Source organism: Massilia sp. 05N420, assembly GCF_056397205.1.
In genome coordinates this window covers 54,807-165,371 of the sequence record NZ_JBFTMX010000007.1, presented here as the reverse complement: position 1 = coordinate 165,371, position 110,565 = coordinate 54,807, and the positions used below count along the sequence as shown (strand labels likewise).

Annotated in this window: 97 protein-coding genes and 5 tRNA genes (1 of these 102 cut by a window edge); 48 read left to right on the top strand and 54 right to left on the bottom strand. The window is 67.3% G+C overall.

Going from position 1 to position 110,565, the window contains the following annotated elements; genetic code table 11:
* A partial coding sequence (locus tag AC1DIX_RS06485) for an Lrp/AsnC family transcriptional regulator (protein WP_477322933.1) occupies positions 1–284 on the bottom strand: 284 nt, incomplete at its 3' end.
* A 135-nt stretch (positions 285–419) separates the two neighbouring features.
* Here AC1DIX_RS06485 and AC1DIX_RS06480 point away from each other — a divergent pair.
* Positions 420–3,941: an indolepyruvate ferredoxin oxidoreductase family protein gene (locus tag AC1DIX_RS06480; protein ID WP_477322931.1), complete on the top strand. Its 3,522-nt coding sequence runs from the start codon at positions 420–422 to the stop codon at positions 3,939–3,941.
* Here the strand turns inward: AC1DIX_RS06480 and AC1DIX_RS06475 are convergent.
* Both AC1DIX_RS06475 and AC1DIX_RS06470 read right to left on the bottom strand, forming a co-directional pair.
* A complete protein-coding gene (locus AC1DIX_RS06475; RefSeq protein ID WP_477250354.1) occupies positions 3,932–4,705 on the bottom strand; it encodes a slipin family protein in 774 nt (257 codons plus the stop codon). The two genes, AC1DIX_RS06480 and AC1DIX_RS06475, sit on opposite strands and share 10 nt — an antisense overlap.
* Before the next feature lie 3 nt (positions 4,706–4,708).
* Entirely contained in the window at positions 4,709–6,073 is a 1,365-nt protein-coding gene (locus AC1DIX_RS06470) for an NfeD family protein (protein WP_477250351.1), read from the bottom strand.
* A gap of 381 nt (positions 6,074–6,454) precedes the next feature.
* Here AC1DIX_RS06470 and AC1DIX_RS06465 point away from each other — a divergent pair, with 381 nt between their 5' ends.
* From AC1DIX_RS06465 to AC1DIX_RS06455, 3 genes are read left to right on the top strand one after another with little or no spacing between them, the layout of a single operon-like run.
* On the top strand, positions 6,455–7,276 hold the full coding sequence (locus AC1DIX_RS06465; protein WP_477322929.1) for a universal stress protein: 822 nt from the start codon (positions 6,455–6,457) through the stop codon (positions 7,274–7,276).
* Position 7,277: 1 nt separating this feature from the next.
* Positions 7,278–8,147 carry a universal stress protein gene (locus AC1DIX_RS06460; RefSeq protein WP_477322927.1) on the top strand — a complete coding sequence of 290 codons (870 nt, stop codon included), beginning with the start codon at positions 7,278–7,280 and terminating at the stop codon, positions 8,145–8,147.
* Positions 8,148–8,306: a hypothetical protein gene (locus AC1DIX_RS06455; RefSeq protein WP_477250345.1), complete on the top strand. Its 159-nt coding sequence runs from the start codon at positions 8,148–8,150 to the stop codon at positions 8,304–8,306.
* A gap of 1 nt (position 8,307) precedes the next feature.
* Here AC1DIX_RS06455 and AC1DIX_RS06450 read toward each other — a convergent pair whose 3' ends face one another.
* Positions 8,308–9,111, bottom strand: a complete 804-nt coding sequence (locus AC1DIX_RS06450; RefSeq protein WP_477322925.1) for an AraC family transcriptional regulator — start codon at positions 9,109–9,111, stop codon at positions 8,308–8,310.
* A 93-nt stretch (positions 9,112–9,204) separates the two neighbouring features.
* Between AC1DIX_RS06450 and AC1DIX_RS06445 the strand changes: the two genes are divergently transcribed.
* Positions 9,205–10,983 carry a peptidoglycan D,D-transpeptidase FtsI family protein gene (locus AC1DIX_RS06445; RefSeq protein ID WP_477322923.1) on the top strand — a complete coding sequence of 593 codons (1,779 nt, stop codon included), beginning with the start codon at positions 9,205–9,207 and terminating at the stop codon, positions 10,981–10,983.
* Positions 10,984–10,989: 6 nt separating this feature from the next.
* Here AC1DIX_RS06445 and AC1DIX_RS06440 read toward each other — a convergent pair whose 3' ends face one another.
* Positions 10,990–11,805, bottom strand: a complete 816-nt coding sequence (locus AC1DIX_RS06440; RefSeq protein WP_477322921.1) for a LytR/AlgR family response regulator transcription factor — start codon at positions 11,803–11,805, stop codon at positions 10,990–10,992.
* Positions 11,802–12,905, bottom strand: a complete 1,104-nt coding sequence (locus AC1DIX_RS06435) for a sensor histidine kinase (RefSeq protein ID WP_477322919.1) — start codon at positions 12,903–12,905, stop codon at positions 11,802–11,804. Before AC1DIX_RS06435 ends, AC1DIX_RS06440 begins: the two co-directional genes overlap by 4 nt.
* Before the next feature lie 158 nt (positions 12,906–13,063).
* Between AC1DIX_RS06435 and AC1DIX_RS06430 the strand changes: the two genes are divergently transcribed.
* A complete protein-coding gene (locus AC1DIX_RS06430; RefSeq protein WP_477322917.1) occupies positions 13,064–14,089 on the top strand; it encodes a ribonuclease Z in 1,026 nt (341 codons plus the stop codon).
* On the opposite strand, the gene AC1DIX_RS06425 is transcribed toward AC1DIX_RS06430, so the two are convergent.
* Positions 14,037–14,780: a siderophore-interacting protein gene (locus AC1DIX_RS06425; RefSeq protein ID WP_477322915.1), complete on the bottom strand. Its 744-nt coding sequence runs from the start codon at positions 14,778–14,780 to the stop codon at positions 14,037–14,039. The two genes, AC1DIX_RS06430 and AC1DIX_RS06425, sit on opposite strands and share 53 nt — an antisense overlap.
* Positions 14,781–14,816: 36 nt before the next feature.
* Here AC1DIX_RS06425 and AC1DIX_RS06420 point away from each other — a divergent pair, with 36 nt between their 5' ends.
* Positions 14,817–15,290 carry a MarR family winged helix-turn-helix transcriptional regulator gene (locus AC1DIX_RS06420; protein WP_441933605.1) on the top strand — a complete coding sequence of 158 codons (474 nt, stop codon included), beginning with the start codon at positions 14,817–14,819 and terminating at the stop codon, positions 15,288–15,290.
* Between the two features lie 58 nt (positions 15,291–15,348).
* On the opposite strand, the gene AC1DIX_RS06415 is transcribed toward AC1DIX_RS06420, so the two are convergent.
* On the bottom strand, positions 15,349–16,179 hold the full coding sequence (locus tag AC1DIX_RS06415; protein WP_441933603.1) for a hypothetical protein: 831 nt from the start codon (positions 16,177–16,179) through the stop codon (positions 15,349–15,351).
* Positions 16,180–16,339: 160 nt separating this feature from the next.
* A complete protein-coding gene (locus AC1DIX_RS06410) occupies positions 16,340–16,897 on the bottom strand; it encodes a DUF488 domain-containing protein (RefSeq protein ID WP_477322912.1) in 558 nt (185 codons plus the stop codon).
* 101 nt (positions 16,898–16,998) lie between these two features.
* Between AC1DIX_RS06410 and AC1DIX_RS06405 the strand changes: the two genes are divergently transcribed.
* Together AC1DIX_RS06405 and AC1DIX_RS06400 are read left to right on the top strand one after the other, a co-directional pair.
* Positions 16,999–17,601: a M23 family metallopeptidase gene (locus AC1DIX_RS06405; protein ID WP_477322910.1), complete on the top strand. Its 603-nt coding sequence runs from the start codon at positions 16,999–17,001 to the stop codon at positions 17,599–17,601.
* A gap of 69 nt (positions 17,602–17,670) precedes the next feature.
* A complete protein-coding gene (locus tag AC1DIX_RS06400; protein WP_477322908.1) occupies positions 17,671–18,246 on the top strand; it encodes a hypothetical protein in 576 nt (191 codons plus the stop codon).
* Between the two features lie 293 nt (positions 18,247–18,539).
* On the opposite strand, the gene AC1DIX_RS06395 is transcribed toward AC1DIX_RS06400, so the two are convergent.
* A complete protein-coding gene (locus AC1DIX_RS06395; protein ID WP_477322906.1) occupies positions 18,540–19,151 on the bottom strand; it encodes a hypothetical protein in 612 nt (203 codons plus the stop codon).
* A gap of 535 nt (positions 19,152–19,686) precedes the next feature.
* On the opposite strand from AC1DIX_RS06395, the gene AC1DIX_RS06390 reads away from it, so the two are divergent.
* Positions 19,687–21,348: an alkaline phosphatase family protein gene (locus tag AC1DIX_RS06390; protein WP_477322904.1), complete on the top strand. Its 1,662-nt coding sequence runs from the start codon at positions 19,687–19,689 to the stop codon at positions 21,346–21,348.
* Between the two features lie 70 nt (positions 21,349–21,418).
* On the top strand, positions 21,419–22,873 hold the full coding sequence (locus tag AC1DIX_RS06385) for a Ppx/GppA phosphatase family protein (protein WP_477322902.1): 1,455 nt from the start codon (positions 21,419–21,421) through the stop codon (positions 22,871–22,873).
* Here AC1DIX_RS06385 and AC1DIX_RS06380 read toward each other — a convergent pair.
* Positions 22,870–23,142, bottom strand: coding sequence for a hypothetical protein (locus AC1DIX_RS06380; RefSeq protein WP_477322900.1), 273 nt, complete (start codon positions 23,140–23,142; stop codon positions 22,870–22,872). The two genes, AC1DIX_RS06385 and AC1DIX_RS06380, sit on opposite strands and share 4 nt — an antisense overlap.
* Positions 23,143–23,260: 118 nt before the next feature.
* Positions 23,261–24,217, bottom strand: coding sequence for a diguanylate cyclase domain-containing protein (locus AC1DIX_RS06375; protein ID WP_477322898.1), 957 nt, complete (start codon positions 24,215–24,217; stop codon positions 23,261–23,263).
* Between the two features lie 131 nt (positions 24,218–24,348).
* On the opposite strand from AC1DIX_RS06375, the gene AC1DIX_RS06370 reads away from it, so the two are divergent.
* Positions 24,349–24,891, top strand: a complete 543-nt coding sequence (locus tag AC1DIX_RS06370; protein WP_477322896.1) for a GbsR/MarR family transcriptional regulator — start codon at positions 24,349–24,351, stop codon at positions 24,889–24,891.
* Positions 24,888–25,865 carry a TIGR01777 family oxidoreductase gene (locus AC1DIX_RS06365; RefSeq protein WP_477322894.1) on the top strand — a complete coding sequence of 326 codons (978 nt, stop codon included), beginning with the start codon at positions 24,888–24,890 and terminating at the stop codon, positions 25,863–25,865. Before AC1DIX_RS06370 ends, AC1DIX_RS06365 begins: the two co-directional genes overlap by 4 nt.
* A gap of 93 nt (positions 25,866–25,958) precedes the next feature.
* Here the strand turns inward: AC1DIX_RS06365 and AC1DIX_RS06360 are convergent, their stop codons facing one another.
* The 3 genes from AC1DIX_RS06360 to AC1DIX_RS06350 form a co-directional block, all read right to left on the bottom strand.
* Positions 25,959–26,432 carry a SixA phosphatase family protein gene (locus tag AC1DIX_RS06360; protein WP_441933581.1) on the bottom strand — a complete coding sequence of 158 codons (474 nt, stop codon included), beginning with the start codon at positions 26,430–26,432 and terminating at the stop codon, positions 25,959–25,961.
* The gene (ppk1, locus tag AC1DIX_RS06355; RefSeq protein WP_477322891.1) at positions 26,398–28,572 is read right to left on the bottom strand and encodes a polyphosphate kinase 1; all 2,175 of its coding nucleotides are present in this window, start codon (positions 28,570–28,572) and stop codon (positions 26,398–26,400) included. Before ppk1 ends, AC1DIX_RS06360 begins: the two co-directional genes overlap by 35 nt.
* 91 nt (positions 28,573–28,663) lie before the next feature.
* Positions 28,664–29,602: a LysR substrate-binding domain-containing protein gene (locus tag AC1DIX_RS06350; protein ID WP_477322889.1), complete on the bottom strand. Its 939-nt coding sequence runs from the start codon at positions 29,600–29,602 to the stop codon at positions 28,664–28,666.
* A gap of 22 nt (positions 29,603–29,624) precedes the next feature.
* On the opposite strand from AC1DIX_RS06350, the gene AC1DIX_RS06345 reads away from it, so the two are divergent.
* Positions 29,625–30,305: a DUF4336 domain-containing protein gene (locus tag AC1DIX_RS06345; protein ID WP_477322885.1), complete on the top strand. Its 681-nt coding sequence runs from the start codon at positions 29,625–29,627 to the stop codon at positions 30,303–30,305.
* On the opposite strand, the gene AC1DIX_RS06340 is transcribed toward AC1DIX_RS06345, so the two are convergent.
* Positions 30,295–31,380, bottom strand: a complete 1,086-nt coding sequence (locus tag AC1DIX_RS06340; protein ID WP_477322881.1) for an acyltransferase family protein — start codon at positions 31,378–31,380, stop codon at positions 30,295–30,297. The genes AC1DIX_RS06345 and AC1DIX_RS06340 overlap by 11 nt on opposite strands.
* 114 nt (positions 31,381–31,494) lie before the next feature.
* Here AC1DIX_RS06340 and AC1DIX_RS06335 point away from each other — a divergent pair, with 114 nt between their 5' ends.
* Positions 31,495–33,318: a DUF885 domain-containing protein gene (locus AC1DIX_RS06335; RefSeq protein ID WP_477322878.1), complete on the top strand. Its 1,824-nt coding sequence runs from the start codon at positions 31,495–31,497 to the stop codon at positions 33,316–33,318.
* Here AC1DIX_RS06335 and AC1DIX_RS06330 read toward each other — a convergent pair whose 3' ends face one another.
* The 3 genes from AC1DIX_RS06330 to AC1DIX_RS06320 are packed head-to-tail and all read right to left on the bottom strand — an operon-like array spanning position 33,319 to position 36,045.
* Positions 33,319–33,987 carry a TMEM175 family protein gene (locus AC1DIX_RS06330; protein ID WP_477322876.1) on the bottom strand — a complete coding sequence of 223 codons (669 nt, stop codon included), beginning with the start codon at positions 33,985–33,987 and terminating at the stop codon, positions 33,319–33,321.
* Between the two features lie 19 nt (positions 33,988–34,006).
* The gene (locus AC1DIX_RS06325) at positions 34,007–35,158 is read right to left on the bottom strand and encodes an acyltransferase family protein (protein ID WP_477322872.1); all 1,152 of its coding nucleotides are present in this window, start codon (positions 35,156–35,158) and stop codon (positions 34,007–34,009) included.
* Positions 35,155–36,045, bottom strand: a complete 891-nt coding sequence (locus tag AC1DIX_RS06320; protein WP_477322937.1) for a LysR family transcriptional regulator — start codon at positions 36,043–36,045, stop codon at positions 35,155–35,157. The genes AC1DIX_RS06325 and AC1DIX_RS06320 overlap by 4 nt, the downstream gene beginning before the upstream one ends.
* A 158-nt stretch (positions 36,046–36,203) precedes the next feature.
* Between AC1DIX_RS06320 and AC1DIX_RS06315 the strand changes: the two genes are divergently transcribed.
* The 6 genes from AC1DIX_RS06315 to AC1DIX_RS06290 all read left to right on the top strand — a co-directional run bounded on the left by AC1DIX_RS06315 (position 36,204) and on the right by AC1DIX_RS06290 (position 40,072).
* A complete protein-coding gene (locus AC1DIX_RS06315) occupies positions 36,204–37,280 on the top strand; it encodes an NADH:flavin oxidoreductase (RefSeq protein WP_477322868.1) in 1,077 nt (358 codons plus the stop codon).
* 54 nt (positions 37,281–37,334) lie between these two features.
* On the top strand, positions 37,335–37,676 hold the full coding sequence (locus AC1DIX_RS06310; protein ID WP_441933563.1) for a DUF6152 family protein: 342 nt from the start codon (positions 37,335–37,337) through the stop codon (positions 37,674–37,676).
* Complete coding sequence (locus tag AC1DIX_RS06305; protein ID WP_477322864.1) at positions 37,676–38,185, top strand: DUF6644 family protein; 510 nt, start codon at positions 37,676–37,678, stop codon at positions 38,183–38,185. Before AC1DIX_RS06310 ends, AC1DIX_RS06305 begins: the two co-directional genes overlap by 1 nt.
* Before the next feature lie 103 nt (positions 38,186–38,288).
* A complete protein-coding gene (locus AC1DIX_RS06300; RefSeq protein ID WP_477322860.1) occupies positions 38,289–38,708 on the top strand; it encodes a DoxX family protein in 420 nt (139 codons plus the stop codon).
* Positions 38,709–38,758: 50 nt separating this feature from the next.
* Positions 38,759–39,142: an OsmC family protein gene (locus AC1DIX_RS06295; RefSeq protein ID WP_441933559.1), complete on the top strand. Its 384-nt coding sequence runs from the start codon at positions 38,759–38,761 to the stop codon at positions 39,140–39,142.
* Entirely contained in the window at positions 39,143–40,072 is a 930-nt protein-coding gene (locus tag AC1DIX_RS06290; protein ID WP_477322855.1) for a pirin family protein, read from the top strand.
* A gap of 36 nt (positions 40,073–40,108) precedes the next feature.
* On the opposite strand, the gene AC1DIX_RS06285 is transcribed toward AC1DIX_RS06290, so the two are convergent.
* Together AC1DIX_RS06285 and AC1DIX_RS06280 are read right to left on the bottom strand one after the other, a co-directional pair.
* Positions 40,109–40,663 (bottom strand): TetR/AcrR family transcriptional regulator, encoded by a 555-nt coding sequence (locus AC1DIX_RS06285; RefSeq protein WP_477322850.1) that lies wholly within the window; start codon positions 40,661–40,663, stop codon positions 40,109–40,111.
* Positions 40,664–40,740: 77 nt separating this feature from the next.
* A complete protein-coding gene (locus AC1DIX_RS06280; RefSeq protein ID WP_477322848.1) occupies positions 40,741–42,618 on the bottom strand; it encodes a putative bifunctional diguanylate cyclase/phosphodiesterase in 1,878 nt (625 codons plus the stop codon).
* 162 nt (positions 42,619–42,780) lie between these two features.
* On the opposite strand from AC1DIX_RS06280, the gene AC1DIX_RS06275 reads away from it, so the two are divergent.
* Entirely contained in the window at positions 42,781–43,518 is a 738-nt protein-coding gene (locus AC1DIX_RS06275) for an SDR family oxidoreductase (RefSeq protein WP_477322846.1), read from the top strand.
* Here the strand turns inward: AC1DIX_RS06275 and AC1DIX_RS06270 are convergent.
* Positions 43,515–44,225 carry a glutathione S-transferase N-terminal domain-containing protein gene (locus AC1DIX_RS06270; RefSeq protein WP_477322844.1) on the bottom strand — a complete coding sequence of 237 codons (711 nt, stop codon included), beginning with the start codon at positions 44,223–44,225 and terminating at the stop codon, positions 43,515–43,517. The two genes, AC1DIX_RS06275 and AC1DIX_RS06270, sit on opposite strands and share 4 nt — an antisense overlap.
* A 78-nt stretch (positions 44,226–44,303) precedes the next feature.
* Between AC1DIX_RS06270 and tssF the strand changes: the two genes are divergently transcribed.
* The 5 genes from tssF (at position 44,304) to AC1DIX_RS06245 (ending at position 50,963) form a co-directional block, all read left to right on the top strand.
* Positions 44,304–46,145, top strand: coding sequence for a type VI secretion system baseplate subunit TssF (gene tssF, locus AC1DIX_RS06265; RefSeq protein WP_477322842.1), 1,842 nt, complete (start codon positions 44,304–44,306; stop codon positions 46,143–46,145).
* Positions 46,109–47,221 (top strand): type VI secretion system baseplate subunit TssG, encoded by a 1,113-nt coding sequence (gene tssG, locus AC1DIX_RS06260; RefSeq protein ID WP_477322840.1) that lies wholly within the window; start codon positions 46,109–46,111, stop codon positions 47,219–47,221. The genes tssF and tssG overlap by 37 nt, the downstream gene beginning before the upstream one ends.
* Before the next feature lie 50 nt (positions 47,222–47,271).
* The gene (locus AC1DIX_RS06255) at positions 47,272–49,779 is read left to right on the top strand and encodes a heavy metal translocating P-type ATPase (protein ID WP_477322838.1); all 2,508 of its coding nucleotides are present in this window, start codon (positions 47,272–47,274) and stop codon (positions 49,777–49,779) included.
* A gap of 121 nt (positions 49,780–49,900) precedes the next feature.
* Positions 49,901–50,230, top strand: coding sequence for an H-NS histone family protein (locus AC1DIX_RS06250; RefSeq protein ID WP_441933545.1), 330 nt, complete (start codon positions 49,901–49,903; stop codon positions 50,228–50,230).
* A gap of 52 nt (positions 50,231–50,282) precedes the next feature.
* Positions 50,283–50,963, top strand: coding sequence for a DNA-binding protein (locus AC1DIX_RS06245; RefSeq protein WP_477322836.1), 681 nt, complete (start codon positions 50,283–50,285; stop codon positions 50,961–50,963).
* Between the two features lie 138 nt (positions 50,964–51,101).
* Here the strand turns inward: AC1DIX_RS06245 and AC1DIX_RS06240 are convergent, their stop codons facing one another.
* The 6 genes from AC1DIX_RS06240 to AC1DIX_RS06215 form a co-directional block, all read right to left on the bottom strand.
* Positions 51,102–51,869: a sulfite exporter TauE/SafE family protein gene (locus AC1DIX_RS06240; protein ID WP_477322834.1), complete on the bottom strand. Its 768-nt coding sequence runs from the start codon at positions 51,867–51,869 to the stop codon at positions 51,102–51,104.
* A gap of 74 nt (positions 51,870–51,943) precedes the next feature.
* Positions 51,944–53,317 (bottom strand): multicopper oxidase family protein, encoded by a 1,374-nt coding sequence (locus AC1DIX_RS06235; RefSeq protein ID WP_441933538.1) that lies wholly within the window; start codon positions 53,315–53,317, stop codon positions 51,944–51,946.
* Positions 53,314–54,705, bottom strand: coding sequence for a TolC family protein (locus tag AC1DIX_RS06230; protein WP_477322832.1), 1,392 nt, complete (start codon positions 54,703–54,705; stop codon positions 53,314–53,316). The genes AC1DIX_RS06235 and AC1DIX_RS06230 overlap by 4 nt, the downstream gene beginning before the upstream one ends.
* Positions 54,702–55,184 carry a hypothetical protein gene (locus AC1DIX_RS06225; RefSeq protein WP_477322830.1) on the bottom strand — a complete coding sequence of 161 codons (483 nt, stop codon included), beginning with the start codon at positions 55,182–55,184 and terminating at the stop codon, positions 54,702–54,704. Before AC1DIX_RS06225 ends, AC1DIX_RS06230 begins: the two co-directional genes overlap by 4 nt.
* 60 nt (positions 55,185–55,244) lie before the next feature.
* Positions 55,245–55,607 carry a hypothetical protein gene (locus AC1DIX_RS06220; RefSeq protein ID WP_441933533.1) on the bottom strand — a complete coding sequence of 121 codons (363 nt, stop codon included), beginning with the start codon at positions 55,605–55,607 and terminating at the stop codon, positions 55,245–55,247.
* Between the two features lie 139 nt (positions 55,608–55,746).
* Positions 55,747–56,694 (bottom strand): cation diffusion facilitator family transporter, encoded by a 948-nt coding sequence (locus tag AC1DIX_RS06215; RefSeq protein ID WP_477250277.1) that lies wholly within the window; start codon positions 56,692–56,694, stop codon positions 55,747–55,749.
* A gap of 95 nt (positions 56,695–56,789) precedes the next feature.
* On the opposite strand from AC1DIX_RS06215, the gene AC1DIX_RS06210 reads away from it, so the two are divergent.
* Together AC1DIX_RS06210 and AC1DIX_RS06205 are read left to right on the top strand one after the other, a co-directional pair.
* Positions 56,790–59,468, top strand: coding sequence for a bifunctional acetate--CoA ligase family protein/GNAT family N-acetyltransferase (locus tag AC1DIX_RS06210; RefSeq protein WP_477322827.1), 2,679 nt, complete (start codon positions 56,790–56,792; stop codon positions 59,466–59,468).
* A gap of 14 nt (positions 59,469–59,482) precedes the next feature.
* On the top strand, positions 59,483–59,920 hold the full coding sequence (locus tag AC1DIX_RS06205; RefSeq protein ID WP_477322825.1) for a hypothetical protein: 438 nt from the start codon (positions 59,483–59,485) through the stop codon (positions 59,918–59,920).
* Here AC1DIX_RS06205 and AC1DIX_RS06200 read toward each other — a convergent pair whose 3' ends face one another.
* Both AC1DIX_RS06200 and AC1DIX_RS06195 read right to left on the bottom strand, forming a co-directional pair.
* Positions 59,921–60,670 carry a PLDc N-terminal domain-containing protein gene (locus tag AC1DIX_RS06200; protein ID WP_441933525.1) on the bottom strand — a complete coding sequence of 250 codons (750 nt, stop codon included), beginning with the start codon at positions 60,668–60,670 and terminating at the stop codon, positions 59,921–59,923.
* 55 nt (positions 60,671–60,725) lie between these two features.
* On the bottom strand, positions 60,726–61,577 hold the full coding sequence (locus AC1DIX_RS06195; RefSeq protein WP_441933524.1) for a LysR substrate-binding domain-containing protein: 852 nt from the start codon (positions 61,575–61,577) through the stop codon (positions 60,726–60,728).
* Between the two features lie 89 nt (positions 61,578–61,666).
* Between AC1DIX_RS06195 and AC1DIX_RS06190 the strand changes: the two genes are divergently transcribed.
* Positions 61,667–62,524 (top strand): alpha/beta fold hydrolase, encoded by an 858-nt coding sequence (locus tag AC1DIX_RS06190; RefSeq protein WP_477322822.1) that lies wholly within the window; start codon positions 61,667–61,669, stop codon positions 62,522–62,524.
* Positions 62,525–62,558: 34 nt separating this feature from the next.
* On the opposite strand, the gene AC1DIX_RS06185 is transcribed toward AC1DIX_RS06190, so the two are convergent.
* Entirely contained in the window at positions 62,559–63,158 is a 600-nt protein-coding gene (locus AC1DIX_RS06185; RefSeq protein WP_477250266.1) for a response regulator transcription factor, read from the bottom strand.
* Positions 63,155–65,290, bottom strand: a complete 2,136-nt coding sequence (locus AC1DIX_RS06180; RefSeq protein ID WP_477322820.1) for a sensor histidine kinase — start codon at positions 65,288–65,290, stop codon at positions 63,155–63,157. Before AC1DIX_RS06180 ends, AC1DIX_RS06185 begins: the two co-directional genes overlap by 4 nt.
* Positions 65,291–65,423: 133 nt before the next feature.
* On the opposite strand from AC1DIX_RS06180, the gene AC1DIX_RS06175 reads away from it, so the two are divergent.
* Positions 65,424–66,764 (top strand): MFS transporter, encoded by a 1,341-nt coding sequence (locus tag AC1DIX_RS06175; RefSeq protein ID WP_441933516.1) that lies wholly within the window; start codon positions 65,424–65,426, stop codon positions 66,762–66,764.
* Positions 66,765–66,808: 44 nt separating this feature from the next.
* Here the strand turns inward: AC1DIX_RS06175 and AC1DIX_RS06170 are convergent, their stop codons facing one another.
* The 3 genes from AC1DIX_RS06170 to AC1DIX_RS06160 form a co-directional block, all read right to left on the bottom strand.
* On the bottom strand, positions 66,809–68,074 hold the full coding sequence (locus AC1DIX_RS06170) for a DEAD/DEAH box helicase (protein WP_477322817.1): 1,266 nt from the start codon (positions 68,072–68,074) through the stop codon (positions 66,809–66,811).
* Positions 68,075–68,156: 82 nt separating this feature from the next.
* Positions 68,157–68,285: a hypothetical protein gene (locus AC1DIX_RS06165; protein WP_441933513.1), complete on the bottom strand. Its 129-nt coding sequence runs from the start codon at positions 68,283–68,285 to the stop codon at positions 68,157–68,159.
* 69 nt (positions 68,286–68,354) lie between these two features.
* The gene (locus AC1DIX_RS06160; protein ID WP_441933511.1) at positions 68,355–69,029 is read right to left on the bottom strand and encodes a hypothetical protein; all 675 of its coding nucleotides are present in this window, start codon (positions 69,027–69,029) and stop codon (positions 68,355–68,357) included.
* A 133-nt stretch (positions 69,030–69,162) separates the two neighbouring features.
* Here AC1DIX_RS06160 and AC1DIX_RS06155 point away from each other — a divergent pair, with 133 nt between their 5' ends.
* The gene (locus tag AC1DIX_RS06155; protein WP_477322815.1) at positions 69,163–69,708 is read left to right on the top strand and encodes a hypothetical protein; all 546 of its coding nucleotides are present in this window, start codon (positions 69,163–69,165) and stop codon (positions 69,706–69,708) included.
* Between the two features lie 100 nt (positions 69,709–69,808).
* Entirely contained in the window at positions 69,809–71,281 is a 1,473-nt protein-coding gene (locus AC1DIX_RS06150; RefSeq protein ID WP_477322813.1) for an NAD(P)/FAD-dependent oxidoreductase, read from the top strand.
* 24 nt (positions 71,282–71,305) lie between these two features.
* Here the strand turns inward: AC1DIX_RS06150 and AC1DIX_RS06145 are convergent, their stop codons facing one another.
* On the bottom strand, positions 71,306–71,956 hold the full coding sequence (locus AC1DIX_RS06145) for a sensor histidine kinase (RefSeq protein ID WP_441933505.1): 651 nt from the start codon (positions 71,954–71,956) through the stop codon (positions 71,306–71,308).
* A gap of 211 nt (positions 71,957–72,167) precedes the next feature.
* Here AC1DIX_RS06145 and AC1DIX_RS06140 point away from each other — a divergent pair, with 211 nt between their 5' ends.
* Positions 72,168–72,686 (top strand): hemerythrin domain-containing protein, encoded by a 519-nt coding sequence (locus AC1DIX_RS06140; RefSeq protein WP_477250255.1) that lies wholly within the window; start codon positions 72,168–72,170, stop codon positions 72,684–72,686.
* Between the two features lie 70 nt (positions 72,687–72,756).
* Here AC1DIX_RS06140 and AC1DIX_RS06135 read toward each other — a convergent pair whose 3' ends face one another.
* Positions 72,757–74,388 carry a response regulator gene (locus tag AC1DIX_RS06135; RefSeq protein WP_477322810.1) on the bottom strand — a complete coding sequence of 544 codons (1,632 nt, stop codon included), beginning with the start codon at positions 74,386–74,388 and terminating at the stop codon, positions 72,757–72,759.
* 263 nt (positions 74,389–74,651) lie between these two features.
* Between AC1DIX_RS06135 and AC1DIX_RS06130 the strand changes: the two genes are divergently transcribed.
* The gene (locus tag AC1DIX_RS06130; protein WP_441933500.1) at positions 74,652–75,098 is read left to right on the top strand and encodes a hypothetical protein; all 447 of its coding nucleotides are present in this window, start codon (positions 74,652–74,654) and stop codon (positions 75,096–75,098) included.
* 117 nt (positions 75,099–75,215) lie between these two features.
* Here the strand turns inward: AC1DIX_RS06130 and AC1DIX_RS06125 are convergent, their stop codons facing one another.
* The 3 genes from AC1DIX_RS06125 to AC1DIX_RS06115 form a co-directional block, all read right to left on the bottom strand.
* Entirely contained in the window at positions 75,216–76,226 is a 1,011-nt protein-coding gene (locus AC1DIX_RS06125; protein WP_441933498.1) for a GGDEF domain-containing response regulator, read from the bottom strand.
* A 143-nt stretch (positions 76,227–76,369) separates the two neighbouring features.
* Positions 76,370–79,357 (bottom strand): ATP-binding protein, encoded by a 2,988-nt coding sequence (locus tag AC1DIX_RS06120; RefSeq protein WP_477322808.1) that lies wholly within the window; start codon positions 79,355–79,357, stop codon positions 76,370–76,372.
* A 207-nt stretch (positions 79,358–79,564) separates the two neighbouring features.
* Entirely contained in the window at positions 79,565–80,398 is an 834-nt protein-coding gene (locus tag AC1DIX_RS06115) for a response regulator (protein ID WP_477322806.1), read from the bottom strand.
* Positions 80,399–80,800: 402 nt separating this feature from the next.
* Here AC1DIX_RS06115 and AC1DIX_RS06110 point away from each other — a divergent pair, with 402 nt between their 5' ends.
* Both AC1DIX_RS06110 and AC1DIX_RS06105 read left to right on the top strand, forming a co-directional pair.
* Positions 80,801–81,412, top strand: a complete 612-nt coding sequence (locus tag AC1DIX_RS06110; RefSeq protein ID WP_477322804.1) for a TOL_0243 family YfiR-like periplasmic protein — start codon at positions 80,801–80,803, stop codon at positions 81,410–81,412.
* Positions 81,409–83,322 (top strand): sensor histidine kinase, YfiR-like protein-associated, encoded by a 1,914-nt coding sequence (locus AC1DIX_RS06105; RefSeq protein WP_477322802.1) that lies wholly within the window; start codon positions 81,409–81,411, stop codon positions 83,320–83,322. The genes AC1DIX_RS06110 and AC1DIX_RS06105 overlap by 4 nt, the downstream gene beginning before the upstream one ends.
* A 342-nt stretch (positions 83,323–83,664) precedes the next feature.
* On the opposite strand, the gene AC1DIX_RS06100 is transcribed toward AC1DIX_RS06105, so the two are convergent.
* From AC1DIX_RS06100 to AC1DIX_RS06070, 7 genes are all read right to left on the bottom strand, one after another.
* Positions 83,665–84,279 (bottom strand): FxDxF family PEP-CTERM protein, encoded by a 615-nt coding sequence (locus AC1DIX_RS06100; protein ID WP_477322800.1) that lies wholly within the window; start codon positions 84,277–84,279, stop codon positions 83,665–83,667.
* Between the two features lie 444 nt (positions 84,280–84,723).
* Positions 84,724–84,800 (bottom strand) — tRNA-Arg (locus AC1DIX_RS06095).
* Positions 84,801–84,980: 180 nt separating this feature from the next.
* Positions 84,981–85,057, bottom strand: a tRNA-Arg gene (locus AC1DIX_RS06090).
* A 63-nt stretch (positions 85,058–85,120) separates the two neighbouring features.
* Complete coding sequence (locus AC1DIX_RS06085; protein ID WP_477322798.1) at positions 85,121–85,852, bottom strand: suppressor of fused domain protein; 732 nt, start codon at positions 85,850–85,852, stop codon at positions 85,121–85,123.
* A 124-nt stretch (positions 85,853–85,976) separates the two neighbouring features.
* Positions 85,977–86,053, bottom strand: a tRNA-Arg gene (locus tag AC1DIX_RS06080).
* Positions 86,054–86,256: 203 nt separating this feature from the next.
* Positions 86,257–86,333: transfer RNA gene (locus tag AC1DIX_RS06075), tRNA-Arg, on the bottom strand.
* 202 nt (positions 86,334–86,535) lie between these two features.
* Positions 86,536–86,612 (bottom strand) — tRNA-Arg (locus AC1DIX_RS06070).
* Between the two features lie 106 nt (positions 86,613–86,718).
* On the opposite strand from AC1DIX_RS06070, the gene AC1DIX_RS06065 reads away from it, so the two are divergent.
* The 3 genes from AC1DIX_RS06065 (at position 86,719) to AC1DIX_RS06055 (ending at position 92,271) form a co-directional block, all read left to right on the top strand.
* Positions 86,719–90,552, top strand: coding sequence for a sensor histidine kinase (locus AC1DIX_RS06065; protein ID WP_477322795.1), 3,834 nt, complete (start codon positions 86,719–86,721; stop codon positions 90,550–90,552).
* 7 nt (positions 90,553–90,559) lie between these two features.
* Positions 90,560–91,669 carry a DegT/DnrJ/EryC1/StrS family aminotransferase gene (locus AC1DIX_RS06060; protein ID WP_477322793.1) on the top strand — a complete coding sequence of 370 codons (1,110 nt, stop codon included), beginning with the start codon at positions 90,560–90,562 and terminating at the stop codon, positions 91,667–91,669.
* Positions 91,670–91,821: 152 nt separating this feature from the next.
* Entirely contained in the window at positions 91,822–92,271 is a 450-nt protein-coding gene (locus tag AC1DIX_RS06055) for a RidA family protein (RefSeq protein ID WP_477322791.1), read from the top strand.
* Between the two features lie 67 nt (positions 92,272–92,338).
* Here the strand turns inward: AC1DIX_RS06055 and AC1DIX_RS06050 are convergent, their stop codons facing one another.
* The 3 genes from AC1DIX_RS06050 to AC1DIX_RS06040 form a co-directional block, all read right to left on the bottom strand.
* On the bottom strand, positions 92,339–93,685 hold the full coding sequence (locus tag AC1DIX_RS06050; protein ID WP_477322789.1) for a right-handed parallel beta-helix repeat-containing protein: 1,347 nt from the start codon (positions 93,683–93,685) through the stop codon (positions 92,339–92,341).
* A 336-nt stretch (positions 93,686–94,021) separates the two neighbouring features.
* Positions 94,022–94,903 carry an oxygenase MpaB family protein gene (locus tag AC1DIX_RS06045; protein ID WP_477322787.1) on the bottom strand — a complete coding sequence of 294 codons (882 nt, stop codon included), beginning with the start codon at positions 94,901–94,903 and terminating at the stop codon, positions 94,022–94,024.
* Positions 94,904–94,918: 15 nt separating this feature from the next.
* Positions 94,919–95,869 (bottom strand): LysR family transcriptional regulator, encoded by a 951-nt coding sequence (locus tag AC1DIX_RS06040; RefSeq protein WP_477322785.1) that lies wholly within the window; start codon positions 95,867–95,869, stop codon positions 94,919–94,921.
* Positions 95,870–95,993: 124 nt separating this feature from the next.
* Here AC1DIX_RS06040 and AC1DIX_RS06035 point away from each other — a divergent pair, with 124 nt between their 5' ends.
* The 4 genes from AC1DIX_RS06035 to pyk all read left to right on the top strand — a co-directional run bounded on the left by AC1DIX_RS06035 (position 95,994) and on the right by pyk (position 101,219).
* The gene (locus AC1DIX_RS06035) at positions 95,994–97,082 is read left to right on the top strand and encodes a tartrate dehydrogenase (RefSeq protein WP_477322783.1); all 1,089 of its coding nucleotides are present in this window, start codon (positions 95,994–95,996) and stop codon (positions 97,080–97,082) included.
* A 79-nt stretch (positions 97,083–97,161) separates the two neighbouring features.
* Positions 97,162–98,517, top strand: a complete 1,356-nt coding sequence (locus AC1DIX_RS06030) for a dicarboxylate/amino acid:cation symporter (protein ID WP_477322781.1) — start codon at positions 97,162–97,164, stop codon at positions 98,515–98,517.
* Positions 98,518–98,521: 4 nt separating this feature from the next.
* Positions 98,522–99,808, top strand: coding sequence for a glycerate kinase type-2 family protein (locus AC1DIX_RS06025; protein WP_477322779.1), 1,287 nt, complete (start codon positions 98,522–98,524; stop codon positions 99,806–99,808).
* Complete coding sequence (pyk, locus tag AC1DIX_RS06020; protein WP_477322777.1) at positions 99,798–101,219, top strand: pyruvate kinase; 1,422 nt, start codon at positions 99,798–99,800, stop codon at positions 101,217–101,219. Before AC1DIX_RS06025 ends, pyk begins: the two co-directional genes overlap by 11 nt.
* A gap of 3 nt (positions 101,220–101,222) precedes the next feature.
* On the opposite strand, the gene AC1DIX_RS06015 is transcribed toward pyk, so the two are convergent.
* The 4 genes from AC1DIX_RS06015 to AC1DIX_RS06000 form a co-directional block, all read right to left on the bottom strand.
* Positions 101,223–101,606, bottom strand: a complete 384-nt coding sequence (locus tag AC1DIX_RS06015; protein WP_477322775.1) for a group III truncated hemoglobin — start codon at positions 101,604–101,606, stop codon at positions 101,223–101,225.
* 7 nt (positions 101,607–101,613) lie between these two features.
* Positions 101,614–102,558: a D-2-hydroxyacid dehydrogenase gene (locus AC1DIX_RS06010; protein WP_477322773.1), complete on the bottom strand. Its 945-nt coding sequence runs from the start codon at positions 102,556–102,558 to the stop codon at positions 101,614–101,616.
* Positions 102,559–102,660: 102 nt separating this feature from the next.
* Positions 102,661–103,017, bottom strand: a complete 357-nt coding sequence (locus AC1DIX_RS06005) for a hypothetical protein (RefSeq protein ID WP_477322771.1) — start codon at positions 103,015–103,017, stop codon at positions 102,661–102,663.
* A gap of 121 nt (positions 103,018–103,138) precedes the next feature.
* Positions 103,139–104,398, bottom strand: coding sequence for a M28 family metallopeptidase (locus AC1DIX_RS06000; RefSeq protein ID WP_477322769.1), 1,260 nt, complete (start codon positions 104,396–104,398; stop codon positions 103,139–103,141).
* Between the two features lie 132 nt (positions 104,399–104,530).
* Here AC1DIX_RS06000 and AC1DIX_RS05995 point away from each other — a divergent pair, with 132 nt between their 5' ends.
* The 4 genes from AC1DIX_RS05995 to gtdA form a co-directional block, all read left to right on the top strand.
* Complete coding sequence (locus AC1DIX_RS05995; protein ID WP_441933458.1) at positions 104,531–106,231, top strand: M28 family metallopeptidase; 1,701 nt, start codon at positions 104,531–104,533, stop codon at positions 106,229–106,231.
* Between the two features lie 102 nt (positions 106,232–106,333).
* A complete protein-coding gene (ligD, locus tag AC1DIX_RS05990; protein WP_477322767.1) occupies positions 106,334–108,961 on the top strand; it encodes a DNA ligase D in 2,628 nt (875 codons plus the stop codon).
* 175 nt (positions 108,962–109,136) lie between these two features.
* Complete coding sequence (locus AC1DIX_RS05985) at positions 109,137–110,012, top strand: fumarylacetoacetate hydrolase family protein (protein WP_477250220.1); 876 nt, start codon at positions 109,137–109,139, stop codon at positions 110,010–110,012.
* 20 nt (positions 110,013–110,032) lie between these two features.
* On the top strand, positions 110,033–110,565 hold the 5' portion of the coding sequence (gtdA, locus tag AC1DIX_RS05980) for a gentisate 1,2-dioxygenase (RefSeq protein WP_477322765.1). Its footprint extends 526 nt past the window's final position; only the first 533 of its 1,059 coding nucleotides appear in the window; it begins with the start codon at positions 110,033–110,035; its stop codon lies off the right edge, out of view.

Below are 110,565 nucleotides of genomic sequence, written 5' to 3'. Positions count from 1 at the left end.
CCGGTGGTCTCGTAGCACTCCACCACTTCCGGCCGCAGGCGCATGGCCTGCTCGAACTGTTCGACCACGCCCTCGGCATGGCGCAGCAGCGACACGTGCAGCAGGCAGACCACGGCCAGGCCCAGCTTGCGGCGGTCGAGGAGGGCGGTGTAGCGCACGATGTAGCCCTTGTCCTCCAGCTCCTTCTGGCGCCGCCAGCATGGGCTGGCCGACATGCCGATCTTCTCGGCCAGCTCGTTCGACGAGATCCTGCCATCCTTCTGCAGCTCGGCGAGAATTTTCATGGATGCTACATCGATCGAATGATCTTTCATGTTTTTTGGGGGAATCAGACAAGATCTTGCAATTCTAGTCCCGAAACATGAACAGATAGAAAAAATCTTTCTCGTTGCGCGGTCTATCCTAGTTATATGAACGACATGACGCTCCCCGCGACCGTCGGGCTGGCAGACCCCGACTACGCACTCGACGACAACCTGACCCGCGAGCGCGGCCGGGTCTTCCTGACCGGCACCCAGGCCTTGGTCCGCCTGCTGTGCATGCAGAAGCGCTTCGACGAAGCCCAGGGCCTCACGACGGCCGGCTTCGTCAGCGGCTACCGCGGCTCGCCGCTGGGCGCCGTCGACCAGGAACTGTGGCGCGCGAAGAAGCTGCTGCAGGCGCACCAGGTCGAATTCCTGCCCGCGATTAACGAGGAGCTGGGCGCCACCGCCGTGATGGGATCGCAGCAGGTCGAGGCCAATCCGACCCGCAAGGTCGATGGCGTGTTCGGCATGTGGTACGGTAAAGGACCCGGTGTCGACCGCGCCGGCGACGCCCTCAAGCATGGCCACGTCTATGGTTCGTCGCCGCATGGCGGCGTGCTGGCCATCCTGGGCGACGACCACGGCTGCGTGTCCTCGTCGATGCCGCACCAGAGCGAGCAGGCGCTGATCGCCTGGGGCATGCCGGTGATTAATCCGGCCAACATCCAGGAATACCTGGAGTTCGGCCTGTACGGCTGGGCACTGTCGCGCTATACGGGCGCATGGTGCGGCTTCAAGGCGATCTCGGAAACGGTGGAGGGCGGCGCGGTGGTCGAGCTGCCGGCCATGCCTCGCTTCGTCACGCCCACCGATTACACGCCGCCGCCGGACGGCCTGCACAACCGCTGGCCGGACCTGCCGGGACTGGCGCTGGAACAGCGCGTGGCGGCCAAGCTGGAAGCGGTGCAGGCGTTTGCGCGCGCGAACTCGATCGACCGCCTGGTGGTGCCGGCGCCCGGCGCCCGCGTCGGCATCATCGGCGCCGGCAAGGCCTATCTCGACCTGGTCGAGGCGCTGGAACGCATGGAGCTGTCCGTCGAGCGGCTGGCGGAACTGGGCGTGCGGCTGTACAAGCCGGGCCTGACCTATCCGCTCGAAGCGAGCCGCCTGTCCAGCTTTGCCGAGGGCCTGGACGAGATCCTGGTGGTCGAAGAGAAGGGCCCGGTGATCGAGCAGCAGGTCAAGAACCTGTTCTACAACCTGGCGCCCGAACAGCGGCCGGCGGTGGTCGGCAAGACCGACCGCGACGGCGCGCCGATGCTGTCCGCGCTGGGCGAGCTGCGTCCTTCGCGCATCGCGCCGGTGCTCGTGCGCTGGTTGGGCACGCGCTTCCCGGCGCTGGACCTGAACCGCTTCCTCCCGGACTTCTGCGCCGCCGAACTGCCTTTCAATCCCGCCGACGGCGTGCGCCGCACGCCCTATTTCTGCTCGGGCTGCCCGCACAATACCTCGACCCGCGTGCCGGAAGGCAGCCGCGCCCTGGCCGGCATCGGCTGCCATTTCATGGCGACCTGGATGAAGCGCGACACCTACTACCTCTCGCAGATGGGCGGCGAGGGCATCAGCTGGGCCGGCACCTCGCGCTTCGTGGCGGAGAAGCACATCTTCCAGAACCTGGGCGACGGCACCTTCTACCATTCGGGCTCGCTGGCGATCCGCCAGAGCGTGGCGGCCGGCGTCAACATCACCTACAAGATCCTCTACAACGATGCGGTGGCGATGACCGGCGGCCAGCCGGTGGACGGCACCCTGTCGGTGCCGCAGATCCTGCAGCAGGTGATCAGCGAGGGCGTCAAGATGGCCGTGGTGGTGACGGACTACCCGGACAACTACGACGGTGTGACGCTGCCGGAAGGCGTGACCGTGCACCATCGCGGCGAACTCGATGCAATCCAGCGCCAGCTGCGCGAGATTCCCGGCGTGACGGTGCTGGTGTACGACCAGACCTGCGCCGCCGAGAAGCGCCGCCGCCGCAAGAAGAACAAGCCGGACAATATCGTGTTCCCGGACCCGGCGCGGCGCATGGTCATCAACCCGGCCGTCTGCGAAGGCTGCGGCGATTGCGGCGTGCAGTCGAACTGCCTGTCGATCCTGCCGCTGGAGACGGAACTGGGGCGCAAGCGCCAGATCGAGCAGTCGTCCTGCAACAAGGATTATTCCTGCGTCGAGGGTTTCTGCCCGAGCTTCGTCTCGGTGCTGGGCGGATCGCTGCGCAAGCCGGCCGGCCAGAAGCTCTCGCTGGCCGACCTGGAACGTGCGCTGGCGGCGTATCCGGAGCCGAGCGGCCCGGCGCTGGCCAAGCCTTTCGAGATCCTGGTGGCCGGCGTCGGCGGCACCGGCGTCGTCACCGTGGGCGCCCTGATCACGATGGCGGCCCACCTGGAAGGCAAGGGCGCCTCCACCCTGGACTTCATGGGCTTTGCGCAGAAGGGCGGCGCGGTGCTGTCCCACGTGCGGGTGGCATCAAGCCCGGAGCGCCTGCACCAGGTCCGCATCGACCTGCGCCAGGCCGACGCGGTGTTCGCCTGCGACCTCGTGGTGGCGGGCATGCCGGACGGCCTGGCCGTCATCCGTCACGGCCACACCAGGGTGGTGGCCAACGAATACGAGATCCCGACCGCCGACTTCACCCGCGACCGCGATGCCCAGGTCGACCGCGAAGGCCTGCTGGCCAGGCTGGGCGCGGCGGCCGGCGACGAGAACATGCTGCGCCTGAATGCCCAGGCGACGGCCTCGCGCTTCCTCGGCGATCCGGTCGGCAGCAACGTCCTGCTGATGGGCTATGCCTGGCAGCAGGGCCTGGTGCCGGTGGGTCTGCCGGCGCTGATGCGGGCAATCGAACTGAACGGCGTGGCGGTGGACATGAACAAGCGCGCCTTCACCCTCGGCCGCCTGCTGGCCGCCGATCCGCAGGCGCTCGATCGCATGGGGCAGCCGGCCCAGGTGATCCAGTTCGCGGCGCCGAAATCGCTGGAGGAAATCGTTGCCTTCCGCACCGACTGGCTGGCCGGCTACCAGGACGAAGGATACGCCCGGCTGTACCGGGAGGCGGTGGCCGCCGTCGAGCAGCGCGAGCTGGCCGTGGAGGGCAGCGGCTCGCGCAGGCAGCTCGCCAAGACAGTGGCGCGCAACCTGTTCAAGGTGATGGCCTACAAGGACGAATACGAAGTGGCGCGCCTGCACAGCGACCCGGCCTTCCGCGAGCAGATCGCCAGCCAGTTCGACGGCGACTACAAGCTGGCCTTCCACCTGGCGCCGCCGCTGCTGGCGCGCAAGAAGCCGGGCTCCGATGTGCCGGCCAAGATGAGGTTCGGCGCCTGGCTGCTGCCGGCCTTTGCCGTGCTGGCCCACTTCAAGGGACTGCGCGGCACGGCCTTCGACCCCTTCGGCTACACCCGCGAACGCAAGGAGGAACGCGCGCTGCGCAACCGCTACCTGGCGTTCGTGCGCGAGCTGTCCACCGGCCTGCGCGCCGACAACAAGGAAGCGGCGCTCAAGCTGGCGGCGCTGCCGGACCAGGTGCGCGGCTATGGCCACATCAAGCAGGCGGCCATGGGCAAACTGGAGGCGCAGTGGGCCGAGCTGTACCCGCGCTACCGCGACGGCCAGGTGGTGGAGCTGCGGCGTCAGGCCTGAGGTCTTTCACCTCGCAGCGCATCCCTTGCCCCGGCCAGCAGCTCGATCGGCATGGGAAACACGATGGTCGACGACTTGTCGCCCGCAATCGCGCCCAGGGTCTGCATATAGCGCAGCTGCATCGCGCCCGGCTGCTGGGCCAGCACGAAGGCGGCCTCCTTCAGTTTTTGCGAGGCCTGCAGCTCGCCTTCGGCGTGGATCACCTTGGCGCGCCGCTCGCGCTCGGCCTCGGCCTGGCGGGCGATGGCGCGCACCATCGATTCGTCGAGGTCGATGTGCTTGATCTCGACGTTCGAGACCTTGATGCCCCAGGCGTCGGTCTGGGCGTCGAGCACCTGCTGGATGTCGAGGTTCAGGCGCTCGCGCTCCGCCAGCATCTCGTCCAGTTCGTGCTTGCCGAGCACCGAGCGCAGGGTGGTCTGGGCCAGCTGGCTGGTCGCTTCCAGGAAGTTGGCCACCTGGATGATCGCCTTTTCCGGATCGATCACCCGAAAATAGATCACCGCGTTCATCTTGACCGAGACGTTGTCGCGCGAGATCACGTCCTGGGTCGGCACGTCGAGCACGATGGTCCGCAGGTCGACGCGCACCATCTGCTGGAACAGCGGGATGAGGATGATCAGGCCGGGGCCTTTCACGCCCCAGAAGCGCCCGAGCTGGAACACGACCCCGCGTTCGTATTCGCGCAGCACCCGGATTGCCGAGGCCAGCAAGGGGAACAGCAGGACGATGAGGGCGGCGACGCCGATGCCGACGTTGAACATGATTTAGGCTCCTGGGGAAGGATCGACCGGGACGACATCCAATGTCAGGCCGCGCCGGCCCACGACCCTGACCGTCTGCGACAGGTTGAGCGGCAGGCCGCTGGCCGCCTGCCACAGTTCTCCTTCGATGCGGACCCACGCTGCGCGGCTGCCGCCATCCTCGGCGATGCGCTCGACCCTGGCGGTGGCGCCGATCAGGGTGGCGGCGCCGCTGGCCGGTGGACGCCTGCGGCTCGCCAGCGCGAGGCGGGCAGTGCCGATCAGCAGCAGGGCGCTGGCTACCCCGAGGGTGCCGATCAGGCCAGGCGGGATGCCGAAGCCGGGGACGTCGGTATCGACCAGCATCAGCGCGCCGGCGACGAAGGCGACGATGCCGCCGAGGCCGATCACGCCGAAGCTGGGCAGGAAGGCCTCGGCCAGCATCAGCATCAGGCCGAGCAGGACCAGCGCCAGGCCCGCATAGTTCACCGGCAGCAGCTGCAGGGCGTACAGCGCCAGCAGCAGGCAGATCGCGCCGATCACGCCCGGCGCCACGAAACCCGGATTCATGAATTCGAACACCAGGCCGTAGATTCCGATGGTCATCAGGAGCAGGGCCACACTCGGATGGGTGATCGCCGCCAGCAACTGGGTTCGCCAGTCCGGCGCGAACTCGGCCGGCACCACGTTTTTCGTATCGAGGCGGCGCGCCTGGCCCAGTACGGTGACGGTCCTGCCGTCGAGCTGGGCCAGCAGGCTCGGCAAGTCCGGCGCGACGATCTCGATCACGTGCTGCTTCAAGGCTTCCTCGGCGCTCAGGCTGACGGCTTCGCGCACGGCGCGCTCGGCCCAGTCGGCATTGCGGCCGCGCAACTGGGCCAGGCCGCGCAGATAGGCAGCGGCATCGTTGACCTGTTTGCGCGCCATTGCCGAACCTTCGGCCGCATCGTCGGGTTTCTTTTGCCCTTCTTCGGGCGGCGGCGGCTTGATGCCGATCTCGACCGGCGTCGCCGCGCCCAGGTTGGTGCCCGGCGCCATCGCCGCGACGTGGCTGGCGTAGAGGATGTAGGTGCCGGCGCTGGCGGCGCGGGCGCCGCTCGGGGCGACCCAGGCGACCACCGGCACCGGCGAACCCAGGATGGCCTTGATCACCGCGCGCATCGCGGTATCGAGGCCGCCCGGCGTGTCCATCCTGATGATTACGAGCTGCTGCCTGATGCTGGCGGCGCGGGCGATGCCATGTACCACGTAGTCGGCATTCGGCGGGCCGATCACGCCATCGACGGTCAGCACGCCGACGCCCGCGGCGCCACGTGCGGCGGGCGGCAGGGCCAGGACCAGCAGGACGGCCAGGGCCGCCATGGCCAGCAAGCGCATTCGACGAATCATCTTCGGACTCCACTGGCGCGGCAGCAGCTGAACCGGGCTGAGTTGACGAAAAACCCAAGTCGTATATACTGATTCTAGTCCATCGAACCATAGCAAGGAAGCGTCGCGCATGGTCGCCGTAGTTTTCACCAAATTTGCTCAGTGCCTTTTGTCTCGCGGACTCAGCGTGTTCCACGCGCGTCCCGTGCATCTGTCCACTCGAGATCTCGCCTGCCTCTCCTGAGCTCGGCGAGACCTGAACGCATCGCCGTTCAGCGTCTCCCGAGCATCCTCACACGAACTGCCTGACGAGCCGCTGCGCCTTCGCGCGCCGGGCATTCGCGCAGTCCATTCATTTCGTTGACGTCGGCCAGCGCCATGCCGGCCGGGGAGGGCTATTGCATGAACGCTCCGCACATCCAAAGAATCCTGCTGGTCGCCGACCACGGCCGGCAGCCATGCCGGCTGGTGCAGCGCGCCGGCCGGCTGGCGTTCCACCTGGTGCCGCATGCCGTCGAGCGCGTCGCGTTGCGCGAGACCGGTAACGCGGACCATGGCGGCGCGGCCGCGCGGGTGCTGCGCATCGCCGGCCAGAAGAAGGCGGACCTGATGCTGTTTGCCGCCAGCCCGCGGCACTTCCTGCTCGAGTGGCTGCTGCCCTCGTGCGCGGTGAAGGTGATGCGGCGCAGCCGCCTGCCGGTGCTGCTGGTGAAACCGGAAACCACCGGGGAATACCGGAAGGTCGTGATCGCCACCGATTTTTCGCCGGAGTCGATCGCGGCGGCCAGGACCGCCTTCCAGCTCGCGCCCTCGGCCCACTTCATCTTCCTGCACGCCTACCGCCTGCCGGACGAGAACCTGATGCGGGAGCTGGAGCTGGAGCCGCGCCTGGTCTCGCTGTACCGCGAGCGGGCGCGCGTGGCGGCCCGGCAATACCTGCAGACCCTGGTCGACAGCCTCGCCGGCCACAGCGGCCTGTGCCTGTCCAGCGAGGTGCGCTATGGCCCGCCGCACCGGGTGGTGGACGACTTCGCGGAGGAAAGCGGCGCCGACCTGGTCGTGATCGGCCGGCGCTTCCGCCATGCGCGCGGATGGCCGGGGTTGTTCGACTCGGCCCTCAGGATGATCAGCCGGCCGCCCTGCGACCTGCTGGTCGGTACCGACGACGAAATCCGCATCTCCGGCCGCCGCCGCGCGCTGGAACGACTGGCAGAGGAGAAATGATGTGTCGACCTCCATCCTGCTTGCCTCCCTGTACCCCAATCCGCTTGCCCACGCCGCCCAGCGCGCGGCGATGCTGGCCCAGGCCCTGAACAGCCGGAGCATGGAATTCCTGTCCGTGATTCCGCCCGCCGAACAGGAGGGCGGCGACGTAAAGCACGTGTCCCTGGCGCGCTGCATGAACGACGTCAAGACAGCCTCCGCGAACGCGCTGATCCGCTTCGGCATGCGCTGCTCGGCCACCTTCGAATTCGGCAGCCTGTTCGAATCGACGATCCGGCGCGCGGGCCAGGCCGCTCCCGGACTGATCGCGATCGCGTGGCAGGCCCACCCCTGGTGGCCGGTGCTGCACAACTTCAACCTGATGCGCGACCTGTCGCGCAGCTGCCTGTGCCCGACCCTGCTGGTCCGCCAGGAAGCCCAGCGTCCCTACAGGCACGCGGTCTTCGCCAGCGACTTCTCCTGCGAGTCGCTGCAGACCCTGAGGGTGGCGGCGCGCCTGCTGCCCGGCGTGCGGATCACCATCGTCCATACCTATAAGGTCCCGGGCGAGGGCCATATGCGCACGGCGGGCGTGCGCGACGACGCCATCGACGCCTGCCGCCAGACCCTCGAACGCGAGGTGAAGACGGCCTACGCCAGAACCCTGGAAGAACTGAAGCCGGAAAGCTGGAAGCTGACCCTGGCCCTGCTGCCGCGCCCCACCGGGCTGTCGGTCACGAACTACGTGAACGCCGTCGGCGCCGACCTCGTCATCCTGTCCGGCAGCCAGCGCTGGCTGGTCGATGAATGGTGCTGGCAGTCCCGCGCCCGCGACCTGATCGGCAAGACCGCGAGCGACCTCTTGATGATCACCACCACAAGGAGAATATGAATGGAAAACATCGTCTACGGCATCTCCCTCATCGGCGTCTGCCTGTTGGCCGTGGCCTGGCAGGAATTCCGCAGCCTCAACCACCGCGACAGCCGGTTCATGGCCGGTGCCGGCGCCGTCATCGTGCTCGGCAGCGTCGCCGCCTCGATGTTTGTGTGAGCTATTGATCGCGCGGGAAGAACTCGCCCGGCGTCACGCCGGTGAACCAGCGGAAGGCGGCGATGAAGGCCGACATGCTGTCGTAGCCGCAGGCGACGGCAACGTCGGTGACGCGGTGGCCGCGTTCCAGCATGGGCAGGGCGGCCAGGATGCGCAGGCGCTGGCGCCAGGCGCGGAAGCTCAGGCCCGTCTGCTGCAGGAACAGGCGGCTCAGGGTCTTTTCCGAGACGCCGAGGCGCGCCGCGTGTTCGGACAGCGTGCGCGCGCTGTCCGGATGCGCTTCGAGCTCGCGGCAGATCTTGCGCAGGCGCGCGTCGCCGGGCCATGGCAGCGCCAGGCCGGCCTGCGGCGCGCGCGCCAGCTGGTCGAGCAGAACCGCCACCAGGCGGCCCTGCTCGCCGGCCTCGTCGTACTCGACCGGGTATTCGCTGAAGCCGCGGATCAACTCCCGCAGCAGGGGCGTGACCGTCACCACCCGGCATTCTCCGCCGGCTTCGGCGATGGCCGCCGGATCGACGTACAGGCTGCGGATCTCCGTTCCCTCGAAGCGCTGCACGGCATGCGGCGCGCCGGCCGGCACCCATACGGCGTGCAGCGGCGGCGCCATGTAGCGCGCGCTGTCGGTGATCACTTCCAGCACGCCGCGCACGGCATACGAGAACTGGGCCCAGGGATGGCGGTGGCGCTGTCCGATCGCGCGGTTCGGCAGGCCGTGCAGGTGGCCGTAGACCGGCCGCAGCAGGGTCCGCAGGGCCTGCAATTCCTGGATGTCGGCCGATGAGATGTCCGTTTGTCGATGTTTCATATCCGATGTGCGCCAAACCTCCGCAATGCACTACGTTACATTACCTGCCTTCGATTCACAACGGGTACCGGGCTGCCCCCTGAAAGAACAAGAATGATCGGAAGATTCACCCGAAAAAGCCGCGTGGCGGCACGCAATGGCCGGCCCTTCGCCGCCAACCCCCTGCTGGCCGAAAGCCTGCCGCGCTGGCGCTCCAGCGTGGTGCAATGCGTGCTGCTGTGCGCCTTCCTGGGCCTGGCCGGACGCGCCGTCTGGCTGCAGGTCTGGTCCGGTGAGTTCCTGCAGAAGCAGGGCGCCTACCGCTATGCGCGGACCCTCGACTTGCCGGGAACCCGCGGCCGCATCGTCGACCGCGCCGGCCATACCCTCGCGACCTCGGTGCCGGCGGTGACGGTATGGGCGATTCCGGAAGACCTGCGGGAGGCCGAACCCGACACCCTGCGCCGCCTGGCCGGGGTGCTGCAGTTGCAAGAGGCGGAGATCGCCAAGCGCATCGCGACCGCGAAGAACTTCGTCTACCTGAAGAACCAGGTCGACCCCGCCGTCGCCCGGCAGCTCGGCGCCATGAAGATCCGCGGGATCGGCTTTACCGACGGCTTCCGCCGTGTTTATCCGCAGGGCGACATGGCAAGCCACGTGGTCGGCTTCGTCGGCCGCGAGGGCAGGGGACTCGAAGGCATCGAACTGGCCCACCAGACCCGGCTAGAGGGCGCGTCCGGGCACCGGCGCGTCATCAAGGATCGTCTCGGGAATATCGTCGAGGACGTCGGCACCGACCTCAGGCCGCAGCCGGGCAAGGATTCGGTGCTGTCGATCAGCAGCGTGGTCCAGTACGTCGCTTCGAAGCAGTTGAAGGAGGCGGTCGAGAAGTTCCAGGCCAAGGCGGGCGGCGCCATCGTGGTCGATGCGCATACCGGGGAAATCCTGGCGCTCGCCAATTACCCGAGCTACGACCCCAACGACGCCGGCGCGCTCAAGGGCCCGGCGCTGCGCAACCGCGCCATCACCGACATCTACGAACCCGGTTCGGTGCTCAAGCCCTTCACGGTGGCGCTGGCGATCGACCGCGGCAAGGTGAGCGCGGACACCATGATCGATACCGGGCCGGGACGCTACGTGATCAACGGCGCGCCGATCTCGGACACCAGCGCCCACGGCATCATCAGCGTCAGCGACGTGCTGCGCTATTCCTCGAACATCGGCACCGCCAAGCTGGCCCTGGGCCTGCCGGCGAAGGATATGTGGGAGATGTTCACCAGCCTCGGTTTCGGCCAGCAGCCGCAGCTGGGCTTTCCCGGCGCCGCGGCCGGACGGGTGCGGCCCTACCGCTCCTGGCGCCCGATCGAGCAGGCCACCATGAGCTACGGGAACGGCATCGCGGTCTCGCTGCTGCAGCTGGCGCGCGCCTACACGATCTTCACCAACGACGGCAAGGTGGTCCCGCTGACCCTGGAGAAGAGCACGGGAACGCCGGCCGGCACCCGGGTGATCTCGCCGGCCACCGCGCGCACGATGCGCGAGATGCTGGAGAACGTGGTGGTGCAGGGCACCGCGAAGAACGGGCGCATTCCCGGCTACCGGGTCGGCGGCAAGACCGGCACCGCCTACAAGGCCGAGAACGGGCGCTATGTCTTCCCGCGCAAGTACATCGCCTCCTTCGTCGGCATCGTGCCGATGTCGGCGCCGCGCTTCATCGTGGCGGTGATGATCGACGAGCCTTCGGGTCGCTACCACTACGGCGGACAGGTGGCGGCGCCGGCCTTCGTGAACATCGCCTCGAACGTGCTGCAGGTGACCAATGTGGCGCCGGACGCCGCCATCGAGGACGTGCTGGCGGCGCCGGAGACATCGCCCGACGAGATCGAGGACTGAGAGCTGCTACATTTGCCTGAACAGGTGGGCGAACAGGGGGCTGACCTTCAGGCGGTCGCTGCGGCCGTGCAGGGCCAGGGTCAGCTTGCCCATCTCGTCGCGGCTGGCGCTGGCCACCTGCTTCATGTTGACGATGGCGCCGCGGCTGACCTGGCAGAACAGGGCGGGGTCGAGCTGGGACAGCAATTCCTTGAGCGGCAGGCGGATCAGGGCTTCGCTGTCGGCGGTGGCGACGGTCACGTACTTGTCCAGGGCCTGGAAGTAGACCACGTCCTGCACCGGGATCATGCGCACCACATTGCCGACCGCGGCGCGGATCATGCTCAGGCGCTCCGGCGCCGCGGCCTGGGGCAGCAGGGCGCGCATCTGCTCGACCAGGGCCGCCATGCCGCCGTCGTGGGCCGGTCCGCCGGCGCTGCCCAGGCGCTGGCGCAGACGTTCGACGGTGCGGCGCAGGCGCTCGTCGCTGACGGGTTTCAGCACATAGTCGGCGGCGGCCTGCTCGAAGGCCTTCAGCGCATAGTCGTCGTAGGCGGTCACGAACACGACCTCCGGGAAGGGCTGGGCGCCGTCCCACCGCTCGGCCAGCTCCTCGGCGGCTTCGAGGCCGGTCTGGCCGGGCATCTTGATGTCGAGGAAGAGCACGTCCGGACGCAGTTCCAGCGCCTGCTCCACCGCCGCCAGGCCGTTCGGCGCGGGCCCGAGGATCTCGAGTCCGGGCCACAGGCGCTGCAGCGACTGGGCGAGGATGGCGGCGAGTATGGGTTCGTCTTCGGCGATCAGGGCGCGGACAGGCCGGGCTGCGGCCATCGATGCGGTCATGGAAACTCCAGGGGAAGGTGGATGCGGGCGACCGTGCCCTGGGGCGCGGCCGGGGAAAGTTCGATATTCGCGCGCGGGCCGTACAGCACCTGCAGGCGCTCGCGGGTGGTGGCCACGCCGACGCCGCATCCCTTGCGGGATGGGGCGCTGCCGAGGCCCAGGCCAGTGTCGCACACGCTGATCTCCAGCAGGTCGCCGTTGCGCGCGGCGGCGATCGTGACCGTGCCGCCGTCCACCTTCGGCTCGAGACCGTGGACGATCGCGTTCTCCACCAGCGGCTGCAGCAGCATGGTCGGCAGGCGCACCGTGCGCAGCTCCTCCGGCAGGCTGCAGCGGTAGGCCAGGCGGGCGCCCATGCGCACCTGCATCAGGCCGAGATAGGCTTGCTGGGCGGTGAATTCCTGCTCCAGTGTGGTGGTCTCGTCACGCGACACGCTGAGGGTGGCGCGCAGGTACTGGATCAGCTGGTCCAGCATCTGGCCGGCGCGCTGCGGGTCGATGGCGATCAGGCCCTGCAGGTTGGCCAGGGTGTTGAACAGCATGTGCGGCTCGATCTGGGCCTGCAGCAGGCGCAGCTGGGCCTGCAGGGCCTGGCGCTCGACGGTCTCGGCGCGCGCATGGGCTTCGCTGCGTTCGAGCTTGATGCGGTCCATGCGTTCGCGGGCGACGACGATGCCGAGCAGGCCGAAGGAGCTGAGCATGGTGAACAGGACCATGCTGAAGCGCGGTACCGTGAAGTAGTGGGCGAGGTCGGGCATGTCGAGGCCGAGGATCAGGCTGCCGATGCTCAGGCCCAGGTAGTGCACGACCGGCGCCGCCGGCACCAGCAGGGCCAGCAGGACAAAGCGCCAGCGGCTGTGCCGCGCCGAGTCGCGCCAGAAAACCCGCCGCGCGCCCAGCACCACCACCAGGGCGACCATGCCGATGCAGAGCGAGACGACCAGTTCGGTGTACAGCTGATCCGGACGGCCCGCCGCCAGCGTCATCAGGACCGCTGCCCAGCCGCTGATGAGCACCGTTAGGCCGAAGATGCCGGCAAAGGCGAGCAGGGGGCGGCGTGGCGCCGGGCCCGGACCGGTCGTAGGAGAAAGAGTGCGCATCGGCTTTCCTGATTGCTAATATTCATCGAATTGTCGCCAGAGCGGGCGGCGCGGGCAAGCGCGAAATGACGAAGCCCGGTTTTGGCGGCGCGAAACTGGCCGCGGGAGGGGCGAAACGGCCCGATAATGCGCTCCATACCATCACAGGAAGGCAAGGCATGGAATTCCAGTTCCTCGGCACCTCATCCGGCACCCCGAGCAGGACCCGCAACGTGACGGCGCTGGCGCTGCGCTCGCTGGGCGGCGCGCGCGCGGCGCGCCATTGGTCGCTAGTCGATTGCGGCGAAGGCACCCAGCACCGCATCCTGCGCACCAGCTGGTCGCTGCACGAACTGCGCGCCATCTTCATCACCCACATGCACGGCGACCACTGCTACGGCCTGCCCGGACTGCTGGCCAGCGCCGGCATGCTGAACCGGACCGCGCCGCTGGCCCTGGTCGGGCCGCCGCAGTTGCGGCCTTTCCTGGAGGGCGTGATGGCGACCACCGAGCTGGGCCTGCCGTTCGCGGTCGATTACGTCGACGTCACCCGGGGCGACGAGATCGACGTGCTGCCCGACCTGCGGGTGGTGGCGACGCCGCTGTCGCACCGCATGCCTTCATGGGCCTACAGCTTCACGGAGCGGGAGGTCGAGCGCAAGCTGGACACGGCCAAGCTGGAGGCGGGCGGGGTGGCGCGCGGCGCCGCCTGGGGCGAGCTGCAGCACGGCCGCCAGGTGGTGCTGGACGACTGCCGCGTCCTCGACCCGCGCGACTGGCTGCTGCCGGGCCGCAAGCCGAGGAAGCTGATCGTCGGCGGCGACAACGACAGTCCAGGCCTGCTGGTCGATGAGGCGGTTGACGCCGAGGTGCTGATCCACGAGGCGACCTATACGGAAGAGGTCTTGCGGAAGGTCGGGCCGGGGCCCCAGCACAGTTCCGCCCGCATGACGGCGCTGGCAGCAAGCCGGGCCGGGGTGCCGAACCTGGTGCTGACCCATTTCAGCCCGCGCTACCAGCAAAGCAAGGAGGAGTCAACGCGAGGCGGGCTGACGATGGCCGACCTGGAGCGGGAAGCGCGGGAGGTGTATGAGGGCCGGCTCTTCCTGGCCAGCGATTTCGACCGCTTTGTGCTGGAGCGGAATGGGTGGCTTAACTCAGTTCCTCGTGATGATGGTCGGCCACGCCACGTTTCCAGTAGCTAGACACCCGCATATGCTGTTTCGGCACACCCTTGTCGACGAGCATCTGGCGCACCCGCGCCATCAGGGAGGCTTCGCCGCCGCCCCAGGCGAAGCCGGTCTGCGCGGCCGGCAAACTCAGTTGCTCCAGCGCCGCCAGTAATTCCTCGTTCGTGGCAGCCCAGTGCAGCTCGAGCTTGGCTTGGCCGGCGAATTTGCGGCGGTCGGCCTCGCCGGCCATCACGAACACGAAGGCGCGGCTGCCTTCCGGCAATTCTTCCAGGCGGCGCGAGATCGCCGGCAGGGCGGTATCGTCGCCCACCAGCAGATGCCAGTCCAGCTCCAGCGGGACGATCATCGAGCCGCGCGGTCCGCCGACCAGCAGGCGGTCGCCGATGCTTGCATTGCGCGCCCAGTCGGAAGCCTTGCCGTGGCCGTGGACGGCGAATTCGATCACCAGTTCCCGCGCTTCCCGGCTGAAGCGGCGTGGGGTATAGTCGCGCCGAACCTGTTCATCGTCCTCACCGAACATGAGCTTGACGTGATCGTCGAAGGAGAGCGAGCTGAAGTCGGCCAGCGCCTCGCCCGTGAAGGTGATGCCGAGGAAGCCGGGGGACAGGGTGTCGATGTTGCTGACTTCCAGTTTGCGCAGCTTGAGTTCGTGGCGTACGCGCTGAATCAGCGGCGCCGGATCCTGGGTGTGAACGTCAGTCATCCTCACTCCGAAAATTAGTTGATAATGTCATCCATTATGCCGAAACAAGTTGATCAAGTCAACCAACATGCGGGACGTCCGGTCGACGACGTGCTCGAGACCATGCATGCGATCATGCATCTCTACCGCTCGGCCCAGCAGCGCAGCCTGCGCGATGGGCCCAACGACCTCGCCCACATGGAGGTGAAGGCGCTCGGCTTCTTCGCCCGCCATCCCGGCGCCACCCAGAGCGAACTGGTGGCGCATTCCGGCCGCGACAAGGCCCAGGTGGCGCGCCAGATCCGCGCGCTGCGCGAGCGCGGCCTGCTGGAAGTCCAGGCCGACGAGGCGGACCGCCGCAGTTCGCGTTTGAGCCTGTCCGCCGAAGGCCGCGCCGTGCACGCCGCCCTGCACAGCAATGACGGCCGGCTGAAGGAGCAGGCCTTGCAGGGCTTCACGGCAGGAGAGCAGGACGCGCTGCGGGACCTGCTGGCGCGGGTGCGCGCCAACCTGCGGGCGATGCCGGACTGAACATTAGAGGGTGTAAACGAAAGCAATGCCCGCCTGAACCTCCCGTTCTTTCGCCTTGCTATTTCGGCGCGGGCAGGAATTGCATCTCGAAGTCAACGCCGCTTATGTGGCGATTCGCTGGGGTGAGTTGGATCGGGCTGGCGCCACCTGTCTGGGTCACCACGAGCTCGCCGAACCCAAACGCCGGGCCCGGGGTGAAGGCAGCAGGTATCGGCGACACGGCAACGGTCAAGCTCTTGCCGAGCAGCGCGCCTTTAATCGTATACGGGACAATATAGAAGTTGGGGTCGGCTGCGTTGACGCTTCCTTCGAGGCCGACGGCCTCTACGGTGACTTTGTCGAACGGGAACTGCCCGGGGATGGCGACCGTCACCTTGGTATCGGCGCTGATTGAAAAGTGCGTCGAGGCGTGTGGCGTGGCCAGGTTCTTGGACCACCGGATGTTCCCGCTGATGCTGGCTTCATCCAGGACAAGCTTGGCGCTCACGTTGTAGTAGAAGGACCAGAACTCGGCATCGCCTTCGCCTGTCACCGAGGTGTTCACCGTGAGGACGAGATCACCGTTGTCGCGAATGGAAAGGCCGGTCGACGAGATGATCCACTGTCCCCAGGTCTCCTCCTCGAGGATGTTGGCCATGCTTGCGCTCGTCGCTGCCTGTAGCAGAACGCCAGAGATCCGATCGATCGTCACCTCAACGACAGCGTCGGTCTCCGACGTGTGTGCGCCTATGCCCAGGAAACCGGAGCTCCCCTCGGCGCGTTGCCTTTGCACAGCGATGCCGGAATAGATGAGCAACCAGACATTGGGCTCGGCGGTCAGGACCGAGACCTTTTGGGGCAACTGAACCTGAGCGCTGTCATTGACGTTCAGCTTGATGGTGTTTGCCATTTGCATTCCTCCTGCCGTTCATTGAACTGAGCGTTTCCGTGCTTAGAACGTAAGGCGTGTTCAAAAGTTCAATTGGTCGAGCTCGGCCGGGATGCCGCGCCGAATCGCAGCCGCTCTGCCATCGCCGCCGACCTGGACGGGAAATGTTGTCTACACCCTTTTAGAAAAGATCGCCCTGCGCCTCGTCCTGGCGCTGGGTGTCGGACGGGTAGGTGATGTGCAGGCCATCCACGTGGGCGAAGGGCGTGAGCTTGTGCGGGCGCGGCGTTTGCGGACCGATGATTTCCTCGACCGGAATGCCGCGCACCAACAGCGCGTCGGCCACCAGCGAGCGGTGGCAGCGCCACGGCACGGCTTCGGCGCACATCAGGGCGCAACGCCGGTCTTGCGCCAGTTCGATGACGCTATCGAGGTTGCGCGCGAACTCCTCGGTCTGCATGTAGTCGGCGTAGCCGCGAAAGGAAGTGTTGCGCCAGCCGGCATTCGGCGAATCAGGACGCGGCCGCCTCAGCCCGCCCAGCCCGGCCAGGTAGCGGTATTCGATGCCGGCCGCGGCCAGCGATCCGGGCAACTGGTCCTGGCCGAACTGCGGGTTATGGCGCGACTTCGGCACCGTGCGGATATCGAGCACGCAGGCGATATGGTTGCGCTTCAGCAGCTCGACGAATTCCTCGATCGAGCGGTTCGAGTGGCCGATGGTGGAAACGGTCTGAGTCATCGCCGTACGTATCGATGTTGGGCCTTTCATTCTTGCACAGGCATGCGGCAGGCGGCGCCCGCACCGCTGGGAATCCGGCCGCCCGGCCCCATTTGGCCTGCATGCCTACCTTCGTCCGGCGCCTGGTCCTTGCCCCTGTCCTTGCCATTGGCCTGATCGCTCTCGAAGGCGTGACGCTGCCCTGGCTGGAAAACATCGCTTATGCCATCCGCCTCGGCGCCATGCCCACGCCGGCCACGCTGCCGGTGCCGGTCGCGGGCGTGCGGTCCTCGCGCCTGGTCGATACCTGGGGCGGTGCGCGCAGCGAGGGCCGCAGGCACGAAGGCATCGACATCTTCGCCAGGCGGGGCACGCCGGTGCTGTCGGCCACCGAAGGCATCGTGATGCGGGTCGGCACCAACCGGCTCGGCGGCCAGGTCGTGTGGGTGCTGGGACCGGGCGGCCAGCGCCATTACTACGCCCACCTGGACAGCTATGGCGACGTGCATCCCKGCATGCGGATCGATGCCGGCAGGATCGTCGGCTATGTCGGCAACACCGGCAACGCCATCACCACGCCGCCCCACCTGCATTACGGCATCTATACGGCGGGCGGCGCCATCAATCCTTATTCCTTCCTGCATTCCTACAAGCGCACTGGAGACGACGGCCTTGCCGCCGGAAGCAGCGCCCGCCGAACTACAATCGTACAAACCTATCCGTGATACGAAACAGAATGACCCGGCGACACCCTCGAAGCAAGAAACTTTGTCGAACCCAGGATCAACGATCAATTGAGGCCGGACACCGTGCTGTGGCGCTATCTGGACGCCGCCAAACTCTTCGATTTTTTCGAGAATGCGACCCTGTTCAAGCGGCGCATGCGCGAGTCCGTTTTCATCAATTGCTGGCACCGCAACCAGGACGACAGCGCCGCCATGTGGGCGCTGTACGGCAAGTCGGGATGCGCGGTGGCGCTGACCAGCACGGTCGGCCAGCTGGCGGACACCCTGCGCGGCGTGGACAACGAACACGATATCGCGATCGAGCGGGTCGAGTACGTCAAGCACTGGCGCGATCTCAAGCTGGATGTCTCGCCCGCCTATGCGCGCATCTTCGCCTACAAGACCAAGGCCTACGAGTACGAAAAGGAAGTGCGGTTCATTATCGATCGTACAGGGCGCGATCCGATTCCGGAGTCATTTAACTCCGGAATCGTAGTACCTATCGACCCGTCCCGGCTGCTGCGCAGCATCGTGATCGCGCCCGACGCACCGCCCTGGTTCGAACAGCTGGTGCGCCAGTCGGCGCGGTTTTACGGCATCAGGGCGCCGGTGCGGCGCTCGAAGCTGGCGACGGATCCGATCTGAATCCCTCCGCGGACCCGCTGCCGTCGTCGTGGTGGACGGGTGCGAACCAGCAGGCCAGGAAAGACGGAATCGTGGCGACCATCACGAAATCGAAATGGCTCACATAGGCCTTCCTCCAGCATCTTCGCCGCCAACGACCTGCCCCCCTGCGGGGCCCGGCTGGCCCGTTCGGGACCGACGAGAACCCTGCCCGCTTCGAGGACCGTTGCGGCTTCGACCCCGAGAAAGAGGAGCGCCTGCCGGAGATGCTGGCCTGGCGCGACGTGCACCGCGGTTAGGCGATCGCTACGCGTTCACCACTTGCAGCCCTTGCCGGTGACGGCGCTGGCGGCCAGCGGGATCACGGCCAGCACGCCCAGGCCGGCGTAGGCGTTGCGGCAGTCGGCCGGCTTGGCGCGCTCGATCGCCTCGCCCAGCTTTTCGTCGCGGGTGGCGCGCATCGGACGTCCGCGGCCGTCGGCGCCGCCGCTGCCGGCGCCTTCGCCCTTCACATAGGCGCGTGCGGCGCCGCGTGCGGCCTGCAGGTCGAAGCTGACGGCGGCGGCGCTGTGCGCCGGGGCGCTCTCCGCGGCCACGGCTTCATCCTGCGGCGCCAGCATGATGACGGGCGGCGGCCCGGCGGCCTTGGCTGCTTCAGACGCCGGCGCCGCGCGTTTTGCCTGGGCGGCGGCAGGACTCGCGGTCCTCGCGCGGGACGATTGCGGCGGCTGCGGCGGCTGCGGCGGCGGCAAGGCCTCGGTGCGCGGCGGCGCCAAGCGCAGCAGGGTGAGCTGCATGCTCGCCACCGGCGCATCGTCGGGCGGCACCCGCGGCGCCATCTGCACGAGCCAGGCCAGCACCGCGGCATGCGCCAGCAGGCTGAGGCCCAGGCCGTAGGCCGTCCGTCGTGGAAGTGGAATGCTCATCCGGCCATTCTAGCGGCATGGGACCGCGCAAAATGCGCGGACTGTCACAGCGCAGGGACCGGCCCCGGACGTTTACCGCGTCCACGCCGGCCCGGCACCAGCAGGCCAGGCCCCAGCATCCAGGCCATCGACGGTTCGGGCACGGGCAGGGCGGGCGTCGAGGTCCAGACGAAGGCATCGGCAACCAGATAGCCGGAGGCGGTGGCGTCGCTGTCGTTGAGGAAGCTGACGTCGAAGTTTTGCTGGCCGTCGAAGCGAAGCGGCTGACTTGGGTCGCTGGTGGACGCCTCCGAAGTCAGGCCGTTCGACCATTAGCTCACCCTGCCGTCCGCGAACGCCAGCTTGACCTTCGTCTCGCTCCGGGCGCGCGCGTACTCGTGCAGGTCGATGTCGGTGACGCTGCCGCTGGCCTGGGCGCTGGAGCTGAGCATCACCCCGGTATGCGGCGAACAAGCAACTCGGCGGCAGCACCGTGTCGCCGCTGGTGTGATGGGAATGTCATCAAATTGACACATTGGCTTCCTACAATGCGCGCATGCCATCCATCAAGCGCTTCTCCCTACTCGTTTCCTGCACCGCCGCACTGGCTGGCGCTTCCTTCGATGCCGCCGCCGCCCCGGTCCGCGACACCCCGCCGCCCAAACTGGTGCTGGTAATGGTGATCGACGGCCTGCCTGCCGAGCAGCTGCAGCGCTACCGCGGCCAGTTCGCGCCGGACGGCGGCCTGCGCCGCCTGCTGGAGCAGGGCACCCAATTCACCAACGCCCACCAGGCCCACGGCGTGACGGTGACGGCGGTCGGCCACTCGGCGGTATTGAGCGGCGCCTATCCCTACCGCCACGGCATCATCGGCAACAACTGGATCGACGCCAGCGGCCGCCTGGTCTACTGCACCGAGGATGCGAATTACAAATACATCGGCGAAGAGACCGGCGAGCATGACGGCACCTCGCCGGCCAGGCTGCGCGTCGACACCCTCGGCGACCAGCTGCGCTACGCCTCGGGCAATCGCAGCAAGGTGGTGGCGGTGTCCGGCAAGGACCGCGGCGCCATCCTCCTGGCCGGCAAGACCGGTACCGCCTATATGTTCATGGACAAGACCGGCGACTTCGCGTCCAGCACCTATTACATGCAGCAGCACCCGGCCTGGGCCGAACGCTTCAACCAGGCCAGGCCCCAGGACCGCTATTACGCGAAGTCCTGGAAGCCGCTGCTTCCCGCCGGCGCCTACGTCGACGATGCGCCGGACCCCGAGCCGAGCCTGAAGAGCCCGAACCGCTTTTCCTTCACCTTCTACAGCGAGAGCGGCGAACCGGGGGCCGATTACTACACGCGCCTGAAGGCCAGCCCGGCCATCGACGAGCTGACCCTGGAATTCGCCCAGGCCGCGATCGAGGGCGAGCAGCTCGGCGGCAATGCCAGCGGCGCCACCGACCTGCTGGGCGTCAGCCTGTCCGGCCACGACTACGTGAACCACGCCTATGGCCCGGAAAGCCGGATGTCGCACGACCACCTGCAGCAGCTCGACCGCATGCTCGGCAAGTTCTTCCGCTACCTCGACCAGCGCGTCGGCAAGGACCAGGTGCTGGTGGTGCTGACCGCCGACCACGGTTTCGCGAATACCGCCGAGTTCTCCAGGAGCCGCCACATCGACGCCCGCCGCATCGACCAGAAGCCGCTCGTCGCCGGTCTCGAGGCCGAGCTGGGCAAGCGCTTCGGCATCGCCGGCCTGGTGAAGCATGCCTACGCGCCCGAGGTCTACCTCGACTATGACGCGATCGAGCGCCACAAGCTGCCGCGCCGGGAGGTCGAGGACGCCGCCGCCCGCTGGCTGCTGGGCCAGCCCGGCATCGCCGAAGTCTTCACCCGCAGCCAGCTGGAGCAGGGCGTGGCAGGCAAGTCGCGGCTGGCGCTGCTGATGCAGCGGGCCTGGAACCGCGAGCTGTCCGGCGACCTGGTGCTGGTGCCGACCGCCTACTCGTCGTTCGGCAGCGGCGACAGCGGGGCCACCCACGGCACGCCCTACGCCTATGACACCCAGGTGCCGCTGGTGCTGATGGGCCGCCCCTGGATCCGCAGCGGCGCCGCGCCGCAGTATGCCGAGGTGGTCGACATCGCGCCGACCCTGGCCCACCTGCTGCGCCTGCGTGCCCCGGCCGGCGCCGAGGGCAGGGTGCTGGACGAAGCACTGAAGTGAGATGGAAACGGGTCCGGCGTCCATGGCGGCTATACTGCACACAACGCCACCCCGGACCTATCTCAATTTCATGTACGCAGCCGTCGACCTGGGCTCCAACAGCTTCCGCCTCCACATCGGCGAACCGATCGCCGGCCAGATGCACATCGTGCGCACCGCGCGCGACCCGATCCGCCTCGCGGCCGGCCTGCAGCCCGACGGGGCGCTGAGCAGCGAGGCCATGGAAACGGCGGTGCGCAGCCTGCGCGGCCTCGGCGCCATCCTGCGTCAGCACAAGCTGGACGCGGTGCGGGTGGTTGCCACCAACACCATGCGCGTGGCCACCAATGCCGAGGCCCTGCTGCCGCGCCTGGAAGCGGCGATCGGCCATCCGATCGAAGTGATCTCGGGCGAGGAGGAGGGCCGGCTGATCTACATGGGCGTGTCCTGCGCGCTCGGCCGGCCGGGCGAGCAGCGCCTGGTGATCGACGTCGGCGGCGGCTCGACCGAGGTGATCGCCGGCCGCGGCGACGAGATCCAGCTGGTCGAATCCTTCAGCATCGGCACCCATCCGCAGAGCGCCACCTATTTCCCCGGCGGGCGCATCGACGCCGCCTCCTTCGAAGCCGCCGTCAACGGTGCCCGCGCCCGCTTCGAGGACGCCGCCGCCCAGTACCGCGCCCACGGCTGGCAAGCCGTGCACGGCTCGTCCGGCACGATCCGCGCGATCAACGAGGTCATCACCCGCAACCGCCTCGGCGACGGCAGCATGTCCTTCGACAGCATGCTGGTGCTGCGCGACCGGCTGATCGAAGCCGGCCACGCCGACGCCTTCGACCTGCCCGGCATCAAGCGCGAGCGCGTGATCGTGATGGCCGGCGGCCTCAGCGTGCTGCTGGGCGCGATGGAGGAATTCGGGGTGCGCGCGATGAACGCCATCAATGCCGGCCTGCGCCTGGGCGTGCTGTCCGACCTCGACCTGCGCGCCCGCCGCAGCGACCGCCGCGACAGCGCGATCCAGGACTGCATGCGCCGCTTCGGCGTCGACGAGCAGCGCGCCCTGCGCACCGCCTCGATCGCGCGCCAGCTTTACGACAGGCTGGGTCCGGCCGACGATGCCACGCGCCGCCAGCTGCTGTGGAGCTGCATGCTGCACGAAGTGGGGCTGGCGATCTCCCACACCGGCGCCCACAAGCACGCCGCCTACATCGTCGAGCATGCCGACCTGCCGGGCTTCACCAACCGCGAGCAGCGCCTGCTGAGCACCATCGTGCTGGCCCAGAAGGGCAATCTGCGCAAGGTGAGGGAGGCGCTGGGCACACCCGACCTGGCGCGCGCGGTGCTGGCGATCCGGCTGGCGGCCGTGTTCATGCACGCGCGCGTGGACGCCGACGTCGACGGCCTGAAGCTGCGCATGAAGAACCGCATCGAGATCGATACGCCGCGCGGCTGGCTGAAGCAGCATCCGACGGTGGCGGCCTGGTTCGAGAAGGAAGTCGTGGCCTGGGGCGAGGTCGGGGTCGGCTTCCAGGTGGCGCAGGTCTAGAAGGTCGAACAGTTAAAGAAGCCGCGATGGCCGAAGCAGGTCGTTGTCGTCGGCGAAGTCCGGTAGCGCTCGATGGCGTGCTTGGTGTCCATCGTGAGGATACATGAGCGCCACTGCTCGGAGTCGCGCGCATTTCCCAGTCTTTCGCACGCCGGACCGTACACCGCGATCATCTCGTCCACTTCGCGCTGCTGTTGCGCGGCCCGGTCCGCTTGCGTTGTGCAGCCACCCAGCAGCAGCGCCAGCGTCAATGCCAATGTCGTACGCATGTCAAACCCCCTCTCGGCTTCCCGCGCACCAACGGTGGCACGACGGCGAACGTCAACGTTCACCGGTTAATTCCTTTTCGATGTTGTAAGGTTCTATGGGAAACGCATCGCGGGGCGATCAGGCCTCGGCGTCGCAGATCCGGTCGCGCCCCGCGGACTTCGCCTGATAGAGGCGCCGGTCGATGCGGTCGAGGAATACGTTCGGGTCGTCCTTGGGGCCGGGAACGATGGTGCCGACGCCCATGCTGACGGTCACCAGCCGCCCGACACCCGAGCGGGCATGTGGAATTTCCTTCTGCTTCAGCAGTTTGCGGCAGCGTTCCGCCTTGTCGAGGGCGGCTTGCTGGCCGGTCGCCGGCAGCAGCAGCACGAATTCTTCGCCGCCGAGGCGGGCGCACAATTCGCCCGGAAGCGAAGCGCCGGCTTCCATTGCCTGGGCCACGCGCCGCAGGCATTCATCGCCATGCACGTGGCCATAGTGATCGTTGTATTGCTTGAAATAATCGACGTCGATGATGACGAGCGACAGCGCTTCGCCGGTTTCGCAGGCTTTTGCCCATTCGACGGCATAGACGGTATCGAACATGCGCCGGTTGGCGATGCCGGTCAGGCTGTCGCGGTAGGACAGGACCTCCAGCTCACGCTGTAGTTGAAGGATCTTGTCCTCGGCCTGCTTGCGTGCGGTGATGTCGAACATGAAGCCGACCAGGGAATCGACGCTGCCGTCCGGCCGGCGTACCACGTGCACCACGTCGCGGATCCAGACATGGTCGCCATGACGCGTCAGGGCCCGGTAGTCGGCCTCGTGGTCCACGCCCCGCTGCGACTGCGCCACACAGAAAGCGACTGTCTTTTCGCGATCCTCCTCGTGGATGCGATCGGCCCAATCGTTCACGGTCAGCCAGCTCGACGGGCTCCAGCCCAGCAGTTCCTCGATCTGGGGGCCTATGTAGGTGAAGCGCATCGTGGTCCAGTCGATGCGCCACGGGATGGCCTTGGTCGATTCCAGGAGCGTGCGATAGACGCCGGGATCGTCGCAGGCAAGCGCCTGGAAAGTCGGGAGGGTAGATGTCATCGGTAGATACGCTTGGCAGGTAAAGCATTGTGCACTATTTACGTGTCGGCCCGACACTATTTCCAAAAACAGTTTGACAACGGTTTCAGTATGTTCTTTAATTTCTGTATTAACAGAAGCCAGAGAAAACCATGCTGAACAGCCCGACCGCGCAGAAATTCATCCTCCACTGGGGCGAGATGGGCACCCGCTGGGGCGTCAACCGCACCGTCGCCCAGATCCATGCGCTGCTGTTCCTGGCGGGGCGGCCGCTGACCGCCGACGACATCGTCGACACCCTGGGCGTGGCGCGCTCGAACGTCAGCAACAGCCTGAAGGAGCTGCAGAGCTGGAAGCTGGTGCGCGTGTCCCACGTGCTGGGCGACCGCCGCGACCACTTCACGGCCCTGCAGGACGTCTGGGAAATCTTCCGGGTCATCGTCGAGGAGCGCAAGCGCCGCGAGATCGACCCGACCCTGAGCGTGCTGCGAGAGTGCGCGATCGAAGGCACGCAGGACCGCGAACTCGACGCCGCCGCCCTGGCCCGCATGCAGACCACGCTCGACTTCCTCGAGATGCTCAGCGCCGGCTTCGACGATTACAGGCACCTGTCGCCGCAGACCCTGCAGCGCATGCTGAAAATGGGCGGCAAGGTCGCCCGCTTCCTCGGCCCCAACGACAAGGAGAGCACATGAAAGCCGCCACCGACATCCAGGCATCGCCGATCATCGTGTTCGACGAGACCAAGCGCACCGTGCTGGTGACCGGCGCCACCGGCTTCGTCGGCCGGCACCTGGTGGATGCGCTGCTGCGCGACGGCCACCAGGTGATCGCCCTGACCCGGCAGCCGGAGCAGGCCGTGCGGCTCTTCGGCGGCAGGGTGCGCTGCATCGCCTCGATGGACGGGCTGGACCCGGCGACCAGGGTCGAGGTGGTCGTCAACCTGGCCGGCGCCCGCATCCTCGGGCCGCGCTGGAGCGGCAAGCGCAAGGAAGCGCTGCGCCGCAGCCGCATCGGGCTCACCCGGGGCGTGGTCGACTGGATCGCGCGAGCGGAGCACAAGCCTTTCGTGTTCCTGTCGGCGTCCGCGATCGGCTACTACGGCATCCAGAAGATCGGCGACCAGACCGCCCTCGACGAGAGCGCGCCGCCGCAGCCGATGTTCATGTCGGACCTGTGCCGCGAATGGGAAGAGGCGGCGGGTGAAGCCGCGCGGTATGGCGTGCAGGTCGAGTGCATGCGCTTCGGCCTGGTGCTGGGCAAGGGCGGGGCGCTGCCGATGCTGCTGCTGCCGATCCGGATGGGGCTGGGCGGCAGCCTGGGCGGCGGGCGCCAGTGGCTTTCGTGGATCCATGTGGACGACCTGGTGCGGGCCATCGCGCATCGCTGGCGGCAGGCCGCCAAGGCCGGCGGCGGCGAGGGGCGGCGCGGCGCCACCAATTTCACGGCGCCCGAGTGCGTGAGCCAGGCGGAGTTCAGCCGCATCGCGGCGCGCATCTGGCACCGCCCCGCGCTGATGCCGACGCCGGGCTGGCCGATGCGGCTGGCGCTGGGCGAGCAGGCCGACCTGCTGCTGGAGGGGCAGCGGGTGGTGCCCGCGCGGCTGGAGCGGGAAGGTTTCGTGTTCCGCTATCCCGGCCTGGCGCGGGCGCTGCAAAGCCTGAAGTGAGAGCGGCGGGCGAAAGATCTGCAACTAACCGACAGTGCAATCAAGACCCACGGCAAGCCGGGGCCTGAACGGCCCCGCCGGCGAACAAGGTGCTCAGCGCAGCTTCCCGACCAGGTCCGGCCCCACTGCCAGCCGCACGAAAGGCGCCGGATCCGCCTCGCCCTTGTGCGCAATCCAGAACACGCTGGCCTTGCGGATCTTCCACTCGTGCGGCTCGCCGCAAAAGATCAGCGAGGCCACCTGGCCCAGCAGCGGACTGTGGCCGACGATGACCACCGGCAGGCGCGCATTCGGCCAGCCGCTCGCTTCCAGGATGGTTTGCGGCGTCGAGTCGGTGTTGAGGGCGTCGACGGTCTGGAACTTGCGGCCTAGTCCCTCGGCGGTCTGAACGCAGCGGGTGGCGGGGCTGGACAGGATGCGGCACTGGGCCGGCAGCTGGCGGTCGAGCCAGGCGCCGACGCGCGAGGCGTGGCGCGCGCCCTTGGGCGTCAGCACGCGCAGCTGGTCGGCCGCCTCGTCCGGCTTGTGCGCTTCAGCCTCGGCGTGCCGCCACAGGATCAGTTCCATGTTCTGTCATCTCCAGGTTGAGTTCCTTGTCGTGCTGGTCGGCCGTGCCCATGCCCAGGGTCTCCATCAGCTGCTGCTGGGCGCTGTACGCCGCCTGGCTGCCGCGCGGCTTGCGGCGGCGGTAGTGGCCGTCGCTGCCGAGTTCCCAGGTGTTGACGTTGTCCTTCAGGTAGACCTGCAGGCCTTCGCGGATCACCCGTTTCTTGAGGGCCGGCGAGCGGACCGGGAAGGCGATTTCGACACGGCGGAACAGGTTGCGGTTCATCCAGTCGGCGCTGCTCAGGTAGACGTCGTGCTGCAGCTTGTTGCGGAAGTAGAAAATCCGGCTGTGCTCGAGGAAGCGGCCGACGATCGAACGCACCCGGATGTTCTCCGACAGGCCGGGCACGCCGGGCCGCAGCGAGCAGGCGCCGCGCACGATCAGGTCGATGCGCACGCCGTCGTTCGAGGCGTCATACAAGGCGCGGATCACCGACTCGTCGGTCAGGGAATTCATCTTGGCGATGATGCGCGCCGGCTTGCCTTCGCGCGCGATCGCGGCTTCCTGGCGGATCGCCTTCACGATTTCTTTCTGCAGCGAGAAGGGCGCCAGCCAGATGCTCGAGAGCTGGGTCGGGCGCGTCATGCTGGTGAGGTGGATGAAGACCTCGTTGACGTCGGCGGTGATGTCCTCGCTCGACGTCAGCAGGCCGAAGTCGGTGTAGTGCTTGGCCGTGGTCGGGTTGTAGTTGCCGGTGCCGAGGTGGGCGTAGCGGCGCAGGCCCTGCGGTTCGCGGCGCAGCACCAGGGCCAGCTTGGCGTGGGTCTTCAGGCCGACCACGCCGTAGACGACCTGGGCCCCGGCTTCTTCCAGGCGCTCGGCCCAGTTGATGTTGGCTTCCTCGTCGAAGCGCGCCATCAGCTCGACGATGACGGTGACTTCCTTGCCGCGCAGCGTGGCTGCGATCAGCGCGTCCATCAGCTCGGAATTTTCCCCGGCGCGGTAGATGGTCTGCTTGATCGCCACCACGTTGGGGTCGGCGGCCGCGCAGCGGATGAAGTCGATCACCGGTTCGAAGGACTGGAAGGGGTGGTGCAGCAGCACGTCCTGGCGGCCCAGCACGTTGAAGATGTCCTGGCGGTTGACCAGCTTGGCCGGAAAGCCCGGCACGAAGGGCGCGAACTTCAGTTCGGGCCGCGCATTGGTGTTGACGATCTCCAGCAGGCGGCCCATGTTGACCGGGCCGTCGACGGCGAACAGGCGCGAACGGTCGATCGAGAACTGGTCGAGCAGGAAGTCGGCCAGGTGCGGCGGACAGCCGCGGCCCACTTCCAGGCGCACCGCGAAGCCGTAGTTGCGGCTGTGTAGCTCGCTCTGCAGGGCCTGGCGCAGGTTCTTGACCTCTTCCTCGTCGACCCACAGGTCGCTGTTGCGGGTGACGCGGAACTGCGAATACGAGACCACTTCGCGCCCGGTGAACAGGTCGGCCATGTGGGCCTGGATCACCGAGGACAGCAGGCAGTAGGAGGCGCCCGGCTTGTCGGACAGCTCGTCCGGCAGGCGGATCACGCGCGGCAGCACGCGCGGCGCCTTCATGATCGCGATGCCGGTACCGCGCCCGAAGGCGTCCTTGCCGGCCAGTTCGACAATGAAGTTGAGGCTCTTGTTGATCACGCGCGGGAAGGGGTGGGCCGGATCGAGGCCGATCGGCGTCAGCAGCGGACGCACTTCCTTGTCGAAGTACTGCTTGACCCAGGCTTTCTGGGCGGCGTTGCGGTCGGAGCGGCGCAGCAGGTGGATGCCGTTCTCGGACAGGCGCGGCAGGATCTCGTCGTTCAGCAGCGCGTACTGGCGCGCGATGATCTTGCGGCATTCCTCGCTGACGCCGTCCAGGTTGACGCTGCCGCTGTCGTCGATGCCGGCCTGGTGGCGGTGCTGGGCCAGCAGGCTGGCGACCCGTACCTCGAAGAATTCGTCGAGGTTGCTGCTGACGATGCACAGGAAGCGCAGGCGCTCGAGCAGGGGCACCGAAGGATCCTCGGCCTGTGCCAGCACGCGCCGGTTGAATTCCAGCAGCGATATCTCCCGGTTCAGGAACAGGGCCGGGCTGTCGGCGATGGGCGCGACCAGCGCCTCATCCGGTTTTGACTTCATGTCCATTGGGCTCGAATATTTCACTCGTGGCAACGAAGTGTAGAGTCCGATTATGACAGGACCGTGACCTGCGCGGCGCGCGCCCTGCCGAGCGGTATCAGCCGGGCAGTGGACGTTCCACTGGACAGTTCATGGCCAGCATGCGCTGCACCGGCGATGCGTCGCGCAGGCGCTCGCGCCACCATTTCAGGGCCGCGCCTTCCTCGCCGGTGCGCCAGGCCATGAACAGGGTCTCGTCCGGCCGCGGCTCCTCGACCTCCTTCTCGACCAGGCGGCCGGCCTCGATCGCCGGCCTGGCCCAGGCTTCGGGCAGGAAGCCGAAGCCGAGGCCGGCCAGCTGGAAGTCGTATTTGGTTTGCATGTCCGGCACGGTCAGGGTGTCCTGGCCGAACAGCAGGCCCACGGTGCGTGCCTGCAGCAGGCGTACCGAGTCCGCCACCGATACCGCGCGGTGCTCGCTCAGCTCGGCCTTGCCCAGGCGGTGGCGCACGGCGGCCAGCGGATGCGAGGGCGCCACCGCGAACACGAAGGAGAGCCTGCCGATCGGCTCGGCCGTGTAGCCGCCACCGGACGGCCCTTCGCCGGCGGCGCCGGCCAGGAAGTCGACGCGGCGGTCGAGCAGGCTTTCCCAGGTGCCGGACAGGGCTTCCTTGACGATGCGCAGCCGGGTCTGGTCCGCCACTTCATAGAAGGCGCGGATATCCTCGTTCAGGCCGAGCGGCGACAGCGCCGAGTCGATGCCGATCGTGAATTCGGTCTCCCAGCCGGAGGCGACGCGGCGCACCCGGCTCTCCAGGTCGCCGGCCGCCTTCAGCAGGTAGCGGCCTTCCTTCAGCAGTTCCTCGCCGGCGGGCGTGAGCACGACGCGCGGGCCGAAGCGCTCGAACAGCTGCACGCCGAGGTCTTCCTCGAGCTTGGATACCGTATAGGAGATCGTCGAAGGTACGCGGAACAATTCCTTGGCGGCGGCGGAAAAGCTGCCGCGGCGGGCGATGGTGTCCACGGTGAGGAGGGCGTCGAGGCTGATTCTTAGCATGTAACTATTTTACAATAGGGCCATGCTCAAACAAATCGCCCCGGATCTCTGGCATATGGAACGCGGCTTCCGCGCCGCCGGCCTGCCGGTCTCGTCCCGCATGACGGTGGTCCGCTTCAGGGACGGCCGCCTGTGGCTCCATTCGCCGGTCCGCTTCGACGAGGCCGTGGCCGGGCAGTTGCGCAGTCTCGGCACGGTCGCCTTCATCGTCGCCCCGAACCGCGCGCATCACCTGTTCGCCAGGCACGCCCAAAGGATGTTCCCGCAGGCGGCCCTGTACGGCGCGCCCGGCCTGGCCGCCAAGCGCCCCGACCTGGCGGGCATGATCGAGCTGAAAGACACGGTCGAGCCGGAGTGGCAGCAGGATCTCGACCAGGTCTGCATCCGCGGCATGCCTTTCGTGAACGAGGTGGTGTGGTTCCACAAGGCCTCGGCCACGCTGATCATGACCGACGTCCTGCAGTGCTGGTGCGGCGAACTGGATTGGCGGACGGCGCTGTATGCGCGCCTGACCGGGGTGCGCGGCCACCTCGACGTGCCGCGCACGGTGCGCCTGGTCACGCGCGACCGCATGCTGGCCGCCGGCAGCGCCCGCGTGATCCTGCAGTGGCCCTTCACCCGCGTCATCACGGCGCACAACAGCGTCGTCGAGCAGGATGCCCACGCCGCCGTGGCGCGCGCTTTCCGCCGGTTCAAGGCCTGAGGCGTATGACGCCGGTAGATTGCTGGCTGAACCGCATGCCCAGGCGGCGGAAGAAGCCGACGCGGCGCTCGGTCAACTGTCCGAGTATGAAAAGGCAGGCGGCCAGTTCCGCATAAAAAAGTACCGGGGGCATGCCTGGAGATAAACGGTCGCCAAGTGGTTCGTGGAAGACGTAGATCGAGAACGAGAATCCGGCGAGGTAGCGGATCGGTTTCTCCATCTTTTTCATCCATCCGAATGCCGGGGCAATTGCGGCGGCGGCTGCAAGATGGACGGTGACAAGCAGGCCAAGCAGGATGTCATAAACGAATTTGGTGGAGTAATGCAAGCGCCACGCTGGCGGGCATACGGCGTAAAGCCAGGCGCGAAGCAAATCGGCAATATTGAACCAGAATAGCAGTGCGGCCACGCACAGGCTCGCGACATACCATGTCCATGCCCGCCGCTGACTCAGCGCCGGCATGCGGCGGTAAAGCCGGACGCCCATCAGCCATATCGGAAACAGGAGCAGGATTTTCGGACCCGCGATCAACATGGCCGCAGCCACCAGCCAGTTGCGATAGCGCTTCGGAGAATAAAGCCAGGCTGCAAAAATCACGTAATACCAGACTTCGTAATTCAGCGACCAGAATGGAGGATTCAGTGGCGCTTCCGTCCACCACAGGCCGGACTGCCCGAGGAAGACCATGTTCCTTAGCGTGGGCCAGAACGCGGGCTCTCCCTTTTCAAGCGACAGCGCGAGCCCAAGCGCCAGCGCTGCCCAGGCGACTGGTACGATACGGGCGATACGGTGTTGCAGATAGATGGAAAACGTGATGCCGGGACGCGAAGCGGCGTAGGCGATAACGTAGCCGGAGAGCACAAAAAAGACGACAACGGCTTCGTGACCAGGAAACCTGATGGAACTATCAGGATAAAACCGGGGCCAGGTGTGGAACAGGACCACGTTGACGGCCGCAATCAACCTGACCATATCGAGATAGACAGAAAATGCATGCGGAATTTTTTCAGGCGAAGCTACCGTTGAGGATCCTGGCGCTGACGACTTGCGGCGGCGAAACCAATGCTTGAACATGCTTCCCTCTCTCTCGGTTGAAGAGCTTCCGGAATCCTCTATTTGCGTGTAAATACATTGAACAAAATCGACAGTTTTGTCAAATAATTATTATTTTTTATTCAAGTAAAAGCCATGTATCCATCTTCCCGATCCCTGCGCGCTGCCAGCCTGGCCGCCGCCATCCTCGCCGCCGGCGTTCCCGCCACCTTCGTCCATGCCGCGGCCGCGCCGGTCTCCGCGGGCGAGCAGGCGGCCGCGCGCAAGGTCGACAGCATCGCCGCGAAGTTCTACGACACCCGCGCGCGCTTCGATCCGATGCTGTATGCCACCGCCAACGGCGACAGCCGCTACGACGACCAGCTCGGCATGGCGATCGATCCGAAGGTGATCAAGCGCTACCAGGCCGCAAACCACGGCTACCTGACGCAGTTGAAGGCCATCGACCGCACGCGCCTGTCGGACAAGGCCAGGCTGAACTACGACATCCTGGCCGCCGAGATCCAGGCCCAGCTCGACCTCGAACGCTTCCCGGAACACCTGCTGCCGCTGAACCACTTCGACAACCTGCCCAGCAACCTGGCCAATTACGCGAGCGGTACCGGTTCGCAGCCTCTGGAGACGCCGGCGCAATACCGCGCCTACCTGCGCCGCCTCGAGCAGCTGCCGGCCTGGATCGACCAGGCGATCGTCAACATGAAGGAGGGCATCCGTACCGGTGTGGTGCAGCCGAAGATCGTCACGACCCGCATGCTGCCGCAGTTCCAGCAGCTGCGCAGCAAGACGCCAGAGACCAGCGTGTTCTACTCGCCGGCCACGCGCTTCCCGGGCGCTTTTGCGGACAAGGACAAGCGCGAGCTGGGCGCCGGCTACCGCCAGGCCGCCGTCAGGATCGGCCAGGCGCTCGAGCGCCTGTGCGCCTTCCTCGAGAAGGACTACCTGCCGGCTGGCCGCAGCACGGCCGGCTATGGCGCGCTGCCGGACGGCGCCGCCTGGTACCAGGCCCGCATCAGGAACAACACCAACCTCGACCTGCCGCCGGCCCGGATCCATGAGCTGGGCCTGAAAGAAGTCGCGCGCATCCAGGGCGAGATGGCGAAGGTCGCGCCGAAGCTCGGCTACCAGGGCCCGCTGAAGGACTTCCCGCAATGGGTGGCGGCGCAGGCGAAATTCAAACCCTTTACCAGCGAGCAGCAGGTGCTGGAGCGCTACCGCCAGATCTACGGCCAGGTCGAGGCCAGGCTGCCGCAGTACTTCACCCTGCTGCCGAAGGCCAGGCTCGACATCCAGCTCGAACCCGAGCTGACCCGCGCCACCGCCTCCGACCATTACACGCCGGTGGCGGCGGACGGCTCGCATCCGGGCGTGTTCTGGGCGGTGGTGAACGATCCGAAGGACTACGACACGGTGGGCATGGCCACCTTGCTGCTGCACGAAGGCGTGCCTGGCCACCACTTCCACGCCGCGCTGCTGAAGGAATTGCCGCTGCCGGACTTCCGCAAGTTCTTCACCGAGCATCCGAGCGCGGCCGCCTATGCCGAGGGCTGGGCGCTGTATTGCGAGACTTTAGGCCGCGAGTTCGGCTTCTACGACGATCCCGCCTATTACTACGGCCACCTGAACGACGAGCTGCTGCGCGCGGTGCGCCTGGTGGTCGACACCGGCATGCACGCCCAGGGCTGGTCGCGCGAAAAGGCGATCGCCTATGCGATGGAAAACCTCGGCTACAACGAGGCCCAGGCCGCCAACCAGATCGAGCGCTACATGGTCTGGCCGGGCCAGGCCCTGGCCTACAAGATTGGCGCACTGAAGATCCTGGAGCTGCGCGCGCGGGCGCAGCAGGCGCTGGGGCCGAAGTTCAGCTATGCGAAGTTCCACGAGGTCGTGCTGGGCGACGGCACCCTGCCGCTGCCCATCCTCGAAGCCCAGGTGCAGCGCTGGATCGACAGCGCCAGGTGATCAGGACGCCGCGTCCGCCGGCGCGGCCTGTTCGGCTTGTGGAGCGACCCGGCGCGCCACCGCATTGCCCAGCGGGCGCAGCGTAAAGCCCAGCACGAAGGCGCAGTTGGCCGAGCCCGGGAACAGGCCGGCCAGCGCCACCGCCAGCAGGGCGATCACGCCGAGGGCGGCCAGCCGGGTGCAGATGGCCACATAGGTGGCTTCATCCATCGGGTGGGCGCACAGCTGCGGATTGCGGTGGATGTGGCGCGCCACCAGCAGCGAGCCGCAGGCGATCAGGATCATCACACCGGAGTAGACGCCCTGCGCCAGCTGCGAGAAGAAATGGCCGTTGACGGCCGACGCGAAGGGCAGCAGGCTGGCGCCGCCCAGCATCAGGATGGTGCGCCACACCAGGCCGCCGTCGACATGCCGTACATGGCTGTAGACGCGGTGGTTGGCGACCCAGAAGATCCCCAGCACGATGAAGCTGACCAGCCAGGAATACAGGTTCGGCAGCAGCTCGACCAGGGCCTCGCGCAACTGGGCGTCGCTCGTCGCCCGCAGGTGCTCGGGCAGGCGCAGGTCGATCACGAGCAGGGTCATGGCGACGGCGAAGATACCGTCGACCAGGGCTTCGATGCGGTGCTTGCTGAGCTGGAGGGTGGCGCCCGGCGTGGCGTGGTCCATGTGCTGTCCCCGAGGATTGTTATTGTTGAACCGCCAATTCTCGCTTGGCCGCCTCGTCGACGCAAGCCCCCTTGCGGACGAAGCGGCCGGTGAACTTTTCCAGCACCAGGGCCAGGCCGAAGCAGAGCAGCAGCACCGGCAGGTAGAGGCTGAAGGTCCAGGCCTGCTCCTTGCCCAGCATCGCACGGTACAGCCCGACCGCGGCCAGCACGACGAACATGTGGGACAGGTAGAGCTCGTAGCTCAAGCTGCCCATGCGCGCCAGCCAGCCCAGGCCAAGGCGCGGGGCCGGCGGATGCGCGTGGAAGGCCAGCAGCAGCGCCGCCGCGCCCAGCACCAGTCCGACCATACCGGACTTGAACAGGTGACGGTGCACCAGCTCGCCCCAGCCCAGGACCATCAGGATGCAGAAGCCGCCGAACAGGGCCAGCGCGCGGGCCTCGCGTGGCGTCGGCCGCCAGCGCCGGGCCAGCAGGGCCGCCAGCACGCCCCAGGCGATCGCCGCCATCCCGGGCAGGTAGGCCTTTTCCCGCCAGACTTCGTCCGCGGCCGGCACCAGCGAGCGCAACGGGTTCAAGAGCAGCGCCCAAGCCAGCAGCAATCCGACCAGCAGGCGCCGCGGCAGCCACAGGCACAGCAGCGGAAAGCCGAGATAGAACACTTCCTCGATCGACAGCGACCACAACACGTCCCAGCCGGCCGGCGCCCAACCGGTGCGGCCTTCGTACCAGTTGAAGGTGAAGCTCAGGCTCGATCCGAGCAGGCCGCCCACGCTCTGCCTGCCTTCGTCGGGGGCGAAGCCGGTCACGCCGGCCAGGGCCAGCGCCGCCAGCACGGCCAGGGTCAGGAACAGCAGCGGCAGGATGCGCCGCGCGCGGGCGCGGTAGAAGCGCCGCAGGTCGACCCGGCCGAGGCTCCCGTCGCGCTCGAGGATGCGGCCCGCAATCAGGAAGCCGGAGATGACGAAGAAGATGAACACCGCTTCGTAGCCGTTGAAGCTGACGGCGTTCAGCAGGCGCTTGGGCAGGTAGTCCTTCAGCAGGCTCGGGCCCAGCGGCAGGCGGAAGGGCAGGGCCAGGTGGTGCACGATCACGAGCAGGATGGCGAGGCCGCGCAGGCAGTCGATGCCGAAGTTGCGGGCCTGGAGGCCAGGAGTGGATTGCGGTGTCATACGGTCCTTGGGATGGCTGCGAGCTCCTGTTCCAGGGCGTCGAGGAAGACCTTGACCCGGGTAGGCAGGTAGCGCCGGGTCGGCATCACGGCCCACACCGACAGGTCTTCCATCCTAGCATCTTCCAGCGTCACGCTGAGCAGTTCGCCCTCGCTGAGTTGCCGGTGCACGTCCCAGTAGGCGAGCATTGCCAGGCCCAGCCCCTGCATGGCGGCGGTCCGCGCGGCATCCACATTGCTGGTCGTGACGCGCGCATTCACCCGCCTGCGCTGCAGCCCGCCGTCGACGATCAGCGGCCAGCGCGGAATGGCATGCAGGACGATGCATTGATGCGCGTCCAGGTCGGCAAGCCGGACGGGCATGCCGTGGCGCTGCAGGTAACGCGGCGAGGCGCAGATCACGCGCGGGTTGCCGACGATGCGCCTGGCCACGAGTTCCGAGTCCTCCAGCGTCGCCACGCGCAGCGCGAGGTCGAGGCCCTGGCCGACGATGTCGACGACGCGGTCGGACAGGTCGAGGTCGACGCGCAGTTCGGGATGCCTCTCCAGCAGCGCCGCCAGCACGGGCAGCACGATCGTCTGGCCGAAGACGCTCGGGGCGGTCAGCCTGAGCACGCCCGAAACGGCGGCCGACGAGGGGCGCAGTTCGCAGCGGGCGCTCTCTTCGGCATCCGCCATCGTGTTTGCAAACGGCAAAAAGGCCTCGCCCTCGGCGGTCAGTGAAATGGCGCGGGTCGTGCGGTGCAGCAGCCTGACGCCCAGCTCGTCTTCGAGCACGGCAAGGCGGCGCGACACCTGCATCGGGCCGATGCCGAGTTGCCGTCCCGCAGCGGACAAGCTGCCGGCGCTCACGGCGGCGAGAAAAACTCGAATATCCGGTATCTGCATCTTAACCTTTTTCGATAAGGCGCCTTCACGCGCGCCAGGCTGTTCGAATCGCATTCCCGTTCATATCATGCGACTGTGATGCCGCAGCCGTGGCATGCCTTCTTCGAAAGCGAACAGACATGAACAATCATCAGACCGAGATTCTATCGAATTACGTTATGAAAGGCCGGACTTTGAGGAACAGGCTGGCCGTGGCGCCGATGACCAGGGTGACGGCGACCGGGGCCGGCGTCCCGACCCCGGCGATGCGCGACTACTACGCCAGGTTTGCCAGGGGCGGCTTCGGCCTGGTGATCACCGAAGGGTTGTACACCGACAAGGCATTCGCGCAGGGCTACCGGAACCAGCCCGGCATTGCCGACGACGTCCAGGCCCAGGCCTGGGCATCGATCACGAGCGAAATCCAGCGGCATGGTGCGCTGGTGTTCGCGCAGCTGATGCATGCGGGCGCCCTCAGCCAGGGCAATCCCTTCCGCAGCCATACCGTCGCGCCGTCCGCGGTGCAGCCCGCCGGAGAGCAGATGGCCTTCTACTATGGCGAGGGGCGCTACCCGGTGCCGGCCGAAATCGGCGAACAGGAGATCGCCGAGGCCATCGATGGCTTCGTCCAGTCGGCGATCCGCGCGGTGCGCGTGTCCGGCTTCGACGGCATCGAGATCCATGGCGCGAACGGCTACCTGCTGGACCAGTTCCTGACGGCCCACACCAACTTGCGTACGGACCGCTGGGGCGGCAGCGTGGAGGGCAGGGTGCGCCTGCTGGAAGAGATCGTGAAAGCGGTGAAGGACGCGGTCGGCGGCGAGGTTCCCGTGGGCATCCGACTCTCGCAGGGCAAGGTCAACGACTTCACGGCCAAGTGGCCGGGCCGCGACGCCGATGCGGAGGTCATCTTCGGCACGCTGGCCCGTGCCGGCGCCGATTTCATCCATGTGACCGAATTCGAGGCCTGGCAGCCGGCGTTCGAAGGCGGCGGCGAGAGCCTGGTCGCCCTGGCGCGCCGCTTCGCACCGGGCGTGACCATCATCGCCAACGGTTCCCTGCACGGCATCGAGCGCGCGGAACAGGTGCTGGGGCTGGGCGCGGACGTCGTTGCACTGGGCCGGGGCGCACTGGCGAACCCGGACATGCCCCGCGTCTTCGAGCAAGGGCATGCGCCGCGGTCCTTCGACGGCGCCATCCTGGGGCCGATCGCCGACATCAAGGACTCCGAGCTCGCTTTCGGCGCCGGCGCTTGACGGAATTGAGCGGGACAGGCGTAGAATCGACTCCTTCCCGAAGGAGTCCGCCACATGAAACGCTGGTTCCTGCTCGCCGCCTTCGCCGCGGCCGCCACCGCTTCGGCCCACCACGGCTGGAGCGAGTACGACACCGACAAACCGCTGCAGCTCAACGGCATCATCCAGGAAGCCGGCTATGTGCAGCCGCACGGCTGGATCCGTCTCAAGAGCGCCGGCAAGACCTGGCTGGTGGTGCTGGCGCCGCCGGGCCGCATGGAAAGCCACGGATTGCCCAAGGACAGGCTGGCCGCCGGCGCCAGCGCCAGCGTCTACGGGTATCCGCACCGCACCAGGCTTGATGAGATGCGCGCCGAGCGCATCACCATCGGCGGCAAGACCACCGAGCTGCGCTGATGCCGCCCGGCGCCGGGCTCGACATTCCGGCCGGTGCGGCGGCCTGGACCGTCTGGCTGGCCGCCACGCCGCCGGCGGCGGCGATGCGCGCCAGCGCCTGGCTGTATCCCGGCATCGAAATCCTTCACATCATCGGCTTTACCGTGCTGGTCGGCGCGCTGGCGATGTTCGATCTGCGCGTGCTCGGCCTCGGCCGCGAGCTGCCGCTGCGCGCGCTGGCGCGCTACCTGCTGCCGTGGTCGGCGGGCGGCATGCTGGTGGTGCTGCCGAGCGGCCTGCTGCTGTTCGCCGCCGAGGCGCCGGACCTGGCCGCCAACCGGGTGTTCCTGCTGAAGCTGGTGCTGATCGTCGTGGCCGGCCTGAACGCGCTGGCCTTTCACCTCGGTCCCTGGCGCGTGGGCGACGGCTGGCCCGGCGGGGCGCCGCTGCGCGCCCGCCTGCACGCGGCGCTGTCGCTGCTGCTGTGGCTGGCAGTGATCGCCTGCGGCCGGCTGCTGGCCTATGTGTAGCATCGAAAATATCGATGATAGACGGGGAAATAACTCGTTTTTCTTCCGCCGGCCGGGTGTCCATAATGGCTTCCATCGACAACCCGCACAGAAGGAGAACATCATGGAAACCAGCAAACTCTACCCCGTCGGCCGCGCCCTCGTCGGCTCCCTGTTCATCGTGTCAGGCATCGGCAAGATCCTCGGCTTTGCGGGCGTGGCCGGCTGGATGGCCAGCATGGGCCTGCCATTCGCCAGCCTGTTGCTGGCCGCCACCGTCGCCCTCGAAGTCGGCGGCGGCCTGGCCCTGGTGACGGGCTTCCAGGCGCGCTGGGCCAGCCTCGGACTGGCCCTGTTCCTGGTGCCGGTCACCTTGATCTTCCACGCTTTCTGGGGCGCCGGCGCGGCCGAGTTCCAGAACCAGCTGAACCACTTCCTGAAGAACGTGGCGATCCTGGGCGCGATGCTGGTGATCTTCGATATCGAACGCCAGCGCGTCCAGGCGAAGGCCGGCGTCGGCATCCTGCGCACCCGCGCGGCCTGATCAGGTCCGCGCATCGCGTACAATCGATCGAAAACACGAAGGGGATCATCATGGAAGTGACGACGCACCGCGGCCAGGGACCGCTGCAGCAGGTCATCGAGATCGGGCCGCACCGGCTCCTGACGGACCTGCCGCCGGCACTCGGCGGCGAAGACAGCGGCCCGGAACCGCACGACCTGCTGGCCGCGGCGCTGGCGGCCTGCACCACCCTGACCGTCAGCCTGTACGCCAAGCGCAAAGGCTACGCACTGGACGAGGTGCGGGTCAGCATCAGGCACGGCCAGGAAGGCGAGGCCTACACCCTGCACCGCAGCATCCATTACGTCGGCGCCTTGAGCGAGGAAGAAAAGCAGCGCCTGACGGACATCGCCAACAAGTGCCCGGTCCACAAGACCCTGTCCGGGCAGATCCAGATCACCACGGAGGCAATCTAAATGGAACTCGACCAACATGACGCTGACAGCATGCTGGAAACCATCGTGGTGCCGCGCACCCACGACCTGGGCGGCGGTTTCGAAGTCAGGCGCGCGCTGCCGCACCGCGACCGCCGCATGGTCGGCCCCTTCGTCTTCCTCGACCAGATGGGCCCCCACGTGTTCGACGCCGGCACCGGCATCGACGTCCGTCCGCACCCGCACATCGGCCTGTCCACCGTGACCTATCTGCTGGAAGGCGAGATCTCGCACCGCGACAGCCTCGGCACGGTGCAGGACATCCGGCCCGGCGCGGTGAACTGGATGACGGCCGGGAAGGGCATCGTCCACTCGGAACGCACCGGCCCGCTGGTGCGCGCCCAGGGCTCGACCCTGCATGGCCTGCAATGCTGGGTCGCGCTGCCGAAGGCGAAGGAAGAGAACGATCCGAGCTTTTCGCACATCGGCGCCGGCGAACTGCCGGTCATCGACGGCGACGGCGCCAGTGCCCGCATCATCGCCGGCGAATACTTCGGCAAACGCGCTCCGGTGCCGGTCGAATCGCCGCTGTTCTACGTCGACCTGGCCCTGCAGCCCGGCGCCCGCATCGGCATGCCGGCCGAATATGCGGAACAGGCGCTGTACGTGGTGGAAGGGACGCTCGACCTCGGCCGCGACGGCAGCTTCGGTCCCGGCCAGCTGCTGGTGCTGAAGCCCGGCGCGGCGGTGACCCTCGCCGCCGGCAATGGCGCCGGTGCGCGCGTGATGCTGCTGGGCGGCGAGCCGATGGATGGTCCGCGTTACCTGACCTGGAACTTCGTCTCCAGCTCGGCCGACCGCATCGAGCAGGCCAAGGAAGACTGGCGCGAGATGCGCTTCCCGAAGGTGCCGGGCGAGACCGAGTTCATTCCGCTGCCGGATCTGCCCGGGCGGCCGGTGCGCTATCCGTGATCAGTCGCCGTCGTGCCCGCGCAGGCGGGGATGACCTTACGACAGCGGCGGCTTGAGCGCGGCCTGCACGGCACCAAGAATGCGTTCCGACAGCGCCGGATCCGCCACCGCGCGCGACAGCGTCAGCGCGCCAACCAGTGCGGCCAGCGCCACCAGGCCCTGGTCGTCGACGGCGGGGCCGAGCTTGCAGTCCTCCAGCCGCTTCGCCATGTTCAGGGCCAGGCCGTCGGTGGTGGCGCTGGGCTGGCCGCGCAGGCCGAGTTCGGCGCACAGGCTGGGCAGGGGGCAGCCRGCGCCCGGATCGTCGCGGTGGCGCGGCGACAGGTAGCTGGCCAGGAAGGCGCGCAACCCCTCCGGCGACGGCGGATCCTGCCACGTTTCCCTGGCCTGCTCGACCGCCGCTTCGAGCGAGGCCTCGACCAGCGCTTCCTTCGACGCGAAGTGGGCATAGAAGCCGCCATGGGTCATGCCCAGCGCCTTCATCAGGGGCACCAGGCCGGTGCCGTCGATACCGTCGCGGCGGAAGCGGCGCGCGGCTTCGTCGAGGATGCGCCGGCGCGTCTCGGCCTTGTGGTTCTGCGAATACCGCATACGTGTGGTTTGGATTAGTTGCCGTACTGAAATTGTAAAACTTTTGACAGCATCAGGCAAACATTCGTCCATCAGCGTCAGTGGCGCCGCACGGCATGTTCCCGCAGATAGGCGGCGCAGTCCTCGGCGCTCAGCGGTTTGCTGTAATAAAAACCCTGGATCTGGTCGCAGCCGGCGGCGCGCAGGCCATCGAGCTGTTCCTGCAGCTCGACGCCCTCGGCGATCACTTCCAGGTGCAGGCTGTGGGCCATGGCGATGATGGCCTTCACCATCGCCATCGATTCCACGCTCTCGTGCATGTCCTGGACGAAGGAGCGGTCGATCTTCAGCTTGTCGACCGGCAGGCGCTTCAGGTAGCTGAGGCTCGAATAGCCGGTGCCGAAGTCGTCGATGCTGAGGCTCACGCCGAGTCCGCGCAGGCGCGCCATCAGCTCGGCGCTGCGTTCCGGGTTCTGCACCGAGGTGCTCTCGGTGAGTTCCAGTTCCAGGTCGCCCGGCTGCAGTTCGGCATCGCGCACCACGGTGTCGACACAGCCGACGATGTCGGTGCGGTGGAACTGGCGCGCCGACAGGTTGACCGCCACCGGCACCCCGGGCAGGCCGGCGGCGCGCCAGGCCCGGCACTGGTCGGCGGCGCTTTTCAGCACCCATTCGCCGATCTCGACGATCAGCCCTGCCTCTTCGGCCACCGGAATGAATTCGACGGGCGAGATCAGGCCGTGGGTCGGGTGGCGCCAGCGCAGCAGCACTTCCAGCCCGGCCACCGAGCCGTCCTTCAGCGCGATCTTCGGCTGGTACAGCAGGAACAGCTCCTGGTGGTCGAGGGCGGCGCGCAGCTGGCTTTCCAGCGTCAGCTTGCGGTTGAATGCCTGCTTGAGCTCTTCCGAGAAATGCTGGATCTGGCCGCCGCCCAGCAGCTTGGCGCGGCGCATGGCGAGGGCGGCGTTGCCGAGCAGGGCGTCGGCATGGTCGCCGTCGTGGGGGAAGATCGCGTAGCCGATGCTGCAGGTGAGGGGAATCGCGCCGCCGCCCGGGTTCTTGAACTCGCGGTGCACCGCCTGGGCCAGCTGGCGCAGGCGGTCGCGCGCCACGCTGTCGTCGCCGAGGCCGGGCAGCAGCACCACGAATTCGTCGTTGCCGACCCGCGCCAGCAGGTCGCCGGGCCGCAGCACGCCCTGCAGGCTCCAGGTGACCGACACCAGCGCCTGGTCGCCGGCATGGTGGCCGAGGGCTTCGTTCAGGCGCTTGAACTTGTCGAGGTTGATCGAGGCCACCAGGGTCTGCGTGCCCTGGCTGCGCCAGTCGTCGAGGCCCTGGGCGATGATGCGCGCCAGCGCCTGCCGGTTCGACAGCCCGGTCAGCTGGTCGTGATTGAGCAGGAATTCGACCTGGCCGGCGGCCGCGCTCAGCTCGGGGTCGGCGCCGTCCTGCGGCACGTGCGCGTACAGGGCCTGGGCCGCGCTGGCGAGCTGGCGGTGGTGGATCAGCTGCTCGACCATGCGCGCGAGATCGCGCAGCAGGTCGAGATCGCCGGCGTTCAGTCGGCGCGGTTTGGTGTCGAGCACGCACAGGGTGCCGATCGGCATGCGCTCGACCGAGTACAGCGGTACCCCGACGTAGAAGCGCACATGCGGCTCGCCGGTCACCAGCGGATTGTCGCGAAAGCGCGGGTCTTTGGTCGCGTCGTCCACCACCAGCGGCTCGTGTTCGAGGATGGTGTGGCCGCAGAAGGAGATGTCGCGTGCGGTCTCGGTGGCTTCGAAGCCGCAGCGGGATTTGAACCACTGGACATCCTTGTCGACCAGCGACACCAGCGCGGTCGGCGCATTCAGCAGGCGCGCCGCCATGCGTGTGATGCGGTCGAAGGCTTCTTCGGGCGCGCTGCCCAGTAGGCGGGTGGCGTGCAGGGCGGTCAGGCGGCGTGCTTCGTCGACGGGGATGTCTGGAATTTGCATTCGGCCTCGCTTGGTGAATCGGGTGCTGTCGAGGCCATTCTGCCATGCGAACCGAACTGGAGCAGAGGCAAGGGTGCGCCATCTACACGATTGACTTTATCTTACGGGCCTGCTTGCGATAACATCCATAACGGTGCCCCGCACGCGGAGATGGAGACTGAGATGAAAGCGATCGTTACCGGCCATACGAAAGGCCTAGGCGCGGCACTGGCGCGCAACCTGCTGGCGCGCGGCGTACCGGTGCTGGGCCTGGCCCGCACCCGCTCCGACGAGCTGGCGCAAAGCTGGCCCGAGCTGTTCGAGGAGGTCGAACTCGACCTCGCCGACGGCCCCGCGCTGGTCGACTGGCTCGACCGCAAGGACCTGAGCGATTACCTGGACGGCACCGGCGCCGTACTGCTCCTCAACAATGCGGGAATGGTGAGTCCGGTCGGCCCTCTCGAAGCCCAGGATCCGCGCGCGGTGCTGCGCGCGGTGACCCTGAACGTGGCCGCGCCGATGGCGCTGGCGGCGGCGGTGGTGCGCGCCAGCGACGGCGGCCAGAAGCGCATCATGCACATCTCCAGCGGCGCCGGGCGCCATGCCTATCCGGGCTGGAGCGTGTACTGCGCCACCAAGGCGGCCCTCGACCACCACGCGCGCGCGGTGCTGATGGACRCCGAGCAGGACGTCCAGATCTGCAGCCTGGCGCCGGGCGTGATCGACACCGGCATGCAGGCCGAGATCCGCGGCACCCCCGAAGAGCGCTTCCCGATGCGCCAGCGCTTCGTCGACCTCAAGGAGACCGGGACCCTGCTCGACCCCGACGAATGCGCCGAGCAGCTGGTCGACTACCTGCTCGGCAAAAGCTTCGGCGACGAGGTCGTGGCCGACCTGCGTACGCTCGCCGTCAAAGCCTAGGCCGCCGGCGCCGGCGGAATCTGCAGGCCGCGCGCCACCGCCGGCCGCGCCACGAAGGCGGCCAGCACCCGCGCGACGTTCCTGAACTCGTCGAAGCCGACCAGCTCGCGCGCGCCGTAGAAACCGATCAGGTTGTTCACCCACGGGAAGGTGGCGATGTCGGCGATCGTGTACTCGTCGCCCATGATCCAGCTGCGGCCCTCCAGGTGCCGGTCCAGCACGCCGAGCAGGCGCTTCGATTCGGCCGCGTAGCGGTCGCGCGGGCGCTTGTCCTCGTAGTCCTTGCCGGCGAACTTGTKGAAGAAGCCGACCTGGCCGAACATCGGGCCGATGCCGCCCATCTGGAACATCAGCCACTGGATGGTCTGGTAACGCAGCGCCGGATCGCTTGGGAGCAGCTTGCCGGTCTTTTCTGCCAGATAGAGCAGGATGGCGCCGGATTCCCACAGCGGCAGCGGCTGGCCGTCCGGACCGTCGGGATCGAGGATGGCGGGAATCTTGTTGTTCGGGTTCAGCGACAGGAATTCCGGCGACAGCTGGTCGTTCTTGTCGAAGGCGACGCGATGCACCTCATAGGGCAGGCCGATCTCCTCGAGCATGATCGCGGCTTTCACCCCGTTCGGCGTCGGCAGCGAATACAGCTGCAGGCGCTCGGGATGCCGGGCGGGCCATTTGCGGGTGATTGGGAACTTGCTCAGGTCGGTCATTGTCGTCTCCCTCGGGGTGATTGGTCGGTATTGATTGTACTCAAGATACTTCTGCGGCGTGGGTGGGACTATCCATGAATGGATGAGCTCCTGCGCTATTACGAAGAAGAGTTGGGCCTGTTCGGACAGTTCGCGCGCGAATTCCGCGCCCGCTATCCGAAACCGGCCAGCGAGCTGCACCTGGCCGGCGAGACCTACGAAGACCCCAGCGTCGCCCGGCTGATCCAGTCGGTGGCCCTGATGAGCGCGCGGATCCGCAAACGCCTCGACGACGACTATCCCAAGTTTACCGAATCGCTATTGGAAAGCCTGTATCCGCACTACCTGCGGCCCATGCCTTCGCATACCATCGTCCAGGTCGGCGGCCGCGGCGATGCCGAACGGCCCGATGCCCCGCTCCTGCTGCCGCGCGGGACCATGCTGCGCACCAGCGCCCGCGACGACAGCGTGTGCCAGTTCCGCACCGTCTACGACGTCCTGCTGGCGCCGCTACGGGTGGCGCAGCTGGGCTTTGCGCCGCTCGCCACAAGCCCGCGCTCGCTGCGCCTGCCGCGCGGCGCCGCCAGTGTGATCGGGATCGTCATCGACACCCCGGGACCGCGCCCGCTGGCGGATATCCTGCCGCCGCGCCTGCGCCTGTTCGTCGACGGCGAAGCGTCCACGCGCGCGGCCCTGATCGACGCGCTGTTCCTGAAGGCCAGCTGCGCCTTCGTCCAGGCCGGCGGCGAGGCTGCCTGGCTGCCCTTGCCGGCCGTGCCGCTGGCGCTGACCGGCTTCGACGAGGCCGACGCCATGATTCCCTTCCCGGCGCGCTCGCATCCTGCGCTGCGCCTGCTGAGCGAATACTTCTGCTATCCCGAGAAGTTCAGCTTCCTCGACCTCGACACCACGGCCCTGCGCACGCTGCTGCCGCCGCGCTGCACCGGGTTTACGCTGCACGTGGTGCTGAATGGCCTGGCCGCCGATTCGGACGCCGCGCGCCTGCTGGCCGGGATCGGGCCCGGCAACCTGCTGCCGGCCTGCACCCCGGTCATCAACCTGTTCCCGAAGGCCGGCGTGCCGCTGCAGCTGTCCTATACCAGCGCCGACTACCCGCTGCTGACCGACGGTTTCCATGCGGCCGACTACGAGATCCACAGCGTCGACGCGGTGCGCCTGGTGCGCGAAGGCGCCGGCCCCGGCAGCGTCACCCATTTCGCGCCCCTGTACGCGGCCAACGGCGCCGAGGACCAGGAGAGCCGGACCCATTACTGGATCACGCGGCGTGACCATGCGGTGGCCGCCGTCAGCCCCGGCCACGAGATGCGCATCGCCCTGATCGACGCCGACTTCCGCACCACCCAAACCGAGGGCGCCACGCTGTCGACGATGCTGACCTGCACCAACCGCGACCTGCCGGCCCAGCTGCGCTACGGCGATTCCCAGGGCGACCTGCGCACCGACGAGCTGTCCAGCGTGGCGCCGATCCGCATGCTGCGCAAACCCAGTCCCAGCTACCGCTTCGGCACCACCAAGGGCGCGCACTGGCGCCTGATCTCCCACCTGTCCCTCAACCACGCGAGCCTGACGATGGCCGGCCTGGACGACTTCCGCAAGATGCTGGCCCTGTACGACCTGCCGCGCTCGCCGTCCGCGCAGCGCCTGATCGCCGGCATCCAGGGCCTCGAGCACGGCGCCGTGCGCGCCTGGGTCCGTACCGCGCCGGTCTCGACCCTGATGCCGGGCATCGGCATCCGCATGACGGTGGACGAGGAAGCCTTCACCGGCAGCAGCCTGTTCATGTTCGCCAGGGTGCTCGACCATTATTTCGCCCTCAACGGGCAGCTCAACTGCTTCACCCGGCTGCAGGTGGTGTCGCGCCAGACCGGCCAGGAAATCCTTGCATGCGAACCCCGCCACAGCAGCCAGCCGCTGGGCTGATCGAACGCCTGCTGGCCGAGCCGCAGCGCTTCGAATTCTTCCAGGCGGTGCGGCTGCTGCTGCTGTGGCTGGGCGAGCAGGGCGTGCCGCCGCGGCGGGCGCTGGAACGCCACCTGCGCTTCCGCAACAGCCTGGCGCTCGGCTTCCCGGCCGGCCAGGTCGAGGCGATCGCGCCGGCGGGACTGGCGCCCGGCCTGCCGCCGCAATTCCACCTGACCCCGACCTTCATGGGCCTGCTGGGCGCCCACGGTGCGCTGCCGAGCCACGTCACCGAGCGCATCGCGGCCTGGGAATCGAGCCAGGCGGACGTCCAGCTGGCGGAAGCGCCGCGCGCCTTCCTCGACATCTTCACCACCCGCATGCTGGCCCTGTTCTACGGCGCCTGGCGCAAGTACCGGATCGAGCATGCCGTGTCCGGGCCCGAGGCCGGAGACGGCTTCCTGCCGCTGCTGCTGGCGCTGGCCGGCTTCGCACCCGGCGAGCCGCACCAACAGGTGGAGGACGCCACCCTGGCGCGCTATGCCGGCGTGCTCCGGCAGCGCCCGGCCTCCGGCGTGGTGCTGGCCAGGGTGCTGTCCCACCACTTCGGGGTGCCGCTCCGGCTGCAGGAGGGGATCGGCCACTGGGATGCGCTGGCCCCGGACGAGCAGAGCGTGCTGGGCGGCGAGGTGGGCAGCGCGGCGGGCAGGCCGGGCGCGGTGCTGGGCCAGGCCGCGGTGCTGGGCCGGCGCTGCTGGCGTCCCGACCTGCGCGTACGGGTGCGTATCGGCCCCTTGCGGCGCGCCGAGTTCGAGCGCTTCCTGCCGCACGCGCCGGGCGCCCTGGCCCTGCGCACCATGCTCGGCCTGTTCGCCGCGCCGACCCTCGGCTACGAAGTGGTGCTGGTGCTGGCGCGCAGCGAACCGCGTCCCGTGCAACTGGCCGGCGGGCCGGAGCAGCTGGGCCGGGACAGCTTCCTGATCACCAGGCCGCCGGCCCGGGACCGCGCCGACATGGTCTACGGCATGCGGCCGATGGCGCCGCTGCCGGATACGCCCGCGGCATTCCCTTTCGAGGACATGGCGGACGGGGCTTGACCTTCCCATCGTGGGAAGGATTATCCTGTCGTTAAATGACAGGAGCAATCATGGAAACGATGGAATCGCCGGCCGAGCTGCAGCTCGCGGTACGCGGCATGACCTGCGCGTCCTGCGTGGCGCGCGTCGAGAAGGCGTTGAAGAAAGTCCCCGGCGTCGACGACGCCAGCGTCAACCTGGCCACCGAGCAGGCCACCGTGCACGGTGCGGACCTGGATGCCGACGCCATCGTCGCCGCCGTGGCGCAGGCCGGCTACGAAGCGGCGCCCGTGCAGCGCGGCCAGCGCCATGTGCCGGAAGAAGAGGGCAATGCGGGGCTGCCGTCCTGGTGGCCGGTGGCCGCCGCCGCCGTCCTCAGCCTGCCGCTGGTGCTGCCGATGTTCGGCCAGCTGTTCAGCACCGACACCGCCCACAGCTGGATGCTGCCGGGCTGGATCCAGCTGCTGCTGGCGACCCCGGTCCAGTTCTGGCTGGGCGCGCGCTTCTACCGCGCCGGCTGGAAGGCGCTGCGGGCCGGTTCCGGCAATATGGACCTGCTGGTGGCGATCGGCACCTCGGCGGCCTATGCGCTGTCGGTCTATCAGCTGGTCACCGTTCCGGCCGGCGAGCGCATGCCCCACCTGTATTTCGAATCCTCGGCGGTGGTGATCAGCCTGGTGCTGCTCGGGAAGTGGCTGGAAGGCCGGGCCAAACGCCAGACCGTCGAGGCGATCCGCGCGCTGGAATCGCTGCGCCCCGATACCGCCCTGGTGCGGCGCGGCGGCCAGGACCTAGAGATCCCGCTGGAAGCGCTGCACGCCGGCGACGTGATGGTGGTGCGGCCCGGCGAGCGCGTGCCAGCCGACGGCCGCGTGCTCGAAGGCGGCAGCCACCTGGACGAATCCCTGCTCACCGGCGAGAGCCTGCCGGTGGCGCGGACCACGGGCGAGCCCGTGCTGGGCGGCGCCGTCAATGGCGAAGGACTGCTGCTGGTCGAGGCGACCAAGGTCGGTACCGACACCATGCTGGCCCACATCATCCGCATGGTCGAGGATGCGCAGGCGGTCAAGGCGCCGATCCAGCGCCTGGTCGACCGCGTCAGCGCCGTGTTCGTGCCGGCGGTACTGCTGATCTCCCTGGTCACCTTGCTCGGCTGGGGCCTGGCCACGGGCGACTGGCAGCAGGCCCTGCTGAACGCGGTGGCGGTGCAGGTGATCGCCTGTCCCTGCGCGCTGGGCCTGGCGACGCCGACCGGGATCATGGTCGGCACCGGCGTGGCGGCGCGCCACGGCATCCTGATCAAGGACGCCCAGGCGCTGGAGACGGCCCACGCGGTGCGCACCGTGGTGTTCGACAAGACCGGCACGCTCACCGAAGGCAAGCCGCGGGTGGTGGCGGTCGAAGGCGGCGATGCGCTGCTGGAGCTGGCCTGGGCCGTCCAGCAGTACAGCGAGCATCCGCTGGCGAAGGCGGTGGCGCAGGCGGCCGAGGAACGCGGACTGCGTCTGCCGGCCGCCTTTGACGCCGGCGCCTTGCCGGGCCGCGGCGTGCGGGCGCGGGTCGGCGCCGCGAAGGTCTATCTCGGCAACTGCCGCCTGATGCGGGAGACCGGCGCCGGCATCGGCCTCTGGGACGCTGCCGCGCGCCGCCACGAAGCGGATGGCCGTACCGTGTCCTGGCTGGCCGTGGAAGAGGGTGGAAAGGTGGATGTGCGCGGCCTGCTGGCCTTCGGCGACCGCCTGAAGCCGACCAGCGCAGCCGCCATCGCCCGCCTGAAGGCGATGGGCGTGGATGCCGTCATGCTCACCGGCGACAACCAGGGCGCGGCGGCGCTGGTGGCGCGCGAGCTGGGCCTGAGCCGCTACGTGGCCGAGGTGCTGCCGGCCGACAAGGCTGCCACCGTGCGCGCGCTGATGGCCGGTAATGGTGGCGGTGGCGGTGGCGGTGGCGATAAACGGGGCGGCAAGGTGGCGATGGTCGGCGACGGCATCAACGACGCCCCGGCCCTGGCCGCGGCCGACGTCGGCATCGCGATGGCCGGCGGCACCGACGTCGCCATGCACACGGCCGGCATCACCCTGATGCGCGGCGACCCGCTGCTGGTGGCGGACGCCATCGCGATCTCGTCCGCGACCTACCGCAAGATCCGCCAGAACCTGGGCTGGGCCTTCGTCTACAACGTGGTCGGAATCCCGGTCGCGGCGCTGGGCCTGCTCAATCCGATATTGGCCGGGGCGGCGATGGCCCTCAGCTCGGTCAGTGTGGTCACCAATGCCTTGCTGCTGCGGCGCTGGACGCCGGAGCAGCGTGAAGTAGCCGTAGCACCCGTTTCAAGTGTTTCAAACGTTTCAACCGTTTCAACCCAAGGAGAACCGACGATGTATCAACTGACTGTAGAAGACATGAGCTGCAAGCACTGCGTGGGCCGCGTGACCAAGGCCGTCCAGGAAGTCGACCAGGACGCCAGGGTCGACATCGACTTGCCGACCAAGAAGGTGAAGATCGACAGCAGGGCCGATCTGGACCGGATTGCGCAGGCGATCGACGCGGCCGGCTAYCCGGTGAGCGCGCGCTCCTGATGCTTGCCGGCGCTGGCCCTTGAGCGAATGTCGCCCGATCGACCAGTGCGGCAGAAAATTGCCAGTTATGTAAAATTGGCGAGAATGCAAATTTCCCAACCAGCACACGAAAGGCGCGCACATGGCCAAGACCGACCTGTCGAACTACAACCTTGCCGAGCTCAAGGGTCTGCAATTCGATATCGAGAAAGAGATCAAGTCCCGCCAGAAGGATGAGGTGCGCAAGGCGCGCGAGCAGATCCTGGCGATTGCCCAGGACGTCGGCGTGCCGGTGTCGGACCTGATCGCGAAAGCCGGCGGCGCCAGGAAAGGCGGCAATGGCCAGCAGGGCGAGGCGCGCTTCCGCAACCCGGCCGATAAGTCGCAGACCTGGACCGGCCGCGGCCGCCAGCCGAAGTGGATTGCCGAGGCCCTGGCCGGCGGCAAGTCGCTGGACGATTTCCGGGCTTAATTTGAGGACGAGCCTGTCGTATCATACGGCCTTCGACAATGGATAGGTATTTATGAACTTCGAAGACGTAGCGGCAGCGGCCGGCAAGCTCCAGGCCGGCGGCACGCCGGTGACCATCGACGCGGTGCGCGACGCCATCGGCGGCGGTTCCGCCAGCGCCATCTCCCGCCATCTGGCCGACTGGCGCGCGGCCAACGAAACCCCGGCCGAGCCGCCGAAAGCCGAGCTGCCGCAGAACCTGGTCGCCGAACTGGCGCGCTGGGCCCAGCAGTTCGCCGAAGAGGCGGGCACCGGCACGCGCGCCGCGCTGGCCCGTCACGAGGAAGAACTGGAAGCCCTGCGCGAAGCCGGCGATGCCCTCGAGACCGAGCGCGGCGAGCTGCAGCAGCAGCTGGGCGAGCTCACGGCTGCCCGCGACGACGCCCTGGCCTCGGTGGCCGAGCGCGACGAGGAAATCGAGCGCCTCAACGCCGAGCTGCGCAATGCAAAGCAGGTGGCGATGGAGGCCCTGGTCGGCAAGGCCAAGGACCAGCTGGCGATCGAGGGCAAGGATGCCCAGCTGGCGGACCTGCGGACCCAGCTGGAGAAAGGCGTGGCGCAGAATGCGACGCTGTCGGATGCCCGCCTGGCTGCGGAGATGGAACTGGTCGGCGCCAAGACGGCGCGCGACAGCCTGGAAGCCGAAAACGCGGAGCTGCGCGCCCAGGTCGCGGCGCTGCGCAAGAAGGGCTAGCCGACTCCGGCGCCTCGCCGGCGGCCTGGCCGGAGGTGGCGGCCGAGCGCGTGATGAACTTCGCTGCGATGCTGGCCAGGATCGCCAGGGTTCCAATAGTTGCCATCAAGGCCTCGAGCATGGCGTCCTCGCATCGTATCAATGGTGCAGAAGGGCGGGTGCGTAAGTCTTCAGGAAGAATACCAGCGTGATGCAGGCGGTGGCGCATAGGGTCATCGCACGTATCACCCTGGCCGGCGCGCGCCGTCCGACGTGGGCGCCGCCGTAGCCGCCGATGACGGCGCCGGCCAGCATCGCCAGCGTCTCCGGCCAGCGCACCGCGCCGGCCGCGATGAAGGCCAGCACCGCCACCGTGTTCGCCGCGCTGACCAGCAGCGTGCGCGGGGCGTTCAGGCGCTTCAGGTCGCTGTTGTCGAGCAGTCCCCACACGGCGATCATCATGATCCCGACCGCCCCGCCGAAATACCCGCCGTAGACGCCCAGCGCGAACTGCACCGCCAGCACCGCATGCGGGTGGATGTGCCAGCGCGCCCGCAGGACTTCGCCGGCGCGCCGCCCGAAGGCCAGCGCCAGCGAAGCCACCAGCAGCAGCCAGGGCAGCACGAAGCTGAAGGCCGCGGACGAGGTCTTCAGCAGCAGGACCGCGCCCAGCAGGCCGCCGCACAGGGTCGCCGGCAGCAGGGAACGCAGCGGCACCGGGCCGACCGATACCGAGCCGTCGCGGTAGGCCCAGGCGCTGGCCAGGCCGCCGGGGAAGAGGGCGACCGTGCTCGACGTGTTCGCCTGGACCGGAGGCACACCGGCCGCGATCAGCGCCGGCAGGCTGACGAAGGAGCCGCCGCCGGCCAGCGCATTCATCGCACCGGCCACGATTCCCGCGGAAAAGGTCAAGATCATCGCATTCATGCAAGGATCTTAGAGGCCGGGCGGCGCCTTCGCAATCTGGCAATTCCAGGGTCAGCCTTCGGAAAATCCGAAGGCTAATGGCCGCTGTGGCCTCCGCCGCGCTTGACGGTCGCCACCGGTTCATCCGGTGCCGCCGGCGTGGCCGGCGCCCGCACCGTCTCCGGCGGCGCCCCCGTCCACTCCCGCGCCACCGTGCCCGCCGGATGCCGGTACCAGCCCGGATCGCGGTAGTCGCCGCGGGCCAGGCCTTCGCGCACCTTGATCATGGTGAACATGCCGCCCATTTCGATCTCGCCGAAGGGACCTTTGCCATCCATCATCGGCAGCGTGTTCTCCGGCAGCGGCATGCGCATGCCGCCCATCGAGCCGCCTTTCTCGCCCATCACCATATAGCCGGGCACCAGGTCGTTGATCTTCCTGGCCACGCCGCGGTGGTCGACGCCGATCATGTTCGGCACCTGGTGGCCCATCGCGTTCATGGTGTGGTGGGATTTATGGCAGTGGAAGGCCCAGTCGCCGGGGGCGTCGGCATGGAACTCGATCGCGCGCATCTGGCCCACGCCGATGTCGACCGTGACTTCCGGCCAGCGCGCCGCCGGCGGAATCCAGCCGCCGTCCGTTCCGGTGATCTCGAAGCGGTGGCCGTGGATGTGGAAGGGGTGGTTGGTCATCGACAGGTTGCCGATACGGATGCGCACGCGGTCGTCGCGTCGAACCACCATGGCATCGGTGCCGGGGAAGGCGCGGCTGTTGATGGTCCAGATATTAAAGTCGAGCATGGTGTTCACGTTCGGCGTGTAGCCGCCCGGCTCGATGTCGTAGGCGTTCAGCAGGAACACGAAGTCGCGGTCCACCGCGTGCTGGCGCGGGTCCTTCGGATGCGTGACCCAGGAACCCATCATGCCCATCCCGATCTGCGCCATCTCGTCGGCGTGCGGGTGGTACATGAAGGTGCCRGCATAGCGCGCCACGAATTCATACACATAGGTCTTGCCCGGCGCGATGGCAGGCTGGCTCAGGCCCGCCACGCCGTCCATTCCGTTCGGCAGGAACTGGCCGTGCCAGTGGATGCTGGTCGCTTCCGGCAGTTTATTGGTGACGAAGATGCGCACGCGGTCGCCCTCGACCACTTCGATGGTCGGCCCCGGGCTCTGGCCGTTGTAGCCCCACAGATTCGCTTTCATGCCGGGTGCGATCTCGCGCACTACCGGCTCGGCTACCAGGTGGAACTCCTTGACGCCGTCCTTCATGCGCCAGGGCAGGGTCCAGCCGTTCAGGGTGACGACCGGGTTGTAGGGACGCCCGTTCGGCGGGCTAAGGGGCGGCGCGGTGCCGGCCGAACTCTGTTGCGGGGCTTCGGGGATGGCGGCGGCTGCGGCCTTGCTGACCAGCGATGCGCCGACCATGGCGGCGCCGGCGCCGCTGAGGAAATTCCTGCGGGATGTCATTCTGCGTGTTCCTTGACGTGATCCTTGTGATCCTTGTGATCCTGTTGTTCGAGCCGCATGCCGAGCGAGGCTTCGAGCGTCGCATGGGCGGTCCAGAACTCCTTCAATGCCTCGATATAGGCCGAGACCGCGTTCGCCTGTTCGCGCGAATCGACCAGCAGCTCGCGGGTCGACAGCAGCATGCCGTTGTAGCGCAACAGGACTTCCTTCGAGATCCGCTTGCGCAGCGGGATCACGGTATCGCGGTAATGCGCGGCGACGTCGTAGGCGCTGCGGTAGTCGAGATAGCTCTCGCGGGCTTCGCTGCGCGCCGTGACGGCGGCCTGGGCGACGCGGTTCACCGCCTGCATGTAGACGCCCTCGGCCCGCGCCACCCGTGCGCCGCCCCAGTCGAACAACGGCAGTTCCAGCGTGAGCTCGTAGCCGCGCGTGCTCGGTGCGCCGGTCGTGGTTTCGTTCACGAAGCCGAGGTCGAGCACGTTGACGAAGCGGGTCGTCCTGGTCAGCCCGAGATTGGCGGCGGTGGCCTCGGCATCCAGCCTCGCGGCCTGCACGTCGAGGCGCTGGGACAGGGCGAGGCGCTCGACGTCGTCCAGGCTGGCCGGCGCGGCGGGCAGTTCGGGCAGGTGCGCGGGCAGGCTGTACTGCGCGTCCTTGCCCCACAGGCCGAGCAGGCGGGTGAGCTTTTCGCGCGCCGCCACGGCCGTCTTGCCGGCGCGTGCCAGGGCGGCGCCGGTCTCGGCGTGGAAGAGCTGTTCGCGCGCCAGGTCGAGCTGGCTCATATTGCCCACCCTGGCCATGCGTCCGGCCAGTTCGGCGCTGGCCTCGGCCGCCGCATCGACCTGGCGCGCATACTCGAGCGCCTGGTTCGCCGCCACCGCCTCGACCCAGGCGATGCGGGTGTCGCGCGCATGCCGTTCGATCTCGCGCGCCACTTCCAGCTTGACCTGCTCGAAGCGCTGCGCCTCAAGGCGGGAGGCCAGCGGCAGGGTCAGCAGCCTGACCAGGCTGACGGTGAAGGTGCGCTCGATGGCGATATCGCCGGCGTTCGACACGTGCTTGAAGTCGAGCACCGGATTCGGCAGGCGGCCGGCCTGGGCCAGGTCGGCCTGGGCGATGCCGACCTTCCAGTAGCTCGCCTGTAGGCCGGGATTGGCCAGCACGGCCACCTTGACGGCATCGTCCATGCCGAGCGGCTTGCCCAGCATGGCCTGCACCGATTGCGCCAGTTCGCGGACGGCGGCATCGTCGCGCGCCAGGCGCGGTTCGGCCCCGATGTGGCTGCGCGCGGTGCCGGCCACGCTGCCGAAGCCGCCGTCCGGCGCCACCGTCGTGCAGCCGGCCAGGACGGCCAGCGCCAGCGGGGCGCCCAACAGTTTGAAACTCATGGTGTCTCCTTCGGCATCTTCATCTTGTCCATCTTGTCCATTTTGTCCATGCAGGGGCAGGATGCGCAGCAGGACATCTTGCCGTCGCCGGACTTGTTCCCGGAACCGCACTGCATGGCTTCGCCTTCCTTGCCGCCGGCCGGCTTGCACATTGCCGGCGCGGCGGGGTTCTGCATTCCCTGCATGCCCTGCATGGCCGCGTGGTCGTGCCCGCCGCCGTGGCCGCCCATGCCTTTCATGGTCAGCGACATCGAATTGGTGGCGGCCACGGCGTCGTTGGCGCGGGTCCAGTTGCGGTCCGGGCTGGTCTCGGGCGCCGCCTCGGGCTGGTGGYCTAGGACGGACTGGTATTGAGTGGCCGGCACGGCGGCCTGGGGATCGGCAGCGGCKGCCGCGGCCTGCCGGGCGTGAGCGTGGACGCCGGCCATGGCCAGCAGCAGGCAGGCGCAAGCGCGTGCCAGGGATGATTGGTGTTTCATGCGAACCTCGTCGAAATGCGTGATGACAGCCGTCGGCCCACAGGGCGACAGCGCGTGAAATCAGGCGACGAAGCTAGTGGGAGGCCGTTCGAGGAGGACCGGATCGACGCTCGGCAGGTGGCAGGCGCGGAAGGGAATCAGCATGGTGCTGGGTGGGGCCAGCGCCGGTGATGCGGGCAGGCTGGGCGCCATCGCGGCGCCCACGCAGCAGGCGGCGCAAGTGCCGCACTTGCCTTTTTCATGGCCGGCCACTGCCTTGTGGTCGTGATGCTGGCCATCCATCGACCCCTGCGCCAGCTGCTGGTGGCAGGGCGGCTGCTGCACCGGCGCGGCGGGCAGGCGCATGCTTGCCGAAGCGAATGCCTGGAAGGGCAGCGCCAGCAGCAGGTAACACACGAGCAGCAGTCGGAGGATGGATTTCACGCGGCCATTCTAGCACGCGTGCCTGGCACCGCGGTGCTGCACGGCTGACGTTGCGAGGCCATGGGCGTTCCGGATAAGGTGGTAGCATTGTGCCAACGCCATCGTCGACGGAGGCAACCCAATGAGTCCAGCGGCCCTGTCAGCCCATCGCCGCACGCAGCGCGCCCGATTCGAAATAGATATGCCGGATCGAGGGATACAGCGCCGTCACCGCGTTTTCCAGGCGCTCGATCGCCGCCTCCACTTCGTCGATCCGCATGCCGCGCCGGAACTGCACCGCGGCCGTCAGCAGCACCTCGTCCGGCCCCAGCTGCATGCTCTGCAGGGCGCTCACGCTCTCGATCGCCGGGTCCTGCTCGAACACGCCGCGCACCTTGCGGGTAGCGTCCGCGCCGATGCTTTCGCCGACCAGCAGCGCCCCGGTCTCGCGCGCCAGCGTGAAGGCGGCGCCTACCAGCAGCAGGCCGATCAGCACCGAGGCGGCCGGATCGAAGTAAGGCTTGTCGAAGACCTGGCCGAGCACGATGCCGAGGGCCGCGATGGCCAGGCCGATCAGGGCTGCCGAATCCTCGATGAAGACGGTGAACACGGAAGCGTCTTTACTCGCGCGCATGGTCTGCCACAGCGAGGTGCCGGGTTTCCTTCGCTTGTTGAGGGCCTTGCGCGAGACGTTCCAGCTATAGCCTTCGAACAGCGCCGAGACGCCCAGCACCACATAGTTCCAGGTCGGATCCCGCAGCGGTTCCGGATGGCGCAGCGCATCGATGCCGTGGTAGATCGAGAGCCCGCCGCCCAGCGAGAACACGGACAGGGCCACGATCAGGGCCCAGAAGTACAGCTCCTTGCCGTAGCCGAAGGGATGCTTGGCGTCGGGTGGCTTGGCGCTGTTGCGCTCGCCGATCAGCAGCAGCAGCTCGTTGCCTGTGTCCACCGCCGAGTGGATGCCTTCGGCCAGCATCGCCGCGCTGCCGGTGATGCCGGCCACGATGAACTTGCTGACGGCGATGCCGAGGTTGGCGGCGATGGCCGCGTAGATCACTTTCAGCGAGCCGCTTTTCTTTTCTTCTTCGTCCTGCCCGGTGCTCATGTCCTGGTCCTGTGCCTTGTATTTGCCTGGGGCCAGTGTAGCCAATCCGGCAGCATCGGCTTGCACGGCTGCATGCGCCCGCTGGAGGCAGGGGCATGAGCGTCCGTAACCTGCGCCAGCTGTTCGCACCGAAATCGGTGGCCCTGGTCGGCGCCACCGAGCGTCCCGGCAGCGTCGGCGCCACCATGCTGCGCAACCTGCGGGAGGGCGGCTTCAAGGGCACCCTGTACCCGGTCAATCCGAAGTACGAGAGCATCGCCGGCCTGCGCGCCTGGCCCGACGTGGCCAGCCTGCCCGCCGCGCCCGACCTCGCCATCGTCTGCACGCCGCCGCACACCGTGCCCGGCATCGTCAAGGCGCTGGGCGAACTCGGTACCCGCGCCGCCATCGTCATGAGCGCCGGCGTCGCGACCGGACGCGATGCCCGCGGACGCAGCCTGCGGCAGGCCATGCTGGACGCCGCCAATCCCTACCTGCTGCGCATCCTCGGCGCCAACAGCGCCGGCCTGCTGGCGCCGGGCATCGGCCTGAACGCCAGCATCGCCGCCGGCGGCGCGGCGCCCGGACGGATCGCCTTCGTCTCCGAATCCGGCGCCCTGATGACCGGGGTGCTGGACTGGGCGCGCACGCGCGGGATCGGCTTTTCCAGCTTCGTTTCGCTGGGCGAGTCGGCCGACGTCGACTTCGGCGACGTGCTGGACTACCTGGCCAGCGACCCCGGCACCAGCGCCATCCTGCTGCACATCGAGAGCCTGCGCTATGCACGCAAGTTCATGTCGGCGGCGCGGGCGGCGGCGCGCAGCAAGCCGACCGTGGTGCTGAAGGCCGGGCGCTCGCTGGAGGCGGCGAGCGCCGGCGCCTGCCTGTCCGGCGTGCTGGCGACCCCCGACGACGTCTACGGCGCCGCCATCCGCCGCGCCGGCATGCTGCGGGTGTACACCACCGAGCAGCTGTTCGCGGCGGTCGAGACCCTGGCGCGCGCCAAGCCCCTGTACGGCGACCGCCTCGCCATCATCGGCAACGGCGCCGGCCCGGTGGTGCTGGCCCTGGACGCGCTGCAGTACGGCGGCGGCCATGCCGCCGTGCTGTCGGAAGCCACGGTGGCCAGGCTGCGCGAGCTGGTGCCGGAATGGCGCGGCAGCGGTCCGCTGAACCTGCGCGGCGACGCCCCGCCCGAGCGCTACCGCGACGTCATCGAGGTGCTGCTGCACGATCCGGGCGCCAACGCGGTGCTGATGATCCATGCCCCGAACGCCGTGGTCGAGCCGGCCGACGTGGCGCGCGCGGTGGCGCCGCTGGCCAGGAGTTCATCGCGCAATGTGCTGGGCTGCTGGCTGGGCGTGCAGTCGGTGCTGGAGGCGCGCACCATCGCCGCCGACGCCGGCATGCCGGCCTACCGCACGCCCGAGGACGCGGTCAACGGCTTCCTGCAGATCGTGCACTACCGCGAGAGCCAGAACCTCTTGATGCAGGTGCCGGCCTCGGTCGGCGACGGCGATCCGGACCGCGAGCGCGCGCGCCGCCTGGTGCGCGAGTCGCTCGACAAGGGCCGCTACATGCTGGCCGACCCGGACACCAAGGCCATCCTCGCGGCCTACGGCATCCCGGTGGTGCCGACCCGCGCCGCCGCCACGCCCGTGGACGCGGTGCGCGCCGCCGGCGAGATCGGCTATCCGGTGGCGGTCAAGATCCTGTCGCCGGACGTGGCGCAGAAGAGCGACGTCGGCGGCGTCACCCTCGACCTCGACAGCGGCGAGGCGGTGCTGGCGGCGGCCGAACGGATGCGCCGGCGCCTGTCGGAGCTGCAGCCGGGCGCGCGCCTGGAAGGCTTCATCGTGCAGGCGATGGCGCGTAATCCGGAAGCCCACGAGCTGATCGTGGGCGCCGCCACCGACCCGGTGTTCGGTCCGGTGATCCTGTTCGGCCAGGGCGGCATGGCGGTGGAGGCGGCGGCCGACCACGCGGTGGCGCTGCCGCCGCTGAACACCGTGCTGGCCCAGGAACTGGTGGCGCGCACCCGGATCGCGCGCCTGCTCGAGGGCTACCGCAACCATCCGAAGGCGAACATGGAGGCGATCGAGGCGGTGCTGGTCCAGGTCTCGCGCCTGGTGGCCGACGTGCCGGAGATCGTGGAGCTCGACATCAACCCGCTGCTGGCCGACAGCCGCGGCGCGATGGTGCTGGATGCCCGCATGCGGATCGGCATGGCGGACCGCTCCGGCTCCACCCTCGACCGCCTGGCGATCCGCCCCTATCCGGCCGAGCTGGAAGAAGTCGTGCCATGGGATGGCGGCACCGTCCTGCTGCGCCCGATCCGCCCGGAGGACGGCCCGGCCCACGTCGAATTCTTCAATGCGCTGACGCCCGACGACGTCCGCTACCGCATGTTCGTGCGCGTGCGCGAGCTGCAGCCCGCCCAGCTGGCGCGCTTCACGCAGATCGACTACGACCGGGAGATGGCCTTCATCGCCACCCGTCCCGGTCCGGACGGGCATGACGAAACCCTGGGCGTGGGCAGGGTGGTGGCGGATCCGGACAATGTCAGCGCGGAGTTCGCGGTGACGGTGCGCTCCGACCTGAAGGGCAAGGGCCTGGGCCGCATGCTGATGGATAAGCTGATCGCCTACTGCCGCGCGCGCGGCACCCGCGAGATCGTCGGCGAGGCGCTGCCGCAGAATGCGCCGGTGATCGGGCTGGTGAAGAAGCTCGGCTTCACGGTGGGACCGGTGGACGAGGACGAGGGCGTGCGCAAGTTCTGGCTGGAGCTGCGATGAAAGGAGAAACCCGGATGAGGCGATACCTGTGCCTGCTGGCGGCCGCGCTGGCCCTGGCCAAGCCCTGTTGGGCGCAAACCGACGCGCCCCTGAAGGAGAGCCCGGGCGCTTTCGCGAAATCGGGCTACAGGACCGTGGCCGAAGCGCTGGCCGGGCTCAAGGCGCGGCCCGGCGCCATTGTCCAGGTGACGCAGCCGGACGGCTGGACCGTCATCACCCTGCCCGAACCCGAGTATGAACTGTGGTCCTTCACGCCGCCCGGCCACTACGCGTACCCGGCCGCGGTCCGGCGCGCCATCAAGCAGGCCGACGGCCGGGTCTATGTCGAGATGAGCGCGCTGTGCGAGGCCGACAAGGCGCCCTGCGACCGGCTGGTGCGCGAGTTCCAGCAGCTCAACCAGAAAATGCGCGAGGATATCCAGCGCTCGACCGGCCAGGTCGGTGGCAGGTGATCAGCGCGCCTGCGCCCGCGCCGCATCCACCCGCCTGAACAGCTCCGCATTCAGCTTGCGCGAGTGGCCCGGCATGTGCTTGCGGGTGCGCTCGATTTCCTCCAGTTCCGGCTCCGCCACCTGGGGCTTGCCATTGGCGAGCGCCCAGATCGCCAGTTCGGCGCGCGCTTCCAGGCTGCCGAAGCGGTGGGCGGCGGCGGCGAATTGCGCGCCCGCTTCATCCTGGCGGCCGGCGGCGGCATAGGCCTGGCCCAGCAGGATGCCGACCTGTTCGGTGCGGAAGCCCGGCTGCTCGGCCGCCAGCGCTTCCAGCAGGGCGATGCTGCCCTGCACATTGCCGCCGGCCAGGCGGGCGCGGGCGGCGCCCAGGCGCAGTTCGGCGTCGCGTGCAAAGGGGCCCTGCAGGCAGGCGTCGTACTGCTCGGAGGCCTTGGCCGCCTGGCCGGTTTCCAGCAGGGCCTGCGCCAGGCGCATCTGGTTGTGCGCGGTCGGGGTCAGCTCGAAGGCGCGCTGGGCGTCGCGCACCTCGCGGCCCGGATCCAGGCTGGCCTGCAGGGCGCGGCCGGCGCGCGCCGCCGACTGGTCGAAGCGCGAGGAGGGCAGGAACACGGCGAAGAAATACACGATGCTGCCCAGCAGGGGGAAGAGGAAGAGCACGAGCAGCCAGTACATCTCGCGATGATTCCGTACCGCGTGGATCGCGAAGAAGATGGCGACGATGATGTGGATGCCGATTCCAAAGATTTGCATGGCTGAGCAATTTGTTGACGAGGTCGATAGGATAGCCGAAGTCGGGCCCGGATCCTCAGCGGCTCAGCTCCGACATGATCTTCTCGGCCAGGAAGTCGCAGGGCGGACGCTTCGATGTCGTGCTGCGCGCCAGGATCAGCTCGAGCGGGTCGATTTCCGGCAGCCCCTGGGCCTGGCCGAGCAGGCTCAAATGCGCCGGTACCGCGCAGCGCGCCAGCGGCGCCACCGCCAGTCCCGCCTCGACCATGCTGAGCAGGCCCATGAGGCTGGGGCTCTCGTAGGAAGTGCGGTAGGGGATCTTCGCCCGCTCCAGGCTGCGGACCGCGTTCTCGCGCGCCACGCTGCCGGGCAGGAAGACGGCGATCGGCAGCGGATCCTCCTTCCAGATCTCGCGCGCGCCGGGCGAGGCCGCCCACACCATCGGCTCGTAGCGGATGAATTTTCCGGACAGGCCTTTGACGCGCGTGGCGCAGACCAGGTCGACCGAGCCGTCCTTCACCATCGGCGCCAGCGCCACGCTGGGCAGGCCCACCACCTGGATCTGCACCTTCGGATAGGTGGCGGAGAACTTCTTGAGGATGGACGGCAGCAGCGAGGACGCGTAGTCGTCGGGCACGCCGATGACGACGCGGCCCGTGATGTCCGGCCTTACGACCGCGGCCCAGGCTTCGTCGCGCAGGGCCAGCATGCGCCGCGCGAAGCTCAGCAGGACCTCGCCGTCCTGGGTCGGCGTGACGCTGCGCGGCCCGCGCACGAACAGCGGCTTGCCGATCGCCGTCTCCAGCGAGCGGATCTGCATGCTCACCGCCGATTGCGAGCGGTGCACGACTTCCGCCGCGCGGCTGATGTTGCCGGTATCGGCCACCGCCACCATCATGGTGAGTACGTCGAGGTCGAGTGTTTTCATCGCTATCAGAAAAATTGATCGTTACGATCAGTATTATGCGATTTTCTTGGACTGTCGTGTGGTGCATAGTACTGGAAAGGAGTTAGACCATGAACGCACGAACCGACCTGCCCAGCCTTTCCATCCCCGAGGTGTACTTCGCCACCCTCCGCTCCGGCATCCGCATGCCCTATGTGGCGAGCGGTTCCGGAGAGCCGCTGCTGTTCGTGCACGGATCGCTGTGCGACTACCGCTACTGGAATGCCCAGACGGCGGTGCTGGCCAAGGACTTCCTCAGCGTGTCCGTCAGCCTGAGCCACTACTGGCCGGCCAACGTCGACGCTGACGACAACGAAGGCGAATTCGGCTGGCGCCGGCATGTGGCGGAAGTCGCCGAGTTCATCGCGGGCATGAATCTCGGCCCGGTCCACCTGGTCGGCCATTCGCGCGGCGGCTGCGTCGCCTTCCACCTGGCGCGCGAGTATCCGCAACTGGTGAAGACGCTGACGCTTGCCGATCCGGGCGGTCCCTTGCAAATCGAGGGCAAGCCCGAGGCGGCGATGCCGCCGGCGACCCTGCAGCTGCGAGAGAAGGTCGCGGACCTGGTCAACCATGGCGAGATCGAGGCCGGCCTGGAGATGTTCGTGGATTCGGTCAGCATGCCCGGCATCTGGCGCCGGAGTTCATCGAACTTCCGCACCATGGCGGCCGACAACGCGTCGACCCTGCCGAAGCAGTTCCGCGACCCCTTGCCCGCCTATACGCGCGCCGAAGCGGGCGAGCTGCGATGCAGAACCCTCTTGATCGCCGGAGAACGCAGCCCGCGCATGTACCGCGATAACGTGGACAGCCTCGTCGAGTGGATCCCGCAGGCGGAAAAGCAGAGCATCGCCGGCGCCTCGCATGGGATGAACGTGACGCATCCGGCGTCCTTCAATCGCCTGATCCGCGCATTCGCCAGCGCCTAAACAATGGTGGGCACGCGGACCGACAACGATAGGCCTAGTCCAGCCACGGATGCGCCGCCAGCCAGCGTCCCAGCTCGTTGTCGTTCGCGCACTGCAGCTTGCTGAAGATGTTGGCGCGGTGGGTCTCCACCGAGCGCGGGCCGCAGGGCGGCACCAGGATGCGGGCGATCTCCTTGTTCGGCTGGCCCAGTCCCACCAGGCGCGCCACCTCGCGTTCGCGCGGCGTCAGCTCCGCCCACATGCGCAGCGCCTGGGCGCGGGCCCTGGCCTGGGCGATGGCGGCCGGCAGCTTCTCCAATAGCTGCTGGGTGTCCGGCTTCTCCACCCAGTCGTAGGCGCCGCGCCGGACCGCTTCCAGCGCGGTCGGGATGTCGCCGTGGGCGGACAGGAACAGGGTCACCAGCGGGCTGTGTTCGGCGAGCAGGCGCTCGAACACGGCCAGTCCGCTCATCCCCGTCATGCGCAGGTCGAGGATCACGCAGCCGGGCTGGCGCATGTCGACGGCGTCGAGGAAGGCTTCGCCGGACTCGAAGGCCTGCACCGCCAGTCCCTGGGAAAACAGCAGCAGGAGCAGGGAACGGCGCAGGGCTTCGTCGTCGTCGACGACGTAGAGCGTGAGAGGCATGTCTTTCATGATACGGTGGGCAGCGTGAAGGAAAAGGCGGCGCCGCCGCCGGGCCGGTTTTCGACGGTCATGGAACCGCCGTGGGCTTCGACGATGGTGCGGCAGATGTTCAGGCCGAGGCCGAGACCGTCGGCGCGGGTGGTGAAGAAGGGCGCGAACACCTGTTCGAGCTGTTCGGGCGGGATCCCCGGCCCGCGGTCGGCGACGGTGATGCGCAGGAGCGGGCCCTCGCGCCGGCAGCCCAGCTCGATGCTGCGGCGCGCGGGCGGGGGGCGTTGCGGCTGCTCCTGCATCGCGTGCAGGGCATTGTGGACCAGGTTGACCAGCACCTGCTCGAGCAGCACCCGGTCGCCGCGCAGCGGGGCGTCGGCGTCTTCCAGCATCAGGCGAAGGCTGACGCCATCGCGCTGCAGCTCGGGCCTGAGCAGGATCTCCGCGTGGGCGATGACGCTCTCCATGGTCAGGATCTCGTAATGCGCCCGCTGCGGATTGATGAAGGCGCGCACCCGCTTGACGATTTCGCTGGCGCGCTTCGACTGGCCGACGATCTCGTCGAGCGCGCCGGCCAGCATCTCCTTCGATGAGTGCTGGGCGGCGAGCGCACGCGCCGCGGCGGCGAAATTCGACAGCGCCATCAGCGGCTGGTTGAGTTCATGCGCCAGCGTGGACGCCATCTCGCCGACGCTCGCCAGGCGCGCGCTGCGCTGCAGGCGCAGTTCCTGGTCGCGCTGGCGGGCTTCGGTCTGCTTCTGGGCGGTGATGTCGACCACGGAGCTCATCCAGCCGCGGTGCACGCCCTGGGCGTCGACCAGCGGGGCGGTGTAGACCATGGTGATCACGTCGTGGCCATCCTTGTGGCGGATGCGCGATTCGAAGCCGTGCGGCGCGGCGCGTCCCTGCAGCGCCTCGTCGCTGTCGCTGGCGTGCTTTTCCAGGTCGTCCGGGTGCCAGTAGGGGTAGGGCGGGCGGCGTCCCAGCAGTTCCCCGGCGCTGTAGCCGACCATCGCGCACAGCGCCGGATTCACGTAGATGATCTTGCCCTCCGGGTCGCGCGCCCGCATGCCGACCAGCAGCGAGTCCTCCATCGCCTTGCGGAAGGCGTGGGCTTCTTCAAGGTCGCGGGTGCGCTCCTCGACCCGGTGCTCCAGCTCGAGCCTGGCCGAACGCTGCTCGACGAAGCGCCTTTCGCGCAGGCGCCAGTACAGGAGGCCGAGCAGCAGCAGGGCGACGGCCAGGGCGCTGAGCGCGAGCGCACCCTGGCGCGCCTGCGTCACTTCCTTCATGTCGGTGGTGACGGTAAGGGTCCAGCCGAGTTCCGGCAGCGGGGTGTCGAGCGCGAGCAGCTTCACACGGCGTCCCTGGACGCTGGTGCGCAGGACGAAGCCGGGCGTGTCGGGCCGCGGCTCGATCTTCCATGGCAGCGCATCGAAGCGCGCGCGGCCGCCGTACTGGCCGTGTTCCGTCACCCAGCGCGTATCTGGAGCGGACAGCGGCCGGATGCTGCGGAACAGCCAGTCCGGCACGGCGCTGAGGAAGACGATGCCGCGGCTGTCCCTGAGTACCACCGGATCGGCGCCGCGCATCCAGGCGGCCTGCAACGGCTCCAGGCTGATCTTGACCACCATGACGCCGGTCACCGCGCCCTGCGCCAGCACCGGTTCGGCGATGAAGAGGCCGGACTGGCCGGTGGTGAGGCCGAGGCCGTAAAACAGGCCGCGCCGGCCCTGCACGGCGTCCTCGAAATAGGGGCGCCGGCGGTAGGACTCGCCGACGAAGCTGGACGGCAGGTTCCAGTTGCTGGCGGCCAGCGTCAGTCCTTCGCGGTCGACCAGGTAGAGGGCGGCGGCGCCGGTGGTGGATTGCAGGTCGGCGAAGTAATCGTTGACGCGCGCCCGCAGGGCCGCGTCGCGCGGGGTGCGCAGCAGCTGCTGCACGTCCGGATGGCGGGCGGCGGCATGCGGGAGGAAGTTGTGCTTTTCGACCAGGCCGCGCAGGCCCAGGGCGTTGGCGGCGGCGGCCTGGCGCAGGGCTTCGGTCTTGGACTGCAGCTCGTGCTGTTCGGCCAGGCTGCCCGAGACCACGATCAGGATCAGGGCGAGCGCGGCGGCGAGCAGCCTGCGCCAGTGGCGTGTGATGGACATCGTCGAACGATAGCAGTTGCGGCCGGGCTTTGGAATGCTTCTCCGTAGTTTTACGGAGGAGGGGGCGCCGGGATTGCGGATGCGTGCGCCGCCGGCGGCCGCGATAGTGGAGCCCTTGTAAAAGGAGACAACAATGAACACTGTCACAACAAAGACGGCCCTCGAYGGCCGCAGCGATGCCGCCGAGCGCATCTCCGGCAAGCGCCTCCGCGCCATCTTCGTCGGTTCGGCCGGCAACCTGGTCGAGTGGTTCGACTTCTACTGCTACTCCGCCTTCGCCCTTTATTTCGCCAGTTCCTTCTTCCCGAAGCAGGACCCGACCGCGCAGATGATGTCGACGGCGGGCATCTTCGCCCTCGGCTTCTTCGTGCGTCCGATCGGCGGCATCCTGTTCGGCCACATCGGCGACCGTCTCGGCCGCAAGAAAGCGCTCATGACTTCGGTGCTGCTGATGTGCTTCGGCTCGCTGCTGATCGCCTGCGCACCCACCTATGCGACGGCCGGCATCCTGTCGCCCTGCATCCTGCTGCTGGCGCGCCTGCTGCAGGGCCTGAGCCTGGGCGGCGAGTACGGCGCCAGCGCCACCTATCTGTCTGAAATGGCGGACTCCAGGCACCGCGGCTTCTACAGCAGCTTCCAGTACGTGACCCTGATCGGCGGCCAGTTGCTGGCCCTGCTGCTCCTGCTGGTGCTGCAGCGTTACCTGCTCGACGCCGAGCAGCTGCGCGCCTGGGGCTGGCGCATCCCCTTCCTCGCCGGCGCCTGCCTGGCCCTGCTGGCCCTGCGCATGCGTCACGACATGCCGGAGACCGCGTCCTTCGAAGCCGCGCGCAAGAAATCCAAGGCCATGGGCGGCCTGAAGCAGCTGGCCCAGCATCCGCGCGAAGTCCTGCTGGTGGTCGGCCTGACCATGGGCGGCACCCTGGCCTTCTACGTCTACACCACCTATATGCAGAAATTCCTGCGCCTGTCGGTGGGCCTGACGGATGCGCAGACCACCGCCGTCTCGGCCGCCTCTCTGCTGTTCGCGATGTGCCTGCAGCCGCTCTACGGCGCGCTGTCGGACCGCATCGGCCGCCGTCCACTGCTGGTGGGCTTCGCCCTGCTCGGCACCCTGTTCACGGTGCCGCTGCTGACCGCCATCCGCAACGCCAGCGGCCCGTGGGAAGCCTTCATCCTGATCGCCTGCGCCTGGATCATCGTGACCGGCTACACCTCGATCAACGCCCTGGTGAAGGCCGAGCTGTTCCCGGCCACCATCCGCGCCACCGGCGTCGGCGTGCCGTATGCCTTCGCGGTATCGGTGTTCGGCGGCACCGCCGAGTACCTGGCCCTGTGGTTCAAGTCGGAGCAGATGGAAAGCGGTTTCTACTGGTACGCCACCGCCGTCATCGCCTGCACCCTGGTGGTCTGCTTCTTCATGCGCGACACGGCCGCGCATTCGAAGATCGACGCCGAGACCCGCGGCCAGTAATCTTCCAGGCGCCGCCCATCAGCGGCGCGCATCAACGCCGCGCATCAGCGGCGGAAACGCACATCTTCCTGCACGACCGGCGCATCGCCCTTGGCCGAAGCGCCATGCTTCGGCTTCTTCGGCTTCTTCGGTTTCTTGACGATCTGGCCGCCGGCATCCGTCTCCGGCACCCGGTGGTCGGGGGAGAAGCCGGGTTCCTCGCGGCGCTCGAGCGTCTGCCTGGTCAGCTGCTCGATCGCCGCCAGCTGCTGCACCTCGTCGGCACACACCAGTGACACCGCCTCGCCCGAGGCGCCGGCGCGGCCCGTGCGGCCGCTGCGGTGGACGTAATCCTCGGCCACGATCGGCAGGTCGACGTTCACCACCACCGGCAGTTCGTCGATGTCGATGCCGCGCGCGGCGACGTCCGTCGCCACCAGGATCTTCACCTCGCCGGCCTTGAAACGCTCCAGCGCACGCAGGCGCGCCGGTTGCGGCTTGTCGCCGTGGATCGAGTCGGCACTGAAGCCCTTTGCCTCCAGCAGCTCGACCAGCTGGTCGACGCCCTTGCGGGTCTTGACGAACACCAGGGCTTGCGGCCAGGCGTGGCGCTTCAGCAGATGCAGGAAGAGCTCGGGCTTCCTCTTCTTGTCGACCGGGACGATCCATTGGCGGATCGCCTTGACCGTCGTGTTGCGCGGGCTGGCTTCGATGCTGACCGGATCGCGCAGCAGTTTCGTGGCGAGGGCGCGGATCGGATCGGAGAAGGTGGCCGAGAACAGCAGGGTCTGGCGGCGCTTGGGCAGCAGGGCCAGCAGCTGGTCGATGTCGCGCGAAAAGCCGAGATCCAGCATGCGGTCGGCCTCGTCCAGCACCAGGGCCTGCACCTGGTTGAAGCGCAGGGCGTTCTGGCGCTGCAGGTCGAGCAGGCGGCCCGGCGTGGCCACCAGCAGGTCGACGCCCTTGCGCAGGCGCATCATCTGCGGATTGATGCTGACGCCGCCGTAGGCGACCATGGTCCGCAGAGGCAAGCCTTCGCCATACGCGCGCACGCTCTGGTGGACCTGTTCGGCCAGTTCGCGGGTCGGCACCAGCACCAGGGCTCTTGCCGAGTTGCTGTTCACCTGCATGCCGTCCATGACCAGGCGCTGCAGCAGGGGCAGGGCGAAGCCGGCGGTCTTGCCGGTGCCGGTCTGGGCGGCGGCCATCACGTCGCGGCCGGCCAGCACGGCGGGAATCGCCTGCGACTGGACCGGGGTCGGCGAATTGTACGAAAGGGCGGACAGGGTGCGGACGATCTGGTCGATCAGGCCGAGCGAAGCGAACGACATATTGTTCTTGGTGGTAAGGGAAAAGGCCACAGTGTACCGTGCCGCCGGGGAGGGCGGCAGGAAAGGACGGCGGATGGCCGGCTCAGGCCGAGACCCGGACGGTGTCCGACAGGTCGACGGTCGGCTTGACCGGGTCGCGGCGGTCCTGGCAGGCGACCGCCATCAGGCAGACCAGGAGTACCAGGCTCCAGCGCAGCGGGTGATTACGCATAATGCCCCCTTCACCTTCATGCGGGCATCCTAGCGCGCTGCGGCCGCGAGCGGCGCTCCGCTGAAACGGTCAGAAGCGGTAGTTGACGCTGGCGCGCACGACTGGATAGACCTTGAAGCCGTCGACGTCATCCTTCAGGCGCAGGCGCTCGGCGGCGACGTCCCTGGCGACGAGGGTGCAGATGGCGGCCAGGCTGGAGCAGCCCCAGTTGCCCAGGGTGACGTTAGGATTGCCCTGGAAGAAGGCGCCGAGGTCGGCGTTGAAGCTCCAGTGGCTGCCGTTGCCGGCGGCGAGCGCATTGCCCCAGCCGATGCCAAGGTAGGGCGCGGCCTTGCGGTACTCGATGCGGCCCTTGACGATGCCGATGTCGGCCGCGGAATAGCTGTTGCCGTTCAGCGAATAGGCGCCGAACTGGTCGGTCCGGGCGGTGGCGTCGAAGCGGTTGCCGTTGTACACCAGGCCGCCGGTCAGGTGGAAGGGGCTGCCGTCGCGCACATACCAGTCGAACAGGATGTCGAAGGTCTGCAGCTTGCCCTTGATCGCGTAGTCGACCTGGTTGGTGGTCCGGTCGAAGTCGTGCTGGAAGTAATTGGCACCGAAGCGGCCGTTCAGGTTGGACTCCATCGGGACGACCAGGTGGAAACCGGCGCCGGTGGTGCCGAGGTCGGCGGTGATGCCGACCTGCGCCTGGGCCGCGCCGGCGAACAGGAGGGCGCCTGCCAGGGGAGCGTATTTCAGGAACATTGCTTACTCTCAGGAATCGAAATTGGAAAGCGGCATTGTATCGGTAACGGATGTAAGCAGGTGTTGCAACCGACTGAAACGCAACATTTCGTTTGATAAACTGGACACATTCCTAAAACAGAGAGAGGTGAACATGAAATCCATCATCTTCGGCGTGGCGCTGTGCGCCGCCGCTTTCCCGGCTCTGGCCCAGACCAATGTCAGCATCAGCGTCGGCCAGCCCGGCTTCTACGGCCGCGTCGACCTCGGCGACTTCGCGCCCCAGCCGGTGCTGTACGCGCCGCAGCCGGTGATCATCCGCCAGGTGCCGCACTACGTCGCCGAGCCGGTCTACCTGCGCGTGCCGCCGGGCCACCGCAAGCACTGGGCCAAGTTCTGCGGCCGCTACGACGCCTGCGGCCGTCCGGTCCTGTTCGTGCGTGACGAGTGGTACACCAACACCTATGTGCCGCGCTACCGCGAGCACTACCGCGGCGGTGGCTATCGCCAGCCGGTGCGCGTGGTCGAGCGCGTCGAGTACCGTGATGTCGATCGCGGTCACGGCGGCGGCCGCTGGGAAGAGCACGGCCGCGGCCACGGCGAGGGCCACGGCGAGGGCCACGGACGCGGTCACGGCGAAGGTCGCGGTGAAGGCCGCGGCCACGGCGAAGGCCACGGCCACGGCCGCGGTCACGACTGACGAACTCATCGTCAGTACGCGCTCGCCAGCGCCGATTCCGTCCGCGTAGTAAACTGCCCTTGTCAGCCCGACAAGCTCGGGTGCTACGAGGGAGGCAGTTTTGCACAGCGAGATCGTGATCGTGGGAGGTGGCGCGGGCGGGCTGGAGCTGGCCTGCAAACTGGGGCGCAAGCTGGGTCCGACGAAGGTGATGCTGGTGGACAGCCGGCTCTACCATGTCTGGAAGCCCTCGCTGCACGAGGTGGCGGCCGGCACCCTGGACATCCACCAGGAGGGCCTGTCCTACCAGATGCTGGCCCACGACCGCGGCTTCACCTTCGTCTACGGCGCCATGACGGCGCTCGATTCCGCCCGCAAGACCATCGGCGTGGGGCCGGTCACCGCCGCCAGCGATGGCGAAGTGATCTTCCCGGCGCGCACCATTTCCTACCAATCGCTGGTGATTGCCGTGGGCAGCACCTCCAACTATTTCGGCGTGCCCGGCGCGCGCGAGCACACGATTTCCCTGAACGCCACCGAAGACGCCGAGCGCTTCCGCCTGCGCCTGCTACGCCTGCTCGCCCAGGCTGCCGAGGCGAAGGGGGAGGGCGGGGCGAACCCGGCCGTGGCGGTCGCCAAGGCGGTCGGTTCCGGCACCTTCGCGTCCGGCGTGGCGGCGGCGGACGCGGGCGGAGCCGCTGCGCAGGCGGCCACTGCCGAAACCGCACTGAGCGGGAATGGCGGCGCCAGCATCGTGGCGGACACCGGCATGGTGCCGCGCCGGCCCGCCAGCGGTCTGGACATCGTGATCATCGGCGGCGGCGCCACCGGGGTGGAACTGGCCGCCGAGCTGCGCGAGGCCTCCGGCGCCTACGCGGCCTACGGCTTCAACCGCCTGCAGGTGCAGCGCGACGTGCGCATCACCCTGCTGGAAGGCGCGCCGCGCATCCTGGCGCCGCTGCCGGAGCGGGTGTCGGCCTCGGCCACCCGCCTGCTCGACGAGCGCACGATCCGCGTGGTCACGAACTGCCGGGTGACGCAGATCGACGCCCACCAGGTCATCGACAAGGACGGCAACGTCTATCCCTCCGACATCTGCGTATGGGCCGCGGGGATCCGTGCGCCGGAATTCCTGGGCTCGCTGGGCCTGCCGGTCACCAAGGGCGGCGCGATCGAGGTCGACGACCACCTGCGCGTCAAGGGCGTGGCAGGAGTGTATGCTCTGGGCGACTGCGCCGCCTGCACGGACGGCAGCGGCAAGCCGGTGCCGCCGCGCGCCCAGGCAGCCCACCAGCAGGCCGATTACCTGTTGAAGGACTTCGTGAACATGGCCTCCGGCCAGCCGCCGCAGAAGAGCCCCTATGTCTACAAGGATTACGGCTCGCTGGTCTCGATCGGCCACCGGACCACGGTCGGCAACCTGATGGGTTCGCTGCGCGCAAGCTGGTTCGTGGAGGGATTTTTGGCGCGCATCATGTATTTGAGTTTGCACCTGATGCATCACCAGGCGATTCTCGGGTCGATGCGGACGGGAGTGCTGGCGGTTGCGCGGTTTTTGATTCGGCGGACGACGCCGATCGTCAAGCTGCACTGAAGATCGGCCCGCTGCCGGCGTTGATCAGCTTTTCGGCAGAATCATCGTCAGCATCGCCCCACCTTCCGGCCCCTGCCCGAGCGTCAGCGTCCCGCCCAGCAGCCGCGCACGCTCGCGCAGTAAACGCAGCCCATGGCAGCTCAGCGGATTGGACGCATCCGGTGCCGGTCCGACGCCGTTGTCGCGCACCGTCAGCATGGCCTGGTCGCCGTCGTCGTCCAGGATCACTTCGACTTCGGTGGCCTGGGCGTGGGTGGCGACGTTGCGCAAGCCTTCCTCGGCGCAGCGCAGCAGGGTCACGCCCTGGGGGCGCGAATACTCGGGATCTTCGTCGGGCAGGCTGGCGCGCGCCTTGATGCCGTTGTCCTGGCCCCATTCCGCGACCAGTTCGGCAATCGCAGCCTTGGGGCCGAGGAACTCGAGCTTGTCGTTCCACAGCGCCAGCTGCATCTTGCGGTTGGTCTCGATGATGTTGTTGAGCAACTGCTTCATCTGCGCGGCACGGTCGCGCTGCGGCTGTTCCTTGAGATGCGAGGACAGCAAGCCGAGGTGCATGGTCAGCGCCGTCATCGACGAGCCCAGGCTGTCATGCAGGCGGCGTGCAAGCTGGCGTCGTTCCTCGTCCCAGCACGCGGTGAGATGCCCGAGCAGCTCGGTAAGGTCCGCGACGCGCAAGTCCTGATCGCCATCCCGGGATTGAAAAGGTGGCTGAGGTGCCGAAGCTTTCATAAAGCAACCAATTAATGTTTCCCAAAATGATACAACAGCTTGGCCGCCAGCGGCGCGCAAGAATGCCAGTGTGTGTTTCCGTACAGTCCGATCGAACCGCCTGCGCGAAGCTGTTGCTACTGGCTGTACGGCAGCCTTCCATCATGAGGGGAACACAATGAGCAACAAATCGAATGCCACCACGAATTCCGCTGCGAAAAACGCCGCGATCCATGCCGCCAACCTCACCGGCCAGGACGCCATCGCCCTGCTGGTAGCCGACCACCGTGAAGTGTCCGACATGTTCAAGCAGTACGAAGAACTGGGCGACCGCGCCAAGGCCAGCAAGCAGAAGCTGACCGAGAAAATCTGCAATGCCCTGATCGCCCATACCCAGATCGAGGAAGAGATCTTCTATCCGGCCGTGCGCGAACAGATCAAGGATTCCGAGGACATGATCGACGAGGCCGTGGTCGAGCACCAGGCCGCCAAAGACCTGATCAAGCAGCTCAAGGAAATGGATCCTGACGAAGACCTGTACGACGCCAAGGTCAAGGTGCTGGGCGAAGAAATCGAGCACCACGTCAAGGAAGAGGAAGAGGAAATGTTCAAGCAGGCCAAGAAGAGCGGCCTCGACCTGATGGCGCTGGGCCAGGAAATGGCGCAGCGCAAGCAGGAAATCCTGTCGACCCTGTAGTCCAAAGCGCTGAACAAGGCCCTCAGGGCAAGACGATGCCACGCCGCCATGAGGGTTTTGTGCGGCGCTTTTATGCGTTGGCCGGGACCGTATCGCCCTGGCTCGCCGGCTCCGCCAGCCGCGCCAGCAGGGTGGCGAAATCGACCGGCTTGACCATGTGCAGGTCGAAGCCCGCCTCCAGCACGCGGCGCTGGTCTTCGGCCAGGCCGTAGCCGGTCAGGGCGATCAGGCGGATGCCGTGGGTGGCGGCATCCTTGCGCAGGCGGCGCGCCACCTCGTAGCCGTCGATGCCCGGCAGGCCGATGTCCACCAGGGCCACGTCGGGCAGCTCGGCGCCGGCCAGGCTCACGCCCTCCAGGCCGTCGCGCGCCTGCAGTACCGGGTAGCCGTAGGAACCCAGCATGGTCGCCATCATCTCGCGGCCGTCGTCATTGTCTTCGATCAGCAGAACGGTCGGCTTGTCGCTCACCGCCACCGTGCCGGCGGGCGGGTCCTCGGCCTGCTCCGGCTCGCTGCGCGGCAGGCGGATCTCGAACGTGGAGCCGGCGCCGGCGCCGGTACTGGCGGCGCTCACGCTGCCGCCATGCAGCTCGACCAGGCGGCGCACCAGCGACAGGCCGATCCCCAGCCCGCCCTGCGAGCGGTCGATCGAGATCGATCCCTGCACGAAGACGTCGAACACGTGCGGCAGCAGGTCCGGCGGAATGCCGACCCCGGAATCGCTCACCGTCAGCACCACTTCACCGTCCACCGTGTCGATGGCGATCCCGATGCTGCCGCCGCTGGGCGTGTATTTCAGCGCGTTGTCGATCAGGTTGGTGGCGATCTGCTCGAGCCGGGTCGGGTCGCCTTCGACCCAGCCGCCGCCGAGCCGGACGTCGAGCTGGTAGCCCGCGGTGCGGCCGGTGGCGCGGAAGGTGTCCAGGCAGCCCGACACCAGCGGGCCGAGGTCGATACGCTTTTTCGACAGCAGGATCTTGCCGGACATCGCACGCGACAGGTCGAGCAGGTCGTCGACGATGCGCGACAGGTGCTGGGTCTGGCGCTGGATGATCAGGCGCGCGCGCCCGCTCGACTCGGCGGCGGCGCCCGGCATGCTGAGCAGGGAAGAGGCGCTGCTGATGGCGGACAGCGGATTGCGCAGCTCATGGCCCAGCATCGCCAGGAATTCGTCCTTGGCGCTGCTCTTGCGTTCGGCGGCGCGCCGCTCTTCCATTTCGCGCACCAGGCGCTTGTTGGTGGCGGTCAGCTCGGTGGTTCGCTGGGACAGTTTTTCGGCCTGGCGCTTGAGCTGTTCGTTCTTGGTGGCCAGCGCCACGAACACCTGCACCTTGGCGCGCAGCACCTGCGGAATCACCGGGGTGAACAGGAAATCGGCGGCGCCGCGCTGGTAAGCCTTCAGGCGGTCGATCTCGTCGGCCAGGAAGGCGGTGACGAAGATGATCGGGATGTCGGCCGAACGGGGCCGCTGGTGGATCGCTTCCGCGGTCTCGAAGCCGTCCATGCCGGGCATGTTCACGTCCAGCAGGATGACGGCGAAGTCGTGGCGCAGCACCTCGCGCAGGGCATCCTGGCCCGACCGGGCCGACATTACTTCGTAGTTACTTTCCTCGGCCCATAGTTCGAGCAGGCTGGTCAGCGCCAACAGGCTAGCGGCATCGTCGTTGACGACGAGGATCTTCGGCTTTTCGGAGTTCGGCACGGCAGTCGGACTGGTGTCAATGCGTTGTATTCACAAACGTGGCAAAGGATAGCAGAGGATGCCCCATTGCAAAATAAATTCGCAATATTTGTTGCAATTAGTCATGATACCACGCAAAGAAAAAGGCAAAAAACTCAATCGTGCGCACCCCGGCAACACGGTTCGCTGCCGCACATACGCAGCGCGGAAGCCTGTGAGATAGTGGAAACGTGTCTGGTTCAACCGTGTCAATGGAAGACAGGCGCCAACTTGAAAGGACAGACATGAATATTCAAATCATCGTAAATGACACCCACCACGACAAATGTTTCCGCGAACTGGTCGACCAGCCGGTCACGGCCCTGCGCGGCATGACCCAGCAACAGGCCGACGCCCTGCGCGATGCGTTCGGCATCAACACCATCGCCGAACTGGCCGAACTGAAGGCCGTCAAGTGGGCCCGTGCGATCCGCACCATGGCCTCGGCCGAAGCCGAGCCGAGCGGCGAGAAAGCCAAGGAAACCCTGATTGACGATGCCGTCGAGATGACCTTCCCGGCCAGCGACCCGGTGTCCATCCAATCCAGTATCACCCGCATCGAAGTGGCGCCGGACAAGGTCGATGCCAGCTCGGACCACCAGGGTGCGGCCGCCATCGAGGCGCATAACCGTGAAACCATCGGCAAGCCTGCACTGGGGCCGGGCGGCGAGAAGACGGCCGGCGCGGCCTGATCCAATTGCTCAATTGAGCGGGCGCAGCTGGTGACGGCTGCGCCTTTTTTATGCCCGTCATTCCCGCTTTCGTGGGAAGTCATTTCCGGCAGTGACGGTGCCTGTTCAGGCCGTGGCTCAACGATGCTGCGCCAACTCCTGCGAAGCCGGTGCGGGCGCCGGCACCGCCGGCTTGACCGCCTGGGCCGCCTGGCGGGCTGCGCTGCCGTTCGCGCAGAAGCGGTTCTTGCCCGCGCGCTTGGCTTCGTAGAGGGCGTAGTCGGCGATGCTGATCAGGTCGGTGACGTGCTCGGCGTCGTCCGGATACATGCTGATGCCGATACTGGTCGACAGCTGCAGGGTCAGGTCGTTGATGAAGAAGGGCTCGGACAGTGCTTCGACCAGCTTGGCCGCCGGTCCCTGGGCGTCGGCCAGGCTGTGGATGTCGCCCAGCAGCACGATGAATTCGTCGCCGCCCAGGCGCGCCACCGTGTCTTCCTTGCGCGAGTTCGACAGCAGGCGCTGCGACACCATTTTGAGGATCTCGTCGCCGTAGGCGTGGCCGTAGGTGTCGTTGATCGCCTTGAAGCCGTCCAGGTCCAGGTACATGACCGCCGCCTTGTGGTGGTTGCGGTTGGCGTGCTGGAGGGCGGTTTCGATGCGGTCTTCCAGCAGGCGCCGGTTGGGCAGGCCGGTGAGGGCGTCGTGCAGCGCCAGCTCCTGCTGGGCGCGGCTGTACTGGGCCAGCTCCTTGTAGAGCAGGCGCACTTCGAGCATGTTGTGGATGCGCTTGTGCACTTCCAGCAGGTCGAAGGGTTTGCTGATGAAGTCGCGGGCGCCGGCTTCGAGGGCCGCGATCTTGAAGCTGGGCTGGGCCGTAAGGGCCAATACCGGCAGATAACCGCCTTGCTCGATCTCCTTGAGTCCCTTCATGACCTGGAAGCCGTTCAGGCCGGGCATTTGCAGGTCGAGCAGGATCAGGTCGTAGTTGTGTTCGCGATGCAATGGGCATACCTGCTCCGGCAGCATCGTGGAGCTGACATCGGTGTAGCCTTCTTCCCGCAATATCTCTTCCATCAGTTCGATATTGTCGGGCGAATCGTCTACGACCAGAATCTTGGCGTTCAGGATGTCTTGGCGGCTGGGCATGCTTACTCTCGTCAAATCGAGGCCAGGGGCCGGATAATCATGGTCCGAACCCACCTCTACTGCAACATTCCTTAGTCTAGCAAATGCCAGAGAATTTCTTGTAGGACAGCGCCGCGTGCGTGGGTAGGAACAACAACCGCACACTAGCGCAGGCGATTTTCCCCCACCGCTGGGGCCGCCACACGGTGGACCAGCGGCGCCGTCGGACCCACCACCGAGGCCACGGTGGCGATCAGTTCGCTCGGCTCGACCGGTTTAGAAATATGCGCCGAGAATCCCGCTTCCAGCGCGCGCAGCCGGTCTTCCGAGCGGGCGAAGGCGGTAAGGGCGATGGCCGGCACCTGGCTGCCCTGCTCGCGGGGCAGGTGGCGCACCCAGTCGAGCAGTTCGAAGCCGTCGACTTCGGGCATGCCGAGGTCGCTGATCAGGAGGTTGGGCACCGCTTCGCGGAAGCGCGCAAAAGCTTCGCGCGCGCTGGCGGCGATGTGCACGGTGGCGCCGCAATCGGTCAGGATGCGCTTGATCAGCTCGCGCGCATCGCGGTCGTCGTCGACCACCAGGGCGTCCACGCCGCTGAGGTCGCGCACCGTCATTTCCGGGGTGCTCGGGCTCGGYAGGATCATGGCGGCGCGCGCCGAGCGGCTGGGCGCGGATTGCTGCTTGGCCAGCGGCAGTTCGATCGTGAAGCTGGAGCCCTGGCCTTCGCCGGCGCTCTCGGCACGCACTGTGCCGCCGTGCTGCTCGATCAGGTGCTTGACGATCGCCAGGCCCAGGCCGAGGCCGCCGTGGCGGCGCGTCATCGAGGCGTCGGCCTGGCGGAAGCGTTCGAACACGTGTGTCAGGAATTCGGGCTTGATGCCGGCGCCGTTGTCGCGCACCGTGATGCTCACGCTCGCCTCGTTGCGGGCGAGGATCACCTCGACCAGGCCGTCGCGCGGGGTGAACTTGATCGCGTTCGACAGCAGGTTCCATACCACCTGCTGCAGGCGGGCGGGGTCGCCGGCGATCATGCCGGGATCGCCCGCGTAATGTTTCTCGATGCGGATGTTCTTGGCATCCGCGGCCGGGCGCACGGTCTCGATGGCGGCATCGATGATGCCGATCGGCGGCACCGCCTGCATGTCGAGCAGGACCTTGCCCGAGGTAATGCGGCTCATGTCGAGCAGGTCTTCGATCAGCTGGGCCTGGGCGCGCGCGTTGCGCTCGATGGTCTGCAGGCCTTTCGCCAGGTCGTTCTGGTCGCGGCTCCCGCGGCGCAGCACCTGGGCCCAGCCGAGGATGGCCGACAGCGGAGTGCGCAGCTCGTGCGACAGGGTGGCCAGGAATTCGTCCTTCATCTGGCTGGTGCGCTCGGCCTCGGCGCGCGCCAGCCTTTCGTTCTCGAGCAGCACCTTGCGCTCCTCGGCGGCGCGCTGGGCCGCTTCGTACAGCCGGGCGTTGTCGATCGCCACCGCGGCCTGGGCGGCGATGCCGCGCACGATGCGCTCGGTGCGTTCGGTGAACACGCCCGTTTCCGGATGGCCGAAGAACATCGTGCCCAGCACCTCGCCGGAGTGCGCGATTACCGGCACGGCGAGGTAGCTGCGCACCGGCGGATGGCCGGCCGGCAGGCCGAAGGGCGCGCGGCCCTCGAAGCGCGGATCGTGGGAGACGTCGTCGGCGCGCATCACCTCGCGGATCTCCGGGTCGTGGGGCGACAGGCCCGGCCCGAACAGGGCGTTGGGACCGGATTCGCCGAAGGGCTCGAACTCCGTCGTGCTGGCGCCGGACACCGTGTACAGCGAGAAGATCTTGCCGTTCGCGCTGTCGCTCCCGTGATACAGGAAGGCGCCATGGCGGGCGCCGGCGATGCCGGTCGCGGCGTCGGTGGCGGCCTGCAGCAGGGAGCCCAGTTCGCGCGTGGAGGCGAGGGCGCTGCCGGTGCTGTTCAGCAGTTCCAGCACGTGCGACTCGTCGCGCAGGGCCTGTTCGGCGCGCTTGACCTCGTCGACATCGGTATTCGTGCCGAACCAGCGCGCCACCTTGCCGTGGCGGTCGCGCACCGGATTGACCCGGGTCAGGAACCAGCGGTACTTGCCGTCCGCGCCGCGGATCGGGTATTCCATCTCGAAGGGATCGCCGCTGCGCACGGTGGCCTGCCAGCGTTCCATCACGGCCGGCAGCACGCTCGGTTCGCAGGTCGATTGCCAGCCCCAGCCCACCACCTGGTCGGGCGTGGTGCCGGTGTAGTCGAACCAGCGTTCGTTGAACCAGACGATGGCGCCGTCGGCCTGGGCCATCCAGGCCAGCTGCGGGATGGTGTTGGCTAGCGCGCGCAGTACTTCCTCGCTCTGGCGCAGGGTGTCTTCGGCGCTCTTGCGGGCGCTGATGTCCTGGACCACGCCGGTCATGCCGAGCACGCCTTCGCGGCGGTTCGGCTCGGCGTAATCGGCGCGGCCGACCAGGGCCACCCAGCGGGTCTCCCTGCCGTCGCCGCCGTCGCCCAGCAGGCGGCATTCGAGTTCGACGTCGTTCTGGCCGGCGAAGGCCTGCAGCACGGCGCGGCGCACGCCTTCGCGGTCGTGCGGATCGAGGCGTGCGCGCAGTTCGGCCCAGGCCAGCGGGGTCTCGGCCGGCAGGCCGAAGATGGCGGCCGCGCGCTCGCCCAGCGACAGGCGGTCGCTGGCGGCATCCCAGCGCCAGTCGCCCAGGCGGCCGGCGGCCAGCGCCACCTGCAGGCGGCTGTTGCCCAGCAGGAGGGCCTGTTGGTCGGCCTTGCGGCGGTCGATGTCCTGGAAGTGGAGGGTCAGGCCGTCCGACGAGGGATGGGCGCGCACCTCGAACCAGCGCCCCAGGCCAGGATAGAAGAACTCCAGGACCGCCGTCTCGCGGTCATCCATCGCGCGGCGATAGAGGTTTTCCAGCTGGCTGCCGCGCAGTTCGGGGAAGGCTTCCCAGATGTCGCGGCCGACCAGGCCGGCGCGGGTGCGCTGCAGCGGTGCCAGCATTTCCAGCGCCCGCCCGTTGATATAGATGATGCGCCAGTCGTGGTCGACGGCGCAGACGCCGTCGCTCAGGCTCTCGAGCATGTTCTCCATGCGCTCGTTGGCACGGCGCAGCGCTTCCCTTGCCTGGCGCAGTTCCTCGCTCATCGTGCCTCCAGTGCTGCGCGCCGCCGGATCGGCGGTAGCGGGCTGTCGGTGCTGGCGGTGAAAGCGTTCAGGATCATCGGTCGTGGCTGTGGGCGCGTTCGAGGGGCTGCCGCGCGGGAAGCGCAGACGGTTCCGCCCTGCATCGATGGCAAGCCGTCCATGGATTCTAGCCCAGCCCTGGCGGTTTGATGCACACCGTTGCGCGCATCAGGAACGCGCCTGTTTCTGACCCGCGACCTTGTCCAGTGCGGCCTGGAGCTGGTCGAGTTCGTAAGGCTTCTGCAGCGACAGGTAAGGGAACTCGACGTGGCGCAGCAAGCTGTCGCCGTAGCCGGAAGCGAAGATCACCTGCATGGACGGCGCATCGACGACCGCCTTGCGCGCCAGTTCCACGCCCGACATGCCCGGCAGGCTGACGTCCGTAAACAGGATGTCGTAACGGCCGGCCGCCAGATGGGTCAGGGCATCGTCCGGATGGCCGACGCCGTCCGCATGGTGGCCGAAGGCGCGCAGCATCTCGCAGATCAGGTATTGGGAGTCGACGTTGTCCTCGACCACCAGGATGCGCAGCGGACCGGCCGGCGCGCCCTGGTCGGCGGCGGCGCCGATCGCGGCCGGGGCCACCACGCACAGGATGCCCAGCACGGCGCCATCGTCGCCGCGCAGCGGTGTGAAATGGAGATCGTGGGTATCGGCTCCGGACGCGCCGGCGAAGCCGAAGCGACGGCCGGCGGCGACCGCGGCCTCGCCGCCCCAGGCGCGCTCGAGTTCGGCCGAGGCGGCCGCCAGCGGCGGCGGCATCACCGGCGGCACGTTGCCGCCCGGGACCTTGCCATAACTCGGGCCGGCGAAGGCGCCGTAGGCCTCGTTGAACAGCACCGTCATGTCGCGGCCCCATACCAGCAGCGCCGGCAGCGGCAGGTTGAACAGCAGGTCGGCCGCCATCCGCAAGGGCCAGGGCCATTGCCGGGAGTCGCCCAGCCGGGTGGCGGACCAGTCGAAGGAGCTGGAGGAGGTCGCGGGCTGTCCAGTTGAGATCATGGCAAGGTGTAAATACTGTTATCGAAACGCAAAGAACGGAATGCTACACCAAATCGGCCACAGGGGGCGGCCCGCACGCGGGCAAAAAAAAGCCCGCTACGGGAGCGGGCTGAATCTATCCTTGGAGGAGAATAGAGGAGACAGGTGTTATAATGCTGCATCGCAAAAAAGAAATCCAATTTAGATTTGTAATGACCGTTATTGATAGTTTCAATAGCACGGCAGGGGCGGCCTGAGCACCCTGTGCCAGCGCACGCTTGGTGCACTCGGGAAAATGCTCTAGGATAGCAAGATGATTAAGAGTCTCCTGCTGTCGCCTGCATTGTCCGAAGGGCCGTCTTTACGGCCGGCCGCCATTTGCGCGCACTCTTTCACCGCTGGCTTCGCCTCCTGACCCGGCCGATGCACCGTCCACCGAGCTCATCCGCGAATCACGGCCTGCGCAGCCGCCTGGCCGGCTGGGCGCTGCTGTGCGCGGCCGCCCTGTGCGGACAGCAGGCGCTGCTGCCGGCGGCGCGGGCCGACAACGCCGCCACCAGCCCGGTACTGGAACGGCGCGTCAAGGCCGCCTTCCTGTATAAATTTCTCGGCTATGCCGAATTTCCACCCGGCGCCTTCGCCGACGCYGCCAGCCCGGTCACGATCGGCGTGATCGGCGCCGACGAGCTGGCCGCCGAACTGGGACGCATCGTCAGCGGACGGATCGTCGGCAATCGCCCGATCCTGGTCAGGGTGCTGCGCGAGTCCGAGCTCGGCACGCCGGTGCACTTGCTGTTCATCGCCGGCTACGACAGCGCCAGGGTGGGGCGCATGGTGCGCGCGGCCGGCAATGCGCTGCTGGTCGTGACCGAATGCGATGGTGGACTGCAGCTGGGCAGCGCCATCAATTTCCGCATCGTCGACGAACGGGTGCGCTTCGATGTCGCACTCGACGCCGCCGAACGTAACGGCATCAAACTCAGTTCCCGTCTGCTGACGGTGGCGAACCGGGTGCAGAAAGGAGCCCAGCAATGAGCTCGATGAAGCGCATCCGCAACACCGGTTCGGTACGCCGCAAACTCATCCTCATGGCGGTGTCGACCACGCTGGCCGCCCTGGTGGCGGCGTCGGTGGCGATGCTGCTGGTCGACCTGCGTGCCTTCCAGCGCTACTGGACCGACGACCTGATGACCCAGGCCGACATCATGGCGCGCGTGACGGCGCCGGCCCTGGCCTTCAACGACGACGAGACCGCGCGCCAGAACCTGGCGGTGCTGCGGGTGCGCCCGCAGATCCTGGCGGCCGCCATCTATACCAGTGGCGGCAGCCGCTTCGCCGGCTACGTGGCGCCGTCGGCCTCCGGCAGCGCGCTCAAGCTGCCGGAGCGCCCGCAGGCCTCGGGCTACCGCATCGAGGGCAGCGAGCTGGTGGTGTTCCGCAACATCGTCGAGAACGGCGACATGGTCGGCACCGTCTACCTGCGCGCGCGCTACGGTCTGTTCGACCGCCTGCTCAGCTATGGCGCCATCCTCGGCGCGGTGATGCTGGGCGCGCTGGCGATCGCCTGGCTGGTCGCCTCGCGCCTGCAGGAAGCCATCACCCGGCCGCTGGAGTCGGTCACCGACGTGGCGCGCCAGGTGATGCAGCAGCGCGACTTCAGCCTGCGCGTGCCCGGCAAGGAGAGCGGCGAGATCGGCGTGCTGATCGATGCCTTCAACGACATGCTGGCCGAGATCGGGCGCCGTTCGCACGCGCTGCAGGAAGCCAACGCCACCCTGGAGCACGAGATGCAGGTGCGCGAACGCGCGGAGCAGGCCCTGATCGTGGCCGACCGCCGCAAGGACGAATTCCTGGCCACCCTCGCGCACGAGCTGCGCAATCCGCTGGCGCCGATCCGGACCGGCCTCGACATCCTGCGCCTGCGCAGCGGCGACGCCCAGGCCACCCAGCGTGCCACCGACATCATGGAACGCCAGCTGCGCCAGATGGTGCGCCTGGTGGACGACCTGCTGGACGTCTCGCGCATCAATACCGGCAAGTTCACGATCAAGTCCGGCCGCGTCGAGCTGAAGGCGATGGTCAACGACGCCCTCGAAGTAGTCCGTCCGTATATCGACCTGCATGGACACGAGCTGCAGATCGACCTGCCCGACCGCCCCGTATTCCTGAACGGCGACGCCACCCGCCTGGCCCAGATCCTGTCGAACCTGCTCAACAACGCCGCCAAGTACACCAACCGCGGCGGCCGCGTGAGCCTGCATGCCAGCGTCGAGGACCGCACCCTGACGCTGGTGGTGGCGGATACCGGCATCGRCATCGCGCCCGAGATGCTGGATATCGTGTTCGAGATGTTCGTGCAGGTCGATTCGACCCTGGAACGCTCGACCGCCGGCCTGGGCGTCGGCCTGTCGCTGGCGCGCAAGCTGGTCGAACTGCACGGCGGCACGATCGAAGCGCACAGCGAAGGCCTCGGCCACGGCAGCCAGTTCGTGGTGCGCCTGCCGATCGTGGTCGATCCTGAGCTGCCGGCCAAGCCGACCCCGGCTTCCTTCATCAGCGCCGAGACCTACCGCATCCTGCTGGCCGACGACAACGTCGACTTCGTCAACAGCATCGGCGCGCTGCTGACGGCGATGGGCCACAGCGTGGTCATCACGCACAACGGCCCGGACGCGCTGGCCGCCGCCAAGCGCTTCTGCCCGGACTACGCCTTCCTCGACATCGGCCTGCCGCAGATGTCCGGCTACGACCTGGCGCGCGGTATCCGCGGCCTGTCCTGCGGGGCGATGACGGTGATGATCGCGGTGACCGGCTGGGGGCAGGAGAAGGACCGCCAGCTGGCCTTCGAGGCGGGCTTCGACCACCACATGGTCAAGCCGGTGCGCTTCGAGCAGATCGAGGAAATCCTCGGCAACCGCAGCCTGATCAAGAAGCTGCGCACATAAAAAGGCGCTGTTCGCGCCAAGTGTGGAATCTTTTCTGGAACACCTGGGGCCGCGCCTGGCACGCGACGCGCTGCTGGTGAACGATAGCCATGCGGCCGACCCGGCATTCGCGCGGGAGGCCGGATGCGAACCTGGCTGCTGCCTTTCCGCGGCGTCCCCAGCCCTTACCTGGACCATTCCTTCGGCTCGCGCTGGGCGCTGGATGGCCAGCGTATTGCCCGCCTAGACGCATTTCCAAGAGCGGCGCCGGGCAGATTCAACACTTAATGCAAACAGCGCCATAAAAAAAGCGGAAGCGCTTGCGCGCCTCCGCTTCAATGCCGTGTAGACGGTCGCTGGAACTTACGCTGCCTGGTTCGCAGCCTGCTTGCGGCGGCGAGCCAGGAAGCCCAGGACGCCCAGGCCGGCGAGCATCATGCCGTAGGTTTCCGGTTCGGGAACCGGCGCCAGCATCACGGCGCCGCCGAACGACGCTGCCGTATTCGACACCATGTTGCCGCTCACCAGCAGGTAGTAGTCGCCCGCGGACAGGTTGCTGCTGGACACAGACCACACGTCCATGGCGCCCTTGTTCACCTGGGTACCGCTGGAGATCAGGGTATCCATGCCGGTGCCGCCGGTGCCGGTGCCGGTGCCGCCGCCGACGCGGAACAGCGACAGGCCGCTGATATCCAGGCCGGTAGCTGCCGTGCGGCTGATCGAGGAAACGATGGCATCGAAGTTCGAGCTGGTGGTGCCGGTGACCGAGAAGGTGAAGTGGTCGGCAAACATGGCGCCATTGTTGTTCATGGCGAGTGTGTCACCGAAGAAGCCACTGCCATTGGTCAGGTCCAGAACCTGTGGGGTGGTGCCGATGGTGGGGGCGGCGGTGCCGCCACCGGTGGTTTGGGCCATGACGGCCGAGGAACCGAATGTTGCGGTTGCAAACACGATACCAGCGATCAGAGATTTTTTCATTTCTTACCTCGCAAAGATTCAGCCGCGTCCTGCAGCTTGGTTTTCAAGAATCGGGGAACTTCATCCTATCAAACCGTCGATAAAACGCGCCAAAAACCACCAATGTGTGCGCTTCTTCTCGGAAATGTGCACGTGTTCAATAATTTCTTACCGGATTCGGCGATTACCCGATTCTCATAGAGGAGGAGGGGCTATTTGCATTGACGAGCAGAAAAACTTATCAGGCTTGCCAAGTATTTGTAGGACTGAGCCTACTTGCAGACGCGCGATACTCCTCGGCCGAGTTTGTTGCAGTTAGTGAATATTTATTGAACGCTCGGCAATGGAATTGCCCACGGGACTAGTCCTATGGCAGGGCTAAGTCACTGATCCATAAGGACAATACGGATGGGCAAAAGAAAAATGGCCCAGAAATCGCTTTCTGAGCCATTCGTCTTGAAATGTTGGTGCGGCTGGCAGGAATCGAACCCACGACCCCTTGGTTCGTAGCCAAGTACTCTATCCAGCTGAGCTACAGCCGCCCGATGCACGTATTATAGCGAAGTTTTGCCATTTGGCAAAGTGGCTGAAACGGCAAAAAAGCAGGGCAGGGAAGGTCGGATTCGGCTGACAGTATGGTCGGGAAACGCAGGGTATTCCGTTACCGGAAAAGAAAAATGGCCCAGAAAGATCAACTTTCTGAGCCATTCCTCAAGAATAACTGGTGCGGCTGGCAGGAATCGAACCCACGACCCCTTGGTTCGTAGCCAAGTACTCTATCCAGCTGAGCTACAGCCGCCCGAGGCACGCATTATAGCAGCGGCTTGGCGAATGGCCAAGTGCATGGCCGCGGTATCCATTCTCAGAGGAAGCCAAAGCGTTTTTTCGCCGCATTCGGGCAGCGCGGGTCGATCGCGTCGCCGATGCGCTTTTTCGCCAGGCGTTCCAGGAGCTTGTTGGTTCCCGCCCGCAGTTTCAGATCCATCTCTTCTTTATATAGAGGCACGACGGCGAAAAAGGCGATTTCCTTGTCTTCGTCGATCCCTAGCGTGTGGAATGGATCCGGCACGCTCACCGGCGGCAGCAGGATGCAGCCGTCGAATTGCACGTCCGGCGCATAGGGTTCCGCCGGATCGCCGTTCGGCATGGTGTGGCCCCAGCCCAGCCAGGTGCCGTACTTGTGAGGAAAGCGCGCCAGGCCCTTGATCAGCCTTACCGGCCAGTACCAGGATTCGTCATTGAGGGATTCCTGGTCGAGTTTCCAGTCCGGCGGCAGCGTCACGATCAGTTCGGCAAAGCGGGGAGGGTCGATTTCCTGCGGCGTCGACATCGGCAGATCGCTCATGCCCGAGGTGACCAGCCGGACGAATGGATACGCGTCGGTGGGGCGGACGACATGGACGTCGATATGGACCGTGTCCGAGACCACTTCGTGGAATACGGACGCGATCGGTCCGAGATGCCGCTCGATGTGCCCGGAAATCTGCTCGAGGCACATCTCGCCCTCGGGCGGGCTCCAGGCGCCGGGCTCGGCGTGGCGAAGAATGGCGCTGCCGCCCAGGGAAAAGACTTTGCTGTCCTTGTTTTCGCTCACTGCCATTCCTTTGTCGGCCCATGACTTGCCGCACAGCTTAGCGTGAAAGCTTGCGCCGAAAACGCCGGACAAAAGAAAAATGGCCCAGAAAGCAGAACTTTCTGAGCCATTCCTCAAGTATAAGTGGTGCGGCTGGCAGGAATCGAACCCACGACCCCTTGGTTCGTAGCCAAGTACTCTATCCAGCTGAGCTACAGCCGCCCAAGGCGCGCATTATAGCAGTGCGTTCTGGAATGGCCAAGTCCATCGTGGAGAATCGACGGCGACTCATGGCGTGCGCAGCTGTTTCAAGGACATGCGACCGATTTCCCCGTGAGGTTCGGAGCGCGGCAATGTCAATGCAAGCAGTCAAAAGAAAAATGGCCCAGAAAGCAGAACTTTCTGGGCCATTCCTCATGTATAAGTGGTGCGGCTGGCAGGAATCGAACCCACGACCCCTTGGTTCGTAGCCAAGTACTCTATCCAGCTGAGCTACAGCCGCCCGAGGCGCGAATTATAGCAGCGAGTTCCGGAATGGCCAAGTCCGCCGCGAAGAATCAGCGGCGGCTCATGGAGCGGGCGGCTGTTGCAAGGGCAAGAGCCCGATTTCCCGGCAGGCGCGGAGCGCGGCAATGTCAATGCAGGCAGCCAAAAGAAAAATGGCCCAGAAAGCAGAACTTTCTGAGCCATTCCTCATGCATAAGTGGTGCGGCTGGCAGGAATCGAACCCACGACCCCTTGGTTCGTAGCCAAGTACTCTATCCAGCTGAGCTACAGCCGCCCGAGTCGCTATTATAGCAGCGACATCCCGCAGGGGGAAGTCTTAATTTTTCTCAACATAAGAAGCGCTTCTGGTAGATTAAAGGCTGTTTCCGGAAAACCTCTTTATGTTCCGCTTCCTCCTCGCTTGCGTCCTGGCCTGCGTCGTCAGTCTGTCCGCCCAGGCCGGCGCACCGCGCAGCCTGCGCTTCGAACGACTTGGCCTGGAACAGGGCCTGTCGCAGGAATCGGTGAAGACGATCCTGCAGGACCGCGCCGGTTTCATGTGGTTCGGCACCCAGGCCGGACTCGACCGCTACGACGGCTACCGCATCCGCAGCTTCCGCAGCGACCCCGGCGATTTCTCCAGCCTGCCCGACAATTTTACCCAGGCCTCCTACGAAGACGATGAAGGCCGGCTGTGGTTCGGCACGCGCGGCGGCCTGGCCCGCTTCGACGAAGCCGGCCAGAAATTCGTCCGCTATCCCTTCGCGTCCGTCAGCGACCGGGTGGCGCGCAACCGCGCCGTCACCGCCATCGTCGGCGCCGGCCGCGGCGGCCTGTGGGTCGGCACCGGGGATGGGCTGATCCACCTCGATCCCGCCAGCGGACGCTTCCGCGCCTTCCGCCACAATGCCGGCGATCCTGCCAGCCTGCGCGACGACCGCGTCAGCGCGCTGGCGCCGGACGGCCGCGGCGGCGTGTGGGTGGGCACCGGCGTCGGCATCGACCATTTGCCGGCTGGCGCCACCAGCTTCGAGCACTACGACATCGATCCGCGCGGCGGCGCCAAGCGCAACACGGTGCTGTCGCTGTCGATGGGGCAGAACGGCACCCTGTGGATCGGCACCGCCGCCGGCCTGGACGCATGGCGTACCGGCGACGGTCCGCCCGAGCGGCGCCACGTCGGACCCGAAGAGGGCATGAGCGACGCCGGTATCCTGGCCCTCTACCACGACGCCGGCAACAACCTCTGGGTCGGCACCGACCTCGACGGCCTGAAATGGCTGGACCCGGTCACCCAGCGCTTCGTCGGCTACAACAACGTGCCGCTCGACCGCCACAGCCTGTCGGACAACCAGGTCAGCGCGGTACGCGTCGACCGCACCGGCACCCTGTGGGCCGGCACCCTGTTCGGCGGGGTCAGCCGCGCCGACCTGGCCAGCGGCGGCTTCGGCAGCTTCGTGCTGTTGCCGGGCGCGGCGGACGAGCGCCCGGAAACCCTCAGCCGCAAGGTCCGCGCGATCGCCGCCGGCGCCGACGGCAAGCTGTGGCTGGGCACGACCGGCTCCGGCCTGATCCACCTCGAACCGATCAGCGGGCGCTTCGAGCGCATCCGCCACGACCCGAAGCGCCGCGACAGCCTGCCGGACGACGTCATCACCGCGGTGCTGCCGGGGCGCGGCCGGCTGTGGGTCGGCTCGGGGACCGGGCTGTCCTGGCGCGACGCCGCCAGCGGCGGCTTCACCACCGTCCCGCTGGGCAAGGACTCGGCCGGCAACTACGTGCAGGACATGATCCTCGACCACAGCGGCAACCTGTGGGTCGCGACCCGCGGCGGCCTGTTCCTGCTCGACCCGGAGGGCCACGTCCTGAGCGCCTGGCGCCACGATCCCCAGGATCCGCGCAGCCTCGGCGAGAACTACGGCTTCGCCTTGTTCGAAGACCGCGACGGCACCATCTGGTACGGCACCGAGAATGGTCTGGACCGTTTCGACCGCGCCAGCGGCACCTTCCGCCATTACCGCCATGACGACCGGGATCCGACCACCCTGCGCCACAACCGCGTCTATTATCTCTACCAGTCGAAGATCGGCGAGACGTGGGTCGGCACCGCGGCCGGCCTGCACCGCATGGAGCGCGATGCCGGCGGGGCCGCCGTGTTCCGCTATTTCCCGGTGACGAAGTCGCGCGGGCCGGTGCCGATCGGCGCCATCCTCGAGGGCAATCACGGCGAGCTGTGGATCAGCACCACGGTGGGCCTGACCCGCCTCGACCCGGCCACCGGCGAGTTCATGAACTACAGCGCCAAGGACGGCCTGCTGGACGGCACCTATTTCGTCGGCGCGGCCGCACGCGACGCCGACGGCGAGCTGCACTTCGGCGGCGTCAACGGCATGACCTCCTTCATGCCGGACGCGGTGCGCGACAACCCGTATCCGGCCCAGGCGGTCGTCACCGAGTTCCTGGTGCAGGGCCGCTCGCTGCTGCCGCATGGCGTGGCCGAACCGCACATCGATCTGCCTTACCGCGATGCCGGCTTCACGCTGGAATTCGCGGCGCTGCACTACGCCGACCCGCTGGCCAACCGCTTCGCCTACCGCCTGCTGGGCTTCGACCGCGACTGGACCGAGACCGACGCCAGCAAGCGCTTCGCCACCTACACGAACCTCGATCCGGGCGATTACGTGTTCGAAGTCCGGGCCGCCAACAAGGACGGCCTGTGGAGCGACGTCCCGGCGCGCATGGCGATCACCATCGAGCGGCCGTTCTGGATGACCTGGTGGTTCCGGCTGCTGGTCGCCCTGTTCCTGCTGGGCGGCGGCTTCGCCATCTACCGCCTGCGCATCCGCGCGCTGGTGCAGCAGAAGGAAACCCTGGAGCGCACCGTCGGCGCACGCACCGCCGAACTGGTGCTGCAGAAGGAGGCCGCCGAACAGCAGAAGGAAGCGGCCCTGCAGGCGCGCCGCAACATCGCGCTGCTGTCCGACATCGGCCGCGAACTCACCGCCAACCTGGACGGCGACGCGATCATGAAGAATGTCTACGGCCAGGTGCGCCAGCTGATGGACGTGCACGTGTTCGCGATCGGCGTGCTGCGCGGGGACCGGCTCGACTGTCCCTTCGTGATGGAAGACGGCAAGCGCGTCGCCGGCGCCGAGCATTGCGGCGCGCGCGTGCTGGCGATGGCGCAGCGCAGCGCCGAGCGCGCCGAAGAGATCCTGATCGACGACTTCGAACACGAAGCTGCAAGCTGGGTCGGCGAGCTGCGCGATTCGGTGGATACGCGGCCGCCGGCCTCGCTGATCCTGGTGCCGGTGATGGTCGGCACCCGTTCGCTTGGCGTGATCTGCGTGCAGAGCCACACGCCCCACGCCTACCAGCACATCCAGCTCGACATGCTCAGCACCCTGGCCGCCTACGTGGGCGTGGCGCTGGACAATGCCGACGCCTACCGCCAGCTGAAGGACACCCAGGCCCAGCTCGCGGCGCACGAGAAACTGGCCTCGCTCGGTTCGCTGGTGGCCGGCGTCGCCCACGAACTGAATACGCCGATCGGCAACAGCCTGCTGATGGCCAGCACCCTGCAGGAAAAGACGGAGCAGCTGGCGGCGCGCTTCACCCAGTCCACCCTGAAGAAATCGGAGCTGGAAGGATGGATCGGCGCGGCCAGCGAAGCCAGCGCCCTGATCCAGCGCAGCCTGCATTCGGCGGCCGAGCTGGTGAACAGCTTCAAGCAGGTCTCGGTCGACCAGGCCAGCACCCAGCGCCGCCGCTTCGACCTGGCCCAGGCCTGCCACGAGATCGCCGCCACCATCATGAACCAGGTGCGGCGCGGCGGGCATGTGCTCGAGATCGAGGTGGCGCCGGGCATCGTGATGGACAGTTATCCGGGGCCGCTCGGGCAGGTGCTGATCAACTTCGTCAACAACGCGCTGCTGCATGCCTTCGACGGGCCGGGCGGCACCATGGTGCTGGCGGCCGCCATGTCGGGCGCCGAGCGGGTGCGGATCGAATTCCGCGACGACGGACGCGGCATCGGGTCCGAGCACCTGTCGCGCATCTTCGATCCCTTCTACACTACGCGCATGGGGCAGGGCGGCACCGGCCTGGGCCTGAACATCGCCTACAATATCGTCACCACGCTGCTGGGCGGGACCATCCGCGTCGAGAGCCTGCCTGCCATGGGGACGGCATTCATCCTCGACCTGCCGCTGCGCGCCGCATCATCACTTCAATGAGGACTTCGTGGCACACCTGAATTTTTCGCAACCGAGCATTTCCGAAGACACGATCGCCGCGATGGCGGAAACCATGCGCAGCGGCTGGATCGCCAGCGGCCCGCGCGTGCTGGAATTCGAGCGCGCCCTGTCGCACTCCTTCGGCGGGCGTCCGACGCGGACCCTGACCTCGGCGACCGGCGCGATGGAACTCGCCCTGCTGGCCTGCGGCATCGGCCCCGGCGACGAGGTCATCACCTCGACCCAGAGCTTCTTCTCGACGATGAACATGATCGTCAAGGTGGGTGCGCGGCCGGTGTTCGTCGACTGCGACCTGGTCACGCGCGCGATCGACCTGGCGCAGGTCGAAGCCTCGATCACGCCGCGCACCAGGGCCATCGTGCCGACCCATTTTCCCGGTGCGCTGGGCGACATGGACGCGCTCTACGCGCTGGCCCGCCGCCACGGCCTGCGCGTGATCGAGGATGCCGCGCTGGTGCAGGGCTCGGCATGGCAGGGCCGCCCGGTCGGCAGCTTCGGCGACATCGCGACCTTCTCCTTCCACCCCAACAAGAACATGACGACCATCGAAGGCGGCGCCATCGTGGTGCCGGACGAGGCGACGGCACGCAGTATCGAGGTGTTGCGCTTCCACGGCATCGAGCGCCTGCCCGACGATACGCGCGATGTCGCGGTCGCCAGCGGCAAGTACAACATGTCCGACGTATCGGCAGCCATCGGCCTGGCGCAGCTCGCGCAGCTGCCGGGCTTCCTGGCGCATCGGCAGGCGCTGGCGGACCATTATTTCGAGGTGTTCCCGAACATCGAGGACGCGGTGCTGCCGCCGCGCGGCGTCGCGGGGCAGAGCTGGAACATGTTTTGCGTGCTGCTGCCCTACGACCGCCTGGGGACGACCCGCCAGTCCTTCCGTGCGGCCTTGCGCGAGCGGGGTATCGGCACCGGGCTGTCGTATGAACCCTCGCATTTGACCAGCCTGGGCCAGAGCCTCGGTTACCGCCGCGGGCAGTTCCCGCATGCCGAGCGGATCGGCGACCAGACGCTGACCTTGCCGCTGCATTGCGGCATGGGTGTGGCGGATGTCGAGAGGGTTTGCGCTTCGATTCGGGAAATTCTCTGAACCTGCGCGCTGCGGTTCGGGGCGTCCGTCGCGCCTTTGTATTGACACGCCTGATTGGTGATCTATATTGGTTTACCGTGGGACCGAGCTGAGCAACGCGCTCTTTCGCCCCAACGAGTCCGATATCTTTTCTTCGAAGAAAAAGGAAAACCATGAAAACGAATATCCGCTTCGGCTGCGCTATCGTTCTTGCTCTCGCCTGCTACCCGGTCCTGTACGCATCGGCCGCGGACGTCATTGCCACAAAAGACGCCCCCGCGGCAATCGGCCCTTATTCCCAGGCTATCCGGGCCGGCAATATGGTCTTCCTGGCCGGCCAGATTCCCATCGATCCCAAGACCGGTCAGTTGAACCAGGGGTCGATCGAAGATCAAACGAGGCAAGCGCTCGACAATCTCAAGGCGGTACTTGCAGCCAGCAATATGTCGATGGAAAACGTCGTTTCCACGACCGTGTACGTCAAGGACCTGAACGACTTTACGCGGCTGAACACCGTGTATGGCACGTATTTCAAGGATAAACCGCCAGCCCGTGCCACCGTGCAGGTGCAACGGCTTCCCAAGGATGCCGCCGTCGAGATTTCCGCTATTGCGGTGCATTGACGCCTGCGCGGATTCGACCATCCCGGGCATCGCCAGTACCGGGCACCGCAGAATCCGATAAGGGCGGTCAGATATTGCCGACGGTGCTGATGTTTGCGTCCGTGCCGTCGGTATAAATCCCCATCGGGGTCTTCCCTGAAAACGTGTTGTTGGAAACGACGGTGGGCTTGCCGTACACGTAGGCCAGTGCGATATGCGCCTGGAACTGGCTGGGCGTCTTGCCGCCGCTGCGCCGGTTCATGACGGAAAAGCTGCAATTCGAATCCATCTTGTTGGCATTGATCGTGTGGCCGCCCGTGTCGGTCCACTTGGCCCTGTCGCCGCCGCCGTACACCTGGATACCGTTCCCTTCATTGTTCGAAACAATGTTGCCGTAGACCGAGCACCGGTTTGTGCCGTCGTCGATGCCGATGCCGACGCCTTCCGAACCGTTGTCCAGCGGACCGCCATAGTTATAGTTGAACCTGCAGGTGTTGTAGCGGATCGTATGTCCCGATACGGCATCTTGCCCTTTCGCCGACGACAGCTCGATGCCCCGGCCGTAATAGGTCGTGCTCAGGGTCCCGCCATTCGAATTGCAGGTGTTGCGCTCGATGATGTAGGACTTGGCAAAGCCGCTGATATGGATGCCGAAATTCATATTGTTGCTGCAGTTGTTGTTGCCCAAATAGCTGCCATCTCCACCGTTGATGAAGATTCCGACCAGCATGCCGGTCACGGTATTGTTGTCCAGCCTGGCAGCGGACCCCTGGATGAGAAAGACGCCCATCGCACTGCCGTTCATGCAGTAAGCGATGCCGGGAGGCGGCGAAACGCGGTTCCCGCTGATCACGAGATGGGTGAGGAAAGAGCTGCTGTTGTAGGTCTCGCAGCGGATGCCATGCGATCCCGAGGTGCCGCCGCCGCGATGGCGGACGGTGTTGTTCAGCAAGCGGAGGTCGTCGATCGTCGTGTTCGCAGCGACCAGGATCCCCTGGTTGCCATAGCTCGGACCATTGCTGATGACGTCGAGCAGGCAGCCGGAAACGGTCACATGGTTTTTTGTGTAGACATACACGCCGCCGCAATTCGACGTCACGTTATTGTTTTCGAAAACGCAGTTATTGCCCAGCCAGATGATCGCTACGCCGGCGGCTTCCGGCAGGGCGGTGTTGCGGATGTCCAGATTGCGGTAGGTGATGAAATCGCGCTCCTGGTTGAGCGCCGCGATCGAGGCGCCGGCGGCCGGGGTGGTGGGCGCGCCCGGCAGGATGATGACCGGTTTTGGCTGGGTAGGATCATCGTCGCCATTCGATTTGTAATAGGCACCGATCGTGATGCGCTGGGCCGCCGTGCCGCTCGCGCCTACCCGGAAGACACCCGAATAGGTCGTGCCCCGTTTCTGCAGGTAGGTATGGCCGGGCGTCCAGGACACGCTGGTCCATGACCGGTAGGGATTGGTAAGCGTGCCGTCGCCGGGACCGGGAGCGGTGGCGCCTGGATCGATGTAGTGCACGCTCGTCTTGCTGCCGCTTTGGGCCATGGCGAAGCGCGGAAGCACGGCCGCCGCGCATGCCGAGACGCCCGCCCTGGAAGCAATCCGAAGGAATTCTCTTCTTCTGGTCATGGCTGCTCCTCCATTCAGGACCCGGGCACAGTGTTGTGCCCGGTTGGAGGATGCTACGCTTGGCGGTCACAGCCTTGCAACGACTGTTTGTTAAAAAACTCGGGAAATCGCCAGGTCGAGTGGCGTCAATACAAATTCCCGACATCAAGTAGCTCGACCTTGAGGGCGCACTGCGCGGCCGCCCGCCATCCGCCGCGCAGCCTGCACCGGCGGCGTATCCCCCAGCGGCAGCAACCCGGAACCGCGCGCCAGCGACCGCACCAGCGCCGCCTCCCCGAACCGCAGCCGATGTCCACGCAGCTGCGGCAGGGACCGCACCGGCGCCGGCGTCATCTCCACCGCGGCGCGCACCAGCAGGCGCTGGAGCCAGCGCAGCGGTGCGGGAAGAATGGCCGCTTCCATCATGATGCCCAGGAACTCGGCAAGGACATCCGAGCCTTCCAGCCCGGGCGCGGTCCGCGCCAGAATGGCCTCCCACGCCGACCAGGACGCGGGTGCCCCGGTCGCGCCATACAAGCCGGCGGACGCCAGGCCTTCGGCATATACCGCGTCCTTCTCGGCCGCCGATAAAGCCCGGACGTAGCGGTGATACGCCTCGGCGAACCCGAAGCTGGCCGTCGCATGCACCCAGTCCAGCAGCCGCGGATCGTTGGCGCGGTACGCCACGCCGGCGGGCGTCGTTCCCTGCACACGATCGTGCATGCGCACCACGTGGGCGATCATCTTTTCCGCCGCCGGGCGCGGCCCGTAGACCGTCATCATGGCCGCAAAGCCGGTGCGCCGCAGGCGCGTGAGCGGATCGCGCCGGAAGCCGCTGTGGTCCCACACGCCCGAGCGCACCGAGGGCTCGGCCAGTTCGAGCAGCACCGCCGTCACGCCGCCGACGAACAGCGACACCGGATTGGCGAACACCCGCCAGGAGACGCCGTCCGCCGGCGTCAGGGCCGGCTCGCCGCGCGGCTGGCTGAAGTCGAAGGCCATGCCCGGCGGAGCGCGCATCAGGTCCCGGATCGAATTCAGCAGCATCGCGCTTGCCTATGCCTATGCCTCTGCGTCCGCCGCGCGGTAGGCGCGGTGCTGGGCGAAGCGCTCGAAGGCCTGCGACAGGAAGGCGACCAGGGTCCGGATCCGCGCCGACTGGTGCTGGTGCTGCGGATAGATCGCATAGATGTCCGCATCCGGCGTCCGGTACTGCGGCAGCACCCTCACCAGGCGGCCGCTTTCCAGGTAGCGCTCGATATCCCATTCCGCCCGCAGCAGGATGCCGTGGCCGTCGAGCGCCCAGTTGACCGCGATCTCGCCATCGTTGGTGGTCAGGTTGCCGCGCACCTTGACCGGCTCGCCGGGGCCATTCGTATCGCGGTCCCTGAACAGGCGCCAGGTGCCGTAGGCTTCGTCGCCCTGGCGGATGCAGATGCAGTTGTGGCGCACCAGGTCCGACGGCGTCATCGGCTCGCCGCGCGCCGCCAGGTATTTGGGCGAGGCGCACAGCAGGCGCCGGTTCGATGCCAGCTTCTTCGCGATCACGCGCGTGTCGCCGGGCTCGCCGAAGCGGATGCAGACGTCGAACTGGTCCTCGGTCAGCGGCGGCGGATTCACGGACAGCTGCAGCTGCACGTCGACCTCCGGGTAATTCAGCACGTATTGCGAGATCGCCGGCGCGATGTGCAGGCGGCCGAAGCCCAGCGTGGCGTTCACCCGCAGCAGGCCCTTGGGCTGGTCTTTCGAGCTGCCCAGCAGCTGGTCGAGGTCGGCGATCTCGCCGAGGATGCGGCGGGCGTGCTCGAACAGGACTTCGCCGTCCGGCGTCAGGCTCATGCGCCGCGTGGTGCGGTTCACCAGCGGCACGCCGAGGCGCGCCTCCATCTGCGACAGGCGCTTGCTGACGGCGGCCGTGCTGATGCCGAGTTCGCGCGCCGCGCCGCTCAGGCTGCCGCAGGTGCCGAGCGAGACGAAGAAGCCGAGTTCGGCCGGTTGGATGCCGCTGCTCATGTCGATTCTTAACTTCGGGTTAAAGACGGATTAAGTCTAGCCAAGATATTTGCCCCCGTCCAGGCCATACAGTGGCTCCACGGATGCACGTTTACCTACACAGGCTTACACAGGAGACAGGAATATGAAGACCTACCAAATCGCAACCATCCCCGGCGACGGCATCGGCAAGGAAGTGGTGCCCGCGGGCCGCCAGGTGCTGGAGGCGCTCGCCGCGACGAGCAGCAAGTTCAAATTCGCCTTCGAAGACTTCGACTGGGGCGGCGACTACTACCGCAAGCACGGCGTGATGATGCCGGCCGACGGCCTCGACTCTCTGCGCAACAAGGACGCCATCCTGTTCGGCTCCGCCGGCGACCCGGACATCGCCGACCACATCACCCTGTGGGGCCTGCGCCTGAAGATCTGCCAGGGCTTCGACCAGTACGCCAACGTGCGCCCGACCCGCATCCTGCCGGGCATCGACGGTCCGCTGAAGCGCTGCGCGCCGGAAGACCTGAACTGGGTCATCGTGCGCGAGAACTCGGAAGGCGAATACTCGGGCGTCGGCGGCCGCGTGCACCAGGGCCACCCGATCGAAGCCGCCACCGACGTCAGCATGATGACCCGCGTCGGCGTCGAGCGCATCCTGCGCTTCGCCTTCAGGCTGGCCCAGTCCCGCCCGCGCAAGCAGCTGACCGTGATCACCAAGAGCAATGCCCAGCGCCACGCGATGGTGATGTGGGACGAGGTGGCCATGCAGGTGGCCAAGGACTTCCCGGACGTGAAGTGGGACAAGGAGCTGGTCGACGCCGCCACCGCGCGCATGGTCAACCGCCCGGCGACCCTGGACACCATCGTCGCCACCAACCTGCATGCCGACATCCTCTCCGACCTGGCCGCGGCCCTGGCCGGCAGCCTGGGCATCGCCCCGACCGGCAACATCGATCCGGAGCGCCGCTATCCGTCGATGTTCGAGCCGATCCACGGTTCGGCTTTCGACATCATGGGCAAAGGATGGGCCAATCCGATCGGCACCTTCTGGTCGGTGGTCATGCTGCTCGAGCACCTGGGCGAGAACGAAGCCGCACAGCGGGTGATGCAGGCGATCGAGACCGTCACCGCCACCCCAACCCTGCACACCCGCGACCTGGGCGGCACCGCCACCACGGCGGACGTCACCAGGGCCGTGTGCGGCATCCTCGACGGCAGCCAGGAGCGCGCAGCGGCCTGAGTCCGCATCAGCCCCGTCCCCGACCGGCCATGAAGAGCCGGGGGGACTCGAAACACATCACATAATGGAGACCGACATCATGTCCAGAAGCTTCTTTGGCAGGCTATACGTCCAGGTTCTAATCGGCGTCATCGCAGGCGGCCTGCTCGGCTACCTGTATCCCAAGCTCGGCACCGACCTCAAGCCGCTGGGCGACCTCTTCATCCGGCTGATCAAGATGGTGTTCGCACCGGTCATCTTCGCGATGGTGGTGCTCGGCATCGCCAAGATGGAGAGCTTGAAGGAACTGGGACGCGTAGGCAGCAGAGCCCTGATCTATTTCGAAGTCATGTCGACCTTCGCCCTGCTGCTCGGCCTGATCGTCGTAAACGTGGTCCAGCCCGGCGTCGGCATGAACGTCGATCCGGCCCACCTCGACACCAAGGCCATCAGCAACTATACGGCGGCGGCGGCGAAATCGACCGGTTTCGTCGACTTCCTGCTGAACATGGTCCCGACCAGCGCCATCGACGCCCTGGCCAAGAACGATATTCTGCAGATCCTGGTGTTCGGCACCATGTTCGGCATTGCGCTGTCGCGCATGGGCCGCCACGCCAAACCCGTGGTCGACATCCTGGAAGCCTTCAATACCGGCATGTTCATGGTGCTCGGCATGGTCATGCGGATCGCGCCGCTCGCCGCTTTCGGCGCCATCGCCTTCACGGTCGGCAAATACGGCCTGGGCTCGCTGCTGTCGCTCGGTCAGCTGATGGGTTCCATGTACCTCACCTGCGTCGCCTTCGTGTTCGTCGTGCTGGGCGTGGTCGCCCGGATCTGCGGCTTCAGCATCTGGAAGTTCCTGCGCTTCATCCGCGAGGAGATCTTCACCGTGCTCGGCACCAGCTCGTCCGAGTCCGTCGTCCCGCAGCTGATGAAGAAGCTGGAGTACCTGGGCGTCTCGAAGCCGGTGGTGGGGCTGGTGGTGCCGTCCGGCGTCACCTTCAATCCCGACGGCCAGTGCATCTACTACACCATGGCCGCGATCTTCATCGCCCAGGCCACCAACACGCCGCTGTCGCTGATGGACCAGCTGGTCGTGCTGGGCGTGCTGATGATCACCTCGAAGGGCTCGGCCGGGGTCACCGGTTCCGGCTTCATCACCCTGGCCGCCACCCTGGCCTCGATGGGCAAGATCCCGGTGTCCGGCATGGTGCTCCTGCTGGGCGTCGACCGCTTCATGTCCGAGGCGCGCGCCATCACCAACACGATCGGCAACGGCGTCGGCACCCTGGTGGTGGCACGCTGGGTCGGCGCCGTCGACCGCGTCCGCATGAACCGCATCCTGAACGGCGAGGAACCGGTGCCGGAACAGGAAGCCCTGATCACCCCGCACGGCAACGAGGACCGCGAGGACGTCGCCGTCAGCCTGGTGAAACCGCAGAACGTATCGGCCTGAAGCCATGGACCAGAAAGCACTACTGAAGGCGATGTTCGACGCCGCCATCGCCGCGGCCCAGCCGGACAAATGCGTCCCGCCCCATCTGCCCGCCGCGCCGCGCGGCCGGCTGGTGGTGATCGGGGCGGGCAAGGCCTCGGCGGCGATGGCGCGGGCGGTCGAACGGGCCTGGCCGGGCAAGCTGGAAGGCCTGGTCGTCACGCGCTACGGCTATGCGGTGCCGTGCGAACGCATCGAGATCGTCGAGGCGGCGCATCCGGTGCCCGACGCCGCCGGCGAACGGGCGGCAAGGCGCATGCTGGAACTGGTGCGCGGCCTGGGTCCCGACGACACGGTGCTGTGCCTGGTCTCCGGCGGCGGCTCGTCCCTGCTGCCGCTGCCGCTGCCCGGCATCACGCTCGAAGACAAGCAGCTCGTGAGCCGCGCGCTGCTGGCGTCGGGCGCCAGCATCGGCGAAATGAATTGCGTGCGCCGCCATCTTTCCGCCATCAAGGGCGGACGGCTGGCCGCCGCCTGCCATCCGGCAAAGGTGCTGACCCTGCTGATCTCGGACGTGCCGGGCGACGAACCCTGCGACATCGCCTCCGGTCCGACCGTCGCCGATCCGAGCACCTGCGCGGATGCCCTCGACATCGTGCGCCGCTACGGTATCGCGTTGCCGGGCAGGGTGCGCGACGTGCTGGAGAGCGGGGCAGGGGAATCGGTCAAGCCGGGCGATCCGCGCCTGGCCGGCAATGAAGTCCGCTTCGTTGCCACCCCGCAGATGGCGCTGGAGGCCGCGGCCCGCGTGGCCGAGGCGGCCGGCGTCGCCGTCCACATCCTCGGCGACAGCCTGGAAGGCGAAGCCCGCGAGGTCGGCAAGGTCATGGCCGGCATGGCGCTGCAGGTGGCGCGGCGCGGCCAGCCCTTCGGCACGCCCTGCATCCTGCTGTCCGGCGGCGAGACCACGGTGACGGTGCGGGGCGACGGCCGCGGCGGGCGCAACGTCGAGTTTCTTCTGTCGGCTGCGATCGCCCTGCGCGGCGAAGCCGGCATATACGGCCTGGCAGGCGATACCGACGGCGTCGACGGCCAGGAGGAGATCGCCGGCGCTTACTTCTCGCCGGATACGTTGGCGCGCGCCTTCGACAGGGAGATCCGGCCCATGCAAAGCCTGGACCGCAACGACGGCCACGGCTTCTTCCAGGCGCTCGGCGACGCCATCGTCACCGGTCCCACGCTCACCAATGTGAACGACTTCCGCGCCATCCTGATCGACACGCCCCACGGGAGCACCACACATGCATCGTAATCGCAAGGCGAAAATCGTCGCCACCCTCGGCCCAGCCAGCACGGACGCGGCCACCATCGAGGCCCTGTTCCGCGCCGGCGCCGACGTCTTCCGTCTCAACTTCAGCCACGGCAGCCACGAGGACCACAAGGCCCGCCTCGACAAGCTGCGCGCGCTCGAACAGTCGCTGGGCCGCCCGGTGGGGGTCCTGATCGACCTGCAGGGGCCGAAGCTGCGCATCGGCACCTTCGCCGAAGGCCGCGTCACCCTCGAGGCCGGGGCATCGTTCCGGCTCGACCTGAACGCCGGCCAGCCCGGCGACGGCAGGCGCGTCGCGCTGCCGCATCCCGAGATCTTCGCGGCGCTGGAGCAGGGCACCATCCTGCTACTCGACGACGGGCGGATCGCGCTGCGGGTCGAGCAATTCAACGCCGAGTCGGCCGATACCACGGTCGTGAATGGCGGCGTGCTGTCCGACCGCAAGGGCGTCAACGTCCCCGGCGTGGTGCTGCCGCTGTCGGCGCTGACCGACAAGGACCGCCAGGACCTGGCCTTCGGCTTGAGTCTGGGGATCGACTGGGTCGCGCTGTCCTTCGTGCAGCGGGCCGAGGACATCCGCGAGATCAAGGAGATCGTGCAGGGCCGCGCCCGCATCGTTGCCAAGCTGGAGAAGCCGGCTGGGGTGAAGGACCTGGAAGCGATCGTCGAGGAAGCCGACGCCATCATGGTGGCGCGCGGCGACCTCGGCGTCGAGATGCCGGCCGAGCAGGTGCCGGCGATCCAGAAGCGCATCGTGCGCGTCTGCCGCCGTCTCGGCAAGCCGGTCATCGTGGCCACGCAAATGCTGGAATCGATGGTGACGGCGCCGGTGCCGACCCGCGCCGAAGCCTCGGACGTCGCCACCGCGATCTACGACGGCGTGGATGCGGTGATGCTGTCGGCCGAGTCGGCGTCGGGCAAGTACCCGGTCGAGGCGGTCACCATGATGAACAACATCATCGTCCAGACCGAGTCCGATCCCGTCTACCGCGAAAGCATCGCGGCGAGCCAGAGCCCGGCGCGGGCCGAGATCGCGGACGCGATCGGGCTGGCGATGCGCAACGTGGCCGAACTGCTCGACGTGGCGGCCACCGTCGCCTACACCAGCTCCGGCCACTCGGCCCTGCGGCTGGCGCGCGAACGGCCGCAGGCGCCCATCATCGGCATGACGCCCAAGCTCGCCACCGCGCGCGCCCTGGCGCTGGTGTGGGGCGTGCACGCGGTGCTGACCCATGATGTCGCCGACGTGTCGGAGATGACGGACTTCGCCTGCATTACCGCCCGCCGCGAAGGGCTGGCGCGCGAAGGCCAGACCATCGCGATCGCCGCCGGCATGCCGTTCGGCGCGTCCGGCACCACCAATCTGCTGAGGATCGCGCGGCTCGACCACTGAAGTTCAGACCTGGACCTGGATCTCGCCGAAGAAACCCAGCTGCAGGCTGCTGGCGATGCGGTTGGCCACGACCACCGCCTCGGCGGAGTCCTCGGTGCCGAACACTTCGATCGCGGTCATCCTGAACAGGGTGAGCCAGCGGACGAAGTGTTCGCGGCCGATGCCGCTTAGGGCCATGTGCTTGCCGAAGACATTGCCCTGGAATTCGCCGGTATCGAGCAGGACCTTGGTCCAGAAGGCAACCATGCGCGGCATGTGCTCGTGCCAGTGGCCGGCCAGCTTCTCTTCGAAGACGGGGCCCAGCACGGCGTCTTTGCGGACGCGGGCGTAAAAGGTGTCGACCAGCTGGACGATGGTCGACGGGGTGATGGCGTCGGTGGTACTCATGGCGCGGTCATACGAGGTTCGTGGGCGTGCCGGCCGCCCAGGCGTCGATGTTATCGACCAGCATGTCGGCGAGGGTCTGCATGGCGCCGCCGCTGGCCCAGGCCACGTGCGGGGTCAGCACGAAGTTCGGCAGGTTCAGTTTCAGGAGCGGGTTGTCCGGCACCGGCGGTTCCTTGCTCAGCACGTCGAAGCCGGCGCCGGCGATGACGCCGTTCCTGAGTGCCTCGGCCAGCGCGGCTTCGTCCACCAGGCCGCCGCGCGCGGTGTTGATCAGGATGGCGTTCTTCTTCATCGACGCCAGCTCGGCCGCGCCGATCATGTGGCGGGTCTGCCCGGTCAGCGGCAGGTGCAGGCTGATCACGTCGCTGGTGGACAGCAGCTCGGACAGCGGCAGCTGCACCACGTCGCCGTCGCCGACCGGTGAGCGCGACGCCACCGCGATCTCCATGCCGAAGGCGCGGCCGATCTGCGCCACGCGGCGGCCCAGCGCGCCATAGCCGACGATGCCGAGACGGCTGCCGGCGAGGTCGCCGATCGGGTGGTCGAGCAGGCAGAAGCGCGTCGAGCTTTCCCAGCGCCCGGCGGCGACGTCGGCGGCATAGGCCAGCAGGTTGCGCCGCACCGCCAGCATCAGGGCGAAGCAGTGCTCCGGCACCGACACGACCGAGTAATTCCGGATATTGCAGACCGCGATGCCGCGCTCGCGGCAGGCGGCCAGGTCGACGTTGTCGGTCCCGGTCGCGGCCACGGCCACCAGTTTCAGGTCCGGCAACTGGGCGATCGCGTCCGCGCGGATCGGCACCTTGTTGGTGATCGCGACCGTGGCGCCGCGCAGGCGTTCGACGACTTCCTGCTGGGCGGTGGCCGGATAGTCCTGCCAGGCATGTTCGAAGGCGGGYGGACGGACGTCGGCGATCAGGCTGTCGCGGTCAAGGAAGACGATCTTGTGCATGGCGGAATCCCAGTCGGAGGAACCGCCATTGTAGTGCGGAGACGAAAAAAAGACAGGGTAGGCACCCTGTCTTTCGAAGCGATGGGGCTTGAGCCGCTTGGCTTAGTGTGCTGCTGCCGTGTCGGCTTTCTGGTCTGCGTGAGCGGCAGCCTTGTCGGCAGCGGCCTCCGCTTTGGCCTTTGCGGCCTTTTTGTGTGCTTTTGCCTTGGTCTTGGCGGCGTCGGCCTTGGCGACGGCGACGTCGGAATTGGCCTCGGCTGCTTTCTTCTCTACCTTGGCGTCTGCCTTGGCTGCCGCTTTTTCTTCCTTGGCTTCCGCTTTGGCGACATTCTTGTCGGCTTTTGCATCGGCCTTGGCGGCATGGGTGCTTGCCGGCGCCGGCGACGTAGCGGTCGACTGGGCGGCAAATGCCGAGGTGGCGAACAGACCGGCGATCAGGGTAGCGACGATTTTGCTCATGGCGATGTTTCCTTCAGTGTTGTCTTCGAAATTTTTGGGACATTCCCGGGTGCTACTGATCCCTCAACGCGGCCAGCCGCCGGCCAGTTGACGCGTTTTTACATGTTCTTACAAATAGCTATCATTTCTTTTCCTGGGCGCCGGCCAGCCGGGCAATCGCCGCCAGCGTGGTCTGGGCCGCGTTGAGGCCCAGCAGGAAGTCCTTGTCGCTGAAGGTCGACACCAGGTCGGTCGGCTGGTGCCAGTGCGGATTCCAGCCGGCGCCGATCTGCTGGCCGCGCTCGTTCTCGCGCAGCGAGATCGACGCCACCAGGTCCATGAACGGGGTCGAGTCCGTATTCGTCATGTGCGGACCGACGGCGGCCGGATAGTCGGTGGCGTATTGATCGTTCGCGGCGCGGAAGGCCCAGGCCAGCTTCTGCGAGCCTTCGGCCTGGCGCGAGTTCGCCTGGAACTCGATGTTGACGTCGGCTTCGCGGCGCTGCTCCGGCGGCGGCGCCGTGACCGTTTTGCCGTTCGCATCCGTGCGCGCGACCGGCATGCCGTGGTCGAACATCATCATGTCGTGCTGGATCATGCCCAGCCAGCGCGGTTCCGGATAGCGGCCCGAGCCCTTGGGCGATTCGATCCCCTGCAAATCCTTGCGCTGGGCCACATAGGCGGAGGCGCCGTTCAGGCCGGTCTCCTCGTTGTTCCACAGCGCGAAGCGGATGCTGCGCTCGGTAGTGACGCCGGCGGCATTGAGGATCCGCGCCAGTTCCATCACCAGGGCCGTGCCGGAGGCGTCGTCGTTGGCCGCTTCGCCGAAGCCGAGGCCATCCATGTGGGCGGCCACGATATACATCTCGTCGGGACGGCTGCTGCCGACCTTGGTGCAAACCACCTCTTCGCGCGGGCCGCCCTTCGGATCCGGCTGCTCGGCGTTGAGGGCGCGGAGGCGCTCGTCGGGCTGGGCCATCGGATCCTGATTGACGCCGGTGGGCGCGCGGGTGCCGAACAGGGTGCTGCCACCCTGGCCGGCCGGGCCGCCGCGGCCGCCTCCCGCTGCCGCCGGACGCGGGCTGCCGGGCGGACGCGGCGCCGGCGGCATATAGTCATAACGGATGCGCTCGGTGGCGCAGCCGTAGGACTTCAGCTGGGCCTCGATCCAGTCGATCGCCTTGCGGTTGCGTTCGGTGCCCTGTTTGCGGTCGCCGAAGCGGGCCAGGCCGCGAATGGTCTCCTTGTAGCGTTCGAGGTCGAGCTGGCCGACCAGGCGGGCGACCGGGTCTTGAGCGGCCGTGGCCGGCGCTGGCGCGGTGGATTGGGCCAGGGCGGCGGGCAGGGCCAGCGCGAGGGCGGCGAAGACGGCGCAGGGCAGGAGCAGGGCGGAAGGTTTCACATGAGCTCTCGAATCAATGCTGAAGGAAGCTCGACTATATGCGATGCGCACGATTGATGCCTGTTTGACATTGCAAATTATTCAAAGGATACTCATCCGGCATTTCCACCAACCAAGAAAACCAACGAGACCGTGAAGACCACCACCTCCATCGCCATCCTTTCCGCGGCCGCGCTGGCCGCGTCCGCGCATGCCGCCCCGGCCGTGAACGCCGCTGTAAAGCCGGCGGTGCCCGCCGGCCAGGCCGTGCAGATCGAAGCCTCCCACCTGTCGCACGACGTCAAGGTGCTGTCCTCGGACGAGTTCGAAGGCCGCGGCCCGAACACGCCGGGCGAAGCCAAGACCGTCGCCTACCTCATCAACCAGTTCGAGGCGGCCGGCCTGAAGCCGGGCGGCGACGCCATTGACGGCAAGCGCGGCTGGACCCAGGACGTGCCGCTGGGCCGCTTCGAGATCAAGGGCCCGGTCGAGGTCAGCGTCAAGGGCGGCGGGAAAGAAGAAACCCTCACCCAGGGCGAGCAGATCGCCGTGCGCGCCTCAATGACGGGCGCCAAAGGCGTGGAATTCAGGGATGCGCCGCTGGTCTTCGTCGGCTACGGCGTGACCGCGCCGGAGCGCAAATGGGACGACTTCAAGGGCCAGGACCTGAAGGGCAAGCTGGCCGTGGTGCTGATCAACGATCCGGACTTCGAGGCGGGCCGCGGCGATTTCGGCGGCAAGGCCATGACCTATTACGGCCGCTGGACCTACAAGTTCGAAGAGATGGCGCGCCGCGGCGCCCTCGGCACCATCATTGTCCACGAGACCGCGCCGGCTTCCTACGGCTGGGCGACGGTGAAAAACTCCAATACCAACGTCATGTACGACGTGGTGCGCAAGAACCCGCGCGAATCGCATGCGCCGGTCGAGGCCTGGATCCAGCGCGACCTGGCCGTCGACCTGTTCAAGCGCGCCGGCCTGGACTTCGACAAGCTGAAGAAGTCGGCCGCCTCGCGCAGCTTCAGGCCGGTCGAGCTGACGGGCGTCTCGATGTCGGGCAAGTACGCCGTCGACGCCCAGGTGATCACGTCGAAGAACGTGGTCGCGCTGCGCGAAGGCAGCCGGCATCCGGACCAGGTCGTGATCTACAGCGGTCACTGGGACCATCTCGGCATCGGCCTGCCGGACGCCAAGGGCGACAGGATCTACAACGGCGCGGTCGACAACGCGACCGGCATCGCGGCCCTGCTGGAACTGGCGCGCGTGTACGCCGCCGCGCCGGCGCCCCAGCGCAGCGTGGTGTTCCTGGCGGTGACGGCCGAAGAGAAGGGCCTGCTGGGCTCCGAATACTATGCCTCGAACCCGGTGTATCCGCTGGCGAAGACGGTCGGCGTGATCAATATGGACGCCCTCGACCCGCACGGCAAGGCCAAGGACTTCACGATTTCGGGCAGCGCGAAGCTGGATCTGCTGGACCGCCTGAAGGCCAAGGCCAGGCTGGCCGGCCTGAGCTACTCGCCGGATCCGAAGCCGGAAGCCGGCCACTTCTTCCGCTCCGACCACTTCCCCTTCGCCAAGCGCGGCGTGCCGGCGATCTCCTTCGGATCGGGCGAGCATTGGGAGCAGGGCGGGCTTGCGGCCGGCAAGAAGGAGGCCGAGCGCTACGTCAAGGAGAACTACCACCAGCCGTCCGACGAATGGCGTCCGGAGTGGACCTTCGAGGGGATGGCGCGCGACCTCGGCATCCTGTACGCGGTGGGCCGCGAACTGGCCGATTCGAACGCCTGGCCGAACTGGTCGAAAGACTCGGAGTTCCGTGCGGCCCGCGATCAGAGCGCATCTGAGCGGAAATAAGTGCTCAAATGAGCGGCGGCAGTGACGGTTAGCTGCCGTACAGTCATGCCCGTGGCATCGCAGTATATTGAGCAATATTGCTGCTGATGTACAGGTGATGCCATGCCCGACGCACTCAAGGAATACAAGGCCAAGCGGAATTTTTCGATCACGTCGGAACCCGCGGAAGGGGGCGACGCCAGCACCGGCGCGCTCACCTTCGTGATCCAGAAACACTGGGCCACCAGGCTGCACTACGATTTCCGTCTCGAGCTCGACGGCACCATGAAGAGCTGGGCCGTGCCCAAGGGCCCCAGCTACGACAGCCACGACAAGCGCATGGCCGTGCACGTCGAGGACCATCCGATCTCCTATTCCGATTTCGAGGGCACGATCCCGCCCAAGCAATATGGCGCGGGCGAGGTCATCGTCTGGGACAAAGGCACCTGGGAGCCGGTCGGCGACCCGCGCAAGGGCTATGCCAAGGGCGAGATCAAGTTCGAGATGCACGGCCACAAGATGCACGGGCGCTGGGTGCTGGTGCGCCTGCGCGGCCATGAGGAAGACAAGCAGGAGCCCTGGCTGCTGATCAAGGAAAACGACGAGTACATGCGGCCGGCGTCCGAGTTCTCGGTGGTCGACGAGATGCCGGACAGCGTCAAGGACCTGCCGATGCCGGGCGCGCCCGAGGATCGCGGTGCAGCGCGCGCCAAGCTGGCGGCCTTGAAGGCCGAGGAAAGGCCGTCGAAGAAGCCGGCAAAGACCACGCGGCGCGGCGCCATGCCCGAGGGCGCGGTCAAGGCCGAGCTGCCGGAAACCCTGAATGCCGAACTGGCGACCCTGGTCGACGGCCCGCCCGAACGGCCCGAGGAATGGATCTTCGAGATCAAGTTCGACGGCTACCGCATGCTGACCCGCGTCGCCGACAAGGGCAAGGACATTCGCCTCGTCACCCGCAACGGCAAGGACTGGACCGACAAGCTGCGGCCGCTGCGCGACGAGATCAAGCGCATGAAGCTGCCGGACGGCTGGTACGACGGCGAGATCGTGGTCCACGACGAGAACGGCAAGCCGAACTTCAACCTGCTGCAGCTGGCCTTCGACGGCTCGAACCGCGCCCAGATCGTCTACTTCATCTTCGACATCCCTTACTTCAAGGGCTACGACCTGCGCGAGGTGAGGCTCGACCAGCGCCGCCCGCTGCTGCAGGACGTGCTGGCCGAGAAGGCGTCCGACAGCGTGCGCTTCTCCAGCGAATTCGGCACCGACCCCAGCCAGCTGGTGGTGGCGGCCTGCCAGATCGGCCTCGAAGGCGTGATCGGCAAGCGGCGCGACTCGCGCTACGTGAACCGGCGCTCGCCGGAATGGATCAAGCTGAAATGCGGGATGCGCCAGGAATTCGTGATCGGCGGCTATACCGACCCGCAGGGCGCCCGCACCGGCATCGGCTCGCTGCTGCTCGGCTACTATGACGAGAAAGGCGTGCTGCGCTACGCCGGCAACTGCGGCAGCGGCTTCAACGGCGCCTCGCTGCGCCATATGCGCGAGACCCTGGAAACCATCGCCAGCGACGAGAATCCCTTCCCGCCGCGCGCCGTCCCCGGCCGCGGCAACCACTGGGTCAAGCCGACCCTGGTGGCCGAGGTCAGTTTTTCGGAGTGGACGGCGACGAATTCGATCCGCCACCCGGTGTTCCAGGGCCTGCGCAAGGACAAGCCGGCCAGGAGCGTCGTGCGCGAGCAGGCCAGACATGTGCAGGAGACCGCGAAACCGGCCCCTCGCACGCGTGCGGCCGTGAAAGCGGCACCGAAAGCGAAAGCGGAAGCCAGGGCAGACAAGGCCGAACCGGCGGACAGCAGCCTGCCGGCCAAATTCAAGGTCACCCACGGCGAGCGCGTGATGGACCAGGAGAGCGGCGTCACCAAGCTCGAACTGGTCGAATACTACGCGCTGGTCGGCGAGTTGATGATGCCGCACCTGAAGGGCAGGCCGGTCTCGCTGGTGCGCGCGCCCGAGGGCGTGGGCGGCGAGCTGTTCTTCCAGAAGCACGTGGTCGATCCACGCAAGATGCCCGGCGTCGGCCAGCTCGACCAGTCCCTCGATCCGGACCACCCGCGCATGACCCGCATCGACACAGTCGAGGGCATCCTGTCCTGCGCCCAGTGGAACGTGGTCGAGATCCACAGCCAGAACGCGGTCGAGAAGCGCTACGACACGCCGGACCGCTTCGTGTTCGACCTTGACCCGGGCGAGGGCATCTCGTTCGCGCAAGTGCAGGAAGCGGCCCAGCTGGTGCGCGCCTTCCTGCAGGAGCTTGGGCTGAATCCCTTCCTGAAAACCAGCGGCGGCAAGGGCCTGCACGTGGTGGTGCCGCTCAAGCCCAGGCTCGATTGGGACACCGTGAAGGACTTCTCGCACGCCATCGTGACCCACCTGGCGAAGACCATTCCGGACCGCTTTTCGGACAAGAGCGGCGCCAAAAACCGCGTCGGCCGCATCTTCATCGACTACCTGCGCAACGGCCGCGGGGCGACCACGGTGTCGGCCTGGTCGGCGCGCGTGCGGCCGGGACTGGGGATTTCGGTGCCGGTGCGCTGGGACGAGTTGATGGACCTGAGGTCGGGGGCGCACTGGACGGTGAAGACCGTGGGGGAGCGGCTGGCGATCGGGAATTCGCCCTGGGAGGATTATGAGGAGAGTGCCACGACCTTGACCAAGGCGATGAAGGCGCTTGGATTCAAGCCGAAATAGCCGCGGCGGCGGCCGCGTGATGGATGAGGACCCTTGCGAGGGTCCTTTTTTTTCGCCCCTGCAAATCCTCGTTGACAATCCTCAAGTCCCGCTCAATAATGACCTAACTCAAAAATGAGCGCGCTCAAAAAAGAGCGCGACGCAAAGTTAACCGTGAGAACCTGAGGAGCACGAGATGAAGATTTGCCGTTTCAATGACAACCGCATCGGCCTGGTCGAAGGCGGACAGGTGTACGACGTGACCGAAGTGGCTGCCCAACTGCCGGCACTGAAGTGGCCGCTCGAGCCGGGCGACCAGCTGATCGCCCATCTGGAGCGCCTGAAGGGCCAGATGCAGGAACTGAAGGGCCGCGCCAACCCCGTGGCGCTGGACAGCGTCAAGCTGCTGAGCCCCGTCGCCAACCCGTCGAAGATCATCGCCGCGCCGCTGAACTACCAGCTGCACGTGGCCGAGTCGAAAGCCGACAAGGGCATCCACAACGGCGTGCACCTGCCGGATTACGATGGCTTCGCTTCGCCGGTCGCCAAGTTCGGTGTGTTCCTGAAGTCGCCGTCGTCGATCGTCGGCGCGGGCGAGGGCGTGCGCATCGCCTACCCGGGCCGCCGCAACGACCATGAAGTCGAACTGGCCGTGATCATCGGCCGGAAGTGCAAGGACGTCGGCCGCGAGGATGCCTTCAGCGTCGTCGCCGGCTATGCGATCGGCCTCGACATGACCGTGCGCGGTCCCGAAGACCGCAGCTACCGTAAATCCGCCGACACCTATTCGGTCCTCGGTCCCTACCTGGTCACCCGCGACGAAGTGGCGGACCCGGACGCGCTGGACTTCTCGATCACCGTCAACGGCGAGCACCGCCAGAAGGCGAACACCCGCGACCTGATCACCGGCGTGGCCGAACTGATCGAAGTCGCCTCGCGCGCCTACACCCTGTACCCGGGCGACATCATCATGACCGGCACCCCGGAAGGCGTGAACAGCATCGAGCCGGGCGACGTCATGCATGCGTATATCGAAGGTATCGGCGAGATGGACGTCGCCATCCGCGCCTGAGACGCGCCGAAGGAGGAGACATGAACACCACCACGACAGGCGAAGCCGGCGCCCTCGAAGCGCGCCGCGACTTTTACCGCCGCATCGACCCGGACAACCTGGCCCCGCTGTGGGAACAGTTGCACAGCCTGGTGACCCGCACCCCGGCCTCGCAGTGCCGCCCGGTGCACTGGGACTACCGCAAGATCCGCCCCTACCTGGACGAAGCCGGCCGCCTGATCACCGCCGAGGAAGCGGTGCGCCGCGTGCTGATTCTCGAGAACCCGGGCCTGCGCGGCCAGGCGGCGGCCACCACCTCGCTGTACGCCGGCCTGCAGATGATCCTGCCGGGCGAGATCGCGCCGCCGCACCGCCACACCCAGGCGGCGATCCGCCTGATCCTCGAAGGCGAGGGCGCCTACACCTCGGTCGACGGCGAGAAGACCTTCATGGAGCGCGGCGACTTCATCATCACCCCGGCCTGGCACTGGCACGAGCACGGCAACGAAGGCGCGGCGCCGATGGTCTGGCTCGACGGCCTGGACGTGCCGATGGTAGCCATGCTCGACGCCAG

What these genes read in the sequence shown, in the direction of transcription:
- AC1DIX_RS06480 (WP_477322931.1), top strand. Translation starts at nt 420, where the DNA reads ATGACGCTCCCCGCGACCGTCGGGCTGGCAGACCCCGACTACGCACTC.
- AC1DIX_RS06425 (WP_477322915.1), bottom strand. Translation starts at nt 14,780, where the DNA reads ATGACTGACGTTCACACCCAGGATCCGGCGCCGCTGATTCAGCGCGTA.
- AC1DIX_RS06385 (WP_477322902.1), top strand. Translation starts at nt 21,419, where the DNA reads ATGTACGCAGCCGTCGACCTGGGCTCCAACAGCTTCCGCCTCCACATC.
- AC1DIX_RS06335 (WP_477322878.1), top strand. Translation starts at nt 31,495, where the DNA reads ATGTATCCATCTTCCCGATCCCTGCGCGCTGCCAGCCTGGCCGCCGCC.
- AC1DIX_RS06445 (WP_477322923.1), top strand. Translation starts at nt 9,205, where the DNA reads ATGATCGGAAGATTCACCCGAAAAAGCCGCGTGGCGGCACGCAATGGC.
- AC1DIX_RS06345 (WP_477322885.1), top strand. Translation starts at nt 29,625, where the DNA reads ATGCTCAAACAAATCGCCCCGGATCTCTGGCATATGGAACGCGGCTTC.
- AC1DIX_RS06455 (WP_477250345.1), top strand. Translation starts at nt 8,148, where the DNA reads ATGGAAAACATCGTCTACGGCATCTCCCTCATCGGCGTCTGCCTGTTG.
- AC1DIX_RS06395 (WP_477322906.1), bottom strand. Translation starts at nt 19,151, where the DNA reads ATGAGCATTCCACTTCCACGACGGACGGCCTACGGCCTGGGCCTCAGC.
- AC1DIX_RS06035 (WP_477322783.1), top strand. Translation starts at nt 95,994, where the DNA reads ATGAAGACCTACCAAATCGCAACCATCCCCGGCGACGGCATCGGCAAG.
- AC1DIX_RS06430 (WP_477322917.1), top strand. Translation starts at nt 13,064, where the DNA reads ATGGAATTCCAGTTCCTCGGCACCTCATCCGGCACCCCGAGCAGGACC.
- AC1DIX_RS06375 (WP_477322898.1), bottom strand. Translation starts at nt 24,217, where the DNA reads ATGACATCTACCCTCCCGACTTTCCAGGCGCTTGCCTGCGACGATCCC.
- AC1DIX_RS06130 (WP_441933500.1), top strand. Translation starts at nt 74,652, where the DNA reads ATGAATATTCAAATCATCGTAAATGACACCCACCACGACAAATGTTTC.
- AC1DIX_RS06210 (WP_477322827.1), top strand. Translation starts at nt 56,790, where the DNA reads ATGAGCGTCCGTAACCTGCGCCAGCTGTTCGCACCGAAATCGGTGGCC.
- AC1DIX_RS06230 (WP_477322832.1), bottom strand. Translation starts at nt 54,705, where the DNA reads ATGAGTTTCAAACTGTTGGGCGCCCCGCTGGCGCTGGCCGTCCTGGCC.
- AC1DIX_RS06205 (WP_477322825.1), top strand. Translation starts at nt 59,483, where the DNA reads ATGAGGCGATACCTGTGCCTGCTGGCGGCCGCGCTGGCCCTGGCCAAG.
- AC1DIX_RS06290 (WP_477322855.1), top strand. Translation starts at nt 39,143, where the DNA reads ATGGAACTCGACCAACATGACGCTGACAGCATGCTGGAAACCATCGTG.
- AC1DIX_RS06390 (WP_477322904.1), top strand. Translation starts at nt 19,687, where the DNA reads ATGCCATCCATCAAGCGCTTCTCCCTACTCGTTTCCTGCACCGCCGCA.
- AC1DIX_RS06250 (WP_441933545.1), top strand. Translation starts at nt 49,901, where the DNA reads ATGGCCAAGACCGACCTGTCGAACTACAACCTTGCCGAGCTCAAGGGT.
- AC1DIX_RS06165 (WP_441933513.1), bottom strand. Translation starts at nt 68,285, where the DNA reads ATGCGTAATCACCCGCTGCGCTGGAGCCTGGTACTCCTGGTCTGCCTG.
- AC1DIX_RS06155 (WP_477322815.1), top strand. Translation starts at nt 69,163, where the DNA reads ATGAAATCCATCATCTTCGGCGTGGCGCTGTGCGCCGCCGCTTTCCCG.
- AC1DIX_RS06190 (WP_477322822.1), top strand. Translation starts at nt 61,667, where the DNA reads ATGAACGCACGAACCGACCTGCCCAGCCTTTCCATCCCCGAGGTGTAC.
- AC1DIX_RS06015 (WP_477322775.1), bottom strand. Translation starts at nt 101,606, where the DNA reads ATGAGTACCACCGACGCCATCACCCCGTCGACCATCGTCCAGCTGGTC.
- AC1DIX_RS06365 (WP_477322894.1), top strand. Translation starts at nt 24,888, where the DNA reads ATGAAAGCCGCCACCGACATCCAGGCATCGCCGATCATCGTGTTCGAC.
- AC1DIX_RS06305 (WP_477322864.1), top strand. Translation starts at nt 37,676, where the DNA reads ATGCCGCCCGGCGCCGGGCTCGACATTCCGGCCGGTGCGGCGGCCTGG.
- AC1DIX_RS06140 (WP_477250255.1), top strand. Translation starts at nt 72,168, where the DNA reads ATGAGCAACAAATCGAATGCCACCACGAATTCCGCTGCGAAAAACGCC.
- AC1DIX_RS06240 (WP_477322834.1), bottom strand. Translation starts at nt 51,869, where the DNA reads ATGAATGCGATGATCTTGACCTTTTCCGCGGGAATCGTGGCCGGTGCG.
- AC1DIX_RS06415 (WP_441933603.1), bottom strand. Translation starts at nt 16,179, where the DNA reads ATGGCAAACACCATCAAGCTGAACGTCAATGACAGCGCTCAGGTTCAG.
- AC1DIX_RS06200 (WP_441933525.1), bottom strand. Translation starts at nt 60,670, where the DNA reads ATGCAAATCTTTGGAATCGGCATCCACATCATCGTCGCCATCTTCTTC.
- AC1DIX_RS06005 (WP_477322771.1), bottom strand. Translation starts at nt 103,017, where the DNA reads ATGAGCAAAATCGTCGCTACCCTGATCGCCGGTCTGTTCGCCACCTCG.
- AC1DIX_RS06465 (WP_477322929.1), top strand. Translation starts at nt 6,455, where the DNA reads ATGAACGCTCCGCACATCCAAAGAATCCTGCTGGTCGCCGACCACGGC.
- pyk (WP_477322777.1), top strand. Translation starts at nt 99,798, where the DNA reads ATGCATCGTAATCGCAAGGCGAAAATCGTCGCCACCCTCGGCCCAGCC.
- AC1DIX_RS06315 (WP_477322868.1), top strand. Translation starts at nt 36,204, where the DNA reads ATGAAAGGCCGGACTTTGAGGAACAGGCTGGCCGTGGCGCCGATGACC.
- AC1DIX_RS06350 (WP_477322889.1), bottom strand. Translation starts at nt 29,602, where the DNA reads ATGCTAAGAATCAGCCTCGACGCCCTCCTCACCGTGGACACCATCGCC.
- AC1DIX_RS06380 (WP_477322900.1), bottom strand. Translation starts at nt 23,142, where the DNA reads ATGCGTACGACATTGGCATTGACGCTGGCGCTGCTGCTGGGTGGCTGC.
- AC1DIX_RS06475 (WP_477250354.1), bottom strand. Translation starts at nt 4,705, where the DNA reads ATGTTCAACGTCGGCATCGGCGTCGCCGCCCTCATCGTCCTGCTGTTC.
- ppk1 (WP_477322891.1), bottom strand. Translation starts at nt 28,572, where the DNA reads ATGGACATGAAGTCAAAACCGGATGAGGCGCTGGTCGCGCCCATCGCC.
- AC1DIX_RS06040 (WP_477322785.1), bottom strand. Translation starts at nt 95,869, where the DNA reads ATGAGCAGCGGCATCCAACCGGCCGAACTCGGCTTCTTCGTCTCGCTC.
- AC1DIX_RS06435 (WP_477322919.1), bottom strand. Translation starts at nt 12,905, where the DNA reads ATGCGCACTCTTTCTCCTACGACCGGTCCGGGCCCGGCGCCACGCCGC.
- AC1DIX_RS06100 (WP_477322800.1), bottom strand. Translation starts at nt 84,279, where the DNA reads ATGAAAAAATCTCTGATCGCTGGTATCGTGTTTGCAACCGCAACATTC.
- AC1DIX_RS06360 (WP_441933581.1), bottom strand. Translation starts at nt 26,432, where the DNA reads ATGGAACTGATCCTGTGGCGGCACGCCGAGGCTGAAGCGCACAAGCCG.
- AC1DIX_RS06440 (WP_477322921.1), bottom strand. Translation starts at nt 11,805, where the DNA reads ATGACCGCATCGATGGCCGCAGCCCGGCCTGTCCGCGCCCTGATCGCC.
- AC1DIX_RS06330 (WP_477322876.1), bottom strand. Translation starts at nt 33,987, where the DNA reads ATGGACCACGCCACGCCGGGCGCCACCCTCCAGCTCAGCAAGCACCGC.
- AC1DIX_RS06370 (WP_477322896.1), top strand. Translation starts at nt 24,349, where the DNA reads ATGCTGAACAGCCCGACCGCGCAGAAATTCATCCTCCACTGGGGCGAG.
- AC1DIX_RS06045 (WP_477322787.1), bottom strand. Translation starts at nt 94,903, where the DNA reads ATGCTGCTGAATTCGATCCGGGACCTGATGCGCGCTCCGCCGGGCATG.
- AC1DIX_RS06065 (WP_477322795.1), top strand. Translation starts at nt 86,719, where the DNA reads ATGTTCCGCTTCCTCCTCGCTTGCGTCCTGGCCTGCGTCGTCAGTCTG.
- AC1DIX_RS06340 (WP_477322881.1), bottom strand. Translation starts at nt 31,380, where the DNA reads ATGTTCAAGCATTGGTTTCGCCGCCGCAAGTCGTCAGCGCCAGGATCC.
- AC1DIX_RS06470 (WP_477250351.1), bottom strand. Translation starts at nt 6,073, where the DNA reads ATGATTCGTCGAATGCGCTTGCTGGCCATGGCGGCCCTGGCCGTCCTG.
- AC1DIX_RS06300 (WP_477322860.1), top strand. Translation starts at nt 38,289, where the DNA reads ATGGAAACCAGCAAACTCTACCCCGTCGGCCGCGCCCTCGTCGGCTCC.
- AC1DIX_RS06245 (WP_477322836.1), top strand. Translation starts at nt 50,283, where the DNA reads ATGAACTTCGAAGACGTAGCGGCAGCGGCCGGCAAGCTCCAGGCCGGC.
- ligD (WP_477322767.1), top strand. Translation starts at nt 106,334, where the DNA reads ATGCCCGACGCACTCAAGGAATACAAGGCCAAGCGGAATTTTTCGATC.
- AC1DIX_RS06450 (WP_477322925.1), bottom strand. Translation starts at nt 9,111, where the DNA reads ATGAAACATCGACAAACGGACATCTCATCGGCCGACATCCAGGAATTG.
- tssG (WP_477322840.1), top strand. Translation starts at nt 46,109, where the DNA reads ATGCGAACCCCGCCACAGCAGCCAGCCGCTGGGCTGATCGAACGCCTG.
- AC1DIX_RS06115 (WP_477322806.1), bottom strand. Translation starts at nt 80,398, where the DNA reads ATGATCTCAACTGGACAGCCCGCGACCTCCTCCAGCTCCTTCGACTGG.
- AC1DIX_RS06310 (WP_441933563.1), top strand. Translation starts at nt 37,335, where the DNA reads ATGAAACGCTGGTTCCTGCTCGCCGCCTTCGCCGCGGCCGCCACCGCT.
- tssF (WP_477322842.1), top strand. Translation starts at nt 44,304, where the DNA reads ATGGATGAGCTCCTGCGCTATTACGAAGAAGAGTTGGGCCTGTTCGGA.
- AC1DIX_RS06320 (WP_477322937.1), bottom strand. Translation starts at nt 36,045, where the DNA reads ATGCAGATACCGGATATTCGAGTTTTTCTCGCCGCCGTGAGCGCCGGC.
- AC1DIX_RS06160 (WP_441933511.1), bottom strand. Translation starts at nt 69,029, where the DNA reads ATGTTCCTGAAATACGCTCCCCTGGCAGGCGCCCTCCTGTTCGCCGGC.
- AC1DIX_RS06215 (WP_477250277.1), bottom strand. Translation starts at nt 56,694, where the DNA reads ATGAGCACCGGGCAGGACGAAGAAGAAAAGAAAAGCGGCTCGCTGAAA.
- AC1DIX_RS06195 (WP_441933524.1), bottom strand. Translation starts at nt 61,577, where the DNA reads ATGAAAACACTCGACCTCGACGTACTCACCATGATGGTGGCGGTGGCC.
- AC1DIX_RS06180 (WP_477322820.1), bottom strand. Translation starts at nt 65,290, where the DNA reads ATGTCCATCACACGCCACTGGCGCAGGCTGCTCGCCGCCGCGCTCGCC.
- AC1DIX_RS06185 (WP_477250266.1), bottom strand. Translation starts at nt 63,158, where the DNA reads ATGAAAGACATGCCTCTCACGCTCTACGTCGTCGACGACGACGAAGCC.
- AC1DIX_RS06410 (WP_477322912.1), bottom strand. Translation starts at nt 16,897, where the DNA reads ATGACTCAGACCGTTTCCACCATCGGCCACTCGAACCGCTCGATCGAG.
- AC1DIX_RS06280 (WP_477322848.1), bottom strand. Translation starts at nt 42,618, where the DNA reads ATGCAAATTCCAGACATCCCCGTCGACGAAGCACGCCGCCTGACCGCC.
- AC1DIX_RS06030 (WP_477322781.1), top strand. Translation starts at nt 97,162, where the DNA reads ATGTCCAGAAGCTTCTTTGGCAGGCTATACGTCCAGGTTCTAATCGGC.
- AC1DIX_RS06325 (WP_477322872.1), bottom strand. Translation starts at nt 35,158, where the DNA reads ATGACACCGCAATCCACTCCTGGCCTCCAGGCCCGCAACTTCGGCATC.
- AC1DIX_RS06170 (WP_477322817.1), bottom strand. Translation starts at nt 68,074, where the DNA reads ATGTCGTTCGCTTCGCTCGGCCTGATCGACCAGATCGTCCGCACCCTG.
- AC1DIX_RS06025 (WP_477322779.1), top strand. Translation starts at nt 98,522, where the DNA reads ATGGACCAGAAAGCACTACTGAAGGCGATGTTCGACGCCGCCATCGCC.
- AC1DIX_RS06295 (WP_441933559.1), top strand. Translation starts at nt 38,759, where the DNA reads ATGGAAGTGACGACGCACCGCGGCCAGGGACCGCTGCAGCAGGTCATC.
- AC1DIX_RS06125 (WP_441933498.1), bottom strand. Translation starts at nt 76,226, where the DNA reads ATGCCCAGCCGCCAAGACATCCTGAACGCCAAGATTCTGGTCGTAGAC.
- AC1DIX_RS05985 (WP_477250220.1), top strand. Translation starts at nt 109,137, where the DNA reads ATGAAGATTTGCCGTTTCAATGACAACCGCATCGGCCTGGTCGAAGGC.
- AC1DIX_RS06420 (WP_441933605.1), top strand. Translation starts at nt 14,817, where the DNA reads ATGCCGAAACAAGTTGATCAAGTCAACCAACATGCGGGACGTCCGGTC.
- AC1DIX_RS06055 (WP_477322791.1), top strand. Translation starts at nt 91,822, where the DNA reads ATGAAAACGAATATCCGCTTCGGCTGCGCTATCGTTCTTGCTCTCGCC.